This is a genomic window from Bacillus sp. FSL R5-0820 (genome assembly GCF_038593385.1).
In the GTDB taxonomy this organism is placed as follows: Bacteria; Bacillota; Bacilli; order Bacillales; family Bacillaceae; genus Bacillus; species Bacillus altitudinis.
Genome location: NZ_CP151991.1, coordinates 3,005,786 through 3,121,128, shown reverse-complemented (window position 1 = coordinate 3,121,128; position 115,343 = coordinate 3,005,786). Strand labels below are relative to the sequence as shown.

The following is a 115,343-nucleotide window of genomic DNA, read 5'->3' as shown; positions in this document are numbered from 1 at the left end:
GTGTTAGATAAGCATCAGATTCCTTACGGTGTATTAGCTGGTAATCATGATGTCAGGCACAAAGACGGCCATTATAGGGAATATGGGAGATATTTTGGAGCGAAACGCTTTGAAGACAAGCCGTATTACGGTGAATCCTATCAAAACAATCGAGGTCATTATGATCTTATCTCTGCTGGTGGCAATGATTATATGATGGTGTATATGGGCTGGGGGATCAAGCAAAATGAGATTGACTGGTTAAATCGAGTCATTTCTGAACATCCAGATCGAATTGTCATTTTAAATTTCCATGAGTATTTGTTAGTGAGCGGCAATCGAAGCCCAATTGGAGATTTGATCTTCCATCAAGTGGTAAAGCGTCACCCGAATATTGTCGCAGTATTTAGCGGTCACTACCACGGAGCCAGTCGAAAAGTAGATGAGATTGACGATGATCATGATGGAAAAGTGGACAGAAAAGTATATCAAATCCTTGCAGATTACCAGTCAGGTCCTGAAGGCGGTCAAGGTTTTATGCGGCTGATCACTGCGGATCAAGAAAAAAATAAACTTCATTTCACCACATATTCACCCTACTTGAATCAAGAACATTTCTATGATCCAAAAACGTATGGAGATCAAGATGAATTTTCAATTGATGTGGATTTAACACCTAAAATGAAATCCGTTAAAACCAATTATTTTGAATTGAATGTCTACACAAACGTTCTTCTTGGAGAGGTCAAAGGTGTGAAAAGTGGTAAAAAAGCAAGCTTTGAATGGAAAGGGTTAAAGCCAAATCAAGAATATTATTGGTACACTGTAGCAAAAGACCGTTTCGAAGGGAAAGCGATTTCGCCTATATGGAAAATTCATACAAAAAATGATGATCAATCAACATTTTTTAGGAAATAAAAAAACTGTGCTTTCAGGAGCACAGTTTTATCTTTCCATTGTGTGAGTGAGTTTGTATCGATCCCCTCTATAAATGGACATGACATACTCGAATGGAATTTCATTTTGAAAATAAGTTGTTCTTACAATGGAGAGGACAGGGTCCCCTAATGAAATAGACAGCAGGTCAGCTTCGTCCTTTGAAGCAACATTGGCTTCAAGCTCCTGCTTGGCATGGGCAATGGTTAGACCTGTGTTCGTTTCTATATATTCATATAAAGATCCAGTTAAATGGTCCTTTGTGAGCTCGCCAGCAAATTTTTCAGGTATATAACTCGTTTCAATAGCCATTGGTTCATCGTTTGCAAGGCGGATTCGTTTTAATTCATAGACATCTTCACTGTTCGACAGCTGTAATGATTGCAGCAAGTGCTCTGGGCATGCGACTTTTTTGAAATCAATCAACTGACTTGAAGCTTTGAACCCACGTTGACGCATATCTTCTGTAAAGCTTGTTAAGCCCTGAAGCGGTTGTTCAAACTTCTTTCGGCTAACAAATGTTCCTTTTCCTTTTTGCCGGTATAAATATCCTTCGTTCACAAGGTTCGATAAGGCTTGTCTGACAGTCATTCGGCTAATACCAAAGCGTTCGGCATATTCTCTTTCAGAAGGAATGAGTGTATCAGGTGCTAACGTTCCATCCTCAATCTGCTTTTTCAAGTTCTCCATAATCTGATGGTACATGGGGATAGGTGACTGCTTATCAATAAACATGTGAAAATCCTCTCGTGTTTAGCGTAGTGAACCAGCTTCTCGATCAATAAAAATCGTCACATCTTCATGAAGTTTTAGAGCAGATGCAGGGAAGTCTGGGTGAATCTCTGTTCGTTCTAAATATTGTATCACGTCCGCTTTTGATTTTCCTGATGCGAGAAGGAGAATTTTTTTGCTTGAAAGAATGCTTGCAATTCCCATTGTAATGGCATGTGTAGGCACCTCATCAATAGAAGAAAAGTATCTTGCATTGGCTTGGCGAGTGTGTTCATCTAATTGGACGACATGCGTCTTTGAGTCGAAGGGAGTACCAGGTTCATTAAACCCGATATGTCCATTTTGTCCGATACCAAGTAGCTGAAGATCAATACCCCCTAAATCTTCAATGAGCTGATCATACCTTAAGCACTCTTCTTCCAAGTGAGAAGCAGCACCATTGGGGAGGAAATATTGATCTGATGGGAGATCAATATGGTCGAATAAATGACGCTTCATGTAAGTCATATAACTATTTTCATGATTTGGATCAATTCCCACGTACTCATCCAGATTCACTGTTCTTGCTTGTTTGAAAGACAATTGTTCTGTTTGATGCAACTGAATTAACTCTTTATAAGTGTCAATTGGTGTACCGCCAGTTGCCAGACCGAGAACCGCATCTGTTTTTGATTCAATGGTACGTGCAATGAAAGCAGCTGCTGCTTTTCCTAATTGATCTTTATCTGCAAATTCGATGATGTTCATCAGTGTGTGGCCTCCTTTTTTTCATAAGCGATTTGTCCATGGCAGATCGTCATCATGAGTTCGCCAGTTTCATCCCAAATGACCAAGTCTGCCAGTTTTCCAACTTCGATCGAACCGAGCTGATGATCGATCCCGAGCTGAGTGGCTGCATTTGTTGAGGTCATTTGAGCAATTTCTGTCCATCCACATTGTGTGATCTGTCTCATACGTTTGACCCCATCTTTCATTTGTAAAATCGATCCTGCAAGTGTTCCATCTGCAAGCAATGCTTTTTCACCGCTGACTGTCACAGTCTGACCGCCAAATTCGTAGGTTCCCTCTCCAAGTCCTTTTGCACGCATTGAGTCTGTAATCATGATCAAACGTTCACTTCCCTTAGCCAAATACGCAAGCTTTACGGAAAGAGGATGTGAATGAATGCCATCTGTAATCAGCTCAGTCAAAAGCTTTTCGTTTGTAAGTGCAGCTCCTGCAACATTTGGCTCACGATGCTGAAATGAACTCATCGCATTATAAAGATGCGTGACATGACGCGCACCGTGCTTTGCTGCTAGTTCAATCATGTCATGAGGAGCATTTGTATGTCCAATAGAAGGAATGATATTTTTTTCTTTTAGCAGGGAAAGAAATGCAAAATCAGTATCTGCCTCAGGTGCAAAAGTGACAATTCGAATCAGCTGATCAGATGCACTCAGCCATTTCTCAAAAAGAGGAGGGTTAGCCTGTGTAATCCATTGAGCAGGCTGCGCTCCAGCTTTATCTTTAGAAATAAAAGGACCTTCTAGATGAATGCCTAAACATTGTGCCTGACTTCCAGCTTGCTTTTCATTATAGGGTCTCCACTGTGCGACATTTTTAAGTGCTTGCTCAATCTCTTGATGATTTTGTGTAATGGTTGTTGCTAAAAAGCTTGTCGTTCCTTCTGCGGGTAAGTGATCAGCAAGTGTATTCATGGCTTCTGGTGTCGCATCCATCATATCTGCACCATATCCCCCATGGATGTGAATATCAATCATTCCGGGGAGTAAATAAAAGTTTTCCCGGGAAATATATACTTTTTCATAATTTCCTGTCGGCGGTGATGTTGAAATATAGTCGATCTTGCCATCGCGTAAACCGACAAAACCGTTTTCAATGATTTCTGTCTTTGTCACAATATGAATATTGGAGAGCAATAAAGAACTGCTCATGATTGTGCCCCCTTATTCTCGTCGTTAGATTCAGTTTACCTTTTTTAAGTATAGTTGTCTATACCAGTAAATGTGATGAAACAGGATCAGGATAAAATACTGTTTTGGGTTCATCATTGAAAGTGATAAAATAGAGCTGTATTTCTGAAACGCCTGTGATAAAAGGAGGAAGAAGCGTGCCGAAAGTTCGTACGAAGGACATAATGGAACAATTTCATCTTGAACTGGTAAGTGGGGAAGAAGGGATTAATCGTCCCATTACAATCAGTGATCTTTCCAGACCAGGTATTGAAATGGCTGGATATTTTACATATTACCCAAAAGAAAGAGTTCAACTTTTAGGGAAGACAGAGCTTTCTTTTTTTGAACAGCTCCCAGAACGCGAACGAAAGCAGAGAATGATGTCTCTTTGTACAGATATTACTCCTGCCATCATTTTGTCACGAGATCGTGAAGTACCAAAGGAATTGATCGAAGCTTCAAACGAAAATGGAGTGCCGGTTTTACGCTCAAGCTTAAAAACGACAAGACTTTCGAGTCGATTAACGAACTTCTTAGAAAGCAAGCTTGCACCAACGACTGCGATTCATGGCGTACTCGTAGATGTATATGGTGTAGGTGTGCTGTTAATTGGAAAAAGTGGCGTAGGTAAAAGTGAAACGGCTTTAGAATTAGTGAAGAGAGGACACAGGCTGGTTGCAGACGATTGCGTAGAAATCAGGCAAGAGGATCAGGATACGTTAGTTGGAAGCGCACCAGAGCTGATTGAGCACCTTCTAGAAATCCGTGGATTAGGCATTATTAATGTGATGACCTTATTTGGAGCGGGCGCTGTCAGAAGCTATAAGAGAATTACGATTGTTATGAACCTTGAGCTTTGGGAACAAGGCAAACAGTATGACCGTTTAGGACTTGAGGAAGAAAAAATGCGGATCATCGATACAGATGTACCAAAGCTGACCATCCCTGTACGTCCGGGACGAAATTTAGCGGTCATCATCGAGGTAGCTGCTATGAACTTCAGATTGAAACGAATGGGACATAATGCAGCGGAACAATTTACAAGTAAACTTGCCGATGTCATTGAAGACAATGGCCAGGATGAATAGGAGCTGTCTATATGAATGAAGCAATTCAACCAATTGATCCGATTGCTTTTCAGCTCGGACCTATTTCGGTTCATTGGTATGGTGTGATTATTGGGGTCGGAGCTCTGCTTGGACTCTGGCTCGCATTAAGGGAGTGTGAAAAAAGAGGCATCAATAAAGATATGTTTATTGATCTCATCTTATTTGCCATTCCTATCGCCATTATTTGTGCACGAATTTATTATGTATCCTTTGAATGGGATTATTATCAGCAGCACCCAAATGAAATCATCAAGATTTGGAATGGTGGAATTGCCATACATGGCGGACTGATAGGGGCGGTGCTGACAGCGATTGTCTTTACTAAAGTGAGAAAGGTGTCCTTTTGGAAAATAGCCGATGTCGCAGCGCCTAGTATTTTACTAGGGCAAGCCATCGGGCGCTGGGGGAACTTTATTAATCAGGAAGCGCATGGTGAGGCTGTTTCAAGAGCCTTTTTAGAAAATTTGCACCTGCCTGAGTTTATTATTAATCAGATGTACATTGACGGGACCTACTATCACCCTACGTTCTTATATGAATCATTATGGAATATCGCAGGCGTTTTGATATTAATCTTATTACGTAGAACATCATTGCGTCGAGGCGAAATTTTCTTGTCTTATTTAATCTGGTATTCAATCGGCCGTTTCTTCATTGAAGGAATGAGAACAGACAGCTTAATGCTGACTGAGCATCTTCGAATTGCACAGATGATTTCGATTGCCATATTTGCAGTGGCTGTTTTGCTGATTGTGTTTAGAAGAATCAAGGGATATGCATCTATACGGTATAAAGAGAACAACTCATCAAATTAAGCAAGGGGGATAAGAGATGGGTGAGACATGGAAAAACGGCTTGAAAGCAGGGTTATCGACAACTTGGACACTTGGAAAAGTCATTTTTCCGGTTACCATTCTCGTTAGTATCTTGCAGCATACACCTGTGATGGATTGGATGATACAATTCATCCGTCCTTTTATGGGCCTGTTTGGTCTTTCAGGGGAAGCGGCCATTCCGCTTGTTTTAGGAAATATGCTGAACTTGTATGCGGGTATTGCAGCCATCTTGACATTAGAGCTGCCTGTGAAGGAAGTGTTCATTTTAGCGGTCATGCTCTCCTTTTGTCACAACTTGATCATCGAATCAACAGTGGCGGCGAAGGTTGGGCTGCGGGTGTCTGTCATTTTGCTGGTGAGAATCAGTCTTGCCGTCGTGTCAGCAATTGTCATTCACCTCGTTTGGCAGGGAGGCGAGGAGCCGGCGCAATATGGTTTGCTGACAGCTGCTCAGTCGGCTGATGTGCCTTCTAGCTGGTATATGATCGTACTTCTTGCTTTACAGAAAGCTGTTCTTGGTGTGCTGCAGCTGGCTTGTATTGTCATTCCTCTCATGATCATCATTCAATTTATGAGAGACTTAGGGTGGCTCCATACGCTGTCTAAGTGGCTGTCTCCTTTTACGAGAATGCTTGGAATGAAAGAAAATACGTCTATGACGATGGTGGCTGGTTTAACCATTGGTCTTGCCTACGGGGCAGGCGTCATGATGAAGGCAGTGGAAGAGGACGGTGTCAGCAAAAAGGATTTAACGCTTGCTTTCATTTTCCTTGTGGCGTGTCATGCGGTGGTCGAAGATACACTCATTTTCATTCCTTTAGGTATTCCAGTCTGGCCGCTTCTTCTTATTCGCCTTATTTCTGCTATTTTATTGACAGCTGCCATCAGCTATATCTGGCGGAGGCGCGAACATACAGCTGTTAGAAAGGAAGCCATATGAACCAATCAACTATTAACACAGTGCTATTTGATTTAGATGGCACATTAATCAATACAAATGAATTAATTATTGCTTCATTTCAGCATACGCTTGATCATTATTACCCTGGTCAATACAGCCGTGAGGATATCCTTCATTTCATTGGTCCATCATTATTTGATACATTCTCTGCAATGGATCCGAATCTGACAGATGACATGATTCAGATGTATCGAACGTTTAATCATGAACAGCATGACCTGCTTGTGACGGAGTACGAGACGGTTTTAGATACGTTGAAAATTCTTCAGGATCGAGGGTTTAAGCTTGGTATTGTGACAACAAAAATACGTGATACGGTTTTAATGGGATTAAAGCTGACTGGATTGGAGCCATTTTTTGAGGTCATTGTCACACTTGATGATGTACAAAATGAAAAGCCACATCCAGAACCAGTTCAGCTGGCATTATCCAAGCTCGGCAGTGATCCGCATGAGGCGATCATGGTTGGTGATAACTATCACGACATTTTATCTGGTCAAGCGGCAGGGACGAAAACAGCAGGTGTTGCTTGGTCTATTAAGGGAGAAGAAGCCCTGTTAAAGCATCGCCCTGATTATATGCTGCAGAAAATGAGTGATCTCTTGGCGATTGTTGGAGCTGATTAAGTTGAGAAAAACAGATCGTTATCCTGTCAAAGGGGTCAATTCGCTTAGACAAGTCTATCGGACGGTCCCCTTTCTCAAGGTTGTGAAAAACTTTATCTTTATTCAAATGGCAAGGTATACGCCTTTTATGGGAATGAAAAATTGGATTTATCGCACCTTCCTTCGAATGAAAGTCGGAGAGGATACGGCGTTTGCTTTAATGGTGATGGTCGATCTCATGTTTCCTGAGAAAATCACTGTCGGTCGAAATAGTGTGATTGGCTATAACACGACCATTTTGTCCCATGAGTATTTGATTAAAGAGTATAGGCTTGGGGAAGTCTATATTGGTGATGAAGTCTTAATTGGGGCAAATTCAACGATCCTACCTGGAGTGACAATTGGTGATGGTGCAATTGTTTCGGCGGGAACTCTTGTGAACAAAGATGTTCCGGCAGGCTCCTTTGTTGGAGGTAATCCAATGCGGATGATATATACAAAAGAGGAAATGGAAGCACGTCAATCTACGTCTGCTGAGTAGCTCGGCAGACTTTTTTGTTGACATTCTAACATGGTGTAACTATAATGATTACAACAGAGGTGAGAAAACATGAAAATCAGCAGCAGATTTACTGTCGCTGTCCATATTCTGGCCTTGCTATCACTTGAAAAAGGATCATTACAGACATCGGAGGATATCGCAGGAAGTGTCAATACAAATCCAGTGGTGATTCGCCGTATCATGAGTAAGCTCAAAAAAGCAGGCCTAATCTCAACGAGTCTTGGCAAAGGCGGTTCTCAATTAAACCGAAGTGAGGATGACATTACACTGCTCGATGTGTATAAAGCGGTTGAAGTGGTGGATGAGGGAGAGTTGTTTCAAATTCATGAAAGCCCAAACCCTGACTGTCCGATCGGTGCAAATATTCAAGCTGTACTAGAATTAATTTTGTGCCGTGCTCAAAGTGCGATGGAGCAAGTGCTTGCTGAGATCAAATTAAGTGAATTAACGCAGGTTTTAATCAAAAAAATTGGATGATCTATTCAATTTTTTTTACCTCTGTTGTAACCATTTTGGTTACATCTTAAGTGATCAAAATAACCTTATATTGTAGGAGGAATTTACATGAAAATTGGAATCATTGGCGCAACAGGTAAAGCAGGACAACACATTTTAAAAGAAGCTCAATCGAGAGGGCACGAAGTAACGGCAATCGTTCGAGATGCACAAAAAGTGACTAATTCATCAGCAGCTGTTTTAGAAAAGGATGTTTTTCACTTAGAGGCAGGAGACGTCAAAGGTTTTGATGTGATCGTAAACGCATTTGGTGCTCCAGCAGGACAAGAGCACCTTCATGTAGAAGCAGGGAAAAAACTCATTCATCTCTTGAAAGAGACACCAGAAACGCGTTTAATCGTCGTGGGAGGTGCTGGAAGTTTATTTGTAGATGAGGCCAAAACAACTAGACTGATGGACACACCGGAGTTTCCAAAGGAATACTTTGCTACTGCTTCACAGCAAGGAGAAAATTTAATAGATCTTCAAAAGACCGAAGGAGTAAAATGGACATTTCTTAGTCCAGCTGCATTCTTTGATCCAGCAGGCAAACGGACAGGTGCTTATGTGAAAGGCAAAGACCATCTTATCGTCAATTCGAAGGGTGACAGCTATGTGAGTTATGCTGACTACGCCGTTGCGCTTGTCGATGAGATAGAACAAGCTGCTCATGTTGGAGAACGTTTTACTGTGGTTTCTGAAGCAGAATAAGTAGAATAACATGCGTTTCATTGTCGCTAAAAAACGATGAGTGAGGAGTCTGTCTTATGAATGATCAAGAAAAATCTTTTATCTATGTATGGGATGCGTATTGTGGCTGGTGTTATGGATTTTCAAACAGCATCCGTACTTTACACGAAAATCACCCTGAGATACCACTGACACTTGTATCGGGCGGTTTATTTGTAGGAGAGCGTCGTCTACCGATAAAGAATTATCCACACATTTCAGAAGCAAATGAGCGTATCAGTCAGCTGACAGGTGTCGAATTTGGAGACCGCTACGAAGAGTTGCTAGAAAACGGAACATTCATTTTAGACTCTGAGGCTGCTGCAATTGGATTTTCTGCATTAAGATCCATCGCACCAGAGCATGCATTGTACTTGGCTTCATCTATGCAAAAGGCCTTTTATCAAGACGGAAAAAGCCTAAGTGATGAAGAAACTTATAGAGATATCGCTATGAAACACCAACTTGACCCTGATGTATTGGTTGAACGAATGAATGAGACAGAAACGATCAATGATGCGTATGCCGATTTTGCAAAGGTTCAGCAATTGAACGTGAATGGCTATCCTACACTTTTACTAAAAAAAGGGGATGAATACATCAGCCTTGGTGGGGGTGCGATGACGGCTGAAAAGCTTGAAGACCGTCTGAAGGAAATACTAAAAAAATAAATCATTCAAAAACATCCTCCATTCGTATGGAGGATGTTTTTGATGCATGTGTGCATTCTCTTCAATGGGAGAAGTGGTTTATGCTTTAATGATAATCGCCTGGCTGCCCATCTGTTTCCAAGAATCCTCAAACTGTTCACGATCGACTTTTTGATTCTTTTCTCCGTATGGATTATTTAAGTAGACATGATCTTTGTCATAGCCAGTGATGACGACGCTATGCATATTAAAGCTGATATCTATTTTTCCATTTGGTGTATTCCATGTTTCAATGTTATCTGTTTTGGCAAAGGTCGAAGTTGTAATGACCCAGACAGGATAACCTTTTTCAAGTGATTGGTAAATGGCTTTTTTAACTGGCTTGCCGGTCAAGTCCACCGCTTGATTACCTGCATATTTTTTCGCAAGCTGATAAATGGGTTCGTGGTACACACCAAGACCTGGCCCATTCTCCATATCGCCTACAAACCCGTCATGAGGGTCTCCTTTTAAGCCATTCTCATAATTGAGCGGGACACGCTTAATCTCGTTTGCCAATGCGTTTTTCGTTATATGCTCATAGCCGCTGTAATGAAGAAGCATGGCTAAGCTCGTGACTTCGCATCCGTTATAAAGCTTTGGTGCATCCATTTGATTAAAGAGGATGACGTCCATGGCTTTTTTATTTCCTTTTAAACTAGAATGTGTTGTTTCTGTTTTTTTCGTAGAATGCGTTTCTTCTGCTGCTAGTGCGGTGTCATTTTCTTTTTCTTTGGCTTCTTGCGGTGACGTTGTTTTCTTGACTTGGTCGAATTGTGAAATGAAAATAAAGCCGAAATAAACAAGACATGCGCACAACAAAGTTAAGATTAATGTCTGGATGAATTTCACTGTAATCTCCTGTGTTATTCAATATTTTTAAGTATTATAGCATGTTCCTAAAGCAAAGAGATCAAAAAGGATTAGGTGTCATTTTAATGTAATATATGAACAAATGATTAAGGAAAAAAAGGGGAAAATAAAAATGATTGATTTAATCACTTTATTTTGTTAGCATATTATCATATTAGCGAACTAAAGGATTCGGAATTTTTTGTTTTAATGTGTTGGAGGTGCGGAACATGTTCATGTTTGAAAAACCATATGGTATGCGAGATTCATTACCAGGATTGTATGAGACGAAGAAAAGAGTTAGGCATTCTTTAACAGAGGTCATAAATAGTTGGGGTTATCGTTTAATGGAAACGCCAACGCTTGAATTTTACGATACAGTCGGTGTTCAATCGGCGATTACAGATACGCAGCTGTTTAAGCTTCTTGATCAAAATGGTCAAACCCTTGTGCTTAGACCTGATATGACGGGACCAATTGCGAGAGTGGCGGCTTCAAAGCTTCACGAACAGGCATATCCGCTTCGAGTCGGTTATGCAGCCAACGTGTTTCGGGCACAGGAAAGAGAAGGCGGAAGACCTTCTGAATTTGAGCAAGTCGGTATTGAATTGATCGGTGATGGTTCGATTAGTGCAGATGCTGAAGTCATAGCGCTTGTCGTGTTTGCATTAAAAAATGCTGGACTTCAATCCTTCAAAATTGCGATCGGGCATGTGGCTTTGGCTGAGACCTTGTTTTTAGATGTACTAGGGAATACAGAGCGGGCGAACGTATTGCGCCGATTTTTATATGAAAAGAATTATGTGGGATACAGGCAGCATGTCAAACAATTGCCGCTCTCATCCATCGATAAAACAAGGCTGCTCCAGCTTTTAGAGCTGCGTGGCGGTCAAGAAGTGACCCAGCAGGCTGAAGAAATTGTGGTGTCACAAGAGGGCAAAGAAGTGCTGGCGGAGTTAAAGGCGCTGTGGGAGACACTTGAAGATTACGGCTGTACAGAATATATCCGTTTGGATTTAAGCATGGTTAGTCATATGAGCTACTATACTGGGATTTTGTTTGAAGTATTTGCAGATCATGTTGGGTCTGTGATCGGAAGTGGAGGAAGGTATGATCAATTGCTTGCTCACTTTGATGCACCCGCACCTGCTACAGGCTTCGGACTTCGATTAGACCGTCTTCTTGAAGCGCTCGACGCAAAAGAAATAAATGAGCCCCAAGAGGCTGTGATTTTTAGTAAAGAACAGCGGCTTGAAGCATTTGATTTTGCAGAAAAAGAGCGGACAAAGGGCAAAAGGATTGTTCTCCAAGACTTAGCAGGTATTGAAAATATCGATGCCATGACCAAGGCATTTGAGCAAGTGACTTATTTTATCGGCGCTAGAAAGGAAGAGCAAAATGGGTAAAGTGTTGACAATGGCAATGCCAAAGGGGCGGATATTTGAAGAGGCAGCAGGGCTATTAAGACAGGCTGGATATCAGCTGCCGGAGGAATTCGAAGATTCAAGAAAACTAATCATTGATGTGCCGGAAGAAAATCTCCGCTTTATTTTAGCGAAGCCAATGGATGTGACGACATATGTAGAGCACGGTGTAGCAGATGTGGGCATTGCAGGGAAGGATGTCATGCTTGAAGAAGCACGGGATGTGTACGAAGTGCTCGATTTAAACATTAGCAAATGTCATTTAGCTGTAGCGGGCTTGCCGGGAGCCAGCTGGGGCGGTGTCGCGCCGCGTGTGGCCACAAAGTACCCAAATGTCGCTTCTTCTTATTTTAGAGAACAAGGTGAGCAGGTGGAGATCATTAAGCTAAATGGTTCCATTGAATTAGCACCGCTCATCGGACTTGCCGATCGAATTGTTGACATTGTCTCCACCGGTCAAACACTTAAGGAAAATGGACTTGTCGAAACGGAACATATTTGTGACATTACGTCACGTTTTATTGTCAATCCTGTGAGCTATCGAATGAAGGATGCGGTAATCGATGAAATGGCGCAGCGTCTGGCAAGAATCATCGAAGGAGAAGGGGAGGAAACATCATGAACATCACCTACATACAAGAAGGTGAGACAGACACTCTCTCACTCAAGCGTTCTCTAGATACAGGAACGGAAGAGCAGCGACTGGCTGTTCAGCGGATTATCGAAGAAGTTAGAAAAAATGGTGACGAAGCCGTACGGTCTTTCACGAAGCAATTTGACGGTGTCTCTATTGAACAGCCACTTGTGACGGAGGATGAAAAGACAAAAGCCTACGAACGTTTGGACCCGGAGATGATCCAAATCATCAAAACGGCGATCCGGAATATTCGAACATACCACGAGCGTCAGCTAACCTCCTCTTGGTTTTATCACCAAAAGGACGGCTCAATGCTAGGTCAGAAAGTAACACCGCTCGATGCGGTCGGTGTATATGTCCCAGGCGGAACGGCCGCCTATCCATCATCTGTTTTAATGAATGTGATCCCGGCACTTGTTGCCGGCGTTGAGCGAATTGTCCTTGTGACACCGCCAGGAAAAGACGGTCGTCTATCTGACGCTGTACTAGTAGCAGCGAAGGAGCTGGGCATTTCAGAAATGTACAAAATGGGTGGTGCTCAGGCGATAGCCGCTCTTGCATATGGAACGGACAGTATCCAGCCTGTTGATAAAATCACCGGTCCAGGAAACATTTATGTAGCACTTGCCAAACGGGAAGTATTTGGTCAAGTAGACATTGATATGATTGCGGGCCCAAGTGAAATTGCTGTTTTAGCAGATGAAACGGCAACTGCACATGAGGTGGCAGCTGATTTGCTTTCACAGGCAGAGCATGATGCATTGGCATCTAGTATTTTGGTGACACCATCTAAAGGATTGGCTGAAGCAGTGCAAGCAGAGGTGCAAGCGCAGCTTGATAATTTGCCAAGGAAATCAATCGCAGCACAATCTATTCAAGACCATGGTTATATTTACGTGACAGAATCTTTGGATCGTGCAGTTGATATCGTGAACCAGTTAGCCCCAGAGCATTTAGAAGTGCTGACGGCGTATCCAGAATCACTACTTGGTCAAATCAAGCATGCTGGAGCAATTTTCTTAGGGCGTTACAGCCCAGAGCCGGTAGGGGATTACTTCGCAGGACCGAACCATGTGCTACCAACAAACGGGACGGCAAGATTCTCCAGTCCGCTTGGTGTCACGGATTTCCAAAAGAAAACGAGCATCATTTCATATAGCAAAGAAGCCTTCGAAACACATAGGGAAAGCATTGCGGCTTTTGCAAGATTAGAAGGGCTTGAAGCACATGCAAGATCGATTGAAGCGAGAAAGCGGGAGGAATCAAAATGAGACAGGCGGAAACAGCGAGACAGACAAATGAAACGAACATTTCGTTAGCGCTAGAGATTGATGGTGAAGGAAAAGCGGATATTCAGACAGATGTCCCTTTTATGACGCACATGCTCGACTTATTCACGAAGCACGGACACTTTAACTTAACTGTAGATGCAAAAGGAGACACAGATGTCGATGATCACCACACAACAGAAGATATTGGCATTGTGCTTGGACAGATGTTGAAAGAAGCGCTCGGTGATAAGAAAGGAATTAAGCGCTACGGCTCTAGTTTTGTTCCAATGGATGAAACTCTCGCCCAAGTCGTCGTGGATTTAAGTAATCGTCCTCATTTGGAAATGAGAGCCGATTTCCCGAGTCAGAAGGTCGGCACCTTTGATACGGAGCTGGTTCATGAGTTTCTTTGGAAATTTGCCCTTGAAGCACGAATCAATCTGCATGTGATCGTTCACTATGGAACCAATACCCACCATATGATTGAAGCCATTTTTAAAGCGATGGCACGCGCCTTAGATGAAGCAACAACCATTGATCCGCGTGTGAAAGGGATTCCGTCGACAAAGGGGATGCTCTAATGATTGGCGTCATTGACTATGGAATGGGAAATTTGTTTAGCGTATCAAAAGCACTGGAACGAGCAGGAGCGTCTTATATCGTGTCTTCTGAAGCAGAGGAGCTGAAAAAGGCAGATGCGTACATTTTGCCAGGAGTCGGTTCGTTTCGTGATGCGATGCAGCTGTTAAGACAGACAGGACTTGAGGCGTTTATCCTCCAAGTCGTGCAGGAAGGAAAGCTGTTATTTGGCATTTGCCTTGGCATGCAGTTGTTGTTTGAAGAAAGTGAAGAAGCAGGAAAAACAAAAGGGCTAGGCCTTTTAAAAGGGCGTGTCGTTCTTTTGAAGGATCGTGATCAGGATGGACAAAGGCTGAAGGTGCCTCATATGGGCTGGAATGAGCTCACATTTCATCAGCCCTCTCCATTGTTTGAAGGTGTGCCGGAAGGATTTGCATACTTTGTTCACTCTTATTATGTGAGCGGCATGAATCCAGAAGACCTATTGGCAAGTGCACCCTATGGTGTGCAAGTACCTGCCGTTGTTGGGAAGGGGAATGTGTTTGGAACGCAGTTTCACCCTGAAAAAAGCAGTACAACAGGAATGGCACTGCTGAAACAGTTTATTCAATTAGCAAACGAACAGAGGGTGAGCAAATGAGTGATTTTACATTATATCCAGCAATTGATATGAGAAATGGCAAATGTGTACGACTTGTGCAAGGAGACTATGACCAAGAAACCATTTATGGAGATTCACCGTTAGACATGGCGAGACGGTTTGCAAATGAAGGAGCAAAATGGATACATCTCGTTGATTTAGATGGCGCAAAAGCAGGAAAACGCGTGAATCACGAGCATGTGCTATCGATTGCTTCCTCATTAGATGTGAATGTCCAAATTGGCGGCGGCATTCGGACAGAAGAAGATGTAGCATTTTATTTAAACAATGGCGTATCGAGAGTCATTCTTGGCAGTTCAGCGGTGTCAAACCCGGTTTTTGTGAAAAAAATGCTGGCGCAATATGGGGAGAAAATCGCCATTGGCATTGATGCACGAAACGGTTTTGTATCGACTGAAGGCTGGCTTGAAACGTCGGAAGTGAAGGCGGAGGAACTTGGTCAGGAACTGGCAAAGGAAGGCGCAGAGGTCTTCATTTTCACGGATATTCAAATGGATGGCATGCTGTCTGGTCCAAATGTGGAAAGTACGGTTCGATTAGCAGAAGCAACTGGCAAACAAGTCATTGCCTCAGGTGGTGTCAGTGCAGTGAGTGATCTGCAAAAGCTGTCAGCACAAAAGCAGACAGGTGTGTCTGGTGCAATCATTGGCAAGGCGCTGTACACAAAGCAATTTACTTTAGCTGAAGCGTTTGAAGGGCTTGACAGCATATGATGACAAAACGAATCATTCCATGTCTTGATGTAAAGGAAGGGCGTGTGGTCAAAGGGATCCAATTTCTAGGGTTGAAGGATGCTGGTGATCCGGTCGAATTAGCGCAGATCTATGACGAGGAAGGTGCGGATGAACTCGTCTTTCTTGATATATCTGCCTCTCATGAAGGCCGAAAAACGATGGTGGATGTGGTCAAACAAGTGGCATCCACTCTCGCTATCCCGTTCACGGTGGGCGGCGGGATTAACCACCTTGATGACATGAAGCGTATTTTAAGAGCGGGGGCAGACAAGGTGTCTGTGAACACAGCGGCTGTTTTAAGACCGGAGCTAATAACAGAAGGAGCCGACTTTTTTGGTTCACAGTGCATAGTTGTTGCGATTGACGCGAAATACGATGAAGAGAAACAAGCATACATGGTCTATACGCACGGAGGACGCCGTCAAACGGATTTAGAAGTGAGTGACTGGGCGAAAGAAGCCGTGCGAAGAGGAGCAGGCGAGATCTTGCTGACTAGCATGGATGCCGATGGTGAGAAAACGGGCTTTGAGCATCGTTTGACGAAGCTTGTATCAGAAGCAGTCACAGTGCCAGTTATTGCTTCAGGAGGTGCTGGCAATGCGCAGCATATGCTGGAGGCTTTTACAAAAGGTGAAGCTGATGCCGCACTCGCAGCCTCTATTTTCCATTATAAAGAAACCTCAATTCAAGAGGTGAAGACATATTTGAGAGAACACGGGGTGAAGGTAAGATGAAACAGGCAAACGAATTAACCTTTAATGATGCAGGTCTCATTCCTGCCATTGTACAGGATGCTCAAAGCAAGGAAGTTCTTACTTTGGCGTATATGAATCAAGAATCCTATGAAAAAACATTAGAGACAGGGGAAACATGGTTTTTTAGCCGATCGAGAAATGAACTTTGGCACAAAGGAGCCACATCTGGAAACACCCAGCGTGTTACATCTATTCGCTATGACTGTGATCAAGATGCCCTGCTTGTTCTAGTGACACCAAGCGGCCCAGCCTGCCATACAGGCAGCTATAGCTGTTTTTCAGAAGAGGGCGTGAAACAGCAAAGGGGAGAACAAGACCGCTTTGCCATTTTAAATGAACTGGAACAGGTCATTGCAAAGCGGCAGACGGAAATGCCAGAAGGAGCTTATACAACCTATCTTTTTGAAAAAGGAGTCGACAAAATCCTGAAAAAGGTAGGGGAAGAAGCTTCTGAAGTCATCATTGCAGCGAAGAACCGTGATCAAGAAGAATTGACATGGGAAACAGCAGATCTCCTGTATCACCTTCTTGTGTTATTACGTGAACAGCAGCTGCCGCTTGATGATGTATTAAAGGTATTGAAAAAGCGCCATCAAGGGGAATGAAAAGCTGGGGGTACCCCCGGCTTTTTGCTTTTAAATGAAAAACAAATCCTTCCTTTCCTTTTGTTCTATGTGACGACTCATGAAGTATGTTATACTACACACGGTACACTGTTCGAAATGGAGGGTATCGGTGAGTAAATACACTTCTCAAAATAATCACACACAAGTCGTCCAGCTATTCCAAGATGGGCATTACTTTTTTCATAAAGGTCTAAAAGCATATAGAGAAAGAAATCTGTCTAGGGCAAGTAAGCTGATCCAGCGGGCCATCGTACTTGAGCCTGAAAATGTAGAAATGCTCTCGCAGCTTGCCATTATTTATACTGAAATGGGTCATTACCAACAATCAAATGAACTGCTTGATTTTATCCTTGAACACTTGGATGAGAATATGTCAGAGTGTCACTACTTTAAAGCCAATAATTATGCAAATCTCGGTTTGTTTCAAGAGGCATATAGATGCGCCACTGCTTATGCTGCGCTGGAAGAAGACGGGGAATTTGTAGATGAAAATGACGATCTCCTCGATCTGCTTGATATGAGTGACGATGTTGATGAAGATTTTCCTTATGATCAGGATGATCTGATTGTAAAGCAGGATCAAGCCAACCATTTGCTAGAAAGCGGCAGGCTGGATGAAGCAATCGAGATGCTGGAACAGATGATTGTTGAGTATCCAGAGTTTTGGTCAGCGTATAATAATCTCGCTTTGGCCTATTTTTATTCTGGCCAAATCGATCAGGCAAAAGAAATGTTGAACCGGGTTCTACATGAAAATCCGGGTAATCTGCATGCCCTTTGCAACCAGCTAGTCTTCTATCATTATGAAAAAGAAGAAGAGAAGGTCAATACGTTAGCAAAGCAATTAACGCACGTGTATCCAATATTAAGTGAACAGCGTTATAAGCTTGGCGCAACATTTGCCCTTGTTGGAGAATTTGAATGGGCATTTAAATGGCTTTATTCTTTGTATAAAACAGGTTTCCAAGGTGATAGTACGTTTTTATACTGGCTGGCAAGTGCAGCCTATTATACGGGCCACAAAACGCTGGCGCAAACCGTTTGGGATAAGATGGTGGAAGAAGATATTGATGCAGATGAAATCAAGCCGTGGCAAGACAAACCAGAGGAGTCTGAGCCAATGGTTTCAATTGAGGAACGACTCACTGCCTACTATGTCAGCAAACAAAAAGGTGAACGTGACGTCTTGCAATCTGTTCTGGATTCCCGCGCTGCGAAAACGGCCTTTGAACAGCAGTTTATTGAGTTACTTTTATATGAAGGTCAAATGGAAGAACGATCGTTTTCAGAAGATGCGGTCTTCGCAAAACAGGCGGCATCTGCTTTGGAAGAAGCGGTGCAGCCTGATAGCCACATGCCATATTTTTGGTTATTCCATATTATTCAGCAAGCACGCGCTTCAGGCGTAGAGAAGAACAATGCCAGTGCATGGGCAGCAGCTTCTTATTATCTATGGATGAATGAACAAGAAGAATCAGCTGTCAGCAAAAAAGAGATCGCAGCTTCTTTTCAGATCAGCGTTCAAACGCTGTCAAAATATGAGAATGTTATTTGTACGTTCATGGTTTGAATAGGTAAATAGATTCAGATAACAGCAGCATGGCCGAAAAGGTCATGCTTTTTTCTTGGATAAAAAGGTGGGATTTGCTAGGATTTGGCGAAGTATGACAATCTCGACATCTATTTGAAACATAAATGTAATAAAAATATTAGCTCATTTTGTCGATGTGTCATGTATAATGAAACTCGTGGATTAAAACAAAGACATATATTTAAATATTTTACTATACATAATGCAACACCTAGTGATAGAAACAATCTGGTCAACATCTGACTGAATCATCAGGAAGAAAGACACAGGAAGCACAGATTGGTCGCAGAGAATTTGCTGCTTTCTCATGTCGCTTGGGAAATTGTCAAAGGAGGAACTATACGTGAAAAAGTTTATTACTTTCGGTTTAGCTTCGGTGATTGGAGCGAGCGGTTTATTTATTCCATTTACTCATGAAGCAAATGCACAGAACTTTGAACAAAAGAAACAAGAACTAGACAGCAAGCAGTCAGAGGTAAACAAGAATCTTCAAAAGAAAAAAGAAGAGCTTTCAAAGCTTGAGGCAAAACAAGAGGCACTTGCGCTAAAGCTAAAAGAAATTGACGAAAAAGCTTTAAAAACAAGTGATCAAATCGAAGAAAAACAAAAAGAAAACGAAAAAACAAAAAAAGAAATCAAGGCACTGAAAAAAGAAATTGCTGATACAGAAAAACGTATCGAAGAAAGAAACGAATTCTTGAAAAAGCGTGTACGTGCGCTTCAAGAAAGCGGTGGTTCTACGAAATACATAGATGTATTACTAGGAGCAAAAAGCTTTAGCGATTTCATCAGTCGTGCAGGTGCTGTATCTACATTAATCAACGCAGACAGCGAAATCATTAAAGAACAAGAAAGAGACAAAGCGGAATTACAAAAGTCTGAAAACGAATTAAACACAAAGCTTGAAGATGTTCAAAAGACGCTTGCAAAGCTTGAAACACTTCAAACTGACTTAAATAAACAGCTTGATGAGAAAGACAAGCTATTCAAGCAAGTGAAAAAGCAAAAAGGAAGTGCTTCTTCTCAAATCAGCGAGTTAAATACTGAGGCAAACAGCATTGCATCTGAAAAAGACGCAACAATCGCTGCTCAAAAACAAGCTGAAAAAGAAGCAAGAGAAGCTGCTCAAAAAGCAAAAGAAGAAAAAGCACAAAGACAACAGCAGCGTCAAGCAGCTGTTCAAGCTGAAGACAACAGCTCTAATAACGACAGCGGTTCTTCTTCAAATAACAGTGGATCTTCAAATAACAATAGCAGCAGTTCACCGAGCAAGAAGCCATCTTCTGGCGGTGGATCACCTGTCAGCAATAACGTAGGCGGAATCGAAGGTGCGATCAGCACAGGTTCTACCATCGTAGGACAATCTCCATATAAATGGGGCGGTGGCAGATCACAAGCCGATATTGACGCACGTCGTTTTGACTGTTCTTCATTCGTTCGCTGGGCATTTGCATCAGCAGGCATCAACCTTGGACCAGTTGGCGGTACAACAACAGATACGCTTGTAGGTAAAGGAAGAGCTGTAAGTGCATCTGACATGAAACGCGGAGACCTTGTGTTCTTTGATACGTATAAAGTAAATGGACACGTTGGTATTTACTTAGGAAACGGTACATTCTTGAACGATAACAGCTCTCGCGGTGTTTCAGTTGACTCTATGAGCAACGTTTACTGGAAAAAAGCATTCAATGGCGTTGTAAGAAGAGTCGTTGAATAAATCATTACTTACTATATAACCGTAAACAGGCTTCCTTAAACAGCAGTTTAAGGAAGCTTTTTCTTTTTTTGAAGATATGAGCAAATGATTCGCTTATTATCCGCAGATTTAATAGGATATGGGTAAGGAATAAAAGCTAAGAGTGGAAATGATGCTCTCTGTCATGAATGGAAGCATCACCCAAGGGCATTCTAATAAGAAATGCTAGCAGCAATTGAAGAGGGAGTGACAGTTGTGTCAGAAGAAAAAATCTACGATACGATCATCATTGGAGCGGGTCCTGCCGGAATGACAGCCGCTGTTTATACATCACGGGGAAATCTTTCAACACTGATGATTGAAAGAGGAATTCCAGGCGGCCAAATGGCGAATACGGAAGATGTCGAGAACTATCCGGGCTTTGAAAGCATCTTAGGGCCGGAACTTTCAAATAAAATGTTTGAGCATGCAAAGAAATTCGGTGCCGAGTATGCGTATGGCGATATTAAAGAAATTGTAGATGGTGAAGAGTACAAAATCGTCAAAGCTGGTTCAAAAGAATACAAAGGACGCTCTGTCATTATTGCGGCAGGTGCTGAATACAAAAAAATCGGTGCACCAGGCGAAAAAGAACTTGGCGGCCGCGGCGTATCATACTGCGCTGTATGTGACGGTGCCTTCTTTAAAAACAAAGAGCTTGTCGTGATTGGCGGAGGAGACTCAGCAGTAGAAGAGGGTGTTTACCTCACTCGCTTTGCGTCTAAAGTCACAATTGTCCATAGACGCGACAAACTTCGTGCCCAAAGCATCTTACAAGCACGTGCATTTAATAATGAAAAAATCGACTTTATGTGGAACAAAACCGTCAAAGAAATCAATGAAGAGAACGGGAAAGTCGGCAGTGTGACATTAATTGATACCGTGACAGGTGAGGAAGAAGACTTCAAAACAGACGGCGTCTTTATCTACATCGGTATGCTGCCGCTGTCTAAACCATTTGAAAATCTAGGGATTACAAATGCAGAGGGCTACATCGAGACAAACGAAAGAATGGAAACAAAAGTTGAAGGAATCTTCGCAGCTGGCGACATTCGTGAAAAAACCCTTCGTCAAATCGTCACAGCAACAGGTGATGGAAGTATTGCAGCACAGAGTGCACAGCATTATGTAGAAGAGCTTGCTGAAAAGCTAAAAGCAATGAAATAAACAGCTGTCGTAAATCCTTAATATTGCGTCACGGGCTTTTAACTGGAATGTAACACGGGTGAAATAATTATCCGTTATGATGAAACTAGTAATTGACCCCCTTTTATAAGGAATACATGTTTGGCACGGATGTGAATCCGTGTCCTTTTTTTTGCTTAAAATCAGAAATTCACGAGATGTTCACAAATGACGCATGGAGAACCGTTACATGTTGTAAAATAAAGAATAGAGAAAGTGCCCGTCGCCATATTCATACGAAAACCTGTCTGTTTTCAGTGAAGAACGGGCATGTTCATTGTGGGAGTCATGATGAACCTGTATAATAAGAAAAAGACATAAAAGAGTAGGTGACAGCTGATGCAACGAGTAACCAATTGTGTGCTGCATCACGAAGATCAAGTTCTCTTGCTGCAAAAGCCAAGACGAGGCTGGTGGGTAGCACCTGGCGGCAAAATGGAGAGCGGAGAATCGGTCAAGGATTCAGTCGTTCGAGAATTTAGAGAAGAAACAGGCATTTATATTTTAAATCCTCAGCTAAAAGGCGTGTTTACCTTTATCATAAAAGAAGGCGATCAAATCGTTCAAGAGTGGATGATGTTCACCTTTATGGCAGATTCCTTTACAGGAAAAAACGTATCAGAGTCGGAGGAAGGCATTTTAAAATGGCATGATGTAAAAGATGTGCCCAGCTTGCCGATGGCTCCAGGAGATTCTCATATTCTTGACTTCATGTTGAAAGGGAAAGGACTTCTCCACGGCACTTTTACGTATACACCAGATTTTGAGCTGATTGCTTATCGATTAGATCCTCAAGGAGACTAATAAATGAACCGTTTTCATAAAGAAGGAGAGGGAGCAGGCATGAATACGCACAAACAAGATGATATTCAGCTTGTGATTATTACAGGGATGTCAGGTGCGGGGAAAACCGTTGCCATCCAAAGCTTTGAAGACTTAGGTTACTTTTGTGTGGATAACTTACCGCCATCACTTTTACCGAAGTTTCTAGAGCTTATGAAGGATTCGAATTCGAAGATGAGCAAGGTGGCCCTTGTGATGGATTTGCGCGGCCGTGAATTTTTTGATAGCTTAATTGCTGCCTTAGATGAGATGAGTGATATCGGCTGGATCACACCAAGGATTCTATTTTTAGATGCAAACGATAAGGTGCTTGTCTCAAGATATAAAGAAACGAGACGTTCTCATCCCCTTGCGACAACAGGTTTGCCGCTTGAAGGGATTGCAATGGAGCGCGAGCTGTTAGAGGAGTTAAAAGGCCGGGCTCAAATGATTTTTGATACATCGGATTTAAAACCGAAACAGCTTCGAGAAAAAATTGTCGCACACTTTGCCACAAGCCAAGGGCAGGTGTTTACAGTGAATGTGATGTCCTTCGGTTTTAAATACGGTCTGCCAATTGATGCTGATCTTGTATTTGATGTGAGATTTCTGCCGAATCCTTACTATATTGAGAGCATGCGTCCACAGACTGGAAATGATGAAGAAGTACGCTCCTATGTCATGAAGTGGAGTGAAACGCAAAAGTTCACAGAGAAATTAATCGACCTTCTCAGCTTTATGCTTCCGTCCTATAAACGAGAAGGGAAAAGTCAGCTGGTGATCGCTATTGGCTGTACAGGTGGACAGCACCGATCAGTGACGCTAGCGAACTACTTATCGGAGTATTTTAAAAATGACTACTATACTCATGTCACTCACCGGGACATTGAAAAGAGAAGCAGAAAATAGATGACGACACTTCCAAAGGTGGTCATTCTTGGCGGGGGCACTGGCTTATCTGTTTTGCTCAGAGGGCTAAAAACAAAGCCAGTGGATATTACCGCTATTGTAACGGTTGCTGATGACGGAGGAAGCTCAGGCAGACTGCGACATGATTTGAATATTCCGCCTCCAGGCGATATTCGAAATGTACTTGCGGCACTCTCTGATGTCGAACCGCTTGTAGAAGATTTATTTCAGCACCGTTTTAATAAAGGGAATGACTTAACAGGCCACTCTCTCGGCAATCTCATTCTTGCGGCTATGACGAATATAACCGGTGATTTTTTTCATGCTGTCACAGAAATGAGCAAGGTCTTAAATGTGAGAGGAAAAGTATTGCCAGCAGCGAATTCAAGTGTTGTTCTTCATGCTGAATTAGAAAATGGGCAAGTGGTAACAGGAGAATCAAAAATCCCAACCTATGGTGAGCGAATTAAACGAGTGTTCCTCACACCCGATACGATTGAACCGCTCCCAGAATCGATTCAAGTCATTCGTGAAGCCGACTTGATCGTCCTTGGACCTGGCAGCTTGTATACAAGTATCTTGCCAAACTTGCTTGTACCGCATATTGGCGAAGAAGTGATTCGTTCTAAGGCGAAAAAAGTCTATATTTGTAATGTCATGACACAGCCGGGGGAAACGCTTTCCTACAGTGCAGCTGATCATGTGCAGGCACTAAACGATCATATGGACCGACCATTTATCGATACGATATTTGTGAACAATAAAGAAATTCCAGAAGAAATCAAAGCAAAATATGCAGAAGAGCAGGCGCAGCCTGTACAATTCGACACAGATGTACTCAAAGCCATGGGACTAGAAGTCATCCCTGGGGAAATCATTACATATGACCAGCATGTGATTCGTCATGATACGCTGAAAGTAGCTGCGCTGCTTGTCGATTTGCTGCATCAGAAAAAATAGGAATGGGGGTGGCAAGGATGTCATTTGCATCCGAAACAAAAAAAGAGCTGACTAATCTGGAAGTGAAGGACTGCTGCACAAAAGCAGAGCTTTCTGCCCTCATCCGTATGAACGGTTCATTATCTTTTTCTAATCGAAAATTGATTTTAGATATACAGACAGAGAACGCAGCCATTGCAAGACGTATTTATACCCTTTTGAAAAAGAAATACGATGTGACTGTGGAGCTGCTCGTTCGTAAAAAAATGAGATTAAAAAAGAATAATGTGTATATTGTCAGACTGGTAGAACGAGCGAAAACCATTTTAGAGGACCTAAAGATATTAGGTGAACAATTTGTATTTGAACGCAACATTTCAGAAGAACTTGTGAAGAAAAGATGCTGCAAGCGTTCCTATATGAGAGGTGCTTTTTTAGCAGGAGGTTCTGTGAATAATCCAGAAACCTCTTCGTATCACCTTGAGATTTTTTCACTATACAAAGAACATAATGATGCCCTTTGTGAGCTCATGAATCAATTCCATCTAAATAGTAAAACACTTGAACGCAAAAAAGGCTTTATCACATACATGAAGGAAGCGGAGAAAATTACGGAATTCTTAAGTGTTGTGGGTGCTCATAACTCATTGCTTCGTTTTGAAGACGTGCGCATCGTCCGAGATATGAGGAATTCTGTGAACCGGCTCGTCAATTGTGAAACAGCAAACTTGAATAAAACGATCGGTGCCTCACTACGCCAAGTTGAAAATATTCAATTCATTGATGAAAAGATTGGACTAGACGCTCTGCCAGATAAGCTGCGTGAAATTGCGCAACTGCGTATTGACTACCAAGAAGTCACACTAAAGGAACTTGGCGAAATGGTGGAAAGCGGCAAGATCAGCAAATCAGGCATTAATCACCGTTTAAGAAAGCTAGATCAAATTGCAGAACAATTAAGAAACGGACAAGCTGTTACACTCAAATAGGGAAATAAAAAAGGGAGGCAGATCATATGGTGGAAAAAACGGTCACAATTCAGCTGAAAACGGGTTTGCAGGCACGTCCGGCTGCTTTGTTCGTTCAAGAAGCCAATCGTTTTGGTGCTGATATTTTTCTAGAGAAAGATGGGAAAAAAGTCAATGCGAAGAGTATTATGGGACTGATGAGCCTTGCGATCAGCTCTGGGGTCACCGTCAAACTAATAGCTGATGGAGCAGATGAACAAGAAGCCATCGATGCGTTAACGGATTTTATCAATCAAGAAAACTGAGTCTCTTCAAGGGCTCAGTTTTTTTAGGAGGGAAAGTTGTGATTCAATCAGCCTTTTTACAGAAAATTGGATGCGAAGCCGCGTCCATTACGTTTGATCAATTGCCGGATTTACTAAGGAAGATGGCTTATACCTTTCCTTTTGAAAATAGATCTGTGGTGGGTAAACACGCCTATGCTTTGGATCAAGAAGGTTTGAAGCATCATCTTCTGGAAGGCAGCAGAGGTGGTCTTTGCTATGACCTCAATCCGCTCTTATATTATGTCTTAAAAGAGGCGGGTCTCGCTGTACAGCTCGTTCAAGGGACCGTATATAACAAAGAAGCGGAGAAGTGGGCACTGGATGGGACGCATGTAGCCATCGTCCTTCAACATCACCATGAGCGCTACCTCATTGATGCAGGATTTGGTGTGAATTTACCCCTTCAGCCCGTCCCTTTTACAGGTGAATGGGTGGAAGCACCGTCCCTTCGTTTTCGCGTGAACGCAGAGGAAACAGAAAAAGGAACCGATCTACTCCAATTGGATAGGGGAGCGGGTGCTGAAACAGGTTATGCTTTCACATTGAAAGAAGTCGGTGAAGATACACTTGTGCAATTGAGGCATGAGATTTATGAAAATGAAGCCTCTCCTTTTAACAAAAGACCGCTTGCATCCAAACTGACACCAACAGGTCGTGTGATCGTGACAGAGGATCATGTCACGATACATGAACAGGAAGAAGTATCGAAAAACTTGCTTCCTCAACCTTTTGAAGTATATGTACAAACACATCTTGCGCCTAAATCATAGAGACAGTTTGCTTGAATGGTTGTCTTTGCGGATAGGCAAACACTTGTACCCACTGTCGCACTCACGAATGTTAAATGTGCACCCCGGCTTGCCTAGCTGAATCGCTCATCCCCCTTTAGGCGTATGACTCACCGCTCATAATTGCTGTCAAAAAAGCCGGGGTTAGTATCGTACTTTATCAAGTGCTTTTCATCATTCTATTCCCCTAATATAATGAATCAATATAAGTGAACATGGAGGGATGCCAAATGGATGTATCGCAAAAATCGTTGAAAACAATGATAAGCAACACGAAACTAACAAAAAAGGAAGAAGAAATAGCGGAATACATTTTAAATAATGTAAGAGAAGCATGTCTTGTTACTTCAATAGAACTAGCTCATAGATTAAAAGTGAGTAATGCTACAGTTGTTCGATTCCCGAAAAAGTTAGGCTTTTCTGGATATAGTGACTTTCAAAAATATCTTAGAGAACAGTACTATGACAAAAGCTTAGCCATTTCTGATGATGTGACCATTCCCTCTGAAAGATTAAAATTAAGTTATGATAAAGTGATACAGTCAGATTTACTGAATGACAATTTAAAAATTCTTGAAAAAAATATATATTCTATTTCAGAGAAAAATTCATCTGAAGAGTTTAACAAGGCAATCAATTATATCATTGACGCTAGAAGAGTTTATATTTTAGGTAGTAGAGCTAGAACTGGGTTAACCGAAATAATGGGAGTTTTCCTAAATCAGATCATTGATCATGTAGTGATTAATAGTCAACAATCGTTTACTCCGTTTGATTCCTTAGCTTCATGTAGTCAGGATGATTGTGTCCTTATTTTTTCATTCCCAAGATACTCGGAAGTAGACTTTGCAGCAGCCAAAATGGCAAAAGAAATCAATGCGAAAGTTGTCATCATTACTGATAAAGCCACAGCACCTATAGCACATTTTGCTGATGTCCTACTTTTAGTTTCAGTGGATAGTAATGCATTCTTCAATTCTTACACACCTGTATTATTTTTAGCTGAGTTAATATGTACACATGTCAGTCGAGCGACAGTCGCTCATAGTGAGGAAAAATTAGAAAGAATTAATAAACATATTAGCCAGTTTGGTATGTATTAATAAAAAGTATAGTTGATATAAATATGATCTGATCTTTGCAGGTGTATTTGAATTCTTTAAGGGAGGTCAAGCTTGTATTACTACAATCATGTATGACTCCAATAAAGTAAATTCGCAAAAAACGACCCACCAGTTTTTCTAATTGGTGGGTTATTGTTTGTTTACTTTACATGACTAATGGAGAAATTCTGAGAAACTGTGCATGTGTTGAGAAGATAAAAAATGGAACAAGACTAGGAAATGATAAACTTATATTTTTTGAAAATTTCAAAAAAATATTGTTATTAACAAAATGTATATGATAAAATCGAAATGAAATAAATTCTTCATATTTTTTTTAAAAAAGAATAAATGAAAACGTTTGCTTGTGTGACTGGCTCTTCATGCTGATTTCTATAAAGTGTATTAATTCAAGTGATTTGGAAGAAATGTTTAGTATGAAAAAAACCGTCATGTTTTTTAACAAGATAACTGACAGAAAAAGAAGCTTATATCATCATAATTATGAAGAAAATTATTCATTAATATTATTTTTAAGAATTTCAATAAACATTTTCTGTGTTGTAGAGGAGGAAGTATGTTGAATGATTATAAAGTAGGGAAATTAATGGATCAGCAGCTATTAAAGGAATTACGTGAAAAATTTTCGTTTCTATCCTTTGACCCAGACTATGGGGAAAGACTTTTTTTTGATAATTCAGGAGGCTCTTTAAGGTTAAAGGAAGCCATCAAGGTGAAAGAAAAGATTGATTTGTTACCGGATTGTCCAGAAAGGTACCATCAAAGAGCAACAGATCTGAATGATATGATGGACAAATGTAAGAATGATGTATTGAGTGTCATGTTCGGAGATGAGTCAGGTTCTTTAATAACAGATTTAACAGCTTCTCAAGCCATGTTTAAAATGGTCTCAACTATTATTGAAAATGTTGAGGGAACGAATGCCGTCACGACTAATATTGAACATCCTTCTGCGTATGACTCATTAGAATTTTACTGTCAAAAGAACAATAAAGAATTTAGAGTTGCTCAAGCAAATGTGAATACAGGCTTTGTTGATCCCGAAGCGATCGCTGATAAAATTGACGAGAATACGATTTTGTTAAGCGTCATTGCTTCCAGTAATATTTCAGGAAATATCATGGATCTTGAAGGTATAATAAAAGCTGCTAGAAAGAAAAAACCAGATTTATATATTATTGTTGATGCAGTCCAGCATATGCCGCATGGGACTCTTCATGTAGAAAAGCTTGGTATAGATGGAGCAAACTTTGCACCATATAAATTTATGGCGTCAAGAGGTATTGGATTCGCCTATGTTTCAGACAGATTATCGAAACTTCCACATCAAAAATTAATAGCAAAGGATGATCGTGAATGGGAACTCGGTTCACCAACACCTTCGCTATTTGCATCTATGTCAGCTGTTATCGACTATGTATGCTGGTTGGGTTCGTATGACAGTATTGGAGAAATGTCTAGAAGAGAGAAGTATCTAAAGGGTATGAAAAAAATAGTTCTTCACGAAAGAGCACTACTCCATAGACTTCTTGAAGGCAGTGATCAGATCGAGGGATTGAGATATATGAAGAACGTAAAAGTTTTTGCGGATGACCCTGATTTAACGAAAAGAGATCTCATCGTTGCGATGGGAATTCAAGGGATAGATGATGAACAACTAAGAAAGGACTATCAAGATCGAGGCATTACCGTTTATGAACGAGTGAATACTAGTGTCTACTCAAAACGTATACTCGAAGCCATTGGATTAACTGGTGCGATAAGGGTTTCACCGTTCCATTGTCATACAGAAGAGGACATCGATCAATTTTTATGTGTAACCAAAGAGTTATCTGAAACGAAGAGAATGAGCAAACTCATCAACTAGGGGGGAACTACTAATGAAGAAATTAGGTCTCGGTACAAAAGTATTTATTGGGTTTGTCATCGGTATATTGCTAGGTTTAATCTTTAAAGAAAAAATATTAATCATTAAACCTATTGGGGATATATTCTTAACACTCATTAAAATGATCGTGATTCCGCTCATTTTTTTCTCCATCACTTCTGGAATCTTTAGTATTGGTGATGTTCAAAAATTAAAGAAAATCGGAACAAAGACGCTGATTTATTATATTGGAACGACTTTAATAGCAGGTGGAATCGGTCTTTTGGTTGCGCATATATTTAAACCGGGGAATGGAATTGATATTGATAGTATCAAGACATCGTCTGAATATAAAGCTGCCAATATTCCTACTTTTGGAGAGACGATATTAGGTCTATTTCCATCAAATCCTGTTCAGGCTCTAGCAGAAGGAAATCTCATGCAAATTATCATTTTTTCTATTTTCTTGGGGATATCCATCGTTTTAATAGGAAACAAATCAGTCACCCTTAGACATTTTTTTGAAGAAGGTACACAGGTAATGTATAAAATGACAGGAATCATCATGGCATTTTCACCTATAGGTGTGGCTGCTTTAATGGCTTGTACGATTGGGGAATACGGTTTGAAAATATTTGGGCCTTTGGGCAAATTTATTTTAGTTGATTATATCGGTTTGATTTCTGTCATCATTTTGATGTACTTGTTTATGTTAAAATTCATAGCGAAAATTCCCTTATCCAAGTTCTTTAAGTCAATCGGTAAAATTTGGGTAGTGACTGCGAGTACGACAAGCAGTTCTGGAACATTACCTGTTACTATTTCTGTGACGAAAGAAGATTTTAAGGTGAAAGAGGAACTAGCGCAATTTACCCTTCCTATTGGAGCAACGATGAACATGAATGGTGCCGTTGTGTATTACTCTGCTGCCATCATATTTGTCTCCCAAATATATGGGATTGACATGCCAATTAGCCAGCAATTACTAGTCATATTCATGACAACTTTAATATCAGTTGGATCGCCCGGCATTCCTGGAGGTGGTATCGTTATGACCATTATGCTGTTAACTACATTAGGACTCCCTATGGAGATAGTTGGAATGATTGCTGGGATCTATAGAATCATCGATATGGGACACACCTCACTTAACGTGACAGGTGACGTAGTCAGTACACTGTGTATTGCGCGTAGTGAAAATATGATTGAAGATGAACAACTAAATGTGAATAAAATAAACGATATAAAATATTAAAAGAGTTGATGTAAAGGTATAATTAACTTAATATTCTGTCTATTATAAATAACATGATTGCCTAGTGATAAATCTCATGTAGCAATATCAATTGACACAACGTTTGCAGCCCGCAAGCAAACATTATAAAAAAGACAGCTCATCAAAGGGCTGTCTTTTTCATTGATTAACGAATCCTCGTAAATGTCGCATAGTGATCAGTTGTTTTATAAATGAGCCAGTCACTTGAGTATACTAGGCGGTCAGCATTACGGAAACCGGAGACGTAGTTGATGTCGGCTTCACGCCATGTACGGCCACTAGCTGATGGAAGGCGTCCCTCCCGATTAGAGAATACGTCTCCACCGATGCTTTTGCCCGGCGCGACTTCAGCTAAATTTCCTTTTGATGCCACCCATCCGAGGGCGCTCGCTTGTGATTTGGTGATGTAATTATCAGGTAGTCGTTTATAGCGGATTAAGTAATCTGCTACACCATCAAAGGTATTAATGACGGCAAGGGTACGAAGGTCTGGTGCAAGCTGTACGGAAGCAGTCTCATTTGTGGCTGTGGGTGTAAGTGGTGTTTCTGCATGGACTTGCTGCGGGATAAATCCAGAAAACAGAATGGCAGCAATCAGAGCGAACAGAGTAAAAATCGAACTTATTTTTTTCATCTTGATCCTCCTCAAAAGGAAATGGGATGCCGTCCTCTTGATGCTTGTCTACCTCATATTATAGCACCGGCATATGAAGAGAATGTAAAGAATCAGGAGATTGGAAAAAATGAGGCTTTTTGACCTACTGTCTCTAGATGACGTAAACAAAAAGACGCAGTTCCCTGCGCCTTTTTTCAATTAAGATGAGGCAAGCTCCTTCACAATATCAACAGGGGCTTTGCCGTCAATTCCATGAATCACATTATGAATGGCTCGTTTCAGCATAAAATCTCTTGTCGTTTCAGTAGCGGAACCGATATGCGGGGCAAGTGTGACATTGTCCATCTCTTTGAAAGGATGATTTTCCTGAAGCGGTTCTTGCTCATACACATCCAGACCAGCTCCTTTGATCCACCCTTCCTGCAGTGCTTGAATGAGGCTTTTCTCATCGACGGTTTTTCCGCGGGAGATGTTCACGAATAAAGCTGTCGGCTTCATTAATTTCAATTCCCGCTCTCCTATCATATGGTACGTCTCATCAGTCAGCGGTGTGATTAACACAATGATATCAGCTTGCTTTAGCAAGTCATCCAGTGCACAATATACAGCGCCATAGGCCGATTCGGCTTTCTCGTTTCGGCTCCGGTTGTGATAGAGGACGTTCATATCAAAACCATGAGCGGCTCGTTTGGCTACTTGCTCACCGATTCGTCCCATCCCAATGATCCCAAGCGTTTGATGATGGACATCAATGCCGAATATATCTTCCTCTTGAACAAATTTTGTCCATTTTCCCTTGCGGATAAAACGATCAAGCTCGGCAATTCTCCTCGCAGAAGAGAGAATGAGCGAAAAGGCAAGATCAGCAACGGTATGATCGAGTGTATAAGGCGTGTGCGTACCAATCACGCCTCTTTGTCTCATGGCTTCTAGATCAAAATTGTCATAGCCGACTGAATTATTGCTCACCACCTTGAGTTGGGGTGCATGATCTAATAAATCTTGATCAATTTTCGTACCAGATGTTAAAAGGCCATCAGCCTTCTGCAGCTTCTCAAATAATAGATCTCTTGGGATCGGATCCTTTGACTGCCATACCTCGTATGTACAATGTTCCTTTAGCATGTCTTCAAAAGAGGCAGGTAAGGGTTTGGCGACAAAAATATGTGGTTTCATCATCAACTCGCTCCTTTCACATGGTCATCTTTCTCTTTTTATTATAAAGCAACCATTTTGGCAGTACACGTTTGAATATGAGCTGCTCAATATTTAATATACTGAAATAACGGAAAAGGAGAGATTTTTATAGTGAAAGAGTAAATGACATGGCCATCTGATGTCTTTTTACGATGTAGAAAAACGAGTGATTAGTAGATGAGTCATAGAAAAATGCTAGATGTTTCGAGAGATAATCTGACAAACTGGAAAATAGATCGAGACTTTTTGATAGAAAATTTATTATATTTGCAGTGTATTAAACGGGATGGTCATTTTCTACTAAACCTTTTCATCGTCTTTTGGTGAAATGAGAGCTATCGTTTGTAAGCAAAAGCCGCATATCCCCTGTGCTGAAGCGGAACAAAGAGCAAAATAGAGAAAATGCTTACATATTCTCTCATCGTTTTCTCATTTTTTTCTTTTTTTTCTATCATTTTTCTTCTCTATGCTTGAGAACACACAAGGGAAAAGGAGGCCAGGTAAGGCGTTACAATCACTTAAAAAAGATAGGAGATGACAGGATGGGATCAACATTAGAACAGATTCTTCAGCACAATGCAGATTTTGTGAAAGAGAGACAGTATGAGCCTTTCAAGGCGGGAAAATTTCCTGAGAAGAAATTGGTTATATTAACTTGTATGGATACACGCCTGTTGGAATTATTACCGCAATCCATGGGGCTTCGTAATGGTGATGCGAAGATCATTAAAAATGCAGGAGCCATCGTCACACATCCATTTGGCAGTGTTATGCGGAGTATTTTACTAGCCATTTATGAGCTGAAAGCAGAGGAAGTATGCATTGTCGGCCATCATGAATGCGGAATGGCAGGCCTTGCGGCAGACCCTTTACTTGAAAAGGCAAAAGCACGGGGAATTGAGGAAAAGTGTTTGAGCATTGTGAAAAGCGCAGGTGTCGATTTAAAGGGCTGGCTGACAGGCTTTGATTCAGTGGAAGAGAGCGTATCCCAAAGTGTGAAATTAGTCAAAGAGCACCCGCTCATGCCAAGTGATGTAGCTGTTCATGGACTAGTGATTCATCCGGCAACAGGAAAGTTGGATGTCGTTATAAAAGATAAACAGATCGACCCACAGTATACCTAAATCATCTACACATACTTGAAGGAGGCCAACACATACCATGCGTTTTTATGGAAGATTTGAAGGTTATGATTCATCAAAGTTTAGACGCGATTTAATCGCTGGGCTTGTCGTGGGCGTTGTGGCAATTCCTTTAGGCATGGCTTTTGCCATTGCATCTGGTGTCGGACCAGAATACGGATTATACACAGTCATCGTTGCCGGCATTTTGATTTCATTGTTTGGTGGTTCAAAGTATCAGATCGGCGGACCGACCGGGGCATTTGTTCCAATTTTATTCGGGATCGTCAGTCAGTACGGTATTGAAAACTTACTCATTGCTGGTTTTATGGCAGGCTGTATGCTTGTATTATTCGGAATATTCAAACTAGGAAAGCTCATGAAATTTATTCCTCGTCCGGTTATCATCGGCTTTACTGCCGGCATTGCTGTCATTATTTTTTCAGGACAGATTGCCAACTTCCTCGGATTAAAGGGTGTTGAAAAGCATGAAAGCTTTTTCCTCAATATGAGAGAAATCGTGGTCCATCTTGGTACCGCAAACAGTTTCGCCATTCTCACAGCGATTGTTGGGCTCATCGTGATTTTGGCGGCACAAAAATACATTCCCAAAATACCTGGTGCTCTATTAGGTCTACTTGTTTCAACATTTATAGCTGTTCTCTTTTTTCAAGGACAAGTTGAAACCATCGGCTCTGCATATGGCGAAATCCCTCGTCAGCTGCCAACTTTCTCTTTTCCTGAATTGACGATTGAAAAAATGATTTATCTGCTGCCGCCGGCTATTGTCATTGCGCTTTTGGGCGGCGTGGAGTCGATCTTGTCCGCGATGGTTGCTGATAATATGAAAGGCTCAAAGCATGACAGCAATAAAGAACTCGTCGGGCAAGGAATTGCCAATATGGCGGCACCGCTTTTCGGAGGGATCCCAGCGACTGGAGCGATTGCTCGTACGGCAACAAACATTAAAAATGGTGGAGCAAGCCCCATCTCAGGAGTTGTGCATGGTGTTGTTGTCTTGCTCATCTTAATGTTATTTGCACCATATGCATCGATGATTCCACTTGCTGCCATGGCACCGATTTTGATGTTTGTGGCGTGGAATATGAGTGAGAAAAAAGAGTTTATCAATATTGTCAAAGTCAAAAATGCGGATTCCCTTGTGCTTGTCGTGACCTTCCTGCTAACGGTCATCGGTGATTTGATTATAGGGGTGACTGCAGGTCTCATTTTAGCGTTTATCGCCTTTATCAAAAAAATGAGCCAGACAACGAATATCCACACAAATGTCGCTGTTCCTCAAATCGAAACGACGGCTGCCTTAGAAAGGGAGACCGATCAGAAAGGGGTTAGTATGTATTCGATTGAAGGGCCACTCTTTTTCGGTACAACCGATTCATTGGAAAATTCGATTTTGGATCATGTTCAGACAAAGCCGAAAACACTCATTTTGCTTATGAACAAAGTGAATTATATGGACACCTCAGCAGAAGCGGTTCTGATGAACATTTCCAATCGTTTAAAGCATCACAATGGAAAATTGATGATTGTAGGGCTTCAATCACAGCCAAAAGAGCTTTTGCATCGTACCGGACTTTTCCATCACATTGGAAAGCAGCATTTCTTTGAACGAACGGACGATATTTCACCACAGCAGCTATAAAAGGCTAAAAAAAGCACGTGACATGTCAGTCACGTGCTTTTTACCTGCTCTTTTTCACTAGAAAACCGTTGTGTGAGTTTCTGTTGATGGGAAGAGAAGACCTCTTCTACTGTTACATCATAGAGATCAGCTAGAACAAGTAGATTTCCTAAGACATCTCCCATTTCTTCAATAAGGTCCTTCCTTAACGCGGCGTCCTCCTGTGTTTTCTCATCAGGTCGATCGCGTCCAATTTCGACCGCCCTGACTGCGCGAGCGAGTTCACCTGTTTCTTCCATCAGGAAACCTAACCTGATAAACGGCCCGTATTCTGTCCAATTTCTCATTTTGTAGAAATCTTTGATCCATTTTTCCATTTCAGTTGTTTGCATTCTCTTTATACAGCTCCTTATATGGTGTTCATCTTCTGATTTTACACTATATATAGATGGAGCGGCTGTTTCTTTACAATGAATTATAGTAGAATGAGTGGGTGAAGAAATCATAGAGAGAGATGGAGCTGTTTTGATGAAAACGATTTGTGTGTTTGCTGGTTCGAATCCAGGTGTGAATGACATCTACAAACAAAAAGCTGTCGAGCTAGGGGCTTATATGGCAGAGCAAGGAATCCGCCTTGTATACGGTGGCTCACGAATTGGCTTAATGGGAGCTATAGCGGATGAGGTATTGAAAAACGGCGGGCAAGTGATCGGAGTCATGCCAAAAGGGCTTTTTAGAGGAGAAGTTGTGCATCAAGAGCTCACTGAACTCATTGAAGTCAAAGGGATGCATGAACGAAAAGCGAAAATGAGCGAGCTGGCCGATGGGTTTATTGCCATGCCAGGTGGTTTTGGTACATATGAAGAATTATTTGAGGTGCTATGTTGGGCGCAAATTGGCATCCATCAAAAGCCAATCGGATTGTATCAAGTGAATGACTATTTCAATCCGCTCATAGACATGGTGAAGTTTAGTGTAAAGGAAGGTTTTTCGAATGAATCACACCTTCAATTGCTACATGCCTCTGGAGAACCGGAAGAATTGATTTCACAGATGGCTTCCTATCAAACACCGTCTCTTCAGCAGAAATGGACGGAGCTGTCTTAAAATAGATGCATAACAAAAAACCGTCTGTTCAAAGAGCAGACGGTTTGTTTTGTGATTATTTTTGTTCTTCTGTATTACGGGTCAAGACTTTGTCAATGAGTCCGTATTGAAGTGCTTCTTCCGCTGTTTTGAAGTTGTCACGATCTGTATCGCGCTCAATGACTTCAATTGGCTGACCAGTACGTTCAGCAAGTACTTGGTTCAGTTTATCGCGTAAAGAAAGGATTCGTTTTGCCGCAATTTCAATTTCTGTTGCTTGACCTTGCGCACCACCTAGTGGTTGGTGAATCATCACTTCACTATTTGGAAGGGCATAACGCTTACCTTTTTCACCAGCAGCAAGCAGGAACGCACCCATAGATGCAGCCATACCAATACAAATAGTTGATACCTTTGGTTTAATAAATTGCATCGTATCATAAATGGCCATACCAGCTGTGATCGAACCGCCAGGGCTGTTAATGTAGATAGAGATATCTTTTTCAGGATCCTCGGCTTCTAAGAAGAGAAGCTGTGATACGATGGAGTTGGCAACATTGTCATCGATCGCAGAACCAAGCATGATAATACGGTCTTTTAAAAGACGAGAATAAATGTCGTAAGCTCTTTCCCCACGATTTGTTTGCTCAATGACTGTAGGTATTAAATTCATAATGTTCCTCCTTCACCTTTTAGGTAAGTATGTAATTCAATGATACATTTTTGGTCAATAAAGGTCAAACAAAATGCTGACCTAAAATCAAATACCCCTATCCATTTTCCCCAAAATCCTTTCACTTCAAACCATCATATGATTATATGTATGGGAATGAAGAAAATACATCGACAGGGCTGGCGATTAATCATTGCTTTCTTGCAGCATTTCCCTTATAATTTGATATGCTGACGTTTAAAAAACATATCGTGCGCTCGTAGCTCAGTTGGATAGAGCGGTGGTTTCCGGTACCACGTCTGCCGGGGGTTCGAATCCCTCCGAGCGCGTACTTGACCTTGCTTACGATGATAAAGGTCTTTCATGAATCCCTCTTCATATGAAGAGGGGTTTTTTATGTTTAATCGAATTGATCGTTTTCTTCTAATAAAGTTAGGATAAGCAAGTGATAAAATGGTTTGGCTGCAAGCCAGCAACATCTATCCGAGTATAATAAAATCAACCCCACTCTTAACATAAGAATGGGGTTGATTGCTATAAAGGGGTTACCTGCCTTTTTGGCCTTTCCTGTAAATAGCCGCAGGTATAATTGTAAAAAGAACAATGATAAATCCAATCACGGATACAGTATTTTTTACTATATTGTCATTCACAGTGAAGTTTGTCACTATCATTGCCGCCAGACAAAGAATGATGATTAAATAACTGTATTTCTCCAAGACTTTCACAAAATATCCCTCCAATATGAATCTATAAAATTGAAACAATTATTATAATATGATATTTTTACCTCGTATTCAAAAAATAAACAAGGAAGGGGTATATTGGATGAAAACTATTTTTCATAAAAAGAGTGTAATATGCTTCATAACAGCTCTTTTCATGCTATTGTCAACGATTTTTACTGCGAATGCAACAGCAATTAGTCCTAATTCAGAAGTGGATGAAGAGTATCAAGAGTTGCTAGAGGTTTTATTGGCGATTGAAGCTTTACCTGACAGCGTTATTGCCAAAGGGGATGAAGCTGTAGTTAAATGGTTGGAAGAGAACTCTAATATCCCTCTTCAACGACAAGGTGAGGTTGTTACTATGGGGGTAGTTGGTTGTATTTCCGCGGTTGGAACTGCCATTATAACCAATGTTATACCGATAGCAAAAATCGCAAAAGTCAAGTCCGCATTAAAAGCTGCAGGAGGTGCTACAAAATTTGTTAAAACATTGATTCCAGCGTATAAAGCGGCTAGAGAGGCAGGAAAAAGTAAGGCGAATGCTGTAAAAACAGCTGTAAATAAAGCAGCGAAAAATGCTAGTCCTGAAGCAAAAAGAGCACTACTTGAATTTTTCAATATAGGAAATGTGTATTCAGCCTGCTTTGAATAAATATCAAAATATCAGATCCGATCTAAAAGACAAAGCACTTAAACAGGAGGCTTTGTCTTTTTTTCTGCTATCCTCTTAAAATACTAGCCATAAGACTCATTTCTGCTCTTTTCAGGCGTATTTGTTGAGACCGATCACTGTATAAGATTAACATGGAAGGGAATTGACAATAAGGAGAGGATTCTTGTGGCGAAGGTTTTAATGATTACGTTCCCAGCTGAAGGACATGTGAACCCAATGTTAGGAATGATAAGAGCATTTGTTGATCGAGGTGATGAAGTGCATGTGGTCACAACTGAACATTATCAAAAGCGGATCAAACGCTTAGGCGCTCACATACATATACATCCAGATTATATTCGGACATTAAGTGTGGAAGAAGACGATTTGGAATCCATGCAGCCATTTTTTCATGCCATGCTACAAACGTCATTAGACATTTTAGAAGTGGTGGAAACTCTTTCTCAAAAGCATTCATTTGATTTGGTCTATTTTGATATGTTTGGAGCAGGTGAGCTTGTGCGGGATTACTTACAGATTCCAGGCATCGGTTCGAATCCTTCTTTTGTGCTGCAAGAGGCACATTTTGATACACCTCTATACAGAAAAGATGAGAAGGCGGCTCATCTGTTAGAAGAAATACATGAACGTTTTGGCGTTCAGCCAAAGCACTTGATGCAATTCATGAAAAACCGCGGAGAACTGAATATGGTGTATACAAGTGAATATTTTCAGCCGTCTGTTGATGCATTGGATGATTCGTTTGTCTTCATTGGACCGAGCTTTCTAAAACGTGCTGACCAGCACGATTTCCCATTAGAAGCGCTTGAGCGGGAGAAGGTTGTCTTTATTTCATTGGGAACGGTTCTTGGAGATACTGAAGCATTCTTTAATATGTGTATTGATGCCTTTGCCGACTTTGATGGAAAAGTGATTCTCGCAACTGGTGAAAAAATCGACATGTCTCTCCTAAAAGAAGCGCCATCTCATTTTCTCATCGAGCCTTATGTGCCGCAGCTTGAAGTCCTTGAACTGACAGATGTGTTTGTGACTCACGGCGGGATGAACAGTGTCAATGAAGGTATTCATTATCATGTTCCAATGGTTGTCATCCCGGTTGACAAAGATCAGCCGATGGTGGCAAAAAGACTGACGGATCTCTCTGCTGCTCGTGCACTTGATAAAGACCAACTGACAGCAAAACAGCTGAGAGATACTGTAGAGAGTGTACTGGGAAGTGACACGTACCGTGCTGGAATTGAAAAGATTGAAGAAAGTTTCCAAACAGCAGGTGGAACAGAAAAAGCATTACGTGTCATTGATCAGTTTATGCAAGCGAAACAGACTCAATCATGAGTCTCTCAGCGTGTAGACAAACCCTCGAATTCGCCCGCAGGTCTGTGCGCTGGTGCTCGCCCTTCCTAGACTGCAAAGGTTTTCTTTCACGCTGAAAAGAAGACAAAGAGCTAAAATAAAGATCATTTTAGCTCTTTGTCAACAACCTGACAGACTCAATCATGAGTCTGTTTTTTCGGTGAAAAAAGACATTGTATTTCCCAGATCTGTATGCTAATATTCAATTCGTAATCATTTCGATTAATAATCGTAATGATTACGATAAAATGAACATTTGGGGGAAGTACATATGAATCATCAACCTGTTTACATAAAGAAAAAGGACGAGAAAAAGCAGTCCTTTGTGACATATACCTTGATGCTGTTTTCAGTCATGGCTTGTTTTCTATTGGCATCTTGTTCTGAAAATAAGACCTCTTCCAGTTTAAGTGGAAGAGAAGATGATGAACTGGTGTATGCAAGTACAAAAGATATAAGAGACATTAATCCCCATCTATATGGCGGGGAGATGGCCGCTCAAAATATGGTGTTTGAATCGCTTGTTGTGAATACGGAAAAAGGCATTCAACCTGCCCTGGCCCAAAGCTGGGATATTTCTAAAGATGGAAAAACCTACACATTTCATCTTCGAGAAAACGTGACTTTTTCAGATGGTGAGCCATTTAATGCGAAGGCTGTCAAAATGAATATTGATGCAGTTGTCAAAAATATCGAAAAAAATGCTTGGCTCAATCTCGTGTCAGAAATTAAATCCACAAAGGCTGTAGATGAACATACATTTGTTCTCACATTGAAGGAGCCCTATTATCCAACATTAGAAGAACTTGGTTTAACACGTCCATTCCGTTTTATTTCTCCCAAAAGCTTTATTGATGGCACCACATCAAAAGGCGTCAAAGGTTATGCAGGTACAGGCCCTTATGTGTTAAAGGAACATAAGAAAAATCAATATGCCATTTTTGAAGTGAATCATCACTATTGGGGAAAGAAGCCAAAGATTTCAACAGTGAAATGGAAGGTCATGCCGGATCACCAAACGATTTTACTCGCTCTGCAAAAAGGGGAGATCGACCTCTTATTTGGAGCTGATGGTGACATGATCGACGGAGATTCATTTCAGGCTTTAAAAGAAGCTGGTCAATATGGGGTAACCGTGAGTCCTCCTGTTGGATCAAGATCTATTGTGATCAACTCCAATCAACCAATAACACAAGATCCAAAAGTAAGAGAAGCATTTCAATATGCCATTCAAAAAGAGATGATTACAGAAGGGATTTTAAATGGAACTGAACAGGTGGCACATACACTGCTCGCCCCATCAGTCCCTTACGCAGATATTCCGCTTAAAAAGAAAACCTATCAAAAAAAGAAAGCAGAGGCATTATTAGATGAGGCAGGCTGGAAGCTAAAAGAAGACGGCTATCGCTATCAAAAAGACAAGCCGCTCAGCGTGACCATTTATTATAATTCGGATAATGCAGGTGAAAGAACGATTAGTGAATCGATTCAGCAGGACTTCAAGCAGGTTGGAATCAAGCTGGATATTAGAGGTGAAGAAAAACAGGCATTTTTAGATCGTCAAAAAACAGGAAAGTTTGATCTTATGTACTCTCTATCTTGGGGACTTCCTTATGACCCTCAAACATACGTCTCTTCATTCCGTGTTGCATCCCATGCTGATTATCAAGCTCAGTTAGGATTGAAAAAGAAAAAGTGGCTGGATGAGACCATTACGAAAGTATTGGTGGAGCCGGATGAGCAAAAGAGGGCACAAATGTACCGAGATATTTTGACGTATATTCATGATGAAAATGTGTATATCCCTATTTCCTATTCTGTGACAAAGGCCGTTTATAATAAGCGCCTCAAAGGTGTAGATTTTCATGTATCTCAGTATGAAATTCCCTTTGATCGAATGTATTTTTCGTCATAAATCGGAGGCTGAGACATGACACGCTATATCATAAAACGATTATTGCTTCTTTTGCCGCTCATTGTATTCATTACGTTTTTTGCGTTTGTGCTACTTGCGATGCGTGCGAGTGATCCAGCTGAGGTCGCTTTACGTGTGAACCAAGTAACCCCAACGGAAGAGATGATTGAATCTATGCGTCAAGAGCTAGGCTTAGATCAACCGTTTTTCATACGCTATGTCACATGGCTTAAAGACGGATTAACAGGTGATTTTGGCAGTAGTTATGTCACACATGAGCCTGTACTTGACCTGATGATGGAGGCACTTCCTGCGACTTTACAGCTTGCAGGGATGTCCCTTTTGTTTATTATTGTGCTGAGTTTGTTATTCGGAATGGTGTGTGCATATGCGGCACATACATGGTTGGATCGAATCGTGAGAGCATTTGTGTTTATTGCAGCTTCCATGCCTAGTTTTTGGTTGGGCATTTTGTTTATCTGGCTTTTTTCAGTCAAATTTAACTGGGTCAACACGAGTGGAATGGAAGGGTTTAAATCGATTCTTTTGCCAGCGATGACTTTATCACTTGGCTACTTATCGACCTATGTGAGACTCATTCGAAATCAAATCCTAAAGTTTCAGCACGAGCCCTTTGTTTTTTATGCAAGAGCTCGTGGTTTAAAGGAACGAACCATTCAATTGAAGGTGATGAGACATGCCCTTCAACTAGCAGTAACAGCACTCGGTATGTCAGTACCAAAGCTCATTGCAGGAACCGTCATTATTGAAAATCTCTTTGCTTGGCCAGGGGTTGGCCGTTTGTGTGTAACAGCTATTTTTCACGCCGATTTCCCTATGATTCAAGCCTATTTGTTTGTGATGGGATGCCTGTTCGTTGTGTGCAACCTCGTTGCTGATGTCATACAAATGATCATGAACCCGCAGTTAAGAAAGGAGGTCTAAAAAATTTGATCGTATGGAATCAATTAAGAAAAGATCGAATGGCTATTCTGTCTATCTGGCTTTTGGTACTTGTCACATTAGCTGGGCTGTTTGCACCGTTTCTAGCGCCGCATGACCCAACTGACACGAACATTCTTCAAAAATATGCTGGTGTGAGTCTAACATATCCCCTCGGAACCGATCAGCTGGGGAGATGCGTATTGTCCCGGCTCTTATATGGTATTCGGACAACGATGCTTGCTGCCGTGCTGACAATGTGTATCACGATGTTCATTGGCACGATACTTGGACTTGTAGCTGGCTTTTTTAGAGGGAAAGTTGATGGAGCTCTAATGAGAATATGTGATGTCATGCTGTCATTTCCAGCAGAGGTGATGATTTTGGCCGTTGTGGGCATTATGGGACCTGGGCTTTTCAATATTATTTTGGCCAATGTCCTTGCAAAATGGGCTTGGTATACAAGGATGATTCGTTCGTCAGTCCTGCAATATACGAATGAACCATCTGTTCAGTTTGCGAAAGTATCTGGGGGTTCACCTTTTTATATCCTTCGAAAACATCTATTTCCTCGCATCTCAGGAGAGATTGCTGTCTTTGCTACACTTGACGCAGGCTGGGTCATTTTAAATATTTCTGCTCTGTCTTTTCTTGGATTAGGTGTGAGTGCACCTACACCGGAATGGGGCATGATGCTCAACGAGGCGAAGAATGTCATGGTGACGCACCCGGCTCATATGCTCCCGCCTGGACTTGCGATCTTATTTGTGGTCATGGCACTGAATTTTTTAGGAGACAGTCTTCAGCAGGTCATGAACCCTGCCATGCATCTTAGCAACAAAAAAAGGGGGAGACGATTTGCCTTTCATCGAGATAAAAAACCTGTCCGTACATGATCCGATTCAACAAAAGGATTTGGCGGCAAATATCACGTTTACATTACATAGACAACGTTGTTTAGGCGTTATTGGAGAAAGTGGAAGCGGAAAATCAACCGTTGCAAAAGCATTAATTGGCCTTATCCCTCCTTCGCTAGAGATGATTGGGACCATTTTGTTTGACGGTGAAAAATTGACAAGTCAGACTTCACAGCAGTGGAGAGGAAAGCGAATTGGCTACATTCCACAAGATGCTATGAATGCGTTCAATCCAATTGAAACAATTGGTCATCAAATACTTGAAACGTTCCAGCGGCATTTGGGCTTACGTGGCAAAGAAGGAACAGCACATGCGATTACTGGGCTAGAACGTGTCCATTTAAACAATTCGCATATGTTAATGAAAAAATATCCTCATGAGCTGTCGGGAGGGATGCTTCAACGTGTCATGATTGCCATTACGATCATGCTTTCTCCTGACGTGATCATTGCCGATGAGCCTACAGCATCATTAGATGCATATAACCGGCGTGAAGTCATCACACAATTACAGAGGCTGAAAGAAGAAACAGGAGCTGCCTTGATCATCATTTCGCATGATTTAGGCGTCGTTCAGGCAATCGCTGATGAATTGTTGGTGATGCACCAAGGGAAGATGCTTGAGCATCGTCATGCAAAAGAGATATTTACATCACCTGAGCATCCTCAAACGAGGCATTTACTAGAAACGAGGCTTCGCTTATCGGCACCCCTTGAAGCACTGAGGCAGCAGAAGAGAGTGAGGGCATTCCCATGCTGATCACAGCAAATCAACTACTTAAACATGGAGAAGATAAAGGACGCTTTTTTCATAAAGAGGAATCCATAGCACGCATAGCTCAGGTTTCATTTCAGATTGGAGAGGGTGAATGTGTCGGGTTAGTCGGTGAGAGCGGTAGTGGTAAAAGTACAATAGCACGTACGCTGCTTGGTTTAGAAACATTAGACGGCGGAGAGATAAAGATAGATGGATGGCCAGCTCATACATGGCGTAAGATGAACCGGGGGGAAATGAGTGTTGTTTTTCAGGATTATCTATCTTCTGTCCATCCTTCCTTTACAGTGAAAGAGATCATAGCAGAACCCATGCAAATAATAAAGCGAAACATGAATATGAACCAAAAAGTGTTGTCCCTGCTCAAGCAAGTAAGACTTCCATCGTCTTTGCTAAATCAATATGCTCATCAGCTAAGCGGCGGTCAGCTCCAGCGTGTATGCATAGCAAGAGCCATATCGACGAATCCAGCCATTCTCATCTTAGATGAAGTCCTTAGCTCACTTGACGTTTCTGTCCAAGTTCAAATATTGGAGCTTCTTGAGACATTAAAGCAAGAGTTAGATATGACCATTCTCATGATTACCCATGATCTAGAGGCAGCCGTTTATTTATGTGATCGACTTCTTTTTTTACATGAGGGAAAACTTGTGGAAGAATGTAAAAGTGACCAGCTGTTTGAAGCGACTCATCCATTTACGCTCAAGCTAATAGACTCACTCATGCCTTTTCAGCTTGACAAAAAATAACCAATCTTTTATCGTATACGTAACAAATGACGGAAGGGTGACCCAATGCAATGAAGTACTAATCCTATGACCTGTAAGCAAAATGAAAGAACGAAGGCAGTGAGCAAACGATATGTGTTGCTATGTTTGCTGCGTTTTCATTTTTTAGCTTCGGAATAGGATGGTACAGCTTGGGAATCAAAGATTGAAGTGATGGATACGGGGGATATGTGTGCTCATTTGATGAACCGCATGTCATTCTGTATCGATACGCTTATTTTTGTACACCATTTTGCCTCCTATTCTGAGAATAGGAGGCTTTTTCATGTCTCCTGATACGAAAGGAGAGGGTTGGATGTTACTGAGAGCCCACCAATTAAAAGTATTTCGAAAGGATCGCTTGTTATTTGATATAGAGGAGCTGGCCATTCATCAAGGGGACCGAATCGGCCTTGTGGGAACGAATGGCAGTGGGAAAACGACATTGCTCCATGTACTGGCGGGTAGGGAAAAACCAGACAGCGGCACATTTGCACACACTACAACTTGTACGCTACTTCCTCAACTAAAGACAGGAGATGGCAGACAAAGTGGCGGAGAGATGACTCAAGCTTATATTGAGAGAGCTTTAAGTCGGCCTTCTGCCCTTTTATTAGCCGATGAACCCACGACTCACTTAGATACGGAGCATATTGAGTGGCTAGAAGAAAAGCTTCGTTATCATCAAGGTGCTCTGATTGTCGTCTCGCATGACCGTGCTTTTTTAGATGCGTTATGTACAGACATTTGGGAATTGGAGGATGGGAAACTCAAACCATACAAAGGCAACTACAGCGATTTTGCCCGGCAAAAAGAACTCGAACATCGTCAGCAAGTGGAGGCGTACGAGGCGTATACCCAAAAGAAAAAACAGTTAGAATATGCCATGCAAAAGAAAATGAAAAAGGCCGACAAAGCGACAAAGCCATCTCCAAAGCTGAAATCCTCGGGGCCTAAAATTGCAAAGCCTTATTATGCAAACAAGCAAAAAAAGCTTCAAAAAACAGCCAAATCCATCGAAACAAGAATGGAGAAATTAGAAAAGGTGGAGAAGGTAAAGGAAGCCCAGCCTCTTCAAATGACGCAGCACACCATGAAGGAAGTGGCAAGCCGCACCATTTTTCGTGTCGAACATGTAGATGGCATGGCAGGAGATAAAGTCCTTTGGAAAAAGGCGAATGTAGAAGTGAGAGGCGGAGACAAAGTCGCGATCATTGGGAAGAATGGGAGCGGTAAAACGACATTTCTCCGAATGCTTGTAAACGGACATCCCGGGATTTTTCGTTCAGAAGCCGTGAAGATCGGTTATTTCAGCCAAGATCTTTCAGAACTGAATCTAGATGAATCGATCTTACAAAATGCACTGGAACAGGCGATTCAAGATGAGACTGTCGTTCGCACCGTTTTAGCGAGACTTGGGTTTCGGGGAGACGATGTGTATAAGCTGACGAACGTATTAAGCGGCGGGGAACGGGTGAAGACGATGCTTGCAAAGCTGCTCGTCAGTGATGCCAATGTTCTGATGCTTGATGAACCGACGAACTTTTTAGACCTTGCGGCAGTAGAAGCGCTTGAAGGACTTTTAAAAGATTACCCGGGCACAGTTGTGTTTGTCTCCCACGACAGGAGGCTCATTGAGCAGGTGGCTACTCGTATTCTTCATGTGCACGAGGGGATCATTGAACGGTTTGATGGCACCTATGAAGAATATAAACAAAAGGAAGAAAAGCCAGCTGCTACAAAGAAAGAAGAAGAGCTCCTGCTGATTGATATGCAGCTATCTGAAGTGCTCAGTCGTTTAAGCATCGAGCCTTCTCATGAGCTTGAAGAGACGTTTCAAGCGTTGTTAAAAAGAAAGAAGTTGTTAGAGTCATAAAAAAAGCCCCTGTGTTTACTGCACAGGGGTCTGTTCGTTTCGTTCTTTTTTCAATTGTTCAAGTTCGCTGACTGTGACAAGCTGGTAGCCTTGTTTGGTGAGTTCATGTATGATCTTCACCGCTGCTCGAGCAGAGCTGTCATAAATATCGTGCATGAGTACGGTTTTGCCATCTGCTGCATGTGAGAGAACATGGTTTGTGATCTGCTGGCTGTTGCGAATTTTCCAGTCCTCAGGATCGACATCCCACAATGAAACGTTCATGCCGACCGCTTGATTGATGTCTGGATTTGTTCCTCCATATGGCGGTCTAAAGTGCGTAGGAGTATAACCGCTGGCCTTTTCAATCAGCTTCTGCGTGTCTTTTACTTGTTTGACCGCTTCTTTTAGAGGAAGTCTCGTTAATAAAGGATGGTTATATGAATGGTTTCCGATCTCATTTCCGCCCTTTAAAATGTCGGCAAGCATTCCAGGATAATACTGTACCCTGCTTCCTAATACGAAAAAGGTGGCGTGTCCTTTATTTTCCTTCAGCGCTGCTAAAATGGTTGAAGTTGTGGCTGGGTTTGGACCGTCATCAAATGTGAGTGCGATGGCTTTTTTATTCGGATCAAGCTTTGGCTTTTGCGGCAGCTTGACGGCTTTTCTTTTTGGATTCGGTTCTTTGATTTCATTCTGATTTTTGGTCTTATTCATATATTCCGGCTTCAAGATATCTTTTAGCAGCGTCTTTTTGATCGCCAGCGTTTGCGGACCTAAGTCCTTTGCGGCTACTTGAGAAGCTGGGAAATAGAACTCTATATATTTCTCTTTTAAGGCGAATTGACTGAAGTTTTGATCAGTAGGGGCTGTTCCTTTTTGAAGGAGTGATAGATCCTTAGACAAGGTTTTATCTTTTTTAAGCTCCGTGTATGTAATATAGGATAATTTTTTCAAATAGTCCTTTTTGGGTTGAAATAAATCTTTTGTGTCAAGAAAGTCTTTTTTCTGAAAATCGAAATTGATTGTGACGTGATGAGTGGTTCCATTTTGCTGACCTGTATATGTGTAGGTCGTAAAATAAATGGCCGCAGATTGTTTTGCATAGTGCACCATGTCATAGTCAATATTCAGTTCAAACCGTTTGTTTTCATCAATGTCCTTTGCTTCACTAAATGTCTTTTTGAAATGCTCTAATGCTGAATTCGCATAGCTTTGAATCTTGTCATCTAGCTTTTTTTGATGAAAAAGTGGATAGTTCACCGCATATCTCATAAACTTCCCGTCATTTACAAGAGTGACAATTTCAACATTTTTATAATTCGTATCCTGCTTCACATTTTTCTTCTCTGTACCGCTTGCTTGCTGATTTTGAAAGAATGCAACTGCTCCAATGACGATGGCAAGCGCAAATAGGATGATACTCCATTTTCCCTTTACTGACACAACTTTCAATTCTCCTCTCATGACGGGTCATTCTTTATTCCATTGACATCTGTTTGTAATATTTTTATAACAATTGACTTACTTTTGTAATTTTAGGGGATTTTCATGCGGAATGTCAACTATTTTCCTATTAAACTACTGTAAAAAATGATAGGTCTTTCAGAACGAGAAAAAGCAGAAGGAAAGAATTCTCTTATTTGCTGTCTACACATACCTTCAATAATTAAAAAAATGAGCCGTACATTGATTTTTCAGAGGCTGACGGCTATAATTTTGATGATTATGATTCTCATTTTCAAACTGACTTTTAATGAAGAAAAGGATGACACCGATTTTGCCGGATAAGCGAACATCTCAACAAAAACGATCATCACCTATTTTGTTCTTTTTATTGTTTTTTCTCGCGGTCATTGGTTTATTGGCGGCTATGTTTTTGGCTGTTTCATACGGTGCAAAGTCATTGTCTTTGCAAACGGTCTGGACAGCTGTGTTTGACTATCAGCCTCATGTGACAGAGCAGCAGATCATTCATGAATTAAGGCTTCCGCGTGTGCTAGGAGCTGCACTTGTTGGAGCGGCCTTTGCTGTGGCAGGTGCGCTGATGCAAGGCATTACAAGAAATCCGCTGGCAGATGCCGGGATATTAGGCATTAACGGCGGTGCGATGTTTGTAGTCGCTCTCTGTTTTGCTTTTTTTCCAGGAATGCCTTATTCCGCATTGATGTTATTTTCTTTTTTTGGGGCCGTGCTCAGTACGCTGCTGATCTTTGCCATTGGGGCGGCTGGCGGGGTGCTGACCCCACTTCGGCTCACTGTAGCTGGAGCTGTTGTTGCCGCATTGCTGCATGCGCTAAGCTCGGGTATCGCCATTTACTTTGATCTCAGTCAGGATCTGGCTTTTTGGTATGCAGGGGGTGTGGCAGGTGTCAAATGGCCGCAGCTGATGATCCTTGCTCCAGTCATTCTCATTGTCATCGTTTGGGCGATGTTATTAGGACGATCCCTCTCGTTATTATCACTTGGTGAAGATGTAGCTGCGAATTTAGGGGTGAAAACCCGGCAAGTGCGAATACTAGGTATGGCAGCTGCGGTTCTGCTGGCAGGTGTTTCTGTATCGGCGGTTGGGTCTATTGGGTTTGTCGGGCTTGTCATTCCGCATATTGCACGAAAGCTGGTTGGGGTCAATTATCGTTTCGTCATTCCGATGTCAGCGATTTTAGGCGCAATGCTTCTCGTCTTCGCTGATCTTGCCAGCCGGACAGTAAATCCGCCAAGAGAGCTTGCCATTGGCGTCATGGTGGCGCTTGTTGGTGTTCCTTTCTTCTTATATATTGCCAGAAAAGAAGGGAGGAACCTATCATGAAAGAGAAACGGCGTGCTCTTGTCGTGACAGCCGTTTTGCTTTGTCTGAGTGCGGCTGTCGTGCTGTATAGTTTAAATACCGGCACGCTGAAACTCAGTCCTCTCGTTGTCGTCAAAACGTTATTTGGCTTTGGAGATTTCCAAAGTGAGACGGTGCTGTTTGATTATCGTCTGCCTCGAATCGTCGTGACGATACTAGCTGGAATAGGTCTAGGTATCGCAGGTGGCATTTTGCAGAGTTTATCCCGCAATCCACTTGCCGATCCTGGGATTATCGGTCTGAATGCAGGAGCCGCATTCGGCTTAATCATCTTTGTGACGTATTTTCACGTACTAGAAGGAAATCCATCTTTACTCATTCCGCTCTTTACATTTGGTGGAGGCCTACTTGCGGCGGCAGTCATCGTTCTTCTTGCGTACGACAGGCATGAAGGGCTTGTGCCTATCCGGCTGATCCTTGTCGGAATTGCCGTAGCTGCGGGGTTTAGTGCATTGACGTTATATTTGTCATTGAAACTGGATGAAGATACATACACCTTCGCTTCAAGGTGGCTTGTGGGAAATGTATGGGGAAGAGACTGGATTCATGTGCTTGCGCTCCTGCCTTGGATCGTATGTCTTGTCCCGCTTACGCTCATGCAGTCCAGCACACTCAATGCGTTAACGTTAGGTGATGCCGTCGCCTCAAGTGTTGGCGTACGTGTACAGCGTAAACGTCTGTTGTTACTCACCTTAGCTGTTGGTCTAGCGAGTGCAAGTGTATCGATGACAGGCGGAATTGGTTTTATTGGCCTTGTTGCACCTCATTTGGCGAGGCGTCTTGTCGGCTCACTGCACCAATATTTTTTACCAGTGAGCGCCTTGCTTGGATTGTTGATTTTGGTCAGTGCCGATACACTCGGACGTTCCATATTTGCCCCAAATGCCATCCCAGCGGGTGTGGTTGTGGCTTTTATCGGAGCACCTTATTTTCTCTATTTACTAACAAAAACAAAATAAGAAAGAGGAACTCATCATGAAAAAAGTACTTGTGTTTGGTTTAACGCTCTGTTTCTTGATTCTGGCCGCTTGTGGTCAACAGGAAACAAAGAAGACAACAAATCAAGATGAAAACGGAACACCTAAGATTGCGTCCTTGTCGATTCATTTAACAAATGATTTATTAGCACTCGGTATAAAACCTGCTGGCTCTGTTGTAGGGGGAGACTTAAAAGATTTCCTTCCACATGCGAAGAAGCAGCTCAGCCAGACGAAAAAGCTGGGCATTGCAGCAGATCCTGATATGGAGTCATTGCTTGCTTTAAAACCAGATGTCATTTACGTCGATGAAGAACTAGCTGGACAAGACTTATCAAAATACAAAAAAATTGCCAAAACCGAAGTGTTTAATTTAAATGATGGCACATGGCGTGATCATTTGAAAAAAATCGGCAAGCTCGTCAATAAAGAAAAAGAAGCCGATCAATATATTAAGGACTACAATCAAGAAGCAAAAGAAGTCAAATCACTCATCCAGAAAAAGATTGGAAATGGAAAAGTGATGGCAATTCGTGTAACAGCAAAAGAGCTTCGAGTATTTAGTATGAAACGTCCGATGGGGCCAATTTTATACGATGATTTAGGACTGACACCTGTAGATGGTGTGAAAAAACTGGACAGCAAACGTCCATTTGAAGTCATTTCTCAAGAAGTGCTTCCTGACTTTGATGCAGATGCTATTTTTGTTGTCGTGAACCGTGATGATAAGGCGCAGCAGGCATTCAAACAGTTAGAGCAGACACCGATTTGGAAAGGCCTAAAAGCCGTAAAGAAAAACCAAGTGTATCCGATTGCTGATCAGCCATGGCTTGATTATTCAGCTCTAGGCAACAAAATGGCAATGGATGAAGCAAAAAAGATGTTCTCTAAATAAACAGCACATAAATCAAGGCATCATTCCGCATCTAGGAATGATGTCTCTTTTTTTGATTCATTCTTCTATTCATGCGCTTTTTGCATACATATGAGAGGGAACGAGCAGTATCGCCCGTATGAAAGGATAAGGGGAGGGGTTACATTGAAGGTTCAAAAAATTAGTGCAGGCACTATAGCGAGGCTTGTGCTGCTTTTATTGGCACTTGTGAACAGCGCTCTCACCGCTGCAGGGAAAAGCCCAATTCCAATTGATGAAGAAGGTGTGCAGCAATTCATTACGTTAGCCTTTCTTGGCATCACATCACTATGGGCCTATTGGAAGAACAATGATATTACGAAAAAAGCACGAACCAAAAAAGAAGAATAACAGAAAACAGAGCCTTTTCATGCAAAAGGGCTCTCAGCGTGTATAGAAACCCTCGCATTCCGTGTCAGTCCTGCGCGGGTACTCACGAATGTCAAATTCGCTCCGCAAAAGTAGCTGTCCTTCCTAGACTGCTATCACGCTGAAAAGAAGACAAAGAGCTAAAATCAAGTTCATTTTAGCCCTTTGTCCATAAATTGAAAAGAGCCTTTTCATATAAAAGGCTCTATTTCATCGAAGCGACAAGCGCCTCTCCCCGCAAATTGGTTTGATCTCAGTGGCTTACGCCCGGTGTTCTCCCATATTGGTAAGAAACGCTTTCACTTCCTCGATGGTTAAGCCAATGGCCTTTGCTTCACTCATGAGACGCTTCCATTCTGACATATTTGAGTCGGTCAGCTTTCTATGATGGACATGCAACGTCTTTCCTTCCTGCTCCTTTCTGTAGGTTTGGAGCAGCTGATACAGTTCTTCTTTAGGCATGCCGGATTGGACGGCATGAACGATATGATCCCGCCACTCCTGTTCACCGCCCTCAGCGTAATGAAACATCATCGTTTCTGCATCAAACAGCTCTTGTAAATCAATGTCTAGTGATGAGGATACCTTTTTTAAAAACTGGACAGATGGATTACGGTGGACACCACGCTCAATTTTACTCAAATACGATTTAGAGACATGGGCATCTTCAGCCAACTGCTGGATTGAGTATCCTTTCCTCTTTCGGTAAATGCGTATCACCTTTCCAATCATTCGATATATGATCTCCCTTCTCCCCGGCGAATCGTTCTGCGACCTTTTCGTTCATTATAAGAAATAAATTGTTCTTTATAAAATTCAAAAACGTAAGAAACAGGAAGTAAACAAAAGAAAACGAACGATTTCGTTCTTTAAAAAGAACTATAAGACCTATTATGACATTTTTCTTTGCGGGTATTATCTTTTATAATCCAATCATTAACAAAAAGAAACCATATATAACCTTTTTATGATGAAATCGGGAGGTATCTATGAATGAGAATATAGGTTTTAAGCAGCTGTTTTCTGTCATAAAAGAGAAAATGGCCCTTCTGATCCTGATTGTCCTGATCGTAACGGGCATTTCAGCCTACTATCAGTTCTATGTCTCGACTCCTGTATATCAGGCAACCACTCAAATTCTTGTTCATAAACGAAGCAGTGATGCACAAGCGAATTTAAACGATATTCAGATGAACCTTCAATATACACGTACCTTTCAAGTCCTATTAAAAAGTCCAATTGTCATTGAAAAAGTAAAAGAAACACTCAATCTTACAGAATCGGCAGAAGGATTAAAACACAAAATTGCCACAAGTACAGAAAATGAGTCAGAGGTCATAAATATTTCTGTACAAGATGAGGACCGAGCGAAGGCAGTAGCCATTGCGAATACAGCCACAGAGGTGTTGCAAGAAGAAATCAAAAAAACCATGAATATGGATCGCATTAATGTTTTGTCTGAAGCCAAGCTGTCCAACACGATACTAATGAACTCACGTAAATTCGTTCACATCGTTCTGGCACTAGGCGCCTCTGTATTAGGGGGAATGACACTCATTTTCTTAATGAATTTACTCGATGATACGGTAAAACGAACACATCAAATAAGAGAAGAGATCGGATTGCCGTCGCTCGGCAGTGTCTATCAGATGCATGCAGACAGGAGGGCAAAAAAAGACAAGCAGTCCGTCATAACGGGAGGACAGAACATTGATTTTTAAGAGGAAAAAACGAGAAAAAAGAGATTTATCCTGCATTTCTGTATTAAATCCTCACTCTGTCATTGCGGAACAATTCCGAACGATCCGAACGAACATCGAATTCACGTCGATTCAAACGAGGCTGAAGTCGATATTGGTTACATCCTCCTTGCCGAAGGAAGGAAAATCATTTACGGCTGCAAACTTGGCAGCTGTTTTTGCACAGCAGAAAAAACGGGTTTTGCTCATGGATGCTGATTTACGTAAACCAGCCATTCATGAATATTTTGATCTGAGTCCGCACACCGGATTGACCAATGTGCTATTAAATAATTGCACTTTGGAGGAAGCCATTTTGCCTACTCCGATTGAGCATTTAGAGCTGCTTCCGAGTGGGACCATTCCGCCAAATCCCGCTGAGCTACTTTCCTCCTCTGTGATGAAGCAGCTATTTTACGAGATTGAGCAGCAGTATGACATGGTGATTGTGGATTCCACACCGCTTCTGCCTGTAGCCGATGCAAAAATATTAGCGAACCGAACGGATGGAAGCATTCTTGTGGTGTTAAGCGGTAAAACGAAGATTGCCGCTGTGAAGAAATCAAAAGAAGTATTAGAGGGGACGACAGGGAAACTGCTTGGGGCGATGCTAAATGGCAAGAAAGTGAAAAAGGGAAGGCACTATATGTATTAAAGAGATTGATAGGTGATGTCTCCTAATCTTTAACAACGGAGGCACTCGATCCTGCTGTGGGCATGACATATGCCTTAGATGCTCGTCATCGGTAGTGGGATGTGAGGACGGGTTTGATGCCCATTTTATGTAAGAATAGTGATGCTTTAAAAAGGGGGAGGAGCGTTGACTTACGCCCAAAGATTATCAATCATCGTGGCACTAGATTCATATCTCATTTTAGTAGCCGTCTTTTTTGGCTTTCAATTTGTTCAAGAGGCAGCGTTAACCGTATATACATTTGAAATGCTCGTCATTTCTTCGCTCAGTCTACTGATCGGGCACCATTTGTTTTCGTATATTTTTCACGTGTACAAGCAAGTATGGGCCTATACAGGGGTTAGAGAGCTATTTTCTTTAATGAAGACCTTTGCGTGTTCATTTTTATTTTCCATGACGATGCTGTACATTTTTGTGCAGACATGGCCATTTCGCTTTTTATTTATTGTCTGGCTTTTCCATGTGTTATTCATCGGTGCATCTCGTATGGCATCCAGGCTGTTTCATGATGGTGCGAAGCGGTATCAAGTTGAAAAGGAGCGGGCACTAATCATTGGCGCTGGATCAGCCGGGACCATTATCGTTCGTCAGCTTCAGCAGTCGAGTGATGTACATATTGAGCCGGTCGCTTTCATTGATGATGACAAAACAAAGCATAAGCTTGAAATTATGGGGCTGCCTGTTCTTGGGGGAAAAGAACATATTCAAACGGCTGTTGCGATGATGGATATTCAAAAAATCATTATCGCCATTCCATCCAAAAGCAGTCACACATTAAAAGGACTGTATAAGGAATGTGTAGCGACTGGAATCAAAACACAGATTATGCCGGAAATGGAACAGATTTTAAAAGGAACCCATGCGCTGAATCAATTGCGGGATGTACAGCCAGAGGATTTGCTTGGAAGAGAGCCGATTCAATTAGATACAAGCCGTCTATCCGTTCACCTAAAAGGAAAAACGATTATGGTGACAGGAGCTGGCGGGTCTATCGGGTCAGAAATCTGTCGTCAAATTTGTGTATTTGCCCCTCGGGCGATTGTGCTTGTGGGACATGGAGAATTTAGCATTCATTCTATTTTACTAGAGCTGAAAGAATTGTATGGAGACAGCATTAGCCTATATCCACAAATTGCGGATATTCAAGATAAACAAAAAATGAGTGAAATCGTTGGTCATTTTCAGCCGGATATGATTTATCATGCCGCCGCGCATAAACATGTCCCGCTCATGGAAATTAGCCCGAAAGAAGCGGTGAAAAACAATATCATCGGGACAAAAAATGTGGCAGAAGCCGCACATGAGCACGGAGTTGAAACATTTGTCCTCATCTCATCTGACAAAGCGGTCAACCCTGCCAATGTGATGGGAGCCACAAAGCGATTTGCTGAAATGGTGATTATGCAAATGGGGGCAAGCAGTGAAACGAAATTTGTCGCCGTCCGGTTTGGGAATGTACTCGGGAGCAGGGGCAGTGTCATTCCGATCTTTAAAAAACAAATTGAAAAAGGTGGGCCAGTGACTGTCACGCACCCAGCCATGACAAGATATTTTATGACGATACCAGAAGCATCAAGGCTTGTTATTCAAGCTGGTGCACTAGCAGAAGGAAGGCAGATTTTTGTTTTAGATATGGGGGAGCCAGTCAAAATTGTCGACCTCGCAGAAAACCTCATTCACCTCTCAGGCTACACCACAGACCAGATTCCCATCACATTTACGGGGATTCGTCCCGGAGAGAAAATGTACGAGGAGTTACTCAACCAGCATGAAAAAGCACAGGAGCAAATTTTTCCGAAAATCCATATCGGGCATGCCTTGGATGGAGATCCGTATGTGCTGAACCGCTTTATTCACGAATTTAACATGATGAGTGACGATCAATTAAGACAGGCCTTGTTTGCCGCCATTGAGTCGCATGATGTATTGCCTGAACCGATGGAACGAGAGGAGGAGCCACTTGCCAATGAAGAAAAAAGTCTTGTTTTGCGCAACGGTTGATTATCATTTTAAGGCGTTCCATCTCCCGTATTTCAGGTGGTTTCAGGAACAAGGATGGGAAGTGCATACAGCGGCAAATGGCCAGCTGGAGCTGCCGTATGTGGATCAAGCGCATTCCATTCCGATTCAGCGTTCCCCTTTTCATTTGCAAAACCGGCTTGCTTATGTGGAGCTGAAAAAGCTGTTAGAAAAAGAGCATTATCAGTTCATCCATTGTCACACACCGATGGGGAGTGTCATTGGCAGGCTAGCGGCGAAAACAACACGCAAAAAAGGGACGAAAGTTCTTTACACAGCGCATGGCTTTCACTTTTGGAAGGGGGCACCGCTTCAAAATTGGCTGCTTTATTATCCAGTTGAGAGATGGCTCGTTCAATATACAGATGCACTCATCACCATTAATGGAGAAGACTATGAAAGAGCCGATCGTCTGTCAAAAGAGAAGGCGACTGTGCATTATGTTCCCGGTATGGGTGTCGATATGAAGCGATTTGCACCAGTTGATGGCAAAGAAAAAGACCGCCTTCGTAAAACATATGGTTTTACCACGCAAGATTTTATCGTGCTGTGTGCTGGTGAATTAAATGACAATAAAAATCAAGGAATGCTTATCAAAGCTTGCGCGCAGGTGTATCGGAATATACCACATGTGAAAATTGTATTTGCTGGAGAAGGGACAAGTCGGTCGTCCTATGAAAAGCTGGTCTGTCAGCTGAATCTTGAGGAACATGTACAGTTTGCGGGATTTTGCAAGCACATCGAAGATTGGATGCATATGAGCGATGTATGTGTATCAACCAGCTTGAGAGAAGGACTTGGGATGAATCTTCTTGAAGCGATGTCTGCTGAAAAGCCGGTGATTGCAACAGAAAATAGAGGGCATTGTGAGCTCGTCAAACATGGAGTGAACGGCTTTTTAGTCAAACCGCATGATGTGAATGGTTTAGCCGTTTATTTACAGCAGCTCTATCACAAAAAGGACCAGCTTCACCTAATGGGGAAAGCGGGACGTTCTATGGCTCACGCATTTGCACAGGAGCAGACGGTAAGTGCAATGGAGGAAATTTACACAGCTTATATGGATCAAAAAGAGAAGGTGATGTGAGCATGCCTCAGCCGAAAGTATCGATTATCATGGGTGTTTACAACTGCCAAGAGACAGTAGAAGAAAGCATTGAATCGATTCTTCATCAAACCTATGAAAACTGGGAGCTCATCATATGTGATGATGCATCAACAGATGGCACCTATGAAAAAGTGCTGCACTATACCATGCGTGATCCCGATAGAATTCGCCTCATCCGAAATGAACACAATCAAAGACTTGCCGCCAGTTTAAATCGTTGTCTCACTGAAGCTAAAGGAGAGCTGATTGCAAGACAGGATGGCGACGATATATCGGTGTCTACACGATTAGAAAAACAGGTTCATTTCCTTGAAGCACATCCGGAATATGATGTGGTTGGGACGGCGATGACGGTGTTTGATGAGTCAGGGACGAAGGGCGTTCGGGCACTTGCCTCAGAGCCTGATCGAAGGGTGCTGGCAAGAGGAACGCCTTTTTGTCATGGGACGATTATGATGAGAGCGTCTGCCTACAAGGCTTTAAATGGCTATCGTTCTGTTAAAACAACCAGACGGATGGAAGATATCGATCTGTGGATTCGTTTTTTTTCTGCGGGGAGAAAAGGCTTTAATTTGCAAGAGCCCTTATACCTTGTAAGGGAGGATGAAGCGGCCTTTCAGCGCCGGAAATTCCGATACTCAATGGATAATGCTTGGCTTGTTTTAAAAGCATGCAAGCAATTAAAATTGTCGCCGTTTGATTATCTCTTTGCGCTTAAGCCGGTCATCCGCGCTTGTTTGTCGCCAAAGATCATGAGGTTTTATCATCAGCGAAAGCTTGGAGGACCTATGGGGAAAAGGAGGACGATTCGGGATGAGTGAGCCAAAGCGTGTACTGCACGTTGTGGGCGGAATGAATAGAGGCGGAGCAGAAACGATGATCATGAACATCTATCGAGCGCTCGACCGGAATGTTCTTCAATTTGATTTCGTTACCCACCGGGAGGATGTCTGTGATTACGATGAGGAAATTCGTCAGCTTGGTGGGCGAATTTTTTATGTCCCAAGTATTGGAGCGTCCTCTCCATGGACGTTTGTGAAAACGTTGACGAAGACGATTAAGCAAACGGGACCTTATCAGGCGGTGCATGCACATACAGATTTTCAAACGGGATTTTCTGCCCTTGCTGCGAAACTGGCAGGTGTGAAGATACGCATTTGCCATTCACATAATACCGCTTGGAAACAGTCTCCTAGCCGGGTTGATTATTTGATGCTCAAAGGGTTTCGTCAGCTGATCTTTGCCTTTTCTACGCAGCTCGTTGCATGCGGTGAAGATGCCGGTGCCTTTTTATTTGGACAAAAAAGAATGCACGATGGACGAGTGGACATTTTGCCAAATGGGATTGATTTGGACCTTTTTTTTCAGTTGGAGCCAGAAGCGAAGGTGAAGATGAAAAAAGACCTCCATCTTCACGAGAGAAAACTGATCATTGGACATATTGGCCGATTTCATGAGCAGAAAAACCATGTTTTTTTCATCGAATTAGCGCAGACACTGAAAAAACAAGGGGTCTCCTTTCAGCTAGTTCTCATAGGAGATGGGCCGCTCCGGCCAGTGGTTGAATCGTATGCAGTGAAAGCAGGATTAATGGAAGACATTGTGTTTACGGGCGTTGTCTCAGAGGTTCCGCAGTATATGAAAGCATTTGATGTGTTTGTGATGCCGTCTTTGTTTGAAGGTCTTCCGCTCGTATTAGTGGAAGCGCAGGCATCTGGACTCCCATGTGTGATTTCAGATCATATCACAAAGGAAGTCGATTTAGGTTGTGGGCTTGTGAAACGGAAATCCTTGCAAGATTCAGCACATGAGTGGATGAAAGCCATACTAGAAGCCTACCATGCAGACCCTCCTCTTCAGGAGACGATTATTTCTCAGCTTGGCCTTAGAGGATTTGATGTGAAACAGAACATCACCCGTGTGATGAATGTGTATGGATTGTAAGGAAGGATTGGCAGATGGCGGTTTATTTGGTGAACATGATCATGGTCTATTTATGGTCGAGCTTTGCCGCATTTTATGGCAGACGTGATGATACCATACAAAGCGGCTGGCGGCCGAACAAGCTTCTGGTGTTTTTTCCGTTTTTATTTCTTTGTATTGTGGCGGGCATACGATACAAAGTAGGAACTGATTTCGTCACCTATGGACAAATGTATGAGTTCTCCGTCAACTATGACAAGCCTTGGCATATTTTCGGATTCGGTGTAGACAAGGCCGCCACTGATCCGGGGTTTACATTGATCTTATGGATGCTCAATCAACTGTCACATGAGCCGCAAATCATGTATATCACAGTTGGGATCATCACCTATTTTTTTATTATCAAAACACTTGTGCGATATGGACGACCATTTGAGCTTAGTATGCTGCTATTTCTGGGCACATTTCATTATTACGCTTCGTTTAATGGCATGCGGCAGTATATGGTGGCGGCGATTCTTTTTTATGCCATCCGGTTTGTCATCAAAGGTCAGTGGAAATGGTATTTTCCGCTCGTGCTTGTATGCGCGCTGTTTCATTCATCGGCACTCATTATGATTCCAGTCTATTTCATTGTCAGAACAAAGGCATGGTCTTGGATGATGCTTGTGTTATGTATGATTTTTCTAGGCTTAACCGCTCTGTATGACCGCTTTGTCTCCGTGTTTGTGGTGATGCTGCAAGGGAGTTCTTATGGTCATTACGAGGAGTGGCTGACAACGAATACGAATGGAATGAATGTGACGAAAATTGGTGTCTTGATCTTGCCGTTATTGCTTGCGTTCTTTTGTCGAAAACGACTTCGTGAGCTGACGCCAGAGAGTGATTATATTGTAAATTTTTGCTTGCTTGGATTTTTGTTTGGCATCCTTGCAACGAAGGATGTCATTTATGCAAGATTTCATATTTACTTTGGTCTGTATCAGCTCATTTTACTGCCTTATTTCACACGGATTTTTGATCAGCGAACCAATTTCTTTATGTATATCGGAATTGCGGTTTGCTATATTTTGTACAGCATCATGCTGATGCCGTTTGATTCTTCTGTTTTACCGTACCGAACGATTTTTACAAAGTAGATTTGAAGAAAGGTGGGGCTTGCTGTCATGCCAGCTATCAGTCTATTGGTCGCAGTCTATAACACTAGTCAATATGTGGAGCAGTGTCTTCAATCGATTGCAGACCAAAGCTTTTCAGATATAGAGGTCATCCTCATTAACGATGGATCTACCGATCACAGTGGAGACATCCTTGAAGCGTTTGCTGCGCGTGATGAGCGATTTCGGGTGATTCACCAAACCAATCAAGGGCTGGGAGCGGTGAGGAACAGGGGCATAGAAGAAGCAACAGGAACGTATCTTGCCTTTGTTGATTCAGACGATGTTCTCGCTCCTCAATACTGTGAGGCTTTATATCAAGAAGCCGAAAATACCGGTGCCGATCTTGTTGTCAGTGAATATTGGATTCAGTTTGAACAGTCAAAACGGATCATACCGACGACGCTGTTAGCTCAGCAGGAAGCCGATAAGACAAGTTTAATAGAATCATTATTACATGGTGAGATCACGGGATTCTCATGGAATAAGCTGTATCGGCGGGCATTTATCGAAAAGCATCATATCCGTTTTCCGTTGAGAGGTGAGCTTGAGAATATTGAAGATCAATATGTCACGCTGCGCTGTTTTTCTTTATCACGTGTCATTGCCTTTGTTCATGAGCCGCTTTATTATTACCGGGTTCATTTGTCATCCATTGTCCAGCGATATCAAAAGCAGTATTTTCAGCATGGACTGGCGTTTTATGACGCGCAGCGTTTGTTTTTAAAAGAGCATGATGAGCTGACACCATATGAGAAGGCTTTTTGTTTTTTTATCGTGAATCATACGCTGCATTGTATGCTCAATGAATGGAAGAGCCAAAATTCCCTGTCCTTTCAAAAAAAGCTTGGTCATATGCGTGAAATGGTGACACATGAAGCTTTTCGGAAGGCTGTGAAACAAGTGGAACCATCGAAGCTGACTGTGCGAAAGCGAATGATCTTATTCCTTGCTAGGCTGCAGTGGGTGTATCCGCTCTCTGCCGCAGCTTCAAGCTATCAAAAATGGATTGAATATCAAACGAGAAAATCGGGGTGATGAGTGTGACATTGCAGCAATTAAAAGCACATGCCGCAGAGTGGCTGCTCTTAAAGGTCAAGTATCCACTTCAATATAGGTTGAGCCGCCAAAGACTGCCAGAGCTGCGTCATCAGAAGAAAATCATTCTCACGCTGCTGCCGGCACATGACAACTTAGGTGATCACGCGATTGCCTATGCCAGCTACTGCTTTTTACAAAAGCACTTTCCAGACTATCAAATCATAGAAGTAGACATGCAGGAGATGTATCGTCTAGCACGTCCACTGAAGCACGCACGGCACCCAGAGGACATTGTCTGTATCATCGGTGGGGGCAACATGGGCGATTTATATCGATATGAAGAATGGACAAGACAATTTATCATGAACGCCTTTAAGTCCTATCCCGTCATTCAGCTGCCCGCTACTGCTCATTTTACAGAAACAAAGAGAGGGAAAAGAGAAGAACGCCGCGCTATTCAAGCATATCAGCAACACCCGAGGCTTCTTTTGATGGCAAGAGATCAAACCACCTATCAATGGATGAAGCAGCATTTTCCTAATAAAGAGGTGTGGAAACAGCCTGATATGGTTCTGACATTAGACGAAACATCAAAGAGTCAAACCCGTAAAGGTGTGCTGCTTTGTCTGCGTGAGGATAAGGAGGCATATCTCACGAAAGAGAAACGAGAACAACTGCAGGAGCATATCAAAGAAACGTATGATCAAGTTGGTTTTATCACAACAACCATTGGGAAGCGAGTGAATCGAACGACTCGTTTAGAGGAATTATCTACGTTATGGACGCAGTTGAGACAGGCACAAGTCGTCGTGACAGATCGACTGCATGGCATGATCTTTTGTGCGATCACACATACACCGTGTGTTGTCATCAGGTCGTTTGATCATAAAGTCATGGAAGGATATGAATGGGTAGCGCACTTGCCGTTTATGACCCTTTTGAAGGAACCAACGGAGGAAGCGGTGAAAAAGGCCATTCATCAGCATATGAAAACAAGCGGACAAAAGGGAGAGGAAGCTGGATGAAGGCCCTTAAACACTGCGTGAAATCACCATGAACCGTGCGTTTCTTTACAATGTCAGTGCAAATGTGATGACGTTTTTCTTGATGATGCTGATGTCTGTTTGTTTAACGCCTTACATTGTTCATACACTTGGAGTGGAAGCGTTTGGTCTGATTCATCTGACGCAAAATATGATCAATTATTTATCGGTCATTACGGCTTCATTAAGTGCTGTGGTGGTGCGTTTTTTTTCTGTTGCGGCTCATAAAGGAGAGATGGAACAAGCGCAGCGCTATCTCGCTTCCTATTTTGTCAGTTCTCTTTTTTTATCCATCTGTCTTTTTTTACTTTGTCTATTCATGTCTCAGCAGCTGGTTGATTGGCTCCATGTGCCTGCTCATCTTGCAAAAGATACACAGATCGCCTTTGTGTTAGGGGGTCTTTTATTTATGCTCAATTTCGTCATGTCTGGTATTGGGGCGGCACCATTTTATGCGAACAAATTATATGTATCGAGTGTTGGACAGGCCATTCAGATGTTTGGCAGGGCGCTTGTGATTGTGCTGCTATTTACCGTGACGACACCAGCTATTTGGCATATTCCGCTTGCAGCCGTTATGGGGAGTTTCGCCGCTTTGGGAATGGGTCTCTATTATTTTAAGAAACTTATTCCTTGGTTTTCGTTTAAGTGGCGGTACGTTTCTTTATCTTCAAGTCTCACGCTGGTTCGATCAGGGGTGTGGCATTCATTTGAACAAATGGGCATTTTGTTGTTTTTACAAATCGATTTATTGATGACCAACTTACTGATTGGGGCAGAAGCGACTGGACAGTATGCCGCCATTTTACAATTTCCATTATTATTGCGCACCCTTGCAGGGACACTTGCGATTGTGTTTGCGCCAACGATCACAAAATTATATTCAAACCAAGACGAGCAGGGGCTCATTCAATACGCCGCCAATGCCATGAAATGGAGTGGTTTATTTGTGGCATTCCCCGCAGCTCTGTTAGGAGGTCTTGCCGGTCCGCTCATGCTGTTATGGCTTGGACCAGCCTTTGAGGAACTGAAATGGCTGCTGATGATTCATGCGGCTTATTTGTGTTTCACATTGATGTTTTTACCGCTGACCTATGTACCGACTGCCTTTAACCGATTTAAAGTGCCGGCGGTTGTGACACTCATATTAGGCGGTTCCAATGTCCTCTTAGCCTATGGACTGACTCACCTACTTCAGCTTGGGTTATATGGCATTGCATCAGCAGGGGCCGTTGTTTTATTGATGAAAAATATCGTTTTTCTCCCATTGTATACAGCCAAGATCACGAAACAGAAAAGCACCATCTTTTACAAACATACAGTCATTCCGCTGTTTGGGGCTCTATTCATATGGGGGATCTGTGCCGGCATTCAGGCTGTGTATGATGTGACGAGATGGTGGGAGCTATTTTGTATTGGCGGAATATGTTTCGTTCTCTACTTAGGCTATTTGTATCAATTTGCAGGAACAAAACAAGAGCGGATACAGCTCATGCGTAAGGTGAAACAAGCTGCTATTGAACGAGCTGTCTCCCGCTAGTGTGGAAAGGAGAAGCAATGATGAAAAGAATAATAGATGTGGTCGTGGCACTGACACTGCTCATCGCAGGGAGTCCTCTTTTCCTTCTCATCTATGGACTCATTCGGTGGAAAATCGGAGCTCCTGTGGTGTTTCGACAAGAACGGCCTGGTCTGTACGGACAGCCGTTTATGCTTTATAAATTTCGGACGATGACCGAGGAACGCGATGAACATGGCGTACTGCTTCCAGACCATCTTCGATTAACAAAAACCGGCGCCTTTATTCGCAAGCTCAGTCTTGATGAATTGCCGCAGCTTGTCAATGTACTCAAAGGGGAAATCAGTCTCGTTGGACCAAGACCGCTTTTAATGGAGTATTTACAAATGTACACAGAGGAGCAAGCGAAGCGTCATCTTGTGAAGCCTGGTATCACTGGATGGGCCCAGGTGAATGGGAGAAATACTCTCTCTTGGGAGGAGAAATTCACCTATGACCTCTGGTATGTAGAGCACCAATCGTTTTGGCTCGATATAAAAATCTTATGGATGACCTTACTGAAAGTCATCAAAACAGAAGGGGTGCAGCAGCCAAATCATGCAACAGCTGAAAAATTCAAAGGAACCGATACGTAAAGAGCAGCCCATTGGCTTAATAGGGGCTGGCGGACACAGCAAGGTCATTCAGGAGTTGATTTTTTTGCATCCTGATTACTCATTGTGTGCGGTATTAGACGATCGATTTGAGGAAGCTTACACTCGAACCGGCATTCTGTATGGTCCGATTTCTATGAGTCAAAAGGTAAGTGAGGAAATACCTGATATGCAATGGCTGATTGCCATTGGGCAAAACGAAATCAGACAGAGGGTCAAAGAACGTCTCGCATTTGAAGAGAGGGCATTTGCCACACTGATTCATCCAGAGGCAGTTGTGAGCTCGTCAACGAAGGTTGGCCGGGGAACGGTTGTGATGGCAATGGCTGTTGTGCAAGCAGATGCAGTGATTGGTGAGCATGCCATTATCAACACCGGTTCTATCGTGGAGCATGATTGCTTTCTTGAATCCTTTACGCACCTATCCCCGGGAGCCGTGCTCACCGGCTGTGTCTCTGTGCGAGAGGGTGCTCATATTGGAGCTGGGGCTGCTGTCATACCTGGCAGAACCATTGGAAGCTGGGCAGTGATCGGCGCAGGAGCGGCAGTGACCCGAGATATACATGATCAGAAAGTCGCCGTAGGCGTTCCTGCAATTGAGATCAAAGATCGAAGAGAAGGTGGGAAATCATGAGAGATAGGAAACGAATCTACTTATCTCCTCCTCATATGAGTGGAAAAGAACAGAAGAAAATAGAGGAGGCATTTAAAAGCAATTGGATTGCACCATTAGGACCGCTTGTAAATGAATTTGAGCAAGTGGTCGCAGATTATGCAGGCGTGAAGAGTGGAGCGGCATTATCTTCAGGAACAGCAGCCATTCACCTTGCCTTAAAACTCATTGGCGTTCAAAAGGGAGATATGGTCTTTTGTTCCACTCTCACATTTGTTGCCAGTGCAAATCCTATTTTATATGAACAAGCGACGCCTGTTTTTATTGATTCAGAAAAAGAGACATGGAATATGTGTCCACTGGCGTTAGAGAAAGCCTTTGCTGAAACAAAACGACTTGGGAAAAGACCCCGTGCGGTTATTGTCGTTCATTTATACGGACAAAGTGCGAAAATGGATGAAATCATAGCGGTGTGTGAGGCATATGATGTGCCAATCATTGAAGATGCGGCTGAATCGTTAGGCAGTATATATAAAGGAAGAAAAAGCGGTTCAATGGGCAGGTTCGGTGTGTACTCTTTTAACGGAAATAAAATCATTACAACATCAGGAGGCGGAATGCTTGTCAGTGATGATGAATCAGCCATCGACCGCTGCCGATTTCTCGCGTCACAGGCAAGAGAACATGCCCTACACTATGAACATCAAGAGGAGGGATATAACTATCGGATGAGCAACCTGCTCGCAGGTGTAGGAATTGCACAGATGGAAGTGTTAGAGGAGCGTGTTCAGCAAAAACGCCGCATTTTCGAGCGTTATCAAGATGCTTTAGCCGACATTGAAGGCCTTCAATTTATGCCAGAATATCAAGAAACCACATCAAACCGCTGGCTGACCACATTCACCATTGATCATCATGTACAGATGTCTCCAGTAGAGATGATAGATGCTTTAGAACAAAAGCAGATCGAAGCAAGGCGTGTATGGAAACCACTGCATCAGCAGCCGCTCTTTCATGGTTGTCCTTTTTATACAACAGCCGATGAAGTCCCTGCATCTGAGTTGTTATTTGAGACAGGTCTTTGCCTGCCATCTGGTACAAGCATGACAGACGCGGAACAGGAGCTTGTCATTGATACACTGTACAACGCCCTGCAAAAGAAAGCATTACCCTCCTCATAGGCTGCTCGTTCATCAGCAGCCTGCCTCTCTTTTTAACAAATCCTTTAATTTGTGGAATAATAAGGAGTATATATTGTTATTTCGTTTCAAATATGATATTGACAACAGAGTCCTTCCTCCTTAAAATGAAAATGATTATCAGCATCAATTAGGAGGAGCAACCAACTTATGTCGATTTGGAGTAATTTTCCGAAAATTAAAATAAATACAATATTACCTATCCTACTGATCTTCTTACTAGTAGGCTGTTCTCAAGCAAATAATGGAGCAGGTGGAGACAAGGATCATCCCGATATGATCACCATGGCATGGCCAAGAGATATTGGCGAAATGAATCCACACATATACAATCCATCACAATTGTTTGCCCAATCCATGATTTACGAACCATTGGTGAGCTATCAAAAAAATGGAAAGCTTAAACCTGAATTAGCAAAATCGTGGGATGTTTCCAAGGATGGCAAGGTGTATACGTTCCATCTTAGAGACAATGTCACGTTTTCAGATGGATCTAAATTTAATGCGAACATTGTGAAAAAGAATTTTGATACGATTTTAAAAAACAAAGAAGTACATAGCTGGTTAGGTGTCATAAAGAAAATCAAAAAGACAGAAGCAGTGGACAAGCAAACGTTTAAACTCACATTAACTGAGCCTTATTATCCAACTGTTCAGGAGTTAGCTGTTGTGCGCCCTGTTCGTTTCCTAGGAGAAGCAGGTTTTCCGAAAAACGGAGATACATCAAAAGGAATCGAAAAACCAGTGGGGACAGGTCCTTGGGTATTAAAGACGTACAAAAAAGATGATTACGCGATTTTTGAACGAAATGACCACTACTGGGGAGAGAAACCAAAGGTCAAAGAAATCAAAGTGAAGGTCATTCCAGATGCCGAAACAAGAGTGATGGCATTTGAAAAAGGCGATGTAGATCTACTTTACGGAGAAGGAACGATTAGCCTTGATGCTTTTAAACAACTAGAGGCGAGCGGCAAGTATGAAACGAAGATGTCAGAGCCTGTAGCCACAAGACAGCTTGTCATGAACACAAAAGTCGATCAGCTGTCAGATGAGAAAGTGCGTCACGCCCTTCAGTATGCGATCAATAAAACATCATTGGTGGAAGGTGTGACCTCTGGCTTAGAGGATGTAGCAGATCACATCTTGCCGACAAACATGCCATATACGTCAGGCATCCGGGTGAAATCTTTCCAATATGATGTGGACAAAGCGAAGGCTTTACTGGATGAAGCGGGCTGGACGCTTCCAAAAGGAAAAACCATACGCGAAAAAGACGGAAAAACGCTTGAGTTTAGTATGATGTATGACTCAGCAGAATCGATTCAAAAAACAATGGCTGAAACCCTGCAGGCAGAATGGGCAGCCATTGGCGTTGGCGTCAAACTTGAAGGTGTCGAGCTGGCGACGCAGGTTCAGCGGTTTAAAGCGAACAAATTTGATATGAACTTCTTTAGCAATTACGGAGCGCCGTATGATCCGCATACATTTATGAACGTTGTCTCATCAGATGGTTTTGGATTCAAAGAGGCGATCTCAGCGTATCCGAATAAAGATAAGCTGATCAAAGAAATGACGGAGATTCCATCGACAACAAATGAAAACAAACGCAAAGCACTTTATTCGTCCGTCTTATCTTCCTTGCAAGATCAAGGGGCGATTGTGCCAATCTCTTATTTTAAAAAGACAGCTGTTTATCAAAAAGATGTGAAGGACTTTGATTTCCCTGCGAATCGAGATGAACACCCTTTCACAGGCATCAAGCTGAAGTAACAGAAGGAAGGTAAGCAAATGAGCCGCTATATCATCAAACGAATGTTATCTATCATTCCTGTATTTCTACTAGCCACACTGTTCACAACTGGCATGATTCATCTGTCACCAGTTGATCCAGCGGAGGCATATTTAGCAGCGGCTCATATTCAGCCTACTGATGAGGTATTAGCCCAAAAACGAAGTGAATTTGGTTTAGATGAACCTTTTTACATGCAGTACCTTCATACGATTGAAAAAGTCGTCCGTCTTGATTTTGGGCGGTCGTATATGACCAATCAGCCTGTACTTGATGAGGTGATCTATCGAATACCTGCGACGATTCAATTGGCGTTCACTAGTCTGCTGATCGCAATTTGTGTCAGTATTCCACTGGGCTTTTTCAGCGGGGTGAGAAAAAATGGCGTTGTAGATCATGTGAGCCGGTTGATTTCCTTCCTAGGAGCATCTATCCCGACCTTTGTTTTGGGGTATTTGCTCATCTTCTTTTTTTCAGTGAAACTCGATCTTTTACCTGTTGAAGGTGTTGGTACATGGGAACATCTTGTACTGCCATCCATTACACTGGCTGTGCCGTTAATTGCGATGTATACGAGATTATTGCGAGCGAGTGTGAGTGAGACGCTTCACGAGCCTTTTGTTCAATATGCGAGAATGAGAGGGTTAAAGGAACAATCGATTATGTTCAAACATGTCTTCAGAATGGCGATATCACCGATGCTGACAGGACTTGGCGTGAATCTTGGCAAGCTGCTCACAGGGACTATTATTGTAGAGGCTGTTTTTTCATGGCCTGGATTTGGACGATTTTTTATTGAAGCGATCTTTAACCGGGATCTGCCGGTCATTCAATTTTATGTGTTGATGGCGGCGTGTATCTTTATCTTAAGCAGTTTGATAGTGGATCTTCTTCAGCTGCTCATTGACCCCCGTATTTCTAGAAAGGAAGGCCGCCAGCCATGATGACAAAAGTAAAACACCTCTTCTATCATCAAAAGATGATCTCGATCTGTGTGGTGCTGCTCGGTCTCCTGCTCATTGTGACGATATGTGCACCATGGATCGCTCCGCATGACCCGGCGGCGGTTAATCTTGCAATGAAGCTAAAGGGTTCTTCATGGGGGTATCCTCTAGGCACCGACCAATTGGGAAGATGCAATTTATCTCGTATTCTATATGGTGCTCGTATTTCACTAGGATGTGCGTTGTTAATCTTTGTTTCCTCTCTATCTATCGGTTTAATCGTAGGGCTGATTTCTGGATATAAAGGCGGCTGGATCGATCACGTATTGATGAGATTGTGCGACGGGGTCATGGCATTTCCAAATTTGGTGCTGATCCTCGGATTAGTCGGTATTTTTGGACCAGGGCTTTCTCAAGTGGTGCTGGCTTTGATGCTTGTGCAGTGGGTGTATTACGCCCGCGTCTTTCGAGGGATGGTCCTTAGTTTAAAGGAACAAAACTTTATTGCAGCTGCGAAGATTAGCGGTACTTCCCATTGGAATATCATGAGAAAGCATATGATTCCGAATGTACTGCCGCCACTTGCGGTTGTGGGCACACTTGAAATGGGCTGGGCGATTATGGACATTTCAGCCATGTCTTTTCTAGGCTTAGGGGTTCAGCCCCCTACGCCTGAATGGGGAGCGATGATCCATGAAGGAAAATCTTATATTCAAACAAATCCTCAGCTGATGCTTTATCCGGGCCTTGTGATTATGGCTGTGGTCATTCTATTCAACTTACTGGGAGAAGCCCTTTCAGAGAAATATGGCATCAAACGTCGTGTGTAAAGGAATGAGTCAGTTGGAAGAGTCTATTTTAAATATAGAGAACCTGCATGTGCATACGAAAACGCCGCAAGGAACCATTTCTCTCGTTCAGGAAATAGCATTTGAGGTAAAGCGCGGTCAAATTGTTGGATTAATTGGTGAGAGTGGATGCGGAAAAACGGTGACAAGTATGTCGATCTTAAACATGCTTGATCGAAAAACAACCGAAGTGACTGGCAGTATCACTCTACAAGGTCGAGAATTGATCGGTTTGAGTGAACAGCATATGCGGTCTATTCGTGGCAAAGATCTCTCATATATTATGCAAAATCCGATGAATAGCTTTACGCCTGTATGGACAATTGGACATCAATTGATTGAAACAATCCGCCGGCATACATCTGTCAGTAAAAGGAAGGCTCGGGTCCAGGCAATTAAAGCCTTAGAGAAAATGAACCTGCCGCATCCAGATCAATTACTGAGTAAGTACCCTTTTGAATTAAGCGGGGGGATGCTCCAGCGTGTCATGATTGCTATGGCTGCCTGTATGCATCCGCCTCTGATCATCGCAGATGAACCGACAACCGCATTAGATGTACACAATCAGAAGCTGGTGCTTGAGCACTTGAATCAAATTCGTCATGAATACGGAACGGCGATTTTGCTCATTACCCACGATCTTAGTGTGATTGCGGAAATGGCAGACCAGGTCGTGGTGATGAAACAAGGAAAAATCGTTGAAAAGGCTGAAGTTCTTGAGCTTTTTGAACACCCGAAGCATGATTATACAAAGAAACTTTTAGCAGCTCGTCCATCCATTCCAGCTGTTTGCCCGATTTGAGGTGAGAAGACCGTTGCATTTAATAGAAGTGAAAGCAGTTAGTCATTCATATGGCAGCCGATCGTTTCTGATGAGGACAAAAGGGAGAGCCCCTGTCCTGAAAAACGTCCATTTGACCGTTGAAGAAGGCACTTGTCTTGGATTACTAGGTCAAAGTGGTGCAGGGAAAAGTACACTTGGCCGCATCATCCTTGGACTAGAGAAGCCAAGTAGCGGACAAGTTCTGTTTGAAGGTCAGGATATTATTCGTGCAGATCAGCGGACACATCAGCATTTCCGCCGGCATGTACAAGCGGTATTTCAAGATTCATATTCAGCAGTGAATCCAAGATGGACAGTGGAACAAATTCTATCTGAGCCGCTTGAAAACTATGAACCAATGACCCGAAAAAAACGTCAGCATATACTGATTCACTGGTTAGAAAGAGTAGGGCTCAGTGAGCAGGATTTGTCCAAGTACCCATACCAATTTAGCGGCGGCCAGCTACAGCGGATCAACATCGCCAGAGCACTGGTGCTTCAGCCAAAGCTCATTGTGCTGGATGAATCAGTCAGTAGCTTAGATATGGTTACGCAGGCAGTCATTTTAGATTTGTTAGTCGAATTAAAGAAAGAGCTGAAGCTTGCATACTTATTTATCACACATGATTTGACAGCGGCCTATCATTTAAGTGATCAATTAGCGATTCTTGATCAGGGTGAGCTTGTGGCTCAGTTTCAATCGAAGGATGATTTCTTTATATCAGAGCACGAAGCTGTGCTGAAAATGAAGGAGGCAACGCTCGCCAGCCACCCTTTGTCTCGAACGATTGGCAGGCCGGTTCGTTAACTTTTTCATTCCCTCAATGCCTCTTTTAAGAGAGGCTATTTTTCATGAAAGGCAGGTGGCATCGTGAACCATCGAGCATATTTAGCTTTGGCGATCCCTTTAACCATTTCAACGATGACCACGCCATTACTTGGAGCTGTCGATACAGCAGTTGTTGGACAGCTTGCCAATCCCGCTTATATAGGAGGCGTCGCAGTCGGCAGTCTCATTTTTAGTACATTGTACTGGCTGTTTGGTTTTCTGCGGGTAAGTACTTCTGCTTTTGCTGCCCAAGCAAACGGAGCGCAGAACGAGGAGCAGGGTGTTCTTGCTTTTCTAAGGCCTTTTTTGCTAGCTATTATCGTCGGACTTTGTTTTATTGCTCTTCAATGGCCCATTATTCAATCCGCATTATGGATCATCTCTCCTGCTGCTGATGTGCGCGAATATGCAGCGGACTATTTTCATATTCGGATCTGGGGAGCGCCATTTACCTTGATGAATTACGTCATACTCGGCTGGCTGATGGGGATGGCAAAAATGAAAGAAGCCCTTTCTTTACAAATTTTGATCAATGTCATGAATATGATCTTGGCATTGATCTTAGTTCATGCGTTTTCTTTTGCCGTCAAAGGTGTGGCAGCGGCGACATTGATCTCTGAACTCACTGCTTTTGTGTTAGGGGCCTGGATCATCTTGAAGCATACGTCAAACGGTTTTCGGATGCCGTCTATCCAGCAGGTGATGGACACACGTGCAGTAAAGAAAATGTTTCATGTGAATAAAGACTTGTTTATCCGAACGATCTGTCTGCTTGTCGTGATCAACATGTTTACAGCAAAGGGAGCGTCTTTCGGAACGGAGCAATTGGCGGCGAATGCCATTTTATTTCAAATTCACTACATCATGGCCTATTTGTTCGATGGATTTGCCAATGCATCCAGCATCCTTGTCGGTAGATCAGTAGGTGCGAACGACCGAGCGCTTTATGATAAAACATTAACCCTTTCGAGACAATGGGCAGTTGTGATGGCATGTGTCATTGCGGCAGGTTACTTTTTCTTTAAAGTTCCGATTTTGAGCCTGTTTACAAATTTACCTCAGCTTCTTGATGTGACACTGCAATATGCCGATTGGCTCGTTCTTTATCCGTTTGCTGCTTGCTTTGGCTTGGTGATTTATGGTGTATTCACAGGTGCGACAGAAATTGCTCCTGTCAGGAATTCAATGCTCTTTGCGATGATTTTGTTTGTGGCTGTTCAAGCGGCAGTCATTCCGATATGGCACAATCACGGACTATGGTTTGCCTTTATCATTTATACTGTAGGGCGGTCAGGCTTTTTGATGATGTACAAATCGAAGCTGGATCAAAAGCTTTTCCTACATGATAAACACCCTTTGCAATCGTGACAAAGGGTGCTGTTTTTCGTCCATTTATTCGCTTTCTTTTTTCACCTTTTGGTACGCTTCATCGAGATGCTGAATTCGCTTCAAGACAACAGCATTTTTCGTCAATTGGTCCTGCACAAGTGTAGAAACCACTGAACGATAATAAGCGTTCATGGCATGAATCTTGTCTTCATGTTGATTCATGGCAATGTGCTGTTTTAAGTTATCAATAAAGTATGGAACAGAAAAAAGTTCAGACATGGACATCACTCCTATTTCGTATATACGGTCCGTCAATCTTCATGTAAAATGATGAGAGGGAGGGGAGACAATGAGCCTTAAACTGCAACAAGAACTAGTATTAAAGCAGGTACTCACACAAGAACTCAGGCAGGCGATTACGCTGCTGCAACTGAATTGTACAGAGCTGGGTGAGTATCTTGATCAGTTAGCGCTTGAGAACCCTCTGATTGAGCGGAAAGACACGGACAGCTATCAACCAGTTTATCATAAAAGAACGCAAGATCGAATGACAGAGCCGTATCGTACGCATCAAAAAGAAAGCCTGCAAATGTATTTAAAGAGACAGGCCATTGATTTGAATTTAAGTGAAAAGAATCAAAGGATTTTTCACTTCATGATTGAGTCCATTGATTCCAATGGCTATTTAAATGAACCGGTTGACCAAATGGCCGCTGTTTTACAGGCTTCGGCAGAAGAAGTAGAAGCTGTTCTTCATCAGCTTCAATCATTAGAGCCTGCTGGTATTGGCGCTAGATCATTGCAAGAATGTATCCTGCTCCAGCTTAGACGAAAAAAGGATCGCTGGTATGAAGCAGAGCTGATCATCGAAGGGCATTTCTTTCTTTTCGCAAGGAAGGCTTGGAAGGAAATCGCGGCAAAAACAGGTATACCTTTGAAAACCTTGCAGGCCATACAAGATGAGGTGTCGCTTCTCGAACCAAGACCAGGCCTTCATTTCTCTTATGAAGAAGAGGATGTGTATATAGAACCAGATGTGTTGATTACAGCTGCGGGAGGTCACATCACATTCGAGCTGAACCAGCGTGCTTTTCCGGACATTGAAATGAATGAAGGGTATTTCGCCATGATTCAAGATCAAAAGCGGCATGAAGCATACACGTATCTAAAGGAAAAGCAGCAGCAGTACAATTGGCTTGTTCAAGCGCTGAAGCAGAGAAAACAAACGATGACAAATGTCGTTCGTGAGATTATCTTACAACAGACTGATTTTTTCCTGACCGGGAAGCATAAAATGAAACCGCTTACGATGAAGCGGGTTGCAGATATATTACAAGTGCATGAGTCGACAGTGAGTCGAACAGTCAAAGGGAAAATGGTGCAGACCCCTTACGGATTAATGGAAATGAAACAGTTTTTCCAAGCGAAACTAGAAGGGCATTCGCTCGAAGAAGCATCCAGCTACACAGTGAAGACCCACATTGCGGAGCTGATTCAATCAGAAAATAAGAAAAAACCGTATTCGGATCAGCAAATCATGACGCAGCTTCAGCAAACCTTTGGTATCCGTGTCTCTCGCAGAACCATTGCTAAATATCGTGAACAAATGAACCTTCCGTCTTCCACGCTACGGAAGCGATATGATTAAAAAGAAGCACATGCCAGAAACAATGGCACGTGCTTCTTTTTTGATGAGTGGAAGAGTGATAGAAGATTTCTTGAGAATTGAAAAAAGGGAAGACGTGTGATCTGAATTTTGGGGTAAAGTATAAGATAGGGCATGAGCCGATGGGGTAGACAACAGTGATGAGGTGAGACCAATTGAAATATAAACAAATCAAAACGAAAAAAATATATGAAGAAATTGCGGACGCATTAGTCGAATCCATTCGAACGGGGGAGCTTCTTCCAGGCGAAAAATTAGACTCGGTTCAAGCACTTTCTGAAAATTTTCAAGTCAGCCGTTCCGCTGTGAGAGAGGCGCTGTCCGCTCTGAAAGCGATCGGATTAATAGAGATGAAGCAAGGAGAAGGCACATATGTGAAGCAGTTCGATCCTGAGCAGCTCACATTTTGTTTATCTCCTGCTTTTTTGATGAAGCAGCAGGATATCGCACAGCTTCTTGAAGTGAGATCAATCATTGAATCAGGTGCTGTCAAAAAGGCAGCATTGCTGCGGACAGACGATGACCTCCATCGACTGCAGGAGGCACTAGAACAAATGAAGCGTGCAGAAGCGCATAAAGAAATTGGTGAGGAGGCAGACCTCACATTTCATCTTGCCATCGCCAAAGCCTCAAAGAATCATTTACTAGCGGCGTTAATGAATCAGGTCTCAACCTTGTTAATGGAAACGATGCGAGAAACAAGAAAAGTCGTGTTATTCTCAAGAAAAGCGTCCATCCATCAGCTTTACAAGGACCATGAACGAATTTATCAAGCTATCATGGACAAACAGCCAGAAGAAGCAGAGCGGGCGATGCTCACACATTTGGAAAAAGTAGAACAACTTCTTGGTGATGTGCTGCAAGAACAGGAAGGAAAGCCAGATATACAATAAGCTGTGCCGAAAAGCGGCACAGCTCAGCGTGTAGACAAACCCTCGCATTCTTTGTCAGTCCTGCGCGCTGGTACTCACGAATGTCAAATTCGCTCCGTGCCAGTGCTCGTCCTTCCTAGACTGCAAAGGTTTTCTATCACGCTGAAAAGAAGACAAAGGGCTAAAATAAAGGTCATTTTAGCCCTTTGTCAACAATCTAAGCTGTGCCGCATAAGGGCACAGCTCTATTATTGAAGAGAAATATGCAATTTTTTCATTCGATATTGCAGACTTTGCCTGCTCATGCCCAATATCTTTGCAGTCTGTGAAATATTGTCGTCCATTTTATTTAAGTAATGGACGATGTATTGTTTTTCAAATCGTTCCATTTGGGTTTGGAAATCAGTCGTATGTTCTGAGCTCGTGTAGACGAAGGTATCAGCTGCAGCTGTAGGCTGCACCGGACTCATCTGCATGTGTTCACTAGGATGACCTTCTCCTTGCTTGAATCGGAAATGGTAAGGAAGGTGATGCAAGCTTAAGGATGTTTCGTCCATCATCATATTCATTCCAGCCTCAATCACATGCTCCAGCTCTCTTACATTACCTGGCCAATGATAAGTTTGGAACAGGGCAAGTACCTCTTCATCAGCCGCCTTCACATTCATTTGAAACAGTTCATTATATTTTTGAATAAAGTGCATGACAAATGTCGGGATGTCTTCTTTTCGCTCAGAGAGCGGCGGGATAAACAAGGTGACAATGCCAAGCCGGTAAAATAAATCCTTTCGCATCCGTCCACCTGCGATCGCATCCACAGGGTCCTCATTCATATTAGCAATCACTCTCACATCAATGGCGATTTCTTTTGTACTGCCTAACCTTCTCACACGTTTCTCCTGCAAGACGCGCAATAGTTTTGCTTGAAGAGCCGGGTGTAATGAGTTGATCTCATCTAAAAGCAGTGTACCACCTTGTGCTTGTTCGAATAGACCGGGCTGATCTGTTGCCCCTGTAAAAGCCCCTTTTTGTGTTCCAAAAAGCAGACTTTCAATGAGGTTATCAGGCAGCGCTGCACAATTCTGCGTAATAAATGGTCCAGATGAACGGCTGCTGCCATTATGAATGCTTTGTGCAAATAGCTCTTTCCCCGTTCCTGTTTCACCAACAATCAGCACATAAGAAGAGGTACGTGTGGCTCGTTTCGCATGTTCAATTACTTCTAAAAAGGCAGGACTTTCCCCAATGATTGAATCAAATGTAAAGCGTGTGTTTCCTTTTTTCTTCATATTGTGGTGAATGAGCCGTTCCAGTTTCGTGACATCATTCGAAATTTCAACTGCCCCTTGAATCAAACCGTCTCGAACGAGCGGGTATGTATGGTTAATCGTTGTGATTTCTTTTCCATTGTAGTTGTGATACGTCTGCTTTGCATGAACCGTTTGTTTCCCGGTTCGCAGCGCTTGGACAAGTGTACTGTGCATCTCGTCCTGAAACACAAAGAGGTCTAATACATTTTTATAAAGGACATCAGAACGTTTTAAAGATTCGATCTCCATCATTTTTTTATTATAAACAATGGTATTGCCATTTTCGTCAATGGCGTGAACCCCAACATCAATTAAATCGAGCATTTGTTTATATAGATCAATCTCATTTTCAAGCTTTGCGGTATGCTGATCTTTTTTCACTTGCGCCACCTCCAGACATTACCTCTATTTTACATGAAAAATTTTGCGGTTTCCTCTAAAAAAATTTGCATATGCAAAATATTTTTGCGTTAAAGGTGCGAACAATCCTAGGCACAGAGCGATCACTAAGTTGGCATGATCCTTGCATAACATAAGAGTGAAGATGAACCCCATAAAAAGAGGCAAGCTTACAGAAGGAGGAATACACGATGACACAGACAAAAGCATTGATTCATCAAACAGAACAATACGGTGCGGCGAACTATCATCCGTTGCCAATTGTGATTTCAGAGGCTGAGGGAGTGTGGGTGACTGATCCTGAGGGCAACCGATACATGGATATGCTCAGTGCATATTCTGCAGTGAACCAAGGACATCGCCATCCCCGCATTATAGAAGCGCTTAAAACACAAGCTGACCGTGTGACACTCACATCAAGGGCCTTCCATAATGATCAGCTTGGTCCTTGGTATAAGAAGATTTGCAAATTAACGAATAAAGAGATGGCATTGCCGATGAATACAGGAGCAGAGGCTGTGGAAACGGCGATAAAGGCAGCGAGACGATGGGGCTATGATGTCAAGGGTATCGAAGAGAATCGGGCAGAAATCATTGCATGTACCGGGAATTTTCATGGTCGTACAATGACGGCTGTGTCACTTTCTTCGGAAGCAGAATATCAAAGAGGTTTCGGTCCGATGCTTCCGGGCATAAAGCTCATCCCTTATGGAGATATTGAGGCGTTACGCGAAGCGATCACTCCGCAAACAGCAGCTTTTCTCTTTGAACCGATTCAAGGGGAAGCGGGCATTGTCATGCCGCCCGAGGGCTTTATAAAAGAGGCAAAAGCGATCTGTGAGAAGGAACATGTGTTATTGATCGCAGATGAAATTCAAGTGGGATTAGCGCGGACTGGCAAGATGTTTGCATGCGACTGGGAAGGCATTGAGCCGGATATGTTGATTCTTGGTAAAGCACTTGGCGGCGGGGTATTCCCGATCTCATGTGTTGTAGCAAATCGTGATATTTTAGGTGTGTTTAACCCAGGATCTCACGGGTCTACCTTTGGCGGGAATCCTCTTGCGTGCGCAGTATCGCTAGCTGCACTAGATGTTTTAATCGACGAGAAGCTTGCCGAGCGCTCATTGGAGCTTGGGGAATATTTCAAAGACAAACTGTCACGCATTCAAAGTCCTGTCATTAAGGAAGTGCGCGGGCGTGGACTATTTATTGGAATGGAACTGACTGAGGCAGCTAGACCCTATTGCGAGAAGCTCAAGCAAGCCGGGCTGTTATGCAAAGAAACCCATGAGACAGTAATTCGATTTGCACCGCCGCTCACCATTTCAAAAGAAGACTTGGATTGGGCAATCGCTCATATCGAAGCGTTATTTCAAGCATAAATGATCAAGGGAGAAGCCTTCAAATTCTCCCTTTCTCTTTCAATGAACGGCGAATTTTGTCAAAGGTTGATGAATAGAAGAGTGAAAGTGGGGAAGCGGATTTGAAGCCAGAACAGCATAATGAACTAGAGCGTTCCATGAAAAGTAGACATCTCTTTATGATTGCCTTAGGTGGGGTCATTGGAACAGGCCTTTTCCTTGGGTCAGGACTCATTATTCATCAGGCAGGCCCAGGGGGAGCCATTCTTTCGTTTATCATTGGCGGATTGCTCATGTATTTGGTGATGCTCTGTCTTGGTGAATTAGCAGTGGCGATGCCGACAGCTGGTTCTTTTCAGGAGTATGCCACGAAGTATATTGGTCCATCCACGGGCTTTATGATCGGCTGGCTCTATTGGTTTAGCTGGGCGTGTACGATTGGACTTGAGTTTACATCAGCAGGTATTCTACTCCAAAGGTGGTTCCCAGATATCCCTGTTTGGCTTTGGTGTCTTGCCTTTAGCGTCATCTTATTTTCCATCAATGCCATCTCGGCACGCAGTTTCGCTGAAACAGAGTTCTGGTTTTCAGCCATCAAGGTTGCTGCGATCTTATTGTTTATTATCATTGGAATTGGCGCAATTTTCGGAATGATTCACTTAAAAGGCGGGGAACCTGCCCCACTATTTCGTCATTTGACGGATCATGGCGGCCTTTTTCCTAATGGTCTTTTGGCGATTTTATTAACCATGGTCACAGTCAATTTCTCCTTTCAAGGAACAGAGCTTGTAGGGATTGCAGCAGGTGAAAGTGAAAGTCCGGAAAAAACACTCCCGCGTTCTATTCGGAATATTATTTGGCGGACGATGGTCTTTTTTGTTTTATCCATTGCGGTTCTTGCGGCGCTTCTTCCATGGCAGACCGCCGGCGCAGTGGATAGTCCGTTTGTTGTGGTATTGGACAAGGTCGGCATACCATACGCGGCAGATATCATGAATTTTATCATCATTACAGCCGTCTTATCTGTAGCGAACTCTGGATTATATGCATCATCACGTATGCTATGGGCGCTTTCAAAAGACGGGAAAGGACCTGTTTTCACGAAAAAATTATCCAAACGTAAAATCCCGATCAATGCCTTATTGGTGACAATGGGTGTATCCGCTCTATCACTGCTCACGAGTGTTGTAGCACCAAAAACGGTATATGTCTGGCTCATATCCATTTCGGGTATGGTGCTTGTCGTTGTTTGGATGTCTATTTGTTTATCCCAATACTTCTTTAGGAGACAATTCATAAAAGAGGGCGGAGATGTAAAGGATCTGGTCTTCCGAACGCCTTTCTATCCATTTGTGCCTTTAGCAGGCTTTATCGCATTTGGCATTGTTCTTATCAGTTTATTCTTTATTGAGGATCAGCGGATTGGTCTTTATTGCGGAGTTCCATTTATGGCCGCCTGCTACATCATTTACTACCTCAAGATTAAACCGAAGGAAGATGCTAAACGGTTTAATGAAGAGAAAGAAACGATACCGAAAACATAAGCAGGCGGCTTTTGACCGCCTGCACCTTTTCAAAGACAAATGCATTCAATATAGAAGAAAATAAATAGTTTGAAAAAAATAAAATAGCGGAAAGCTAGATGACAAGCAGGTTATCGGTCAAAATGTGTCTATTTTTTGTCTAAATGTGTTTGTAAGAGTTGAAAATGCAAGATTATCCTGTTAAAATAATTAAAGAAAGCAAGGGTTGATTTTTTTTGGCTGTGGCGGGACGTTTTTTGTCACAGTGGGACGTTTTTAGTCCAACGTGAAAAGAAAGGGTCGTTAGCCATGAATCGTTTATTGGAAGCTCAAAAAAAATTATTACCAGATCTTCTCACAGTTATGCAAAAACGCTATGACATTTTGCAGTACATCAGATTAGCTGAACCAATTGGTCGCAGAAGTCTTGCGACAAGTCTTGGTCTGAGTGAACGTATCTTAAGAGCTGAAGTTCAGTTCTTAAAGGAACAAAATCTGCTGGATGTCAAAACGAGCGGTATGATGCTGACGACTGAAGGTCATGCTTTGCTTGAAATGCTTGAAGGAATGATGAAGGACGTTTTAGGTTTAACCTTTTTGGAAAATACATTAAAGAGGAAATTAGGCCTGGAAGAAGTCATCATTGTTTCTGGTGACAGCGATGAATCCCCGTGGGTGAAGCAAGAAATGGGAAGAGCTGCTGTCCAATGTATGAAAAAAAGGTTTACTGGAAATAATATCGTCGCCGTCACTGGCGGAACGACGATGGAAGCTGTTGCCGAAATGATGACCCCTGATGCCAAAAACAGAGACATGATGTTTGTCCCTGCGAGAGGCGGTCTTGGGGAGAATGTAAAAAATCAGGCAAACACCATTTGTGCCCACATGGCTGAAAAAGCTTCCGGTACTTACAAACTGCTGTTTGTTCCAGGACAGCTGTCAGAAGGTGCTTACTCTTCCATTATTGAAGAGCCGTCCGTCAAAGAAGTGCTTCAAACAATTAAATCATCCACGATGCTTATTCATGGAATCGGTGAAGCAAAAACAATGGCGATGAGACGAAACACACCCGCTGAAGATTTAAAAAAGATTGATGAGCATGACGCAGTGACAGAGGCCTTTGGCTATTACTTTAATCGTGATGGTGAGGTCGTCCACAAAGTGCACTCCGTCGGCATGCAGCTAGATGATTTAGAAAGCATTCCACACATCATTGCTGTTGCAGGTGGATCATCAAAGGCTGGGGCCATTGAAGCTTATTTCAAAAAACCCCGCCGAACGGTTCTCGTCACAGACGAAGGAGCCGCAAAAGAGTTATTAAGGGAGTCAATAGATCCCTCAATATAAAACATTGTGACCTATAAAAGGAGGAAACATCATGGCAGTAAAAGTCGGTATTAACGGATTTGGACGTATTGGACGTAACGTATTTCGTGCAGCATTAAACAATCCTGAAGTTGAGGTAGTAGCGGTTAACGATCTAACAGACGCTAACATGCTTGCACATCTTTTACAATATGACTCTGTTCACGGAAAACTAGATGCAGAGGTTTCTGTAGACGGTACGAACTTAGTAGTGAACGGTAAAACAATCGAAGTATCAGCTGAGCGTGACCCTGCGAAATTAAGCTGGGGTAAACAAGGCGTAGAAATCGTTGTTGAATCTACTGGATTCTTCACAAAACGTGCAGACGCTGCTAAACACTTAGAAGCTGGCGCTAAAAAAGTCATCATCTCTGCTCCTGCTAACGAAGAAGATATCACAATCGTTATGGGTGTAAACGAAGACAAATACGATGCAGCTAGCCACGATGTCATCTCTAATGCATCTTGTACAACAAACTGCTTAGCTCCATTTGCAAAAGTACTTAACGATAAATTTGGTATCAAACGCGGTATGATGACAACTGTTCACTCATACACAAATGACCAACAAATTCTTGATCTTCCGCACAAAGACTACCGTCGTGCTCGTGCAGCTGCGGAAAACATCATCCCAACTTCTACAGGTGCTGCGAAAGCTGTTTCACTTGTATTGCCTGAACTTAAAGGTAAATTAAACGGTGGCGCTATGCGTGTTCCAACACCTAACGTTTCTTTAGTTGATCTTGTTGCTGAATTAAATCAAGATGTAACGTCTGAAGATGTAAATGCAGCACTTAAAGAAGCAGCTGAAGGAGAACTTAATGGAATCCTTGGCTACAGCGAAGAGCCATTAGTATCTGGTGACTACAATGGTAATGCAAACTCTTCAACAATCGATGCTCTTTCTACAATGGTAATGGAAGGCAGCATGGTGAAAGTCATTTCTTGGTACGATAACGAGAGTGGATATTCTCACCGCGTTGTTGACCTTGCAGCTTACATTGCAAAACAGGGTCTTTAATTTCTCACACTGAAGGAACTCACTTGGTTCTTTCCTAGAGACACGATATAATGAAGACGGACAAGGGAAGGGGAAGCATCCCTTTCCCTTTTTCTCTGTATTTATCCGTTCTGCACGATTTCTCGTTTTGATGAGGGCAAAATGGGAAAAGGATAAAGAGAGACTTGTCCAATGCGTAAGGAAACCAGAATAAAGGAGGATCTCCTGACGAGCATGAATAAGAAATCAGTAAAAGACATTGACGTAAAAGGTAAAGTTGTGTTCTGCCGCGTAGATTTTAACGTTCCAATGAAGGACGGAAAAGTGACGGATGATACTCGTATTCGCGCAGCATTACCAACGATTGAGTATTTAACAGGACAAGGCGCAAAGGTACTACTAGCTAGTCATTTGGGTCGTCCGAAAGGTCAAGTTACTGAAGAACTGCGTCTGACACCTGTAGCAAAACGTCTGCAAGAGCTTCTTGGACAAGAAGTGAAAAAAGCAGATGAAGCTTACGGCGACAACGTGAAAAAGCAAATCTCTGACTTAAAAGAAGGAGATGTGCTAGTGCTTGAAAACGTTCGTTTCTATCCTGGTGAAGAAAAGAACGATCCTGAATTATCAAAAGCGTTTGCTGATTTAGCCGATGTGTATGTCAATGATGCGTTCGGTGCTGCACACCGTGCACATGCATCCACAGCTGGTATTGCAGCGTATCTTCCGGCTGTTTCAGGCTTCCTCATGCAAAAAGAGCTTGAGGTTCTAGGGAAAGCCATTTCAAACCCTGATCGCCCATTTACAGCGATTATCGGTGGCGCAAAAGTAAAGGATAAAATCGGTGTAATTGAAAGTCTTCTTGATAAAGTGGACAACCTGATCATCGGCGGCGGACTTGCTTATACATTTGTCAAAGCACTTGGCCACGAAGTAGGAAAATCTCTATTAGAAGAAGACAAAGTAGATTTAGCGAAATCCTTTATGGACCGTGCAAAAGAAAAAGGCGTGAACTTCCTGATTCCAACAGATGTTCTGGTAGCCGACGACTTTTCAAATGATGCGAATACAAGCATTGTGCCAATCTCTGAAATTCCAAGTGATCTAGAAGCACTTGATATTGGAACAGAGACAAGAGAGAAGTATGCTGATGTCATTAAAAACAGCAAACTTGTTGTCTGGAACGGACCAATGGGTGTATTTGAAATCGATGCATTCGCTAAAGGAACAAAAGCAATCGCAGAAGCACTGGCAGAAGCGAAAGATACATATTCTGTCATTGGCGGTGGAGATTCAGCAGCAGCTGTTGAGAAATTTGGTCTTGCCGATCAGATGAGCCATATTTCTACAGGCGGCGGCGCTTCACTTGAATTTATGGAAGGCAAAGAACTTCCAGGTGTGACTGCATTAAACGATAAATAAGACCAAAACTGCTATAAGGAAGTGTCAATCATGAGAAAACCAATTATAGCTGGGAACTGGAAGATGAACAAAACACTTGGTGAAGCTGTAAGCTTCGTTGAAGAAGTCAAGTCATCTATTCCATCTCCTGACAAAGTGGAATCTATTGTCTGTGCACCAGCCCTTTTCCTTGAAAAGCTGAACAGCCTTTCTAACGGAACAGACCTTAAAATTGGTGCGCAAAACATGCACTTTGAAGAAAACGGTGCATTCACTGGCGAAATCAGCCCTGCTGCGCTTAAAGATCTTGGCATCGGCTACTCAGTGATCGGTCATTCAGAGCGCCGCGAATTCTTCGCTGAAACAGATGAAACAGTGAACAAAAAAGCACATGCTGCATTCAAGCATGGCATCGTTCCAATCATCTGTGTAGGTGAAACGCTTGAAGAGCGTGAAGCAGGCAAAACAAATGAACTTGTCGCTGATCAAGTGAAGAAAGCACTAGCTGGTTTAACGAAGCAGCAAGTTGCTGAATCTGTCATTGCCTATGAGCCAATCTGGGCGATCGGTACAGGTAAATCTTCTACAGCGAAAGATGCAAACGATGTTTGTGCGCACATTCGCCAAACTGTTGCAAGCGAATTTGGTCAAGAAGCGGCAGACAGCCTTCGCATTCAATATGGCGGAAGCGTGAAACCTGCGAATATTAAAGAATATATGGCAGAATCCGATATTGACGGTGCTTTGGTAGGCGGCGCAAGCTTAGAACCTCAGTCTTTCGTTCAATTATTGGAGGAAGGTCAATATGAGTAAGAAACCAGCTGCATTAATCATCTTAGACGGGTTCGGTTTAAGAGGCGAAACAGTTGGTAACGCTGTTGCCCAAGCAAAGAAACCGAACTTCGACCGCTACTGGAACGAATTCCCGCATCAAACCTTAACGGCTTCAGGTGAGGCAGTGGGCCTCCCAGAAGGTCAAATGGGGAACTCTGAAGTTGGGCATTTGAACATCGGTGCAGGACGCATCGTGTACCAAAGCTTAACAAGAGTGAATGTTGCCATTCGTGATGGGGAATTTGAGAAAAACGAAACGTTCCTAGATGCAATGACTTATGCAAAAGAAAATGACAAGGCGCTTCATTTATTCGGTCTCTTGTCAGACGGCGGTGTGCACAGCCACATCCAGCATCTTTTTGCCTTGCTGAAACTAGCGAAAAAAGAAGGCTTAACAAAAGTATACATTCACGGCTTCTTAGACGGACGCGATGTTGGTCAGAAGACAGCGAAAGTGTACTTAAAACAGCTTGAAGAACAAATCAAAGAAATCGGTGTCGGAGAAGTGGCAACACTATCTGGACGCTATTACTCAATGGACCGTGACAAGCGCTGGGATCGTGTGGAGAAAGCATATCGCGCGATGGCGTATGGTGAAGGCCCAAGTTATCAAAACATCTATGATGTCGTTGATGACTCCTATGAAAATGGAATCTACGATGAGTTCGTTATTCCATCTGTCATTACGAGAGAAAATGGTGAGCCGGTTGCAAAAGTAAACGACGGCGACTCTGTGATTTTCTATAACTTCCGTCCAGACCGTGCGATTCAAATTTCAAACACATTCACAAATGAAGATTTCCGCTCGTTTGACCGCGGGGAAGCACATCCGAAGGATTTACACTTCGTCTGCTTCACACACTTCAGTGAAACGGTAGATGGCTATGTGGCTTTCAAACCAGTGAACTTGGATAACACAGTAGGAGAAGTACTTTCTCAAAATGGATTGAAGCAGCTGCGGATTGCTGAAACAGAGAAATATCCTCACGTGACGTTCTTTATGAGCGGTGGACGTGAAGAAGAATTTCCTGGAGAAGACCGCATCTTAATCAATTCACCAGATGTCGCAACCTATGACCTCAAGCCAGAAATGAGCGCTTATGAGGTAAAGGATGCACTTGTTGCAGACATCAATGCTGACAAGCATGATGCGATCATTCTGAACTTTGCTAACCCAGATATGGTGGGGCATTCAGGTATGCTTGAGCCAACAATCAAAGCCATTGAAGCAGTAGATGAGTGCTTAGGAGCTGTAGTCGACGCAATCCTAGCAAAAGGCGGACATGCCATCATCACGGCAGACCACGGTAACGCAGACGTGCTCATTACCGAAGAAGGAAAGCCGCATACTGCACATACGACAAACCCTGTTCCAGTCATCGTAACGAAAAAAGGTGCGACGCTTAGAGAAGGCGGCATTTTAGCCGATCTATCTCCAACGCTTTTAGACTTACTTGGTCTTGAAAAACCAAAAGAGATGACAGGAACATCATTGATTCAAAAATAACAAATTGATTCAAAAGGAGAGAAATAACGATGCCATACATTGTTGACGTATATGCACGCGAAGTATTAGACTCTCGCGGTAACCCAACAGTTGAAGTAGAAGTTTACACAGAATCTGGCGGCTTTGGCCGTGCACTAGTACCAAGTGGTGCTTCTACTGGTGAATATGAAGCAGTAGAACTACGTGACGGAGACAAAGACCGTTACCTTGGAAAAGGTGTTCTAACAGCTGTAAACAACGTAAATGAAATCATTGCACCAGAGCTTTTAGGCTTTGATGTCACTGAACAAGTAGCAATTGACAAAATGTTAATCGAACTTGACGGAACAGAAAACAAAGGGAAATTAGGCGCAAACGCAATCCTTGGCGTATCTATCGCTGTAGCACGTGCGGCTGCTGATTTCTTACAAATTCCACTTTATCAATACCTTGGTGGATTCAACTCCAAAACGCTTCCAGTACCGATGATGAACATCGTCAACGGTGGAGAGCATGCGGATAACAACGTAGACATTCAAGAATTCATGATTATGCCTGTAGGTGCTCCAAACTTCCGTGAAGCACTTCGCATGGGCGCTCAAATCTTCCATAGCCTGAAATCTGTATTAAGCGCAAAAGGCTTAAACACAGCTGTAGGTGACGAAGGTGGATTCGCTCCAAACCTTGGTTCTAACGAAGAAGCACTTCAAACAATCGTAGAAGCGATTGAAAAAGCTGGTTTCAAACCAGGTGAAGAAGTGAAACTTGCGATGGATGCTGCATCTTCTGAGTTCTATAACAAAGAAGACGGTAAATATCATTTATCAGGCGAAGGTGTTGTGAAAACATCTGCTGAAATGGTTGACTGGTATGAAGATATGGTATCGAAATACCCAATCATCTCAATCGAAGACGGCCTTGATGAAAACGACTGGGAAGGTCACAAACTATTAACTGAGCGTCTTGGCAGCAAGGTTCAGCTAGTAGGAGACGACTTGTTCGTAACAAATACGAAGAAGCTTTCTGAAGGAATCAAAAACGGCGTTGGTAACTCAATCCTCATCAAAGTAAACCAAATCGGTACATTAACTGAAACATTTGATGCAATCGAAATGGCGAAACGTGCAGGCTATACAGCTGTTATCTCTCACCGTTCTGGTGAAACAGAAGACAGCACAATTGCAGACATTGCAGTTGCAACTAACGCTGGACAAATCAAAACAGGTGCTCCGTCTCGTACGGACCGTGTGGCGAAATACAACCAATTACTTCGCATCGAAGATCAATTGGCTGAAACAGCTCAATACCACGGCATTGCTACATTCTACAACTTGAATAAGTAATGTAAAGTAACGCGCTGCGTGCGCTCTTTTGAAAAGAGCGTATCGCAGCGCTTTTTTTATGTTGAAATAAAGACGCAAAGCTGGCTCAAGCGAATAGGCTCTGCTTCCTTTGTCATATCCTATTTTTGTAAAAAATCATCCTTCAGTCAGAGGCGAAACGATGAGCTTGACGATTTATAAGCAATAAATCATGAAAACTCTTCTAAAAATATGATCTGAATTGAACTTATGCTATTTGCAAGGGGGTGGTATCATTTTACATATATTAGGGGGTGATGAGATGCTGAATCCTTTTAGCCTTCGTTTTCCAGTAGGTGTATACATGTATGTCCTTCACCTACTGGCGGCATATGATGAAAGGAAGCAACGAATTCTAACTTCTAAGAACGTACAGAAAAATGCATTTTGGATTTATGTCCTTGCCGCTATCTTAGGCATTGTGACAGCTGCCGCTTTGATTTGGGCATGCAAAACATTTGGAAAAGGCTCGAAATTTTTAGGAGAGTTCAAGTTTTTAGGCCTGTATATTAAAATCAAATGCGGCTTCTAACAAATGGTGAGAACAGATGCGGGGTCATCTGTTCTATCTGAAATAAATGGAGGGACATGATGTTGACATTACACTTAACAGAAAAAACGTATAGCCGCACCTTTTCTCTCCGCGATATTCAGTTAAATGTAGAGAAAGGACGTATGCTTCTGCTTTTGGGGCATAATGGGGCAGGAAAAACCACGATGATTCAGTCTATGTTTGGCCTGACACCATTTACGGGTGTTGTCTCTTTAGATGGTAAACAGCTGAATTTTCAATCCTCAGCACATATCTCCTTTTTGAAAGAACATGTTTCCTATATTCCTGATGATCATGCTTTGTTTGATTATTTAACGCCGAGAGAATATTTTCATTTACTCCAGCTTCCAGACAAACGAAATGGACCTCGAGAAGAGGCCTTCGTCGATCTGTTTGAGCTGAGACCTTATATGGATCAGCCAATTGCCCAGTTGTCTCATGGCAATCAAAAGAAAACACAAATCATTTCCCAGCTCCTTAGGTCTTGTGATTATTATGTATTCGACGAGCCTACAAATGGACTTGATCCAGATATGATGATCATCTTAAAAAAGGTGCTCATGAAGCTGAGAGATCAAGGCGCAGGCATTCTCATTTCTACCCATCATTTGGGCTTTGGTGAGACATTGTATGATCACCTCATAATCTTAAGAAACGGTGATATCAAGCTGGATATGTCACGTCAAGAAACAAACAAAACATTCCCTCATCAATCACTTGAGGGTATTTATAAAGAAGTGAATCAAGATTACTATATGCAGGTGGAGAGGTTGCTCAATGACTTGGACACGACACGTTCTTCATAAAATAGAATGGGGCATGCTCACAACGAAAATCAAGCAGCTCGGCAAAAAATATCCTTTGCAGCTTCTCGCCGCAGCCGTTTTTTTATTGCTGATCTACGCCATATACGTTGTCATGAGCCTGCGTTTTTTTATGCAAGTAGGGGAGAGCGAACCAGTTGCTTTATACCTTCAATTTGTGAAAATGACCCTGCTGCTTTTGGGAGCAGGTATTGTCTTTTCCCGTCATAAAATGAAGCGTCAAGAGTATCAGTTCTTCTTTTTGAATAGTGCGATGCAAAGTGTCTCATTTGTCCTTTGTGTGTATTTCTTTCCAGTGCTGTTTTGTTTCATCATGCTTGGTCTGCTTTTTTTACCCATCCTATTAGGACTGATCATTAGCGGCGTTACACTATCTTTGTATTGGATCATTGTGGTAGGGATCACTTGCTGTGGATTGGCGCTCTATACGCTTGCTTCTTGGATGCTGATACGAATTGGTGTGAGCCATTTTATATCAAAAACAAAAGAGCATTTACTGCTGCAAACGATTGGATTTGTGACGCTCGGTGCTTTCGTGTTTCTCCTTTTTCAAAAAGCGGTTGAGATGATTCACGTATGGCCGTCTATCTCTCTTGTATTTCTGATGATCTTTCTATGTGCAGGGTGGTTTTGGCTGAAAGGCTTGGCGGCTTGTTATGTCAATCGGATGTTTTTGCAGCTAAAGGTAGAGGTGAAGTCGTTTTCTTACCAAAAAATCAGATCGGATTCTTCATTTTTCACACATCTGCGGCAGGAGCTTGTTTATTTTAGCCGATCAGCTGTGTTTAAAGAACAAGGTATTTTGTTCCTGTTTCTTGTCTGTTTCACGATAGGTCTCCCATTCATCTTTACTCCGGCAGAGACTGGCTGGCTGTATGCTTTTATTGTGCAGTTTGCCTTAAAGGAGATCCTTATTATGCTACCGCTCATGATTGGCAGGGAATATCATCTCAATCAGCGAGCCATTTTTATGTTAAATACATCAAAGGGTGCCTATTTATTATCAAGAATTTTATTTTATTACACAATGAATATATTGATTTATTTTGTCTATATCGGGCTTGCTTATTTCATGATTGGGGTTGAAAGTGAAGGGCACGGTTTGGCGAGTTTGTCCATTTTATTGATCACTGTCATGGCGGCATGTGTCGGGTTTGTCGTGAAGATTAGTGATTTTAATAAACTGTTTGTGATCGTGATGATGATTGCTGTGTTTAGTATGTTGGATATGCTTTTAGTCCAGTGGCTTTCTGCAAATACCCAGCTGCTCTCAACTGCCTATATGGCTTGTTCAGCCGCATTCTTCATCTTCATATATGCTGCCATGCTAAAGAGGCCGATTGTGCGATGATGACGCTTTTATTTTGCTTAATAGCCATTGTGCTCATTCATGAACTCGGTCATATCCTGATGGTGATGGTGTGCAACAAAATCGAAAAAAGACCCATCTTTGATTATGTGGTGATGATCGATTGGAAGCACGTGTCGATTGTCCATGAGAAATTTTCACGGCCGGGTTTTAATGTGATGGTGGCACTTGCAGGTCCTGTGTTTCCAGTGATCTGCTCGGGTGTGCTTTTCTTCATGTGGAGGCATCCATTGACGCATCCATTGCTGCTATTTTCTTTATTAAATACAGTGATGCTGCATCCAGCTTGCCCAGATGGGAAAAATATCATCGCCAGTTTAAAAGAGATGAAAGGAGAGAACTAAATGGTTAAAGTATTTCATTCGTTTTCTAGCGGCTTAACGCTTGCGATGCTTTATGTGTTTGCTGTGTTTATGACACCAGTATTTTTAATGTTGCTAGAGGTTCATCATGTTGAATCGAGTCCAACTCTATTTGGTATGCCATTTTATATCATGAAAATTGAACAGTATCAATTCAGCTCAGAGGCAACGCTCTTTGGGTGCGTGGTCTGTTTTTTAGCGGGTGCCGCTCTCTACTTCTTGATTCAATATATGATTCATGCAGTGAAAAAGAGCAGAACATAAAAAAAGCAGGCTGAATGAAGTCAGTCTGCTTGAAGAACGAGTGACAACCGCACCATATCCATACACTGAATACCGTTCTCATAAATCGGTTCATCATAGTGCTTCAGAAAGAAATCGTGATCGATAGACGCCATGCGAAAACCGCATTTTTGATAAAGGGCGAGCTGCTGAATACTAGAGTTGCCTGTGCCAATTTCAATTGTATGAAAGCCAGCTGCCTGGGCTTCTGAAATAGCATGGCGAATCAGCTGCTTCCCAATTCCTCTCCCTTGCCATGACTCCTTCACGGCGACATTCATGATTTCCACTGTCTGCTGAGACAGAGGCGTCAGAACATACACACCAATCATGTCCTGTTTATGAAAAGCAACATAACAAGAACCAGATTGTACATAGGCAAGGACTTTTTCAGTTGAAGGGTCAGCTAATAGTAAAAGATCCATAGGAACAGATTGATCATGAGACAATGGCCGAATCTGTATCAAATCATTTCATCCTCTCTATTCTTTGATATACCCTTGTTTAACACCCCAATCATATTGATCCTGCACCCATTGAGAAGGAGGATGATGGGTGACATTTGGGTCTTTCTTAACAGTTGTTTTCCTAGTCGTTTGTGCTGCCTGCTTATTCGCTTGAGCCGTTGCTTTCGCTGATGCCAGTTCTTTTTGAAGCTGGCCTATTTTCAATTCAAGCGCTTTACGCTGTTTGGTTTCTTTTTGATGCGCCTTCTTTTCTTTCTTCAGCTTGTTTGTGATGGTGGACAATTCCTTTTTTTGACCATCCATTTCATCTTTCATATCCGTGCCTTCTGACTTTAATTGTGTCAGCTGCTCATCATTCTTTCTCATTTCTTGCTGGTGTTTATTTTCTGCTGCGGTGAGCGACTGCTGCTGCCACACAATCCAGCCAGTTGTAACTAGGATGATCACAGACAAGACAATGATCGTGATGTTTTTTTCATGTTCTATTCCCCTTTCGTTAAACCTCTATTATCATCGGTTAAAACAAACCAGGTTTTAACAGAACAAGGGAATATTCGCATCAGATTAGCAGACACTATGAAAAAAGGAGGGTGTCTGTTGATTTCCTTTATGATTCATGTCATTGTGTCACTATTTGCTGTCTCAAACCCCATTGGAAACGTGCCTCTTTTCATCACTTTAACAGAAGGCTACTCAGAAAAAGAACGCGCCCAGACGGCCAAAAAAGCGATTGTTGTGTCTTTTATGATTTTGATTGCCTTTCTTTTGGCAGGCAGGCTCATTTTCAAATTGTTTGGCATTGATATCCATGCACTCCGTATCGCCGGAGGTATTTTTATTTTTGGTATCGCTTACAATTTGCTGAATGCAAAAGAATCACATGTTCAAAACCCTCATTCGGATGAAAAGGCAGAGAGCAAAGAGAAGGCCGATGTTTCGGTGACCCCGCTCGCCATTCCGATCATTGCCGGACCTGGTACAATTGCGACTGTCATGAGCTTAACGCCAGGAAGCCACCAAGTAACGCTTCATCTGCTTGCGATTCTTATTGGCATTGTGGTTGTACTTGCCATGACCTATTATGCATTTCATTATTCAAGTTTCATTATGCGAAAAATGGGGAAAACAGAGATGAATGTCGTGACACGATTAATGGGATTGATTCTAGCTGTTGTGGCAGTAGAGATGATTGGCGCAGGGATCAAAGGGATGTTCCCAATGCTGATGTCATAAGTGTATATAAAAAAGCTGTTTTTTTCTACAAAATTGTAAAATAAAACAGCTTTTTTAAGGTTTTGGCACATGTTGAAATACTTCTTCACTTTCAAAGAACTCAATTAAACGGCTAATCCAGTCATAATAATCGAGACTTTCCTTGATTTCTGAAAGAAGAAGATTGATTTTATCTACTGTTTCTTCTGGCAGGTCATCTTGTTCAAGCAGCTCCAGCAATTCCTTGCATGTCTTCTTATGTGCCTTGCGATTTTTGCTGACAACACGTGACCAATTGGCTGCAAACAATGAAATAAAGGTTTGATATTGATCTTGCTCAACGTCATATAAATCTTTGCGTATTCCTTTTTCATAAACCTTTTCAGCAATATTCAGATCAAGCATTTCTCGAACGACTTGACTCATTCTTGTTTTGCTCATGCCGGTCGCCTCTGAGAGCTCACCGAGCGTCATTGGTTTACGGTTCATATGAATGATACCAAGCACTCTACCCACTGTGGCAGAAAGACCAAAGGCATTCATGTTCTCGGCAGCTTTTTCAATATAATGATCCTGTGCTTTTTGAATGGCGCCTAACGCTTGCTTGTCCATTCCCCGCTTCATCCCTTCACGACTGACAATTTGTAACACAATATATCATATACCTGTTTGTTGATGAAAACAATAAATATTGAGTATTTGCTCGTAAGTTGGAGGAAAAAGGAGGGATCGGTACATATCAGGCCGTTAACTGAAAATTTTAAATAAATTTTATGCAATACAAACACATTGTAAACTTTTTATTTTATAAAGTTTGCACTATAATAAATAAGGTGTAAATTTTCTGAAAATATATATCCGACTAATTGGAGGTGTCTCATTTGCTGAAACTAGAGAATGTATCTAAGACGTATAAAGGCGGAAAAAAAGCTGTCAAAAATATTGATTTAGAAATAGCAAAAGGAGAATTTATTTGTTTTATTGGACCGAGTGGCTGTGGTAAAACGACAACCATGAAGATGATTAACCGACTGATTGAACCTTCTTCAGGAAACATATTGATCGAGGGAGAAAACATTATGAAAAAAGATCCAGTCCAATTAAGAAGAGAAATTGGTTATGTGATTCAGCAAATTGGACTTTTCCCTCATATGACCATCGCACAAAACATTTCCCTTGTGCCGAAGCTGCTGAAGTGGCCGGAAGAAAAACGAAAAGAACGAGCGCGTGAATTGCTCAAACTCGTTGACATGGGGCCGGAATACTTAGAGCGTTACCCTCATGAACTCAGTGGAGGACAGCAGCAGCGTATCGGCGTTCTTCGCGCACTCGCAGCAGAACCCCCTTTAATCCTGATGGATGAACCATTTGGAGCACTTGACCCGATCACAAGAGATTCATTGCAGGAAGAATTTAAGAAACTGCAAAAAACGTTAAATAAAACAATCGTATTCGTCACACATGACATGGATGAAGCGATTAAACTTGCAGACCGCATTGTCATTTTAAAAGATGGGGAGATTGTCCAAGTGGGCACGCCAGATGATATTTTACGTAACCCTGTGAACGAATTCGTAGAAGAATTCATCGGTAAAGAACGTCTGCTTCAGTCAAATCCGAATATGGAACGTGTGGAACAAATGATGAACACATCTCCAGTCACAATTACCGTCGAAAAAACATTGACAGATGCCATCTTTATTATGAGAGAAAAGCGGGTTGATTCCCTGCTTGTCGTTGATGAAAATCATGTGCTGAAAGGCTATATCGATATTGAAACCATCGATGCAAACCGCAGAAAAGCAGCCTTCGTAGGCGATATTTTAAATACAGAATTTTATACAGTACAAGAAGGTGCACTTCTTAGAGATACTGTCCGAAAGATCTTAATACGCGGCATTAAATATGTACCGGTTGTCGATGCAAAAGGGCACTTAAAAGGCATCGTCACACGTGCAAGTCTTGTAGATGTCGTATATGACTCTATTTGGGGAGAAGATACCCCGGAGGCTGTCACTGAAATGAACTAAGGGAGGTGTACACATGGATCAAATCATCGATTTTCTTGAGAAAAATGGTGGGGAACTCCTCACAAAAATGTGGGAGCATTTATACATTTCTTTAATTGCCGTTGTGTTAGGCATTATCGTGGCCGTTCCTTTAGGCGTCATTCTTACACGAATGAAAAGAGGCGCCGGTTTTGTCATCGGCGTCGTGAATATCTTTCAAACACTCCCTAGTTTAGCGATTCTTGCATTTTTTATTCCTATTTTGGGAGTTGGAAAAATACCTGCGATCGTTGCGCTATTTTTCTATTCCGTTTTGCCTATTTTAAGAAATACGTATGCCGGTGTTCAAGGTGTGAACAAAAACTTGCTTGAATCTGGTAAAGGGATTGGCATGACGACATGGGAACAAATTCGTCTTGTGGAACTGCCGCTTGCTGTTCCGGTCATTATGGCAGGGGTTAGAACCTCAACGATTTATTTAATTGGATGGACAACACTTGCTGCTTTTATCGGTGGAGGCGGTCTTGGTGACTACATTTTAATTGGGCTTCAGCTTTACCAGCCGGAATACATTATTGCGGGTGCAATCCCTGTCACTATTTTAGCAGTCATCATTGACCTTACATTGATGAAGCTTGAGAAAAAAGTAACACCAGAAGGCTTAAAAGGATTGAAGGAAGTTTCATAAGGAGTTGGCTCATGTGAAGAATCGAAAAACAAAATGGATCAGTGCACTGCTTGCCGGATGCTTGCTATTCATAAGTGGCTGTTCACTTCCTGGACTAGCCGGCTCTTCAGGGAGCACGCTGCGAATCGGTGCACAAAACTTTACAGAATCAGAAATTATGGCCTATATGGTGGGAGACATCATTGAGCATTACACAGATAAAAAGACAACCATTGTGAAGAATTTAGGCTCAAATACGGTGCAGCAGAAAGCAATGGAAAACGGTGATGTCGACATTTCGGCAACACGATATACAGGCACGGATTTAACAAGTACGCTAGGAATGGATGCAGAAAAAGATCCAAAGCGTGCAATGGAAATCGTCCAGAAAGAATTCAAAAAACGCTATGATTACAAATGGTTTGATTCCTATGGGTTTGATAATACGTATGCCTTTGCTGTGACGCAGAAGATGGCGAAGGAAAACAACCTAGAAACAGTCTCTGATTTAAAAAAGAATGCCAAAAATTATCGCTTCGGTGTGGATAATATTTGGCTGAAAAAGAAAGGTGACGGTTACGAAGGATTTGTGAAAACATACGGAATTGAATTTGGAAGCACCTTTCCGATGCAGATCGGTCTAGTCTATGACGCATTGAAAAATGAAAAAATGGATATTGTGCTTGCCTATTCAACAGATGGCCGGATCAAAGCGTATAATCTCAAAATCTTAAAAGATGATAAACGATTCTTCCCACCATACGATGCATCACCAGTTGTCCCTGAGAAGGTATTAAAAGAAAATCCAGGACTGGACAAGGTGATCAACAGGTTGATTGGAAAAATCGATACCGAACAAATGCAAGAGCTCAATTATCAAGTCGATGGAGAACTAAAAGAACCAGCGACTGTTGCGAGAGATTTTCTAAAGAAACACAATTACTTTGAGTAAGATTGGGAGGTGTCAGAGCTGATGGACACACTGCAGCAATTATGGGCGTATTATCAACAGAACGGTTCATATGTGTTAGAAGAATTTTACCGGCATTTCCTCATGTCAGCGTATGGGGTATTATTTGCGGCAATTGTCGGAATACCAGTCGGCATCTTTGTGGCGCATTACCGCAAACTGAGCAATTGGGTGTTCGCAATAACCAATGTCATTCAAACCATTCCAGCGTTAGCGATGCTTTCTGTGTTGATGCTTGTATTAGGACTTGGCGCAAATACAGTCATCTTATCACTCTTTTTGTATTCGCTTCTGCCGATTATCCGTAACACGTACACAGGTATTGTCAGCATTGAGCATGCCTATTTAGAATCGGGGAAAGCGATGGGCATGACGAAATGGCAAGTGCTGAGAATGGTTGAATTACCGCTTGCTTTATCTGTCATTATGGCTGGTTTAAGAACCGCACTTGTGATCGCAATCGGTATTACAGCGATTGGGACATTTGTTGGTGCTGGAGGACTTGGTGATATCATCATCAGAGGATCAAACGCGACAAACGGAACAGCCATTATTTTAGCAGGTGCTATTCCAACTGCGCTCATGGCCATTATTGCCGACCTTGTCATGGGCTGGCTTGAACGCTATTTAAGCCCAACCAACAAGAAAAAAGAAAGCAAGGCGTTAGCTGAAAAAAACATGACATCCGCATAAATGCTTGAAAAGACAAAACCTCCTCTACATCTGTAGGGGAGGTTTTTTTATCATGATTAGGCGGCTCACATCAGGAGACATTTATGATTCAAGTGTGATCCATTCAGAGGACCACTTCGCAATTTCCTCAAAAACGGGTGCAAGTGAGCGCCCCATATCAGTTAATGAATACTCAATACGCACGGGTGTTTCAGCAAAAACCTCCCGTTTTACAATGCCTGCTGCTTCCAGCTCTTTTAATCTCTCAGATAAAACCCTTCCGCTTAAATTGGTCAGAGCTGCTTCGATTTCACTAAAGCGCTGTGAACCTGAGAGAAGCTGAAAAACAATCAGTGCCACCCAGCGTTTACTTAATAACTCAACTGCTTTTTCAAACCGCGGGCACATATCAGATTGATTCATCTTTCTTCACTCCAATCTGAACCCATTATACCGTAATTCTGTCAAAAATCGGCGCAAAAAGCTTGTCAATGATCAAAACATTTTACGATGACGAACGGCTGTTTAGTAGAAATAACAAATAGCGGTTTAAATCCTCTATCTCATGTTTAGAAAGAGTGGACCATATGTCCCCATTAAATATTTCAAGATCATCAAGTTCATATTGCTCTGCCGCTTCTTTTATTTGGGTAAAAGCCGTTTCTTCTTCCTTTATGACATAGGCAGAAGACGCTTCTTCAATATACCCTGCAGCCTGCATCATGTCCTCATAAGGTACTTTTAATGCACCTGCTAGTTTTTTAATTGTAGGAGGTTTCGGAATGCCGCGTTTCCCGTTTTCAATCCGAGAAATACCAGCAGCGCTGACCTCTGAATACATCGCTAATTGGTTCACCGATAGTTTCCTTTTCTCACGTAATGCTCTTAAATATGCACCGAAGTTCATCAACTCAAAACCTCACATGGTTAAAGATTAGTTATCTCTAGTGTACTCGATTTGTTGACTATTGGCAATAAGTGCACCATGAAAATATTGACATTAGTTAATAGTGGATGTATCTTATGTTTATGCCCCGCTATTTGTTCGCCTTTTTTTGGTTAATGAGCGTGAGAAAGTATTGATTCAGCTGGCTGATGTCTTGTGCGGTGAGTGTTTCCCATTGGTCTCCATCGAAAATAGGGAGATGTTCTACATCCTTTTGAAGCGCCGTTTGATAGATTTTTAATATGGATTCATATTTCGGTTTCATTTCATGCACTTTTTCCTGTTCAATATAACCGGCAAGCAGCATTAAATCCTCATAAGGCACCTTCAAAGCGCGTGCTAATTTTTTTATGGTTAAAGGCTTTGGCACACCACGCTTTCCATTCTCAATCCGAGAAATACCGGCAGCGCTTACGCCTGAATACATGGCGAGTTGATTGACAGACATCTTTCTATTCTCTCTTAAAATGCGTAATTGTTCACCAAAGTGATTCATGTCATCGAACCTCACATTTCAGTATATGACTTATTTTAGTATGATCATTGACCAAAGGAAATAGAAAGGGCGTAAAAGTGTTGACATAAGTTAATGAATCCGGGAGATATGAGAGTCCTACATGTTGTACATATTGATCCTATAGGAGGTTGTAATGATGGTCGAAAAGATTCAGATCAGGCGGGCATTTGTGATGCAGTATATGATCGAAAACGATATGTCTTTAAATCAGCTCGCAGATGAAATTGGTATCTCTCCTGCCACACTCAGCAGGGTATTGAATGGTCACCGGAAGCCAGGACAGCTTGTCATTGGCAAAATGATTCATTACTTTGATAAAAAATTTGAAGATTTATTTTACTATGAAGATGTTGACAAAAGTCAATAAATGAAATCATCGTATGATCATTAAGGAGGCGGCTTCATTGAAAAGAACTGGAATGGTAAGACACATTGATTCGCTTGGCAGAATTGTTCTGCCTTCAGAAATGCGAAAGGTACTCAATATAAAAGAAGAGCAGCTGTTAGAAATTTTCATCGAAGATCAAACCATTATGCTGAAAAAATATGATGCAGATAAGAGCTGCTTATTAACTGGCCAAATAACGAAATACAACAAAAGCTATGGAAACGGTAACGTCGTGCTGAGTCCTGAAGGAGCTGAACGGTTGTTAGTAGAATTAAAACAGCTCTTAAAAGAAGAAGCAACTCGCTAAAAACGTTTTTTAACCTCAAAAATTGCATATAAAAAATGCTGCATACAATCCATTGGAGCGAAATTGAATCAAAATGACAAATAAAGTCGACAATATATAGGAAATCTTTATTTTGATGTTTCGTGACATGCACCTTGTTTTCATGTAAAATAAAGTTATGTGTACCAGTTTGTCTGGAGGTGTTTTCATGCACGCATTTGTTATCACATTACTCGTAATTGTCAGTATCGCACTTATCATCGTTGTATTATTACAATCAAGTAAAAGTGCAGGACTGTCAGGCGCTATTTCAGGTGGAGCCGAGCAGCTTTTCGGTAAGCAAAAAGCGAGAGGTCTTGACTTGATTCTTCACCGATTAACTGTCATTTTGTCAGTGCTTTTCTTCATCTTAACACTTGCATTGGCATATTTAGGCGTGTAGGCGCGAGTAACAGAAGGTCTGATCTTTTTTCAGACCTTTTTTTATTATCAGCACTCTTTTGTGTTTGTTTCATACATACAAGTGGAAAATATAAACCATATCAGAAGGAAAGGAAGTCACATCATGAAAGTTGTTACACCAAAACCATTTACGTTTAAAGGTGGAGAAAAGGCGGTGCTTCTTCTTCACGGTTTTACTGGGAATACAGCCGATGTTCGTATGCTTGGGCGTTATTTGAATGAAAGAGGCTATACATGCCATGCACCTCAATACAAAGGACACGGTGTACCGCCAGAGGAGCTTGTTCATACAGGTCCTACAGATTGGTGGAAAGATGTAGAAGAAGGCTATCAATTTTTAAAAGACGAAGGTTATGAGGAAATTGCGGTCTGCGGACTATCCCTCGGAGGAGTTTTTTCATTAAAATTAGGTTACACTGTACCTGTAAAGGGAATTGTACCTATGTGTGCACCTATGTACATAAAAAGTGAAGAAGTCATGTACCAGGGTGTACTAGATTATGCCCGTAACTATAAAAAATTCGAGGGTAAGTCAGAGGATCAAATTGAGCAAGAGATGGAAGAGTTCAAGAAAACACCAATGGGTACACTCAAGGCTCTTCAAGAACTCATTGCAGATGTCAGAAACAATGTTGACATGATTTATTCACCTACTTTTGTTGTTCAGGCACGTCATGATCATATGATTAATACAGACAGTGCAAACATTATTTATAACGAAGTAGAGACAGATGAAAAACATTTAAAGTGGTATGAAGAATCGGGCCATGTTATCACGCTTGATAAAGAGCGAGAGAAGGTTCATCAGGATGTATATGCATTCTTAGAATCACTCGATTGGTCAATTTAAATATATAGGGGGTTAGAGTGTGCAAAAAGAAGAATTTATGGATGAATTACTTGCGTTTATGCAAGAAGAGGCGTACAAACCATTAACGGTGCAGGAATTAGAAGTCATGATGGAAATTACCAATCCAGATGATTATAAAGAGCTCGTCAAAGCACTTGTGATATTAGAGGATCAGGGACTTATCGTCCGTACCCGCAGCGACCGCTATGGTGTACCGGAAAAAATGAACTTGGTAAAAGGGAAGCTGTCTGCGCATGCAAAAGGATTTGCATTTGTGACACCAGAAGAGTTTGGACAGGATGATATTTTCATTCCGCCAAATGAGCTAGGCACAGCAATGAATGGCGACACCGTCATGGTTCGTGTCAGCCACAAATCAAATGGCACCAAAAAAGAAGGAACGGTCATCCGTATTCTGGAGCGTAATACTCAGACGGTTGTCGGTACCTATACAGAAACGAAAAGTTTTGGTTTTGTCATTCCTGATGATAAAAAAATCACAAACGATATCTTCATTCCAAAATCCGCTAAAAACGGAGCGGTTGAAGGTCATAAAGTCGTTGTCACGCTGACAAGCTACCCTGAAGGAAGAATGAGTGCAGAGGGTGAAGTGACTGAAATCCTTGGTCACAAAAATGACCCTGGCATCGATATTTTGTCGATTATTCATAAACACGGTCTACCAGGTGAGTTTCCGGAAGAAGCGCTCCAGCAGGCAGCAGACACACCTGAAACGATCGATGAAAAGGACCTTGAAGGTAGACGTGATCTGCGCAATGAAACGATCGTGACGATTGACGGTGCAGATGCAAAGGACTTGGACGATGCGGTTACTGTGCAAAAGTTGGATGATGGTAAATACAAACTGGGTGTGCATATTGCGGATGTCTCTCATTATGTAACGGAAAACTCTCCGATTGATCAGGAAGCCTATGAGCGTGGAACGAGTGTGTATCTTGTCGACCGCGTCATTCCAATGATTCCTCATCGCCTGTCAAATGGCATTTGCTCGTTGAATTCGAAGGTAGATCGTCTCACACTCTCTTGTGAAATGATCATTGATCGAAGTGGGAAAGTCGTCAAACACGAAATTTTCCAAAGTGTGATCAAAACGACGGAAAGAATGACCTATTCCGATGTGAATAAGATTTTAGTTGACCAAGATGAAGAGCTTTTAGACAAATACGAGCCGTTAGTACCAATGTTCCAAGAGATGGAGAAGCTTGCAGAAATTCTGCGTGACAAGCGAATGGAGCGTGGAGCAGTCGACTTTGACTTCAAGGAAGCAAAAGTGCTTGTAGATGATGAAGGCGCAGCGAAAGACGTAGTTATTCGTGAGCGTTCTGTTGCCGAAAAATTAATTGAAGAATTCATGCTGGTGGCAAACGAAACAGTTGCCGAGCATTTCCACTGGATGAATGTTCCGTTCATTTACCGAATTCACGAAGAACCAAATCCTGAGAAACTTCAGCGCTTTTTAGAGTTCGTGACGACATTTGGTTACATTGTGAAAGGGACGTCAACGAATATTCACCCGCGTGCTCTTCAAAGTGTACTTGATGCCGTCCGTGATCAGCCGGAAGAAGTCGTCATTCAAACTGTGATGCTTCGCTCAATGAAACAGGCGAAGTATGATCCAGAAAGCATTGGACATTTTGGATTATCTACCGAATTTTATACACACTTCACATCGCCGATCCGCCGTTACCCGGATTTAATCGTGCATAGGCTGATCAGAACCTATTTAATAGAGAAAAAGACAGACGAAGCGACCCTTGAAAAGTGGGGTCAACTGCTGCCAGAAATCGCAGATCATGCATCTACAATGGAGCGCCGCTCTGTTGATGCTGAGCGCGAAACAGATGACCTGAAAAAGGCAGAGTTTATGCTGGATAAAATCGGTGAAGAGTTTGATGGTATGATTAGTTCCGTCACGAATTTCGGACTATTCGTTGAACTGCCGAATACGATAGAAGGCCTTGTCCATGTGAGCTACATGACAGACGATTACTATCGTTTTGATGAACAGCACTTTGCCATGATCGGTGAGCGGACAGGGAATGTATATCGCATAGGTGACGAAATTACTGTCAAAGTGGTGAGTGTAAATAAAGATGAGCATTCCATTGATTTTGAAATCGTCGGGATGAAAGGCACTCGCCGTAAATCACCAAAAGACTTCAAGTTCAAAAAACGGACAGATCCACCAGCCAAAAAAGGACGCGGAGGTCAAAAGGCCTCTGGGGAAAAAGGCAAAGAGGATAAAGGCGGCGACTGGTTTACAGGTCGTAAAAAGAAGAAAAAGAAAAAACGCGTATTTGATAACGCACCGAAACAAAAGCGCAAAAAGAAAAAGTAACGTGACAAAAAGCAAATAGGGCATCACGCTCTATTTGCTTTTTGACCAAGTGGCAGCAGCATTGTCGAAAGCTGGATTGTTTGATAAAATAATCCGTACGATTTGGACCGTGTCTGTGTCAAAAGGAGGGTGTACGCCAATGCCAAAGGGAGAGGGAAAGGTTGTTTCCCAAAACAAAAAAGCCAACCATGATTATTTTATAGAAGAAACATACGAAGCCGGCCTTGTATTACAAGGAACTGAAATCAAATCCATTCGAGCAGGAAAAGTGAATTTAAAAGATTCCTTTGCCAAAATCGAACGAGGAGAAGTGTTTCTTCACAATATGCACGTGAGCCCATACGAGCAGGGGAACCGTTATAACCATGATCCGCTCAGAACGAGAAAGCTGCTGCTTCACCGCAAACAAATCAGTAAGTTGATTGGTGCGACAAAGGAAGAGGGCTACTCACTTGTTCCCATTAAACTCTATTTGAAAAATGGCTTTGCCAAAGTGCTAATTGGAGTCGGTAAAGGGAAGAAGAAATATGATAAACGTGAAGATCTGAAGAAAAAAGATGCGAAACGTGAAATCGAGCGAGCTTTCCGTGACCGGCAAAAGCAATTCTAGACGCATGCAGATGGCTTGCTGAGAGCGGAAGCATTATGCTACAATATGTTATGCAGTAAACAATCATCGTCGTTTTTTTACAGAAACCACCAGTTGTTTCGAGCGATGAGATTGTTATAATAGTCATATACGGAAGCAGTTAAGCTAAAGAACGTTTCCATCCCGTATATCCCTTTTACAAGGGGACGTTACGGATTCGACAGGGATGGTTCGAGCTTAGGCTGCGAGCCGAGAGGCGATCTCGTTAACACGCACCTAAATGTAACTGGCAAAACTAAAAGTTTTAACCAAAACTTAGCACTAGCTGCCTAATAAGCGCAGCGAGCTCTTCCTGACATTGCCTATGTGTCTGTGAGGAGCCCAATGAAGTAGGCTACGCTTACGTTTTCGTCTGAGGACGTAAGAAGAGATCCATCAGACTAGCTCTCCAAGCGCCCGTCAGCAGGCATGAGGATGAGTGAACACGAAATATGTTGACTACGCTCGTAGACGCTTAAGTAATCGATGTCTCTGGACGTGGGTTCGACTCCCACCGTCTCCATATGATTTTAAAAAAGTGTCAAAACCCATGTTAGATAAGGGTTTTGACACTTTTTAAATACGTGAAATTTTATAGTTGCAATGAACTTTTGCTATATGTTGCTGTTACAAATATTATAGGAATTCATAATTTAGTTTCAGTTGTTTATATATAAGTGAACTTCGTTCAAGAATAGCTTGATTAACAAAAGTTAAAAATTCACTCAGATTATTTTCATCTTTGGTACTAACTGTTCCTTTAAAGTGATTGCGCCAAAATTCTTTTGGTTCACTGGTTAAATCTTTTGGGTTTTCTAAAAAACTCTGCAAAAAATTCTTCTCCACAAAATTAGGCCAAGTTTTAAAACTTAAAATCCATTTAGCAGATTCAATAATATACTTTTTATACTTGAAAGTGTTATTGTTCATTGTGTTTTCTAAAAAAATCTCAATAGAATCATTACTATTCATAAAATCATTTAAAATGACTTTCATATGGTTCAAAGTTAGATCCCAATAATCATAGGTAGATTTATAACGTTTGCTATTAAAAGGAGAAAACCAATTTTTATTATTTTTGATGGCGTATACAGGTATAAAATTACCTACTGTGTGTGTTAATTTTGCATAATCTTTAAATATAGGATTGGATAAATCATATGTTTCCTTATAAAAGGCTTTGTAAGGAGTTACAAATGAATTCATTGTTTCTCCATTTGCCTCAACAAAATCTGTTTGTTTAGTATTCCAGAATTCAAATTGATTTCCCCATAAGCGTTTGTATATTTCGAGGGTCAAAGGTAATCTATCACAATCAGATTGGGAACCATAAATATTACCTTTATATAGAATGATATTTGCAATAGGGTTTTTTTCATCATATATTAAATTTCTTAAATCAAAAACCTCTCTTTTGAAATCATAATTTATAAATTCTTCTTCTGAAAGTTCTATTAATTCATCAAAAGTCATTCGTAAGTTCTCCTTTATTTATTAGAAGATTATCTAACTTCATTTTATAACCTCTTTATTATACTTTAATATACTTCATCTAATTCATTTCACACTTAAAATTCAAAAATTTAGAAGCGATTCGGCAATGTAGCTTGTTTCTAAACTTTCAGAAGCCGTCGTATCTAGTGTCTGGAAGATAGATGCTTAGGTTGTTTCTTATAGAATTTTTTATTAGAAAGTTAGGGAGAATACCTAAATATACCTATTTTTTAACCGATGATAATTTGTAGGGAAATATCACCAGATAATGACAGGGGGACAATTTAGTTAAAAGAAAAAAGTTCGAATAGACCCTACAAAGCAAATGATTAAACAGCTAAAGTAGTTGACGAATTAGAAAAAGTCTCAAAGGATAAGGAGTAATTCATAAAAATGAAAACAAACAAAAAGACAATCATTTCAGTATTTCTTTTAGTATTTACATTGATGATGGGTACAGCATGTGGTAAAAATGAATCAGCAAACGGTTCATCAAACAAAGCAGCAGCAAAACAAGAAAAAATAGAAAAAATGACTGATAGCGAATATGCATCATGGTATAAGGGATATCTAAAACGGTTTGAAGAAAGAATTATGTCTTTTGTTTTATCGTTGGTTCCTTTAGACGAGGTTTACGATAAAGAATGGGCTAGTGATGTTGAGACAAAGATTGATAGCATGAGAGAATTACTCAGCGAAGCCAAAGACAAAGAAGTTAAAGTTCCTGATACGTATAAAAAAGTAAACGAGTACTTGGTGAAAGCGGATGACAAATTTGAATCACTTTTCAAAGATATCTTAAAAGTAATCAAGCGAGATAAAGTCAGTGATGATGATTTAAGTTTCATGAATTCTAGAATGAAAAAAGCTTTAGAAGAAGTGGATAATGCTAAAAAAGAGATGAGTAAAATGAAAGACAATAAATCAAATGAAAAACAAAAAGATAAATCAAATTCATAATTAAGTAAAGAAAAAGACGTCTGCTTTACAAAGCTCAGTGGGTCTTAAGAATAACGAGTTTAGTTCACAACATAAGAAGGATGCTACATACTGTCATCCTTCTTACTTTTCATGTAAGTTCCTCGAGGAAAACCGGACCAACCGAACAAACAAAGGGCAAACCACAATCACCGCCATCATCATCAAAAGCCCATCCGACATGATCTCCACAAATGTTGTCTGAATCACATAAACTGCAATCAGCAGCAAATAACTCATTAAAAATAACAGCCCAGATCGTTTCTTCTGAAATGGCTTTTCTAAAAGAATCAGCATAAACAAACCTGCCATGATGATCAAAAAAGTCATCTCCTTTCAAGCCTCCTTTTCATTCATCTCCACATTGTACAGATATTTCACTTGCTACAATATGCTTTATCCTTAAATTAAGTAAAAAGTAATGAACAGATGAGGCACCACGACTAGTAAAATGACGAACGCTTTCCAAAAAACCGCCAACCAATTCAAAATCACATCTTCCCATTTGAGACGTCCTCATATATAGTAAGATTAGACTAGTTCTAAATAACTGAAATTGGGGCGTTTACATGGATTCGATTGTTTTACATTTTATTGTGATCATGAGTGTTTCTGGCATTCTGTCCGTAATATTATCAATCATTGCTCATGCAAATCGCCATCGGTATATTGGCTGTCAATTGTTTATGTATATGTCTGGAGCAACTGCGATTTATATTTTTGGACATACATTTGAATTATTGGCGCGCACCCCTCAAGAAATTACATTCTGGGTTAGTTTTCAATACATAGGTCTTCCGTTTATTGCACCGTTTAGCCTGATGATTGTGCTGCAGTTTACTGGTTTCCATCAATATGTAACAAAGCGACGCGTGCTTCTCTTCTTGCTGATTCCAATTTTAACCACCATTTTGGTGTTCACCAACTCTTTTCATTCACTCTTTTACCGAAGCATCACGATGAATACAGTAGACGGGTTTTTATTAGCTGATTTTACCATTGGTTATTGGTATATCATTCATGGGGTCTATACATTTGGTTGTTCCATGCTCGCTATTTTTATGCTGCTTTGGTTTTTACGTGTGAAGAAAGATTATTTGAAACAGGTTCTGATCTTGCTCGTTGGAATATTATTACCGATCACGACTTCTTTTATCTATTTATTAGGTGTCACGCCTTTTCACATTGACCCAGTACCAGTGGTGATGTTTTTAACCAACGCACTCTACTTATGGGCGATTATGTCTTTTCATCTCTTTAAGCTCTCTCCCATTGCGATGGAGCGTGTGTTTGAACATATGTCAGAAGGTGTTCTTCTATTGGATCGATACCGAACACTGATTGATTATAACCCTGCGGCTGCATTGATCATTCCTGTGCTCGCTAAAAAGGGAATCGGCTATAAAATCGATGATATATTCTCAGGGATCATCAAAGAGCCAGCGTTTATACAGTGGCTGCGTTCTCCGCAGGATCATTCACAGTATGATTTAATGTGGGAAAAAGAGCAGCCCTTCTATTATCATCTCACTGCTTCTTCTCTTTTTAATAGAAGAGGCGAAGTCGAGGGCAGGCAAATTGTGATCAGCGATGTTACGGAGCAGCGACTATTGCAGGAAGAGCTGGAGCGCCGAGCATATATTGATGGTTTGACGAATATCTTCAATCGGTCTTCCTTTATTGAACGAACGCAGATGTTATTGGAAGAGGATGCGCAGGATACTGCGATATTGCTATTTGATATTGATTTCTTTAAACAAATCAATGATACGCATGGACATCATATTGGAGACGAGGCGTTGCGTCATGTTGTGTCCATTTGTCAGCAGCATTTGAAGATGGATGATTTATTTGGCCGATATGGTGGAGAAGAGTTCGCCATTTGTCTGCCGCATCATTCATTTGAAGAGGCATGTCATATTGCGGAACAGATGAGACATTCATTTGAAGTGAGTTTCTTTCAGACAGATGAGAAAAAAGTAAGAGTGACAGCAAGCTTTGGCGTCGCCCATACAGCGAATGATCCCTCTATATTAGAAACGCTTCTATTTGAGGCAGATCAAGCCTTGTATATGTCAAAACGCCAAGGACGTAATCGGATTTATGCATCAACTGGTTCGGACTATATGCTATACCAAAAGCAGGATCTTCCGCCTGCTTCTCATTGACTGTTGTCCTTCATTTAGATATGATAAACATAACATTTGAACGGTTTCCTAAAGGGGAGTAGCTTTTACGGTTTGGTCGTCATTACAGAAACATCCGTTGTTTCTCGGCCATTCCGGCATGAACATGTTAGCCAGACCTTTGCCTATCACACATGAGGCAAAGGTCTGGCTTTTTTTAAGGTCTTTTTGCATCTGTGTGGTTGGAAGCTGGACAAATGAGGGGTTTCAACATACAGATGAAAGGATGATGGGTCTTGAAACAATATGTGATGGCGTTTCTATTTACCGGTACGTTTTTGTTAAGTGGATGTTCAGGACTGCTAGACCAAGTAAACGATACAACGACATATGTCACAGAGGCAAATGAGTATGTGACAGATATTCAGCAATTCACAAAGGATTTTCCACAGCTTGCGGAAGAAGCTGTACAAGATGCTGCCAAAAGAGCAGATTTGACGCAGCAACTGGAATCATTGAAAGCAGACATTCAAGAATTTAATGAACTCACAGCCCCATCAATAGCAGAAGACCTGCATGCACAAATCATAGAGAAAAATAAAGTGCTGTCAGAGGAGATTCAAACCTATTTACAGCAATTGAAAATGGACAACTTCGATGCTGCAGCTATTTTAGAGGATCAACAAGGCCTCATGAAGCAGCTTCAGCAATCGGTCAGCCTTTTGCAAGATATTGAACAACTAACAAACTAGGATAAGCAAACGGTGATCACAGCATATCTTTGCCTTTTCAGGTGAAGATATGCTTTAATTGAATGTAACACAAGTATGATAGAAAAAAGGTGATCAGATGACAGAACAAGAAGAAAGACATATCGCTTCGCCTAGAGCTGAGAAGGAAAAAGAGCAATTAATCAATCGCTTAAAACGAGTGGAAGGTCAAGTGCGAGGGATTCAGCAAATGATTGAAAACGATCGCTACTGCATAGATGTCGTGAATCAAATTTCTGCTGTCAATGCAGCTTTAAAAAAAGTGAGTCTTCAATTAATGGAAAAGCATACACACCACTGCGTAGCGGATGCCATTAAGAGCGGTAATGGGGATGAAGCGATTGAGGAGTTAATGAATGTCTTCACGAAGCTGACAAAATCGTAGCAAAAAGCGGATCATTTATGTTTACAATGATACCCTACTAGGGTATAGTAAAAATAGAAAATGATTGATGGAGGCGATGAGAAGTGGAACAAGCAACACTACAAGTGCAAGGCATGTCTTGCGGACATTGTGTGAAAGCAGTCGAAGGAAATGTAGGAGAATTAGCAGGTGTTGAATCTGTGAAAGTCCATTTAGATAAGGGTCAGGTGGAGGTTTCCTTTCACCCAGATCAAATCACGTTACACCAGATCTCTGATGTCATTGAAGAACAGGGATATGATGTCGTATAAAATGAGCATACGTGCTGCATAAGACAGCACGTATTTTTTTAAAAATAACAATACCCCCATGGAGTATGTGGAGAGGTGAGATAAATGAAAAAAGAAATTGATTTTCAAATTACGGGAATGACTTGCGCCGCCTGTGCAGGCCGCATTGAAAAGGGCTTGAACAGGTTGGAAGGTGTGGACGACGCCAGTGTGAACTTTGCGCTTGAAACATCCCACATTGTGTATGAAACAGAACAACTCACAGCAGAGGATCTAAAACAAAAAATTCAATCTCTTGGCTATGATGTGGTGATGGAGCAAGCCGAATTTGATATAGAGGGAATGACGTGTGCGGCTTGTGCAAACCGAATTGAGAAAAAAGTCAACCGGATGGACGGTATTGATCAAGGATCAGTGAACTTTGCGCTTGAATCACTTCAGGTGACGTATCATCCTGGGCAAATATCTCCAAGTGACATAAAAGAGGCTGTGAAATCCATTGGGTATTCATTAATCGAACCAGCCGAAGAGCATGCAGAGGAAGGAAAAAAAGACCATCGCCAAGTAGCGATTGAGAAACAAACGGCACGCTTTTTGTTCTCGATGATTTTGTCATTGCCTCTTCTTTGGGCAATGGTCAGTCATTTTTCTTTCACATCGTTTATTTGGTTGCCAGAAGCGTTTATGAATCCATGGGTTCAGCTCGCATTAGCAGCGCCCGTCCAGTTCATTGTCGGCTGGCCTTTTTATGTAGGTGCTTATAAAGCGTTGAAAAATAAAAGTGCCAATATGGATGTCCTTGTGGCATTAGGGACATCAGCTGCTTTTTTCTATAGTTTATATGAAAGTATTCAGTCAGCGGTTCAAGGCACACATGAGGCGGCCCTCTATTATGAAACGAGTGCTGTGCTCATTACGCTAATTGTGCTCGGAAAATTAATGGAAGCAAGAGCGAAAGGGAGATCATCAGAAGCGATTCAAAAACTGATGGGTTTACAAGCGAAAGAAGCTGTGATAGAGCGAGATGGGAAAGAAATGACCGTTCCTATTTCTGAAGTGAAAGTGAATGATCTTGTGTTCGTCAAGCCGGGTGAAAAAGTTCCAGTAGACGGAGAAATCATCGAAGGAACAACAGCGATCGACGAATCCATGATTACAGGTGAAAGTCTGCCAGTTGATAAAACCACAGGAGATACAGTCATCGGGGCAACCATCAATAAAAATGGATTTGTGAAAGTGAAAGCAACAAAAGTAGGAAAAGAAACGGCTCTTTCACAAATCATTCGAGTCGTCGAACAAGCGCAAGGCTCAAAAGCACCAATTCAAAGAATGGCAGATCAAATTTCAGGGATATTTGTCCCCATTGTTGTAGGATTGGCTGTGCTCACTTTTCTGATTTGGTATATCTTTGTTGATCCAGGAAATGTGACAGCAGCCCTTGAGACCTTTATAGCGGTCATCGTCATCGCATGTCCTTGTGCGCTTGGTCTTGCTACACCGACCTCTATTATGGCAGGCAGCGGCCGTGCAGCTGAATCAGGGATTTTGTTTAAAGGCGGAGAGCATTTAGAGATAACCCAATCACTAGATACAGTAGTGCTAGATAAAACAGGGACTGTGACAAAAGGGGAGCCGAGTCTTACAGATGTGATTGCGTCTGCCAATTGGACAGAAGATACGCTGCTTCAGTTAGCAGGATCGGCAGAACAGCAGTCAGAGCATCCACTTGCCAGAGCGATTACAGAAGGCATGAAGAACCGGGGTCTCCAAGCGGTCGAGGTAGAAGCTTTTCAAGCAGATCCTGGTCATGGAATTGAAGCAAGAGCTGCAGGACATGAGCTTTTGATTGGCACACGGAAGCTCCTAAAGAAACATCATATCAGCTGCGAAGCACTAGAAGCAGTTGTGACTGAGCTTGAAGAACAAGGAAAAACGGCGATGCTCATTGCCATTGACCGCGAGCCAGCAGGTATTGTTGCCGTTGCAGATACGATCAAATCGTCTTCTTCTCAAGCGGTCGCTCGTCTCAAAGAGCAAGGGATTCACGTCGTGATGATGACAGGAGATAACAAACGAACAGCAGAAGCGATTGCGAGTGAGGCAGGCATAGATCATGTGATCGCTGAAGTTCTTCCTGAGGAAAAAGCGGCTCATATTGCAGCGCTTCAGAAACAAGGAAAAAAAGTGGCGATGGTTGGAGACGGCATCAATGATGCCCCTGCCCTTGCAACAGCAAATATCGGGATGGCCGTCGGAACAGGTACAGATGTTGCCATGGAAGCGGCAGATATTACGCTCATGACAGGAGATCTCCATGCCATTGCAGATGCACTTGAATTTAGCAGAAAAACGATGAGAAACATTAAACAGAATCTATTTTGGGCGCTTGCTTACAATTGTATTGGTATACCGATTGCTGCATTTGGGTTCCTGGCACCATGGCTTGCAGGAGCCGCAATGGCCTTTAGTTCTGTATCGGTTGTACTGAACGCACTAAGATTACAGCGGTTGAAACCTGTCAGAGAGGGTGTGGCAGAATGAAGCTGAATGTCAAATGGGTGTGGACGTTGAGTGCTGTGATTTATGTGGCGCTTGTACTGATTGGTTATGCTGTTTATGACAAATTTTCTCCACATCAAGAGTCGCCAGTTGAACAGATGCAGCAACATTAAGACTTCGCCAAAAGCGAAGTCTTTTTTTAACAATTTTGTGGAAAAACCCACCTTTTAAAAGATTTTTCATAAAAAATTCACTTCTTTTTGTTCCTTTTTGTCGTTTTTTGTAGGTTCATCGTTAAGATGCGATTAAGCAACAAAGAAAGCGTTATCAAAAAAAGGGGGTCCACGTATGAAAAAGTTAGGGTTAGCTTCTCAAATACTCATCGCACTTGTCTTGGGTGTTGTCGTAGGAGCGCTGTTTTATCAAAATGAAACCGTTATTAATGTGTTAACGCCAATTGGCGATATATTCATCCACTTAATTAAAATGATCGTTCTTCCAATTGTTATTGCTGCATTGATTGTAGCCGTTGCAGGTGTAGGCGATATGAAAACCATCGGAAGACTCGGTGGGAAAACGATTCTTTACTTCGAAATTGTGACAACGATTGCATTAGCAGTTGGACTGCTTGCAGCAAACGTTTTCCATCCTGGTACAGGAATTGATATGAGTAACATGGAGAAAGGCGATATTTCTAAATATGAAGAGACATCTAAGTCTTCTGCCGAAAAAGCTAGTTTCTCTGAAACGATTGTGCATCTTGTGCCAACAAACGTGTTCCAATCCATTGCAGAAGGTGATCTATTACCAACAATCTTCTTTACAGTGTTATTCGGATTAGGAATTGCAGCAGTTGGAGACAAAGGAAAACCAGTGTTAGGATTTTTTGAGGGCATCCTCGAAGCGATGTTCTGGGTGACCAATAAAGTGATGAAGTTTGCACCATTTGGTGTATTCGCGCTCATCAGTGTGACGGTGATCAAATTCGGGGTCGGAGCGCTTCTCCCGCTAGGTAAACTGGTACTTGTCGTTTACGGCACAATGGCATTCTTCGTTATTGTCGTACTTGGCATTATCGCAAAATTAGCTGGAACAAGCGTCTTTACACTATTTAGAGTGTTAAAAGAAGAAATCATTCTTGCATTCTCAACAGCAAGTTCAGAAGCTGTATTGCCTAGATTAATGGACAAAATGGAGAAGTTCGGCTGCCCGAAAGCGATCACGTCGTTCGTTATCCCAACAGGCTATACCTTTAACTTAGATGGAAGTGCCATCTATCAATCCATTGCCGCCATATTTGTTGCACAAATGTACGGCATGCCTCTTTCCATCTATGAGCAAATTACGTTACTATTAATCTTAATGCTCACATCAAAAGGAATGGCTGGTGTACCAGGTGCATCGATCGTTGTTGTCATCACAACACTTGGAGCAATGGGACTTCCACTTGAAGGACTTGCCTTCATCGTTGGGATCGACCGTATCCTTGACATGGTTCGTACAACTGTTAACGTATTTGGTAACTCACTTGCAGCCATTGTCATGTCTAAGTGGGAAAAAGTGTTTGATCAAGAGAAATCGAAGAAGTATATTGAGGAATTAAAACAACAAACAAAAGCAGCGTAAAAGGAGATCTTTTCAAATGACGAAGCTACAGGACAAGCAAGTTCGAATCGAACGAGACTTTCTAGGTGAAAAGGAAGTAGACACTCAAGCGTATTATGGAATTCAAACATTACGTGCAGTAGAGAACTTTCCAATTACTGGCTACCATGTTCATGAGGAACTCATCAAAGCATTAGGGATTGTCAAAAAAGCAGCCGCACTTGCAAATATGGATACAAAGCGACTATATGCTGGTCTTGGAGAAAAAATTGTTCAAGCCGCAGATGAAGTGATTGAAGGAAAATGGAACAATCAATTTATTGTCGATCCAATTCAAGGCGGGGCTGGCACTTCAATGAATATGAATGCCAATGAAGTCATTGCAAACAGAGCGCTTGAACTACTAGGAAAGGAAAAAGGCGCTTATACTGAGCTAAGTCCAAACACGCATGTGAACATGTCGCAGTCAACAAACGACGTTTTCCCAACAGCGATTCATATTTCAACATTGAATATGATTGAAAAACTACTTTATACGATGGAAAACATGCATCAAGTCATGACAGAAAAAGCGCAAGAATTCGATCATGTCATCAAAATGGGACGTACGCATCTTCAGGACGCTGTTCCAATCAGACTTGGTCAAGAGTTTAGTGCATATGCAAAGGTTCTTGCTCGTGATATTAAACGAATCAAGCAGTCTAGACAGCATTTATATGAAGTCAATATGGGCGCAACAGCAGTTGGAACAGGACTGAATGCTGATCCTAAATATATTCGCCAGGTCGTTGGTTATCTAGCTGACATTAGCGGATTGCCGTTAGTTGGAGCAGAAGATTTGGTCGATGCTACGCAAAATACAGATGCTTATACAGAAGTATCAGCTGCACTGAAAGTATGTATGATGAATATGTCCAAAATGGCAAACGATATTCGTTTGATGGCTTCAGGTCCTAGAGCAGGCTTTGGTGAGCTGCACTTGCCGCCGAGACAGCCAGGTTCATCTATCATGCCAGGGAAAGTCAACCCAGTGATGCCTGAGGTCATGAACCAAGTGGCATTCCAAGTCATTGGAAATGACCACACGATCTGCCTTGCATCAGAGGCTGGTCAGCTTGAACTGAACGTCATGGAGCCAGTTTTAATATTTAACTTACTACAGTCTCTCAGCATGATGAAAAATGTATTTGAATCCTTTGTCGATAACTGCTTGCGTGACCTAAAAGCAGATGAATCTAGATTAAAAGAATATGTAGAAAAGAGTGCTGGTGTCATGACGGCGGTCAATCCGCATATTGGTTATGAAGCTGCTGCACGAATTGCGAGAGAAGCGATACTTACAGGCGTATCTGTACGTGAGCTTTGTCTGCAAAATGATGTGTTATCAGAGGAAGAGCTTGATATCATCTTAAATCCTTTTGAAATGACGAAACCAGGTATTGCTGGCGCATCACTTTTAGAAAAGGATCGTTTAGAAGATTAAGCGGCATCATGAGAAGCGCACACCGACAAATGTCCG

117 protein-coding genes, 1 tRNA gene, 1 other RNA gene and 1 pseudogene (1 of these 120 cut by a window edge) are annotated in these 115,343 nt (G+C 42.0%); 100 read left to right on the top strand and 20 right to left on the bottom strand.

What is annotated here, in order from left to right; all coding sequences use genetic code 11:
• Positions 1 to 897 carry the end of a metallophosphoesterase gene (locus NST15_RS16225; protein WP_342498667.1) on the top strand. Its footprint begins 2,958 nt before the window's first position, so 897 of the gene's 3,855 nt are visible here — the last part of the coding sequence; the start codon falls outside the window, past its left edge; the stop codon is at positions 895 to 897.
• Between the two features lie 27 nt (positions 898 to 924).
• Here NST15_RS16225 and NST15_RS16220 read toward each other — a convergent pair whose 3' ends face one another.
• From NST15_RS16220 to nagA, 3 genes are read right to left on the bottom strand one after another with little or no spacing between them, the layout of a single operon-like run.
• A complete protein-coding gene (locus tag NST15_RS16220) occupies positions 925 to 1,650 on the bottom strand; it encodes a GntR family transcriptional regulator (protein ID WP_050826645.1) in 726 nt (241 codons plus the stop codon).
• Positions 1,651 to 1,668: 18 nt separating this feature from the next.
• Positions 1,669 to 2,394, bottom strand: a complete 726-nt coding sequence (gene nagB, locus NST15_RS16215) for a glucosamine-6-phosphate deaminase (protein WP_046527618.1) — start codon at positions 2,392 to 2,394, stop codon at positions 1,669 to 1,671.
• Positions 2,394 to 3,584 carry an N-acetylglucosamine-6-phosphate deacetylase gene (gene nagA / locus NST15_RS16210; RefSeq protein WP_342498666.1) on the bottom strand — a complete coding sequence of 397 codons (1,191 nt, stop codon included), beginning with the start codon at positions 3,582 to 3,584 and terminating at the stop codon, positions 2,394 to 2,396. Before nagA ends, nagB begins: the two co-directional genes overlap by 1 nt.
• Before the next feature lie 176 nt (positions 3,585 to 3,760).
• Between nagA and hprK the strand changes: the two genes are divergently transcribed.
• The 8 genes from hprK to NST15_RS16170 all read left to right on the top strand — a co-directional run bounded on the left by hprK (position 3,761) and on the right by NST15_RS16170 (position 9,573).
• Positions 3,761 to 4,693 (top strand): HPr(Ser) kinase/phosphatase, encoded by a 933-nt coding sequence (gene hprK, locus NST15_RS16205; protein ID WP_003212943.1) that lies wholly within the window; start codon positions 3,761 to 3,763, stop codon positions 4,691 to 4,693.
• A gap of 11 nt (positions 4,694 to 4,704) precedes the next feature.
• Entirely contained in the window at positions 4,705 to 5,529 is an 825-nt protein-coding gene (lgt, locus tag NST15_RS16200; RefSeq protein ID WP_017368118.1) for a prolipoprotein diacylglyceryl transferase, read from the top strand.
• A gap of 16 nt (positions 5,530 to 5,545) precedes the next feature.
• Positions 5,546 to 6,490 (top strand): nucleoside recognition domain-containing protein, encoded by a 945-nt coding sequence (locus NST15_RS16195; protein ID WP_025208037.1) that lies wholly within the window; start codon positions 5,546 to 5,548, stop codon positions 6,488 to 6,490.
• Positions 6,487 to 7,137 (top strand): pyrophosphatase PpaX, encoded by a 651-nt coding sequence (gene ppaX, locus NST15_RS16190; RefSeq protein ID WP_017357895.1) that lies wholly within the window; start codon positions 6,487 to 6,489, stop codon positions 7,135 to 7,137. The genes NST15_RS16195 and ppaX overlap by 4 nt, the downstream gene beginning before the upstream one ends.
• A gap of 1 nt (position 7,138) precedes the next feature.
• Positions 7,139 to 7,657 carry an acyltransferase gene (locus NST15_RS16185; RefSeq protein ID WP_017368116.1) on the top strand — a complete coding sequence of 173 codons (519 nt, stop codon included), beginning with the start codon at positions 7,139 to 7,141 and terminating at the stop codon, positions 7,655 to 7,657.
• A gap of 69 nt (positions 7,658 to 7,726) precedes the next feature.
• Positions 7,727 to 8,155 carry an Rrf2 family transcriptional regulator gene (locus tag NST15_RS16180; RefSeq protein WP_003213266.1) on the top strand — a complete coding sequence of 143 codons (429 nt, stop codon included), beginning with the start codon at positions 7,727 to 7,729 and terminating at the stop codon, positions 8,153 to 8,155.
• Between the two features lie 87 nt (positions 8,156 to 8,242).
• On the top strand, positions 8,243 to 8,884 hold the full coding sequence (locus tag NST15_RS16175) for an NAD(P)-dependent oxidoreductase (RefSeq protein ID WP_342498665.1): 642 nt from the start codon (positions 8,243 to 8,245) through the stop codon (positions 8,882 to 8,884).
• A gap of 56 nt (positions 8,885 to 8,940) precedes the next feature.
• Positions 8,941 to 9,573: a DsbA family protein gene (locus NST15_RS16170; protein ID WP_268449991.1), complete on the top strand. Its 633-nt coding sequence runs from the start codon at positions 8,941 to 8,943 to the stop codon at positions 9,571 to 9,573.
• Between the two features lie 78 nt (positions 9,574 to 9,651).
• On the opposite strand, the gene NST15_RS16165 is transcribed toward NST15_RS16170, so the two are convergent.
• Entirely contained in the window at positions 9,652 to 10,443 is a 792-nt protein-coding gene (locus NST15_RS16165; RefSeq protein WP_017357898.1) for a C39 family peptidase, read from the bottom strand.
• Positions 10,444 to 10,673: 230 nt separating this feature from the next.
• On the opposite strand from NST15_RS16165, the gene NST15_RS16160 reads away from it, so the two are divergent.
• From NST15_RS16160 to NST15_RS16065, 20 genes are all read left to right on the top strand, one after another.
• Positions 10,674 to 11,849: an ATP phosphoribosyltransferase regulatory subunit gene (locus NST15_RS16160; RefSeq protein ID WP_017357899.1), complete on the top strand. Its 1,176-nt coding sequence runs from the start codon at positions 10,674 to 10,676 to the stop codon at positions 11,847 to 11,849.
• Positions 11,842 to 12,489, top strand: coding sequence for an ATP phosphoribosyltransferase (hisG, locus tag NST15_RS16155; RefSeq protein WP_007500071.1), 648 nt, complete (start codon positions 11,842 to 11,844; stop codon positions 12,487 to 12,489). Before NST15_RS16160 ends, hisG begins: the two co-directional genes overlap by 8 nt.
• Positions 12,486 to 13,775: a histidinol dehydrogenase gene (gene hisD, locus NST15_RS16150; RefSeq protein WP_017357900.1), complete on the top strand. Its 1,290-nt coding sequence runs from the start codon at positions 12,486 to 12,488 to the stop codon at positions 13,773 to 13,775. Before hisG ends, hisD begins: the two co-directional genes overlap by 4 nt.
• Positions 13,772 to 14,356 carry an imidazoleglycerol-phosphate dehydratase HisB gene (hisB, locus tag NST15_RS16145; protein ID WP_017357901.1) on the top strand — a complete coding sequence of 195 codons (585 nt, stop codon included), beginning with the start codon at positions 13,772 to 13,774 and terminating at the stop codon, positions 14,354 to 14,356. The genes hisD and hisB overlap by 4 nt, the downstream gene beginning before the upstream one ends.
• On the top strand, positions 14,356 to 14,994 hold the full coding sequence (gene hisH / locus NST15_RS16140) for an imidazole glycerol phosphate synthase subunit HisH (RefSeq protein WP_017357902.1): 639 nt from the start codon (positions 14,356 to 14,358) through the stop codon (positions 14,992 to 14,994). The genes hisB and hisH overlap by 1 nt, the downstream gene beginning before the upstream one ends.
• Entirely contained in the window at positions 14,991 to 15,728 is a 738-nt protein-coding gene (hisA, locus tag NST15_RS16135; protein ID WP_017357903.1) for a 1-(5-phosphoribosyl)-5-[(5-phosphoribosylamino)methylideneamino]imidazole-4-carboxamide isomerase, read from the top strand. The genes hisH and hisA overlap by 4 nt, the downstream gene beginning before the upstream one ends.
• A complete protein-coding gene (gene hisF / locus NST15_RS16130; RefSeq protein ID WP_008348145.1) occupies positions 15,725 to 16,483 on the top strand; it encodes an imidazole glycerol phosphate synthase subunit HisF in 759 nt (252 codons plus the stop codon). The genes hisA and hisF overlap by 4 nt, the downstream gene beginning before the upstream one ends.
• Positions 16,480 to 17,109 carry a bifunctional phosphoribosyl-AMP cyclohydrolase/phosphoribosyl-ATP diphosphatase HisIE gene (gene hisIE, locus NST15_RS16125; protein ID WP_342498664.1) on the top strand — a complete coding sequence of 210 codons (630 nt, stop codon included), beginning with the start codon at positions 16,480 to 16,482 and terminating at the stop codon, positions 17,107 to 17,109. Before hisF ends, hisIE begins: the two co-directional genes overlap by 4 nt.
• Before the next feature lie 130 nt (positions 17,110 to 17,239).
• On the top strand, positions 17,240 to 18,700 hold the full coding sequence (locus NST15_RS16120; protein ID WP_342498663.1) for a tetratricopeptide repeat protein: 1,461 nt from the start codon (positions 17,240 to 17,242) through the stop codon (positions 18,698 to 18,700).
• 364 nt (positions 18,701 to 19,064) lie between these two features.
• Positions 19,065 to 20,438, top strand: coding sequence for an NlpC/P60 family protein (locus NST15_RS16115; RefSeq protein ID WP_167403837.1), 1,374 nt, complete (start codon positions 19,065 to 19,067; stop codon positions 20,436 to 20,438).
• 234 nt (positions 20,439 to 20,672) lie between these two features.
• The gene (trxB, locus tag NST15_RS16110; RefSeq protein ID WP_255234075.1) at positions 20,673 to 21,623 is read left to right on the top strand and encodes a thioredoxin-disulfide reductase; all 951 of its coding nucleotides are present in this window, start codon (positions 20,673 to 20,675) and stop codon (positions 21,621 to 21,623) included.
• 357 nt (positions 21,624 to 21,980) lie between these two features.
• The gene (locus tag NST15_RS16105) at positions 21,981 to 22,445 is read left to right on the top strand and encodes an 8-oxo-dGTP diphosphatase (protein ID WP_008348133.1); all 465 of its coding nucleotides are present in this window, start codon (positions 21,981 to 21,983) and stop codon (positions 22,443 to 22,445) included.
• Positions 22,446 to 22,484: 39 nt separating this feature from the next.
• On the top strand, positions 22,485 to 23,372 hold the full coding sequence (gene rapZ / locus NST15_RS16100) for an RNase adapter RapZ (RefSeq protein ID WP_255234207.1): 888 nt from the start codon (positions 22,485 to 22,487) through the stop codon (positions 23,370 to 23,372).
• A complete protein-coding gene (locus NST15_RS16095; protein ID WP_008348128.1) occupies positions 23,373 to 24,332 on the top strand; it encodes a YvcK family protein in 960 nt (319 codons plus the stop codon).
• 17 nt (positions 24,333 to 24,349) lie between these two features.
• Positions 24,350 to 25,300 (top strand): DNA-binding protein WhiA, encoded by a 951-nt coding sequence (gene whiA, locus NST15_RS16090; RefSeq protein ID WP_008348125.1) that lies wholly within the window; start codon positions 24,350 to 24,352, stop codon positions 25,298 to 25,300.
• 26 nt (positions 25,301 to 25,326) lie between these two features.
• Entirely contained in the window at positions 25,327 to 25,584 is a 258-nt protein-coding gene (locus NST15_RS16085; RefSeq protein ID WP_008348124.1) for an HPr family phosphocarrier protein, read from the top strand.
• 38 nt (positions 25,585 to 25,622) lie between these two features.
• Positions 25,623 to 26,375: an arylamine N-acetyltransferase gene (locus tag NST15_RS16080; RefSeq protein ID WP_342498662.1), complete on the top strand. Its 753-nt coding sequence runs from the start codon at positions 25,623 to 25,625 to the stop codon at positions 26,373 to 26,375.
• 248 nt (positions 26,376 to 26,623) lie between these two features.
• Positions 26,624 to 27,496 carry a MurR/RpiR family transcriptional regulator gene (locus tag NST15_RS16075; RefSeq protein ID WP_039963728.1) on the top strand — a complete coding sequence of 291 codons (873 nt, stop codon included), beginning with the start codon at positions 26,624 to 26,626 and terminating at the stop codon, positions 27,494 to 27,496.
• Positions 27,497 to 28,073: 577 nt separating this feature from the next.
• On the top strand, positions 28,074 to 29,384 hold the full coding sequence (locus tag NST15_RS16070) for an aminotransferase class V-fold PLP-dependent enzyme (protein WP_342498661.1): 1,311 nt from the start codon (positions 28,074 to 28,076) through the stop codon (positions 29,382 to 29,384).
• Between the two features lie 13 nt (positions 29,385 to 29,397).
• On the top strand, positions 29,398 to 30,639 hold the full coding sequence (locus NST15_RS16065) for a dicarboxylate/amino acid:cation symporter (RefSeq protein ID WP_342498660.1): 1,242 nt from the start codon (positions 29,398 to 29,400) through the stop codon (positions 30,637 to 30,639).
• A gap of 166 nt (positions 30,640 to 30,805) precedes the next feature.
• On the opposite strand, the pseudogene NST15_RS16060 reads toward NST15_RS16065, so the two are convergent.
• Both NST15_RS16060 and NST15_RS16055 read right to left on the bottom strand, forming a co-directional pair.
• Positions 30,806 to 31,132 (bottom strand): annotated as a pseudogene (locus NST15_RS16060) (ribonuclease); the annotation flags it as partial.
• Between the two features lie 342 nt (positions 31,133 to 31,474).
• On the bottom strand, positions 31,475 to 32,452 hold the full coding sequence (locus NST15_RS16055) for a D-glycerate dehydrogenase (protein ID WP_342498659.1): 978 nt from the start codon (positions 32,450 to 32,452) through the stop codon (positions 31,475 to 31,477).
• 563 nt (positions 32,453 to 33,015) lie between these two features.
• Between NST15_RS16055 and NST15_RS16050 the strand changes: the two genes are divergently transcribed.
• Both NST15_RS16050 and NST15_RS16045 read left to right on the top strand, forming a co-directional pair.
• Entirely contained in the window at positions 33,016 to 33,597 is a 582-nt protein-coding gene (locus NST15_RS16050; RefSeq protein ID WP_025208023.1) for a carbonic anhydrase, read from the top strand.
• A gap of 37 nt (positions 33,598 to 33,634) precedes the next feature.
• Positions 33,635 to 35,257: a SulP family inorganic anion transporter gene (locus NST15_RS16045; RefSeq protein ID WP_342498658.1), complete on the top strand. Its 1,623-nt coding sequence runs from the start codon at positions 33,635 to 33,637 to the stop codon at positions 35,255 to 35,257.
• 29 nt (positions 35,258 to 35,286) lie between these two features.
• Here NST15_RS16045 and NST15_RS16040 read toward each other — a convergent pair whose 3' ends face one another.
• Entirely contained in the window at positions 35,287 to 35,628 is a 342-nt protein-coding gene (locus tag NST15_RS16040; RefSeq protein ID WP_017368102.1) for a MazG-like family protein, read from the bottom strand.
• A gap of 136 nt (positions 35,629 to 35,764) precedes the next feature.
• On the opposite strand from NST15_RS16040, the gene NST15_RS16035 reads away from it, so the two are divergent.
• Positions 35,765 to 36,343, top strand: a complete 579-nt coding sequence (locus NST15_RS16035) for a TIGR00730 family Rossman fold protein (RefSeq protein ID WP_060781447.1) — start codon at positions 35,765 to 35,767, stop codon at positions 36,341 to 36,343.
• Positions 36,344 to 36,398: 55 nt separating this feature from the next.
• Here the strand turns inward: NST15_RS16035 and clpP are convergent, their stop codons facing one another.
• Positions 36,399 to 36,995: an ATP-dependent Clp endopeptidase proteolytic subunit ClpP gene (clpP, locus tag NST15_RS16030; protein WP_007500118.1), complete on the bottom strand. Its 597-nt coding sequence runs from the start codon at positions 36,993 to 36,995 to the stop codon at positions 36,399 to 36,401.
• A gap of 253 nt (positions 36,996 to 37,248) precedes the next feature.
• On the opposite strand from clpP, the gene NST15_RS16025 reads away from it, so the two are divergent.
• From NST15_RS16025 to abc-f, 9 genes are all read left to right on the top strand, one after another.
• A tRNA-Arg gene (locus NST15_RS16025) sits at positions 37,249 to 37,324 on the top strand.
• A 499-nt stretch (positions 37,325 to 37,823) separates the two neighbouring features.
• Complete coding sequence (locus NST15_RS16020) at positions 37,824 to 38,375, top strand: hypothetical protein (protein WP_017359180.1); 552 nt, start codon at positions 37,824 to 37,826, stop codon at positions 38,373 to 38,375.
• A gap of 186 nt (positions 38,376 to 38,561) precedes the next feature.
• Complete coding sequence (locus NST15_RS16015) at positions 38,562 to 39,731, top strand: macrolide family glycosyltransferase (RefSeq protein ID WP_342498657.1); 1,170 nt, start codon at positions 38,562 to 38,564, stop codon at positions 39,729 to 39,731.
• 289 nt (positions 39,732 to 40,020) lie between these two features.
• Positions 40,021 to 41,664 carry a nickel ABC transporter substrate-binding protein gene (nikA, locus tag NST15_RS16010; protein ID WP_035389467.1) on the top strand — a complete coding sequence of 548 codons (1,644 nt, stop codon included), beginning with the start codon at positions 40,021 to 40,023 and terminating at the stop codon, positions 41,662 to 41,664.
• Positions 41,665 to 41,679: 15 nt separating this feature from the next.
• Positions 41,680 to 42,609 carry a nickel/cobalt ABC transporter permease gene (gene opp1B, locus NST15_RS16005; protein WP_048002924.1) on the top strand — a complete coding sequence of 310 codons (930 nt, stop codon included), beginning with the start codon at positions 41,680 to 41,682 and terminating at the stop codon, positions 42,607 to 42,609.
• A gap of 5 nt (positions 42,610 to 42,614) precedes the next feature.
• Entirely contained in the window at positions 42,615 to 43,502 is an 888-nt protein-coding gene (gene opp1C / locus NST15_RS16000) for a nickel/cobalt ABC transporter permease (protein ID WP_046527393.1), read from the top strand.
• Positions 43,465 to 44,283 (top strand): ABC transporter ATP-binding protein, encoded by an 819-nt coding sequence (locus tag NST15_RS15995; RefSeq protein WP_046527392.1) that lies wholly within the window; start codon positions 43,465 to 43,467, stop codon positions 44,281 to 44,283. The genes opp1C and NST15_RS15995 overlap by 38 nt, the downstream gene beginning before the upstream one ends.
• Positions 44,277 to 45,047 (top strand): dipeptide/oligopeptide/nickel ABC transporter ATP-binding protein, encoded by a 771-nt coding sequence (locus NST15_RS15990; RefSeq protein ID WP_035701482.1) that lies wholly within the window; start codon positions 44,277 to 44,279, stop codon positions 45,045 to 45,047. The genes NST15_RS15995 and NST15_RS15990 overlap by 7 nt, the downstream gene beginning before the upstream one ends.
• A 334-nt stretch (positions 45,048 to 45,381) precedes the next feature.
• Positions 45,382 to 46,941 (top strand): ABC-F type ribosomal protection protein, encoded by a 1,560-nt coding sequence (abc-f, locus tag NST15_RS15985; RefSeq protein ID WP_342499064.1) that lies wholly within the window; start codon positions 45,382 to 45,384, stop codon positions 46,939 to 46,941.
• A gap of 15 nt (positions 46,942 to 46,956) precedes the next feature.
• On the opposite strand, the gene NST15_RS15980 is transcribed toward abc-f, so the two are convergent.
• The gene (locus tag NST15_RS15980) at positions 46,957 to 48,366 is read right to left on the bottom strand and encodes a polysaccharide deacetylase family protein (RefSeq protein WP_017359186.1); all 1,410 of its coding nucleotides are present in this window, start codon (positions 48,364 to 48,366) and stop codon (positions 46,957 to 46,959) included.
• A 334-nt stretch (positions 48,367 to 48,700) separates the two neighbouring features.
• Between NST15_RS15980 and NST15_RS15975 the strand changes: the two genes are divergently transcribed.
• The 4 genes from NST15_RS15975 (at position 48,701) to NST15_RS15960 (ending at position 52,009) form a co-directional block, all read left to right on the top strand.
• Entirely contained in the window at positions 48,701 to 49,729 is a 1,029-nt protein-coding gene (locus tag NST15_RS15975; RefSeq protein WP_019743879.1) for an iron ABC transporter permease, read from the top strand.
• Positions 49,726 to 50,727: an iron ABC transporter permease gene (locus tag NST15_RS15970; RefSeq protein WP_017368092.1), complete on the top strand. Its 1,002-nt coding sequence runs from the start codon at positions 49,726 to 49,728 to the stop codon at positions 50,725 to 50,727. The genes NST15_RS15975 and NST15_RS15970 overlap by 4 nt, the downstream gene beginning before the upstream one ends.
• 16 nt (positions 50,728 to 50,743) lie before the next feature.
• Positions 50,744 to 51,640, top strand: a complete 897-nt coding sequence (locus NST15_RS15965; RefSeq protein ID WP_007500130.1) for an iron-hydroxamate ABC transporter substrate-binding protein — start codon at positions 50,744 to 50,746, stop codon at positions 51,638 to 51,640.
• A gap of 144 nt (positions 51,641 to 51,784) precedes the next feature.
• On the top strand, positions 51,785 to 52,009 hold the full coding sequence (locus NST15_RS15960) for a phage holin (protein ID WP_008347764.1): 225 nt from the start codon (positions 51,785 to 51,787) through the stop codon (positions 52,007 to 52,009).
• 279 nt (positions 52,010 to 52,288) lie between these two features.
• On the opposite strand, the gene NST15_RS15955 is transcribed toward NST15_RS15960, so the two are convergent.
• A complete protein-coding gene (locus NST15_RS15955; RefSeq protein WP_007500131.1) occupies positions 52,289 to 52,759 on the bottom strand; it encodes a helix-turn-helix domain-containing protein in 471 nt (156 codons plus the stop codon).
• Between the two features lie 257 nt (positions 52,760 to 53,016).
• On the opposite strand from NST15_RS15955, the gene NST15_RS15950 reads away from it, so the two are divergent.
• The 19 genes from NST15_RS15950 (at position 53,017) to NST15_RS15860 (ending at position 73,336) form a co-directional block, all read left to right on the top strand.
• Entirely contained in the window at positions 53,017 to 53,748 is a 732-nt protein-coding gene (locus NST15_RS15950) for a Wzz/FepE/Etk N-terminal domain-containing protein (RefSeq protein WP_007500132.1), read from the top strand.
• Complete coding sequence (locus NST15_RS15945) at positions 53,738 to 54,421, top strand: CpsD/CapB family tyrosine-protein kinase (RefSeq protein WP_007500133.1); 684 nt, start codon at positions 53,738 to 53,740, stop codon at positions 54,419 to 54,421. The genes NST15_RS15950 and NST15_RS15945 overlap by 11 nt, the downstream gene beginning before the upstream one ends.
• Before the next feature lie 165 nt (positions 54,422 to 54,586).
• Positions 54,587 to 56,461, top strand: coding sequence for a nucleoside-diphosphate sugar epimerase/dehydratase (locus NST15_RS15940; RefSeq protein WP_216099154.1), 1,875 nt, complete (start codon positions 54,587 to 54,589; stop codon positions 56,459 to 56,461).
• Complete coding sequence (locus NST15_RS15935; protein ID WP_342498656.1) at positions 56,427 to 57,566, top strand: glycosyltransferase family 4 protein; 1,140 nt, start codon at positions 56,427 to 56,429, stop codon at positions 57,564 to 57,566. The genes NST15_RS15940 and NST15_RS15935 overlap by 35 nt, the downstream gene beginning before the upstream one ends.
• A 2-nt stretch (positions 57,567 to 57,568) precedes the next feature.
• The gene (locus NST15_RS15930; RefSeq protein WP_342498655.1) at positions 57,569 to 58,408 is read left to right on the top strand and encodes a glycosyltransferase; all 840 of its coding nucleotides are present in this window, start codon (positions 57,569 to 57,571) and stop codon (positions 58,406 to 58,408) included.
• Positions 58,401 to 59,531 (top strand): glycosyltransferase family 1 protein, encoded by a 1,131-nt coding sequence (locus tag NST15_RS15925; RefSeq protein WP_113746963.1) that lies wholly within the window; start codon positions 58,401 to 58,403, stop codon positions 59,529 to 59,531. The genes NST15_RS15930 and NST15_RS15925 overlap by 8 nt, the downstream gene beginning before the upstream one ends.
• A gap of 14 nt (positions 59,532 to 59,545) precedes the next feature.
• The gene (locus tag NST15_RS15920) at positions 59,546 to 60,649 is read left to right on the top strand and encodes an EpsG family protein (RefSeq protein ID WP_035701465.1); all 1,104 of its coding nucleotides are present in this window, start codon (positions 59,546 to 59,548) and stop codon (positions 60,647 to 60,649) included.
• 27 nt (positions 60,650 to 60,676) lie between these two features.
• Complete coding sequence (locus tag NST15_RS15915) at positions 60,677 to 61,705, top strand: glycosyltransferase (protein WP_342498654.1); 1,029 nt, start codon at positions 60,677 to 60,679, stop codon at positions 61,703 to 61,705.
• On the top strand, positions 61,705 to 62,733 hold the full coding sequence (locus NST15_RS15910; RefSeq protein ID WP_052463365.1) for a polysaccharide pyruvyl transferase family protein: 1,029 nt from the start codon (positions 61,705 to 61,707) through the stop codon (positions 62,731 to 62,733). The genes NST15_RS15915 and NST15_RS15910 overlap by 1 nt, the downstream gene beginning before the upstream one ends.
• Before the next feature lie 28 nt (positions 62,734 to 62,761).
• Positions 62,762 to 64,291 (top strand): MATE family efflux transporter, encoded by a 1,530-nt coding sequence (locus tag NST15_RS15905; RefSeq protein ID WP_342498653.1) that lies wholly within the window; start codon positions 62,762 to 62,764, stop codon positions 64,289 to 64,291.
• Between the two features lie 20 nt (positions 64,292 to 64,311).
• Positions 64,312 to 64,905, top strand: a complete 594-nt coding sequence (locus tag NST15_RS15900) for a sugar transferase (RefSeq protein WP_060781438.1) — start codon at positions 64,312 to 64,314, stop codon at positions 64,903 to 64,905.
• Positions 64,868 to 65,557, top strand: a complete 690-nt coding sequence (locus NST15_RS15895) for an acetyltransferase (RefSeq protein WP_342498652.1) — start codon at positions 64,868 to 64,870, stop codon at positions 65,555 to 65,557. The genes NST15_RS15900 and NST15_RS15895 overlap by 38 nt, the downstream gene beginning before the upstream one ends.
• Positions 65,554 to 66,717, top strand: coding sequence for a DegT/DnrJ/EryC1/StrS family aminotransferase (locus tag NST15_RS15890; RefSeq protein ID WP_342498651.1), 1,164 nt, complete (start codon positions 65,554 to 65,556; stop codon positions 66,715 to 66,717). Before NST15_RS15895 ends, NST15_RS15890 begins: the two co-directional genes overlap by 4 nt.
• A gap of 168 nt (positions 66,718 to 66,885) precedes the next feature.
• Positions 66,886 to 68,505, top strand: a complete 1,620-nt coding sequence (gene nikA, locus NST15_RS15885) for a nickel ABC transporter substrate-binding protein (RefSeq protein ID WP_048002931.1) — start codon at positions 66,886 to 66,888, stop codon at positions 68,503 to 68,505.
• A gap of 18 nt (positions 68,506 to 68,523) precedes the next feature.
• Positions 68,524 to 69,468: a nickel ABC transporter permease subunit NikB gene (gene nikB / locus NST15_RS15880; protein WP_060832666.1), complete on the top strand. Its 945-nt coding sequence runs from the start codon at positions 68,524 to 68,526 to the stop codon at positions 69,466 to 69,468.
• Positions 69,465 to 70,298 (top strand): nickel ABC transporter permease subunit NikC, encoded by an 834-nt coding sequence (gene nikC / locus NST15_RS15875; protein WP_008347734.1) that lies wholly within the window; start codon positions 69,465 to 69,467, stop codon positions 70,296 to 70,298. The genes nikB and nikC overlap by 4 nt, the downstream gene beginning before the upstream one ends.
• A 4-nt stretch (positions 70,299 to 70,302) precedes the next feature.
• Complete coding sequence (gene nikD, locus NST15_RS15870) at positions 70,303 to 71,118, top strand: nickel import ATP-binding protein NikD (protein WP_326110521.1); 816 nt, start codon at positions 70,303 to 70,305, stop codon at positions 71,116 to 71,118.
• A 13-nt stretch (positions 71,119 to 71,131) separates the two neighbouring features.
• Positions 71,132 to 71,947, top strand: coding sequence for a dipeptide/oligopeptide/nickel ABC transporter ATP-binding protein (locus NST15_RS15865; RefSeq protein ID WP_342498650.1), 816 nt, complete (start codon positions 71,132 to 71,134; stop codon positions 71,945 to 71,947).
• A 63-nt stretch (positions 71,948 to 72,010) separates the two neighbouring features.
• Positions 72,011 to 73,336 (top strand): MATE family efflux transporter, encoded by a 1,326-nt coding sequence (locus tag NST15_RS15860; RefSeq protein WP_144739577.1) that lies wholly within the window; start codon positions 72,011 to 72,013, stop codon positions 73,334 to 73,336.
• A gap of 24 nt (positions 73,337 to 73,360) precedes the next feature.
• Here the strand turns inward: NST15_RS15860 and yvfG are convergent, their stop codons facing one another.
• Positions 73,361 to 73,576, bottom strand: coding sequence for a protein YvfG (gene yvfG, locus NST15_RS15855; protein WP_017359206.1), 216 nt, complete (start codon positions 73,574 to 73,576; stop codon positions 73,361 to 73,363).
• Positions 73,577 to 73,646: 70 nt separating this feature from the next.
• Here yvfG and rpoN point away from each other — a divergent pair, with 70 nt between their 5' ends.
• Together rpoN and NST15_RS15845 are read left to right on the top strand one after the other, a co-directional pair.
• Positions 73,647 to 74,945: an RNA polymerase factor sigma-54 gene (gene rpoN, locus NST15_RS15850; RefSeq protein ID WP_342498649.1), complete on the top strand. Its 1,299-nt coding sequence runs from the start codon at positions 73,647 to 73,649 to the stop codon at positions 74,943 to 74,945.
• Between the two features lie 173 nt (positions 74,946 to 75,118).
• Entirely contained in the window at positions 75,119 to 75,856 is a 738-nt protein-coding gene (locus NST15_RS15845; RefSeq protein ID WP_008347721.1) for a FadR/GntR family transcriptional regulator, read from the top strand.
• Positions 75,857 to 76,083: 227 nt separating this feature from the next.
• On the opposite strand, the gene NST15_RS15840 is transcribed toward NST15_RS15845, so the two are convergent.
• Positions 76,084 to 77,526 carry a sigma 54-interacting transcriptional regulator gene (locus tag NST15_RS15840; protein ID WP_079920163.1) on the bottom strand — a complete coding sequence of 481 codons (1,443 nt, stop codon included), beginning with the start codon at positions 77,524 to 77,526 and terminating at the stop codon, positions 76,084 to 76,086.
• A 209-nt stretch (positions 77,527 to 77,735) separates the two neighbouring features.
• Between NST15_RS15840 and NST15_RS15835 the strand changes: the two genes are divergently transcribed.
• The 13 genes from NST15_RS15835 to NST15_RS15775 all read left to right on the top strand — a co-directional run bounded on the left by NST15_RS15835 (position 77,736) and on the right by NST15_RS15775 (position 91,247).
• Complete coding sequence (locus tag NST15_RS15835; RefSeq protein ID WP_342498648.1) at positions 77,736 to 78,929, top strand: ornithine--oxo-acid transaminase; 1,194 nt, start codon at positions 77,736 to 77,738, stop codon at positions 78,927 to 78,929.
• Positions 78,930 to 79,030: 101 nt separating this feature from the next.
• The gene (locus NST15_RS15830) at positions 79,031 to 80,452 is read left to right on the top strand and encodes an amino acid permease (RefSeq protein WP_017359211.1); all 1,422 of its coding nucleotides are present in this window, start codon (positions 79,031 to 79,033) and stop codon (positions 80,450 to 80,452) included.
• 288 nt (positions 80,453 to 80,740) lie between these two features.
• Positions 80,741 to 81,778 carry a sugar-binding transcriptional regulator gene (locus tag NST15_RS15825; RefSeq protein ID WP_008347711.1) on the top strand — a complete coding sequence of 346 codons (1,038 nt, stop codon included), beginning with the start codon at positions 80,741 to 80,743 and terminating at the stop codon, positions 81,776 to 81,778.
• 31 nt (positions 81,779 to 81,809) lie between these two features.
• On the top strand, positions 81,810 to 82,817 hold the full coding sequence (gene gap, locus NST15_RS15820; RefSeq protein WP_342498647.1) for a type I glyceraldehyde-3-phosphate dehydrogenase: 1,008 nt from the start codon (positions 81,810 to 81,812) through the stop codon (positions 82,815 to 82,817).
• Between the two features lie 213 nt (positions 82,818 to 83,030).
• Positions 83,031 to 84,215 carry a phosphoglycerate kinase gene (locus NST15_RS15815; protein WP_017359212.1) on the top strand — a complete coding sequence of 395 codons (1,185 nt, stop codon included), beginning with the start codon at positions 83,031 to 83,033 and terminating at the stop codon, positions 84,213 to 84,215.
• 30 nt (positions 84,216 to 84,245) lie between these two features.
• Entirely contained in the window at positions 84,246 to 85,007 is a 762-nt protein-coding gene (tpiA, locus tag NST15_RS15810) for a triose-phosphate isomerase (protein WP_017359213.1), read from the top strand.
• On the top strand, positions 85,000 to 86,535 hold the full coding sequence (gpmI, locus tag NST15_RS15805) for a 2,3-bisphosphoglycerate-independent phosphoglycerate mutase (RefSeq protein WP_017359214.1): 1,536 nt from the start codon (positions 85,000 to 85,002) through the stop codon (positions 86,533 to 86,535). Before tpiA ends, gpmI begins: the two co-directional genes overlap by 8 nt.
• Before the next feature lie 29 nt (positions 86,536 to 86,564).
• Positions 86,565 to 87,857 (top strand): phosphopyruvate hydratase, encoded by a 1,293-nt coding sequence (gene eno / locus NST15_RS15800; protein WP_003212752.1) that lies wholly within the window; start codon positions 86,565 to 86,567, stop codon positions 87,855 to 87,857.
• A 280-nt stretch (positions 87,858 to 88,137) separates the two neighbouring features.
• Positions 88,138 to 88,407, top strand: coding sequence for a hypothetical protein (locus NST15_RS15795; protein ID WP_008347702.1), 270 nt, complete (start codon positions 88,138 to 88,140; stop codon positions 88,405 to 88,407).
• A 59-nt stretch (positions 88,408 to 88,466) separates the two neighbouring features.
• Entirely contained in the window at positions 88,467 to 89,234 is a 768-nt protein-coding gene (locus NST15_RS15790; protein ID WP_156061060.1) for an ABC transporter ATP-binding protein, read from the top strand.
• The gene (locus tag NST15_RS15785) at positions 89,206 to 90,603 is read left to right on the top strand and encodes a hypothetical protein (RefSeq protein WP_342498646.1); all 1,398 of its coding nucleotides are present in this window, start codon (positions 89,206 to 89,208) and stop codon (positions 90,601 to 90,603) included. The genes NST15_RS15790 and NST15_RS15785 overlap by 29 nt, the downstream gene beginning before the upstream one ends.
• On the top strand, positions 90,600 to 90,965 hold the full coding sequence (locus NST15_RS15780; protein ID WP_342498645.1) for a hypothetical protein: 366 nt from the start codon (positions 90,600 to 90,602) through the stop codon (positions 90,963 to 90,965). The genes NST15_RS15785 and NST15_RS15780 overlap by 4 nt, the downstream gene beginning before the upstream one ends.
• Positions 90,966 to 91,247 carry a hypothetical protein gene (locus NST15_RS15775; RefSeq protein ID WP_065461090.1) on the top strand — a complete coding sequence of 94 codons (282 nt, stop codon included), beginning with the start codon at positions 90,966 to 90,968 and terminating at the stop codon, positions 91,245 to 91,247. It begins immediately after the preceding gene.
• Positions 91,248 to 91,267: 20 nt separating this feature from the next.
• Here NST15_RS15775 and NST15_RS15770 read toward each other — a convergent pair whose 3' ends face one another.
• Both NST15_RS15770 and NST15_RS15765 read right to left on the bottom strand, forming a co-directional pair.
• The gene (locus NST15_RS15770; protein WP_024719836.1) at positions 91,268 to 91,732 is read right to left on the bottom strand and encodes a GNAT family N-acetyltransferase; all 465 of its coding nucleotides are present in this window, start codon (positions 91,730 to 91,732) and stop codon (positions 91,268 to 91,270) included.
• 15 nt (positions 91,733 to 91,747) lie between these two features.
• Complete coding sequence (locus tag NST15_RS15765) at positions 91,748 to 92,179, bottom strand: hypothetical protein (RefSeq protein WP_255234206.1); 432 nt, start codon at positions 92,177 to 92,179, stop codon at positions 91,748 to 91,750.
• Positions 92,180 to 92,329: 150 nt separating this feature from the next.
• On the opposite strand from NST15_RS15765, the gene NST15_RS15760 reads away from it, so the two are divergent.
• The gene (locus NST15_RS15760) at positions 92,330 to 92,965 is read left to right on the top strand and encodes an NAAT family transporter (RefSeq protein WP_035389414.1); all 636 of its coding nucleotides are present in this window, start codon (positions 92,330 to 92,332) and stop codon (positions 92,963 to 92,965) included.
• Positions 92,966 to 93,019: 54 nt separating this feature from the next.
• Here NST15_RS15760 and NST15_RS15755 read toward each other — a convergent pair whose 3' ends face one another.
• Positions 93,020 to 93,556, bottom strand: coding sequence for a GbsR/MarR family transcriptional regulator (locus tag NST15_RS15755; protein ID WP_017359221.1), 537 nt, complete (start codon positions 93,554 to 93,556; stop codon positions 93,020 to 93,022).
• A gap of 269 nt (positions 93,557 to 93,825) precedes the next feature.
• On the opposite strand from NST15_RS15755, the gene NST15_RS15750 reads away from it, so the two are divergent.
• The 4 genes from NST15_RS15750 to NST15_RS15735 are packed head-to-tail and all read left to right on the top strand — an operon-like array spanning position 93,826 to position 97,283.
• Positions 93,826 to 94,974, top strand: coding sequence for a betaine/proline/choline family ABC transporter ATP-binding protein (locus NST15_RS15750; RefSeq protein ID WP_017359222.1), 1,149 nt, complete (start codon positions 93,826 to 93,828; stop codon positions 94,972 to 94,974).
• 13 nt (positions 94,975 to 94,987) lie between these two features.
• Positions 94,988 to 95,641, top strand: a complete 654-nt coding sequence (locus NST15_RS15745; RefSeq protein WP_008347681.1) for an ABC transporter permease — start codon at positions 94,988 to 94,990, stop codon at positions 95,639 to 95,641.
• 13 nt (positions 95,642 to 95,654) lie between these two features.
• Entirely contained in the window at positions 95,655 to 96,572 is a 918-nt protein-coding gene (locus NST15_RS15740; RefSeq protein WP_008347678.1) for an osmoprotectant ABC transporter substrate-binding protein, read from the top strand.
• A gap of 21 nt (positions 96,573 to 96,593) precedes the next feature.
• Positions 96,594 to 97,283, top strand: a complete 690-nt coding sequence (locus tag NST15_RS15735; RefSeq protein ID WP_008347676.1) for an ABC transporter permease — start codon at positions 96,594 to 96,596, stop codon at positions 97,281 to 97,283.
• 81 nt (positions 97,284 to 97,364) lie between these two features.
• On the opposite strand, the gene NST15_RS15730 is transcribed toward NST15_RS15735, so the two are convergent.
• The 3 genes from NST15_RS15730 to NST15_RS15720 form a co-directional block, all read right to left on the bottom strand.
• Entirely contained in the window at positions 97,365 to 97,685 is a 321-nt protein-coding gene (locus NST15_RS15730; protein WP_007500199.1) for a helix-turn-helix domain-containing protein, read from the bottom strand.
• Positions 97,686 to 97,767: 82 nt separating this feature from the next.
• Positions 97,768 to 98,169, bottom strand: a complete 402-nt coding sequence (locus NST15_RS15725; RefSeq protein WP_008347673.1) for a transcriptional regulator — start codon at positions 98,167 to 98,169, stop codon at positions 97,768 to 97,770.
• A gap of 130 nt (positions 98,170 to 98,299) precedes the next feature.
• Complete coding sequence (locus tag NST15_RS15720; protein ID WP_007500204.1) at positions 98,300 to 98,704, bottom strand: helix-turn-helix transcriptional regulator; 405 nt, start codon at positions 98,702 to 98,704, stop codon at positions 98,300 to 98,302.
• A 154-nt stretch (positions 98,705 to 98,858) separates the two neighbouring features.
• On the opposite strand from NST15_RS15720, the gene NST15_RS15715 reads away from it, so the two are divergent.
• The 7 genes from NST15_RS15715 to ssrA all read left to right on the top strand — a co-directional run bounded on the left by NST15_RS15715 (position 98,859) and on the right by ssrA (position 104,224).
• Positions 98,859 to 99,092, top strand: a complete 234-nt coding sequence (locus NST15_RS15715) for a helix-turn-helix transcriptional regulator (RefSeq protein WP_008347669.1) — start codon at positions 98,859 to 98,861, stop codon at positions 99,090 to 99,092.
• Positions 99,093 to 99,129: 37 nt separating this feature from the next.
• Entirely contained in the window at positions 99,130 to 99,420 is a 291-nt protein-coding gene (locus tag NST15_RS15710) for an AbrB/MazE/SpoVT family DNA-binding domain-containing protein (RefSeq protein ID WP_008347666.1), read from the top strand.
• A gap of 187 nt (positions 99,421 to 99,607) precedes the next feature.
• Positions 99,608 to 99,841 (top strand): preprotein translocase subunit SecG, encoded by a 234-nt coding sequence (gene secG, locus NST15_RS15705; protein ID WP_003212746.1) that lies wholly within the window; start codon positions 99,608 to 99,610, stop codon positions 99,839 to 99,841.
• 123 nt (positions 99,842 to 99,964) lie between these two features.
• Positions 99,965 to 100,711 (top strand): carboxylesterase, encoded by a 747-nt coding sequence (locus NST15_RS15700; RefSeq protein ID WP_008347663.1) that lies wholly within the window; start codon positions 99,965 to 99,967, stop codon positions 100,709 to 100,711.
• A gap of 19 nt (positions 100,712 to 100,730) precedes the next feature.
• Positions 100,731 to 103,070 carry a ribonuclease R gene (gene rnr, locus NST15_RS15695; RefSeq protein ID WP_335357917.1) on the top strand — a complete coding sequence of 780 codons (2,340 nt, stop codon included), beginning with the start codon at positions 100,731 to 100,733 and terminating at the stop codon, positions 103,068 to 103,070.
• 139 nt (positions 103,071 to 103,209) lie between these two features.
• Positions 103,210 to 103,680, top strand: coding sequence for an SsrA-binding protein SmpB (gene smpB, locus NST15_RS15690; RefSeq protein WP_008347658.1), 471 nt, complete (start codon positions 103,210 to 103,212; stop codon positions 103,678 to 103,680).
• Positions 103,681 to 103,861: 181 nt separating this feature from the next.
• Positions 103,862 to 104,224, top strand: a transfer-messenger RNA (tmRNA) gene (gene ssrA / locus NST15_RS15685).
• 110 nt (positions 104,225 to 104,334) lie between these two features.
• On the opposite strand, the gene NST15_RS15680 is transcribed toward ssrA, so the two are convergent.
• Positions 104,335 to 105,171, bottom strand: a complete 837-nt coding sequence (locus NST15_RS15680) for a hypothetical protein (protein WP_058213597.1) — start codon at positions 105,169 to 105,171, stop codon at positions 104,335 to 104,337.
• 414 nt (positions 105,172 to 105,585) lie between these two features.
• On the opposite strand from NST15_RS15680, the gene NST15_RS15675 reads away from it, so the two are divergent.
• Complete coding sequence (locus NST15_RS15675; protein ID WP_017368064.1) at positions 105,586 to 106,152, top strand: hypothetical protein; 567 nt, start codon at positions 105,586 to 105,588, stop codon at positions 106,150 to 106,152.
• A 102-nt stretch (positions 106,153 to 106,254) separates the two neighbouring features.
• On the opposite strand, the gene NST15_RS15670 is transcribed toward NST15_RS15675, so the two are convergent.
• Positions 106,255 to 106,500 (bottom strand): hypothetical protein, encoded by a 246-nt coding sequence (locus tag NST15_RS15670; protein WP_046527451.1) that lies wholly within the window; start codon positions 106,498 to 106,500, stop codon positions 106,255 to 106,257.
• A gap of 239 nt (positions 106,501 to 106,739) precedes the next feature.
• Between NST15_RS15670 and NST15_RS15665 the strand changes: the two genes are divergently transcribed.
• The 8 genes from NST15_RS15665 to aspA all read left to right on the top strand — a co-directional run bounded on the left by NST15_RS15665 (position 106,740) and on the right by aspA (position 115,307).
• A complete protein-coding gene (locus NST15_RS15665; protein ID WP_125589641.1) occupies positions 106,740 to 108,338 on the top strand; it encodes a histidine kinase N-terminal 7TM domain-containing protein in 1,599 nt (532 codons plus the stop codon).
• Positions 108,339 to 108,592: 254 nt separating this feature from the next.
• Positions 108,593 to 109,048, top strand: coding sequence for a DUF6376 family protein (locus NST15_RS15660; protein ID WP_342498644.1), 456 nt, complete (start codon positions 108,593 to 108,595; stop codon positions 109,046 to 109,048).
• A gap of 97 nt (positions 109,049 to 109,145) precedes the next feature.
• Complete coding sequence (locus NST15_RS15655; RefSeq protein WP_008347647.1) at positions 109,146 to 109,451, top strand: metal-sensing transcriptional repressor; 306 nt, start codon at positions 109,146 to 109,148, stop codon at positions 109,449 to 109,451.
• Positions 109,452 to 109,534: 83 nt separating this feature from the next.
• Positions 109,535 to 109,741: a copper chaperone CopZ gene (gene copZ / locus NST15_RS15650; protein WP_017368060.1), complete on the top strand. Its 207-nt coding sequence runs from the start codon at positions 109,535 to 109,537 to the stop codon at positions 109,739 to 109,741.
• A gap of 84 nt (positions 109,742 to 109,825) precedes the next feature.
• Complete coding sequence (locus NST15_RS15645) at positions 109,826 to 112,261, top strand: heavy metal translocating P-type ATPase (protein WP_342498643.1); 2,436 nt, start codon at positions 109,826 to 109,828, stop codon at positions 112,259 to 112,261.
• Complete coding sequence (locus NST15_RS15640; RefSeq protein WP_255234054.1) at positions 112,258 to 112,392, top strand: hypothetical protein; 135 nt, start codon at positions 112,258 to 112,260, stop codon at positions 112,390 to 112,392. The genes NST15_RS15645 and NST15_RS15640 overlap by 4 nt, the downstream gene beginning before the upstream one ends.
• Before the next feature lie 175 nt (positions 112,393 to 112,567).
• On the top strand, positions 112,568 to 113,845 hold the full coding sequence (locus NST15_RS15635) for a cation:dicarboxylase symporter family transporter (RefSeq protein WP_007500222.1): 1,278 nt from the start codon (positions 112,568 to 112,570) through the stop codon (positions 113,843 to 113,845).
• Positions 113,846 to 113,861: 16 nt separating this feature from the next.
• Positions 113,862 to 115,307, top strand: coding sequence for an aspartate ammonia-lyase (gene aspA / locus NST15_RS15630; RefSeq protein WP_007500224.1), 1,446 nt, complete (start codon positions 113,862 to 113,864; stop codon positions 115,305 to 115,307).
• The last annotated feature ends 36 nt before the right edge of the window (positions 115,308 to 115,343 follow it).

Coding starts and splice junctions, on each gene's coding strand:
- NST15_RS15925 (WP_113746963.1), top strand. CDS start 58,401: ATGAGTGAGCCAAAGCGTGTACTGCACGTTGTGGGCGGAATGAATAGA.
- nagB (WP_046527618.1), bottom strand. CDS start 2,394: ATGAACATCATCGAATTTGCAGATAAAGATCAATTAGGAAAAGCAGCA.
- NST15_RS15680 (WP_058213597.1), bottom strand. CDS start 105,171: ATGACTTTTGATGAATTAATAGAACTTTCAGAAGAAGAATTTATAAAT.
- NST15_RS15900 (WP_060781438.1), top strand. CDS start 64,312: ATGAAAAGAATAATAGATGTGGTCGTGGCACTGACACTGCTCATCGCA.
- NST15_RS15920 (WP_035701465.1), top strand. CDS start 59,546: ATGGCGGTTTATTTGGTGAACATGATCATGGTCTATTTATGGTCGAGC.
- NST15_RS15955 (WP_007500131.1), bottom strand. CDS start 52,759: ATGATTGGAAAGGTGATACGCATTTACCGAAAGAGGAAAGGATACTCA.
- NST15_RS15970 (WP_017368092.1), top strand. CDS start 49,726: ATGAAAGAGAAACGGCGTGCTCTTGTCGTGACAGCCGTTTTGCTTTGT.
- hisD (WP_017357900.1), top strand. CDS start 12,486: ATGAACATCACCTACATACAAGAAGGTGAGACAGACACTCTCTCACTC.
- NST15_RS16105 (WP_008348133.1), top strand. CDS start 21,981: ATGCAACGAGTAACCAATTGTGTGCTGCATCACGAAGATCAAGTTCTC.
- eno (WP_003212752.1), top strand. CDS start 86,565: ATGCCATACATTGTTGACGTATATGCACGCGAAGTATTAGACTCTCGC.
- gpmI (WP_017359214.1), top strand. CDS start 85,000: ATGAGTAAGAAACCAGCTGCATTAATCATCTTAGACGGGTTCGGTTTA.
- nikA (WP_035389467.1), top strand. CDS start 40,021: ATGAATCATCAACCTGTTTACATAAAGAAAAAGGACGAGAAAAAGCAG.
- gap (WP_342498647.1), top strand. CDS start 81,810: ATGGCAGTAAAAGTCGGTATTAACGGATTTGGACGTATTGGACGTAAC.
- NST15_RS15670 (WP_046527451.1), bottom strand. CDS start 106,500: ATGACTTTTTTGATCATCATGGCAGGTTTGTTTATGCTGATTCTTTTA.
- NST15_RS15725 (WP_008347673.1), bottom strand. CDS start 98,169: ATGAACTTCGGTGCATATTTAAGAGCATTACGTGAGAAAAGGAAACTA.
- nagA (WP_342498666.1), bottom strand. CDS start 3,584: ATGAGCAGTTCTTTATTGCTCTCCAATATTCATATTGTGACAAAGACA.
- abc-f (WP_342499064.1), top strand. CDS start 45,382: ATGTTACTGAGAGCCCACCAATTAAAAGTATTTCGAAAGGATCGCTTG.
- NST15_RS16095 (WP_008348128.1), top strand. CDS start 23,373: ATGACGACACTTCCAAAGGTGGTCATTCTTGGCGGGGGCACTGGCTTA.
- NST15_RS15890 (WP_342498651.1), top strand. CDS start 65,554: ATGAGAGATAGGAAACGAATCTACTTATCTCCTCCTCATATGAGTGGA.
- ppaX (WP_017357895.1), top strand. CDS start 6,487: ATGAACCAATCAACTATTAACACAGTGCTATTTGATTTAGATGGCACA.
- aspA (WP_007500224.1), top strand. CDS start 113,862: ATGACGAAGCTACAGGACAAGCAAGTTCGAATCGAACGAGACTTTCTA.
- NST15_RS16050 (WP_025208023.1), top strand. CDS start 33,016: ATGGGATCAACATTAGAACAGATTCTTCAGCACAATGCAGATTTTGTG.
- lgt (WP_017368118.1), top strand. CDS start 4,705: ATGAATGAAGCAATTCAACCAATTGATCCGATTGCTTTTCAGCTCGGA.
- hisA (WP_017357903.1), top strand. CDS start 14,991: ATGAGTGATTTTACATTATATCCAGCAATTGATATGAGAAATGGCAAA.
- NST15_RS15835 (WP_342498648.1), top strand. CDS start 77,736: ATGACACAGACAAAAGCATTGATTCATCAAACAGAACAATACGGTGCG.
- NST15_RS15655 (WP_008347647.1), top strand. CDS start 109,146: ATGACAGAACAAGAAGAAAGACATATCGCTTCGCCTAGAGCTGAGAAG.
- NST15_RS15635 (WP_007500222.1), top strand. CDS start 112,568: ATGAAAAAGTTAGGGTTAGCTTCTCAAATACTCATCGCACTTGTCTTG.
- NST15_RS15715 (WP_008347669.1), top strand. CDS start 98,859: ATGATGGTCGAAAAGATTCAGATCAGGCGGGCATTTGTGATGCAGTAT.
- NST15_RS15895 (WP_342498652.1), top strand. CDS start 64,868: ATGCAACAGCTGAAAAATTCAAAGGAACCGATACGTAAAGAGCAGCCC.
- NST15_RS16055 (WP_342498659.1), bottom strand. CDS start 32,452: ATGAAACCACATATTTTTGTCGCCAAACCCTTACCTGCCTCTTTTGAA.
- NST15_RS16045 (WP_342498658.1), top strand. CDS start 33,635: ATGCGTTTTTATGGAAGATTTGAAGGTTATGATTCATCAAAGTTTAGA.
- NST15_RS15990 (WP_035701482.1), top strand. CDS start 44,277: ATGCTGATCACAGCAAATCAACTACTTAAACATGGAGAAGATAAAGGA.
- NST15_RS16220 (WP_050826645.1), bottom strand. CDS start 1,650: ATGTTTATTGATAAGCAGTCACCTATCCCCATGTACCATCAGATTATG.
- yvfG (WP_017359206.1), bottom strand. CDS start 73,576: ATGTCTGAACTTTTTTCTGTTCCATACTTTATTGATAACTTAAAACAG.
- NST15_RS16175 (WP_342498665.1), top strand. CDS start 8,243: ATGAAAATTGGAATCATTGGCGCAACAGGTAAAGCAGGACAACACATT.
- NST15_RS16040 (WP_017368102.1), bottom strand. CDS start 35,628: ATGCAAACAACTGAAATGGAAAAATGGATCAAAGATTTCTACAAAATG.
- NST15_RS15735 (WP_008347676.1), top strand. CDS start 96,594: ATGGACACACTGCAGCAATTATGGGCGTATTATCAACAGAACGGTTCA.
- NST15_RS15910 (WP_052463365.1), top strand. CDS start 61,705: ATGAGTGTGACATTGCAGCAATTAAAAGCACATGCCGCAGAGTGGCTG.
- NST15_RS15815 (WP_017359212.1), top strand. CDS start 83,031: ATGAATAAGAAATCAGTAAAAGACATTGACGTAAAAGGTAAAGTTGTG.
- NST15_RS15965 (WP_007500130.1), top strand. CDS start 50,744: ATGAAAAAAGTACTTGTGTTTGGTTTAACGCTCTGTTTCTTGATTCTG.
- NST15_RS15700 (WP_008347663.1), top strand. CDS start 99,965: ATGAAAGTTGTTACACCAAAACCATTTACGTTTAAAGGTGGAGAAAAG.
- NST15_RS15640 (WP_255234054.1), top strand. CDS start 112,258: ATGAAGCTGAATGTCAAATGGGTGTGGACGTTGAGTGCTGTGATTTAT.
- NST15_RS15720 (WP_007500204.1), bottom strand. CDS start 98,704: ATGAATCACTTTGGTGAACAATTACGCATTTTAAGAGAGAATAGAAAG.
- NST15_RS15755 (WP_017359221.1), bottom strand. CDS start 93,556: ATGGACAAGCAAGCGTTAGGCGCCATTCAAAAAGCACAGGATCATTAT.
- tpiA (WP_017359213.1), top strand. CDS start 84,246: ATGAGAAAACCAATTATAGCTGGGAACTGGAAGATGAACAAAACACTT.
- NST15_RS15950 (WP_007500132.1), top strand. CDS start 53,017: ATGAATGAGAATATAGGTTTTAAGCAGCTGTTTTCTGTCATAAAAGAG.
- nikA (WP_048002931.1), top strand. CDS start 66,886: ATGTCGATTTGGAGTAATTTTCCGAAAATTAAAATAAATACAATATTA.
- NST15_RS15935 (WP_342498656.1), top strand. CDS start 56,427: ATGAAGAAAAAAGTCTTGTTTTGCGCAACGGTTGATTATCATTTTAAG.
- NST15_RS15785 (WP_342498646.1), top strand. CDS start 89,206: ATGACTTGGACACGACACGTTCTTCATAAAATAGAATGGGGCATGCTC.
- hisH (WP_017357902.1), top strand. CDS start 14,356: ATGATTGGCGTCATTGACTATGGAATGGGAAATTTGTTTAGCGTATCA.
- opp1B (WP_048002924.1), top strand. CDS start 41,680: ATGACACGCTATATCATAAAACGATTATTGCTTCTTTTGCCGCTCATT.
- NST15_RS15905 (WP_342498653.1), top strand. CDS start 62,762: ATGAACCGTGCGTTTCTTTACAATGTCAGTGCAAATGTGATGACGTTT.
- NST15_RS15780 (WP_342498645.1), top strand. CDS start 90,600: ATGATGACGCTTTTATTTTGCTTAATAGCCATTGTGCTCATTCATGAA.
- NST15_RS15645 (WP_342498643.1), top strand. CDS start 109,826: ATGAAAAAAGAAATTGATTTTCAAATTACGGGAATGACTTGCGCCGCC.
- NST15_RS15730 (WP_007500199.1), bottom strand. CDS start 97,685: ATGAATCAATCTGATATGTGCCCGCGGTTTGAAAAAGCAGTTGAGTTA.
- NST15_RS15790 (WP_156061060.1), top strand. CDS start 88,467: ATGTTGACATTACACTTAACAGAAAAAACGTATAGCCGCACCTTTTCT.
- rapZ (WP_255234207.1), top strand. CDS start 22,485: ATGAATACGCACAAACAAGATGATATTCAGCTTGTGATTATTACAGGG.
- NST15_RS15775 (WP_065461090.1), top strand. CDS start 90,966: ATGGTTAAAGTATTTCATTCGTTTTCTAGCGGCTTAACGCTTGCGATG.
- NST15_RS15675 (WP_017368064.1), top strand. CDS start 105,586: ATGAAAACAAACAAAAAGACAATCATTTCAGTATTTCTTTTAGTATTT.
- NST15_RS15825 (WP_008347711.1), top strand. CDS start 80,741: ATGAATCGTTTATTGGAAGCTCAAAAAAAATTATTACCAGATCTTCTC.
- NST15_RS16065 (WP_342498660.1), top strand. CDS start 29,398: ATGAAGAAATTAGGTCTCGGTACAAAAGTATTTATTGGGTTTGTCATC.
- rpoN (WP_342498649.1), top strand. CDS start 73,647: ATGAGCCTTAAACTGCAACAAGAACTAGTATTAAAGCAGGTACTCACA.
- NST15_RS15930 (WP_342498655.1), top strand. CDS start 57,569: ATGCCTCAGCCGAAAGTATCGATTATCATGGGTGTTTACAACTGCCAA.
- nikC (WP_008347734.1), top strand. CDS start 69,465: ATGATGACAAAAGTAAAACACCTCTTCTATCATCAAAAGATGATCTCG.
- NST15_RS15665 (WP_125589641.1), top strand. CDS start 106,740: ATGGATTCGATTGTTTTACATTTTATTGTGATCATGAGTGTTTCTGGC.
- NST15_RS15745 (WP_008347681.1), top strand. CDS start 94,988: ATGGATCAAATCATCGATTTTCTTGAGAAAAATGGTGGGGAACTCCTC.
- whiA (WP_008348125.1), top strand. CDS start 24,350: ATGTCATTTGCATCCGAAACAAAAAAAGAGCTGACTAATCTGGAAGTG.
- secG (WP_003212746.1), top strand. CDS start 99,608: ATGCACGCATTTGTTATCACATTACTCGTAATTGTCAGTATCGCACTT.
- smpB (WP_008347658.1), top strand. CDS start 103,210: ATGCCAAAGGGAGAGGGAAAGGTTGTTTCCCAAAACAAAAAAGCCAAC.
- NST15_RS16070 (WP_342498661.1), top strand. CDS start 28,074: ATGTTGAATGATTATAAAGTAGGGAAATTAATGGATCAGCAGCTATTA.
- NST15_RS16195 (WP_025208037.1), top strand. CDS start 5,546: ATGGGTGAGACATGGAAAAACGGCTTGAAAGCAGGGTTATCGACAACT.
- NST15_RS16160 (WP_017357899.1), top strand. CDS start 10,674: ATGTTCATGTTTGAAAAACCATATGGTATGCGAGATTCATTACCAGGA.
- NST15_RS15915 (WP_342498654.1), top strand. CDS start 60,677: ATGCCAGCTATCAGTCTATTGGTCGCAGTCTATAACACTAGTCAATAT.
- hisIE (WP_342498664.1), top strand. CDS start 16,480: ATGAAACAGGCAAACGAATTAACCTTTAATGATGCAGGTCTCATTCCT.
- clpP (WP_007500118.1), bottom strand. CDS start 36,995: ATGAATTTAATACCTACAGTCATTGAGCAAACAAATCGTGGGGAAAGA.
- hisF (WP_008348145.1), top strand. CDS start 15,725: ATGATGACAAAACGAATCATTCCATGTCTTGATGTAAAGGAAGGGCGT.
- NST15_RS16180 (WP_003213266.1), top strand. CDS start 7,727: ATGAAAATCAGCAGCAGATTTACTGTCGCTGTCCATATTCTGGCCTTG.
- NST15_RS16085 (WP_008348124.1), top strand. CDS start 25,327: ATGGTGGAAAAAACGGTCACAATTCAGCTGAAAACGGGTTTGCAGGCA.
- nikB (WP_060832666.1), top strand. CDS start 68,524: ATGAGCCGCTATATCATCAAACGAATGTTATCTATCATTCCTGTATTT.
- NST15_RS16075 (WP_039963728.1), top strand. CDS start 26,624: ATGGATGTATCGCAAAAATCGTTGAAAACAATGATAAGCAACACGAAA.
- NST15_RS16020 (WP_017359180.1), top strand. CDS start 37,824: ATGAAAACTATTTTTCATAAAAAGAGTGTAATATGCTTCATAACAGCT.
- NST15_RS16035 (WP_060781447.1), top strand. CDS start 35,765: ATGAAAACGATTTGTGTGTTTGCTGGTTCGAATCCAGGTGTGAATGAC.
- hisG (WP_007500071.1), top strand. CDS start 11,842: ATGGGTAAAGTGTTGACAATGGCAATGCCAAAGGGGCGGATATTTGAA.
- nikD (WP_326110521.1), top strand. CDS start 70,303: ATGAGTCAGTTGGAAGAGTCTATTTTAAATATAGAGAACCTGCATGTG.
- NST15_RS15795 (WP_008347702.1), top strand. CDS start 88,138: ATGCTGAATCCTTTTAGCCTTCGTTTTCCAGTAGGTGTATACATGTAT.
- NST15_RS16170 (WP_268449991.1), top strand. CDS start 8,941: ATGAATGATCAAGAAAAATCTTTTATCTATGTATGGGATGCGTATTGT.
- hisB (WP_017357901.1), top strand. CDS start 13,772: ATGAGACAGGCGGAAACAGCGAGACAGACAAATGAAACGAACATTTCG.